Below are 115,343 nucleotides of genomic sequence, written 5' to 3'. Positions count from 1 at the left end.
CGCTAAGTATTGCATTTAAGGTAAATCCAGGGAAGAAAGGTCCTGAAGGTCTAATAACGTATTGAATAACGTCTGAGATACCGCCAACCATTCCACCGATAATAGGTCCGTAAAGTATACCTGCAACAGCATATGCTACAAATTCAAATGATATTTCTAAGAGATTGCTAATTACAAGTCTAAAAAAATCTATAATAACAGCCAGTGCTATTAAAAGAGCAGAACCTGTTAATGTACGGACATCACGAATATTTGCGCCTTTTAAACTGAATTTTTCTTTCATATTTTCACCTCCTCACGAATTATATGATAAGAGTACTCTAGAATGATAATATACTAAATGGACATAAAAATCAATAATATGAAAGAAATAAGTATAAAAAACAATAATATGAAAGAAATTTGATAAAAATTAAATTCAATAAGTTGTTTATTTTAAAAAACTATTTTATTTATTTTTAAAAAAGGTTGAAAAGCATAAATAGAAATTGATTTTAATCGTGGGAAGAGAAAAATTGTAATGAGATATAAATTTTTTTAATATAAAGATATTTTATAAAGAATTTTTAAAGGATAATATAGTATATTATATAAATATATAAAATAAAAAAATATAGAAAATTTGCTATACAAAAATTAGATAGAACCATGCTGTAACATAGAGATTTTGAATAGTCTTGTTTCTTTGCGACTATTCAAAGGGTAATATTTATGTTAAAATTAACTATGTGTACAAATTACGAAAATAAACTTAAGGAGATGTGTGAATGAGTTTTTTAGATAGCCTTTTTAATATGGCAGATAAAAAAGATTTAAAACGATTTAACAAAATTGTTGATGAAATAGATAAAGTCGGAGATAAATATAAAGCAATGAGCGATGAAGAATTGCAGGGGATGACTCCAGTCCTTAAAGAAAGATTAAAAAATGGCGAAACATTAGATGATATTTTAGTAGATGCTTTTGCTGTTGTAAGAGAAGCTTCATCAAGAATACTTGGAATGAGACACTTTAGGGTTCAGCTTATAGGTGGTATGGTTCTTCATCAGGGACGTATCGCAGAGATGAAAACTGGTGAAGGTAAGACACTTGTTGCAACATGTCCTGTTTATCTTAATGCACTTGAAGGTAAGGGAGTTCATGTTGTTACAGTAAATGATTATCTTGCAAAGCGTGACCGTGATCAAATGGCAAAGGTGTATGAATTTCTTGGACTTTCTGTAGGTGTTATTGTACACGGACAGAATCATAATGAAAGAAAAGAACAATATGCCTGTGATATTACATATGGTACAAATAATGAATATGGATTTGATTATCTAAAGGATAATATGGTAATACATGAAGAACAAATGGTTCAAAGAGGTCTTAATTTTGCAATTGTCGATGAGGTTGACTCAATCTTAATAGACGAAGCAAGAACTCCTCTTATTATATCTGGACCTGGGGACAAGTCTACTCATATGTATTCAGATGCAAATGTATTTATACTTACTTTAGATGAAGATGATTATGAAAAAGAAGAAAAGGATAAGGCTGTTTCGCTTACTGAATCTGGTATTAGAAAAGCGGAAATATATTTTAATGTAGAGAATATAACTACAATGGAACATACAGAGCTTTATCACCACATAAATCAGGCTCTTAGAGCTCATGTAATTATGAAGAAAGATGTAGACTATGTTGTTAAAGAAGGCGAAATAGTTATTGTCGATGAATTTACAGGAAGATTAATGTTTGGTAGAAGATACTCAGAAGGTCTACATCAGGCTATAGAAGCTAAAGAAGGACTTGAAGTTCAGAGAGAATCAAAGACACTTGCTACAGTTACATTCCAGAACTATTTCAGAATGTATAACAAGCTTTCTGGTATGACAGGTACTGCTAAAACAGAGGAAGAAGAATTTAAATCTATTTATAAGATGGATGTTTTCCAAGTTCCAACAAACAAGCCTATACTTAGAAAGGATCATCCTGATGTAGTATATGCAAATCAGCTTGCAAAATTCAATGCTGTTGCAATGGATATCAAGGAAAGACATGCTTGTAATCAGCCGGTGCTAGTAGGTACTGTATCAATAGAAAAATCAGAACTTCTATCAAGTATACTAGATAGATACGGAATAAAGCATAATGTACTTAATGCCAAGTTCCATGAAAAAGAAGCAGAAATAATTGCTCAGGCAGGTAGACTAGGTGCTGTTACAATAGCAACTAATATGGCAGGTAGAGGTACAGATATACTTCTAGGTGGTAACCCTTCATTTATGGCACTTAAAGAGATGAAGAGATTAAACTTTACCGATGAGATGATAAATAGAGTAAATTCAGCAAATGAAGTTGCTGGTGTTGAAGATAAAGAAGAATATGATGCAGCTAGAAAAACATATAAGAAGTTGTACAAGGAATTTAAGGAAGAAACAGATGCAGAGCAGAAGGCAGTTCTTGAAGCTGGAGGACTTTGCATATTAGGTACAGAAAGACATGAATCTCGTAGAATAGATAACCAGTTAAGAGGTCGTGCCGGTCGTCAAGGTGATCCAGGTGAATCAAGATTCTATATAGCTCTTGATGATGACCTTATGAGATTATTTGGTAGTGAAAAGGTTCAGAAACTTCTAGGAAGATTAGGTATGGACGATGATACTCCAATCGAACATAGAATGCTTACTAAATCTATTGAAAATGCACAGAAGAAGGTAGAAGGTAAGAACTTCAGTATAAGAAAGAATGTCCTTGAATATGATGATGTTATGAATAAGCAGAGAGAAATCATCTATCAAGAAAGAAGAAGAGTTTTATCAGGAGAAAATCTACAAGAACAGATTGAACTGATGATGAGAGATGTAATAACTGATGCTATAAATAAATATACAGATGATAAGGACGTATTAGACATTGAAGGATTTAAACATTATATCTATCAAATTATTCCTGCAGGCGAAATAGATGATATAGACTTAGCTTCTATATCTCCAGCAGATGCTCTAGAAGCAGTTTACAATAAGCTTTTAGGATTATATGCAGAAAAGGAGGAATTTATAGGTTCAGAAAGAATGAGAGAAGTAGAAAGAATTATACTTCTTCAGTCAGTTGATAACCACTGGATAGATCATATAGATGCTATGGATCAGTTACGTCAGGGTATTGGATTAAGAGCGATAGGTCAGATAGATCCAGTTATAGCATATAAGATGGAAGGCTTTGAAATGTTCGATGAGATGAACTCTCTAATAAGACAGGATACAGTAGCATACCTATTTAACATACAGGTAGAAATTCCTGTAGAAAGAAAGGCTGTAGTAGATGTAGATTCATTAGAATCTCCAGCAACAGAAGAAGATTTTGAAGAAAAAGCCAAGAAGGGTAAACAAGCAGTAGCGGAAACAAAGGTAGGAAGAAATGATCCTTGCCCATGTGGAAGTGGAAAGAAATATAAAAACTGCTGTGGTAGATAATAAGTAAATTATTAGGCAGTATGTCCTTGCATACTGCCTTTTTTCATTAAAGAATTGCTATTGCCTAGTTTTAGCTATTAAAAAACAAATATATAGATTTATACAGTTTATAAAAGTGTATAAAATAATATATAGATTATATATTAAAAGTATATAAGAAATTTATTAAAAGAATTGGAAGTGAAGAGATTAATGATTAATATTCAAGATTATAAGTCGGAGTGTGAAGAACTATCTTCTAAGGTGAGAGAGCTGGGTGTTTCACTTTGACTTGGATAGTCTAAAAGCAAGACAAGCAGATATAAACACTATGATGGAGGAACAAAGTTTCTGGGAAAATAGTGAAAATGCAAATAAGATATTGCAAGAAAATAAGCATCTTACAGCTATTATAGAGGAATATGGAGAACTGAATAGTGAATTGGAAGACATTGAAACTCTTATAGAGCTTGGTCAGGGAGAGTTAAGTCATGAAGAGGATGAAGAGGTAGAATCTTCTATAAAAGAAAGTATTTCCAAACTTTCATCTAAAATTGAAAGTATGACATTAGAGATGCTATTTTCTGGAGAGTATGATTCTAATAATGCCATAGTATCTATAAATTCAGGAACAGGTGGTTTAGATGCACAAGACTGGTCACAGATGCTTTTGAGAATGTATATAAGATGGGCTGAAGACAGAGGGATGAAAGTTAGGCTTTTAGACTTAATTTCAGATCCGGCTGCAGGAATAAAAACAGCCACTATATTGGTTCAAGGTAGAAATGCCTATGGCTATTTAAAGAGTGAAAAAGGTGTTCATAGGTTAGTTAGAATATCTCCATTTGATTCATCTGGCAAGAGACATACTTCATTTGCTTCAGTAGATGTAACTCCTGAATTAGATGATGATATAGATATTGAACTTAATCCAAATGATTTAAAGATAGATACATACAGAGCTTCTGGAGCTGGTGGACAACATGTAAATACAACTGATTCTGCTGTGAGAATTACACATCTTCCAACAGGAATAGTAGTTTCTTGTCAAAACGAGAGAAGTCAACACACCAATAAAGATGTAGCTATGAAGCTTTTGATTGCCAAGTTAATTCAGATTAAAGAAGAAGAAAAAAAGGAAAAGATAGAGGATATACACGGGCAGTATAATCAGATTACCTGGGGTAGTCAGATTAGATCATATGTATTCCAACCCTACAAATTGGTAAAGGATCATAGAACTAATATAGAAAATGCAAATGTAGATGCCGTAATGGATGGGGAATTGGATTCCTTTATGTATGGCTATTTGAGGGCGTTTGTAAAAAAAGAGAAATAAAAGGGGATAATAATGGATATAGAAAAAATTTTATGCAAGGAATTAAATCTTAAAAAATTTCAAGTAGAAAATACAATAAAACTAATAGATGAGGGCAATACTATACCTTTTATAGCAAGATATAGAAAAGAAATGACAGGAGAAATGAGTGATGTACAGCTAAGAGAATTTGGTGAAAAGCTTACTTACTTAAGAAATCTTGCAGATAGAAAAGAAGATATAAAAAGATTAATAGATGAACAAGAAAAGCTTACTGATGAAATAGTGAAAGCTTTAGATAAGGCTAAAACACTTCAGGAAGCGGAAGATATATATGCTCCTTATAAAAAGAAGAAGAGAACAAGAGCTACTATTGCAAAAGAAAAAGGTCTTGAAAATTTGGCGATGATGATACTTCTATCTAAAAATGCAGACATAAGAAAAGAAGCAGCCAAGTTTGTAAATCCCCAAAAAGATGTTGAAGATGTAGAGTCTGCAATAGCAGGGGCTAAAGATATAGTTGCAGAGCAAATGAGTGAAGATGCAGAAATAAGAAAATTTATAAGAGAAGATGCTCTAAAAAGATCTGTTCTTCTTTCAAAGGCAAAAGATGACAAGGAAGATTCAGTGTATAGGATGTACTATGAGTTTTCAGAAAAGGTAAAGGAAATACTTCCACATAGAGTTTTGGCAATAAACAGAGGTGAAAAAGAAGGATTCTTAACAGTTAAGCTAGAAATGGATGATCAGAAATTCATAGATGAAATAGTAAGCAAGTATACTAGTGAAGATAATACAGGAAATATTGATATAATTAGAGAAATAGCCGAAGATTCTTATAAAAGACTAATCTTCCCTTCAATAGAAAGAGAAATTAGAAATCACCTTACAGAAATTGCACAGGAAAGAGCCATAGAAGTTTTTGCTAAAAATTTAAATGGATTACTTTTACAACCTCCAGTAAGAAATGTAGTAGTAATGGGATTTGACCCAGCATTTAGAACAGGGTGCAAAATAGCTATAGTAGATAAAAATGGAAAGCTTTTAGACTATACAACTGTATTTCCTACTGAGCCACAAAATGATGTAGAAAAGGCTAAAAAGACTCTAAAGAATATGATAAAGAAGTATGGTGTGGATATTATCTCAATAGGTAATGGTACTGCATCTAGAGAATCAGAAAAGTTTGTTGCAGAGATGATTTCTGAAATGGAAGAGAATGTAAGCTACTGTATAGTTAATGAGGCTGGTGCATCAGTTTACTCAGCATCAAAACTTGCTAATGAAGAACATCCAGATATTAATGTATCTATTAGGGGTGCAATTTCAATAGCCAGAAGACTTCAAGATCCAATGGCAGAACTTGTAAAGATAGAACCTAGAAGTATAGGTGTTGGACAATATCAGCATGATCTTAATGCCAAAAGACTTTCAGAGGTACTAGACGGTGTAGTAGAAGACTCTGTAAATAAAATAGGTGTAGATATCAATACAGCATCATATTCTCTATTAGAGCATATAGCTGGAATATCTTCATCAGTTGCAAAAAATATAGTAGCCTATAGAGATGAAAATGGAGAGTTTGAAAATATAAATCAAATTAAAAAGGTAAAAAGACTTGGGCCTGCTGCATTTGAACAGTCGGCAGGTTTTATAAGAATAGCAAAAGCCAAAAATCCATTGGATAATACAGGTGTGCATCCAGAAAGTTATAAGGCTTGTGAAAAGTTATTAGAGTTGCTTGTCTATACTATGGATGACGTATCTTCAGGGAATTTACAGGACATAGATACGAGAGTAAAAAACTATGGTTTGGACAAGTTGGCAGAAGATGCTGGTGTAGGTAAGGTTACATTGAAAGATATAATAGAAGAGATTAAAAAGCCAGGAAGAGATATAAGAGAAACAGGAGTTAAACCTGTTCTTAGAACTGATGTAATGAAGCTTGAAGATTTAGAAGAAGGAATGGAACTTACAGGAACAGTAAGGAATGTAGTAGATTTTGGTGCTTTTGTTGATATAGGTATAAAAAATGATGGTTTAGTTCATATATCTCAAATTTCTAAGAAAAGAATCAAAACTCCTTCAGATGTATTGACCGTAGGGGATATTGTAAAAGTTAAAGTAATAGCTATAGATACTCAAAGAGCTAAGGTATCTCTATCTATGAAAGATGTAAAACAAGTATAAATTAAATAACGTTTTCATATTGACAAGTTATTTGTAATAGGTATATAATGAAGTTACAGATTAATATAAAATAGGTCTTCGGGGGTGGGTGAGATTCCCTACCGGCGGTATAGCCCGCGAGTTACGTCAAGTAGCATGATTTGGTGAGATTCCAAAGCCGACAGTAAAGTCTGGATGAGAGAAGAATATTACAATGAATGATTATTATATTGTAAATGCATCCCGGAGTTTAATACTTCGGGATTTCTTATTTTCCCCTCGAAAATAGGAGGTAAAAATGGAAAAAGTAAATGTTGTGGGCGTCAAAAAAAGAAAACTTTCAACAAGAGTCTTAGTTAAAGTTGGATTGTTATCAGCGGTTGCATTTCTACTTATGTTTATAGAAATGCCAATACCTGGATTATTTCCAGATTTTTTAAAGATAGATATCTCTGATATGCCAGCATTAATAGCAGGTCTTGCAATGGGACCAGCAGCAGGAATATGTGTTGAAATAGTGAAGAATTTCCTTCATACTATTGTAGCTACAACTACAGGTGGCGTAGGGGAGATAGCAAATATAATAGTTGGAAGTGCTTTTGTAGTAGCAACTTCAGTAGTATATAGAAGGAAGAAAGATTTTAAGAGTCTTGTTATTGGATTTGTATGTGGTACATTGGCAATAATAGCAGTTGGCTCTATAGTTAATTACTTCTTTTTACTACCATTTTATGGACAGTTAATGGGAATGGATGCGATAATAAGTTTAGGTAAAGCTGTAAATCCAAATGTACATAATTTATTGACATTTGTAATTTGGTTTATTGCACCATTTAACTTAATAAAGGGAGTTATGATATCAATACTATCAATTCCTTTATACAAGAAATTAGAAAGATTAATAAAAGAAAATTAATAAGAGTAATTTAGAATACATATAAAAAGCGACATACAGTCTGTATGTCGCTTAAATTTATTAGTTAGAAAAACTAGATTAATTCATGTCTAAGAATTATATCTCCATCTAAAGTTTTTACAATAAACTCATTATTATCTAATATTGCATATGAGTGAGGATTATTGTTTTTAGGAATAGATATACTTCCTGGATTAAGGTAATGTATACCATCAATTTTTTCTGCCTTTAAAATATGTGTATGACCTGATAAAAAGCATGAGTTTTCAGGTAGTTTAACCTTATTTTTTTCATTATAAAGATGACCATGTGTAATAAAAAGTCTTTTTCCTTCAAAAATCATATTAGAGTAACTGGCCTGTATAGGAAAATCAAGAACCATTTGATCTACTTCGCTTTCACAATTTCCTCTTACAGCCATAATAATCTCAGCATTTTTGTTAAGGATTTCTATTATTTCCTTTGGATTATATCCTTTTGGAAGGTCATTTCTAGCACCGTGATAAAGTATATCACCTAGTATTAAAATAAAATCTGCATTTTCTTCTTCGAATATTTCCATAGCTTTTTTTAGATAAAAGCTTGAACCGTGTATGTCTGACATTACAAAATATTTCATAATGAATCCTCCTTTGCAAGTATATTATAACAAGTTGAAAAATCAAGTCAATAGAATAATTAGAAGATTATAATATTATTTTCTTTATTATCTAATATAATAAAAAAATTATAGGTACTTTGTTAATCTTTTTTTCTTAAAAAACTATAATTTTTATAGATATTTATAGTTGTGTAAATACGATTTTTCTATTTAGAATATTAAGATTAGGCTTAAACATTGTGAATACTAGAATAGCTATTGAAAAAACTTGAGAGTAGATGATATAATAAAAGGTGGTAATTTTTTATAGATTAATTAAAAGCGTTAATATATATAATTTAATAAATATATTTCCGACAAAGATATTAAAAATATATTTATTAAAATGTAAGTTTGTTAATAGGAGGGACTATGAAGGAATTTTTTCTTGAAAATGAAAAATTCACTGAAGATATAGGTCGAAAGCTAGGTAAAAGATTATTTCCAGGGGCTATAATATGCCTAAATGGAGATCTTGGTGCAGGGAAAACGACTATTACGAAGAGTATAGCCAAGGCTATGGGAATAGAGGATGACATAACAAGTCCAACTTTTAATATAGTAAATGAATATACAGAAGGTAATATAACATTGTATCATTTCGATGTTTACAGAATAGCTTGCAGTGAAGAAATGTATGACATAGGTTTTGAAGAATATATTAATTCAGATGGAGTATGTATAATAGAGTGGTCAAATCTTATTGAGGATATATTACCTGAAGAAAGATTGGAAATACTTCTTACATATCAAGATGAGGGAAGAAAAATAGCTCTTAATCCTGTGGGAAGTAAGTATAAGAAAATAGTCGAGGAGGTGACTGTATAATGAATATATTGAGCTTTGATACTTCGACTAAGGCTGCAAGTATAGCCCTTTTGAAGGGAGATGTACTTGTAGGTGAAATATTTATAAATGATAAAAGAACTCATTCACAAAAACTTATGCCTATGGTTGAAAGTCTTTTTAAACTTGCTGATATTACAGCAGATGACATAGATCTTTTGGCAGTATGCATAGGGCCAGGATCATTTACTGGATTGAGAATAGCTATGGCAACAGTGAAGGCTATGGCACACGCTAAGGATTTGAAAATTGTAGCTGTGGACTCATTAGAAAGCCTAGCTTTTAATGTTTCGGATTCTTCAAAGAAGATAATACCGATACTTGATGCACAGGGAAAGCAGTTATATACAGCTTCTTATAAGATGATAGAAGGGGAGCTTAAAAGATTAAATGAGATAGAAGTTGTCGACATAGATGAACTTCTTAAAGATATAGAAGAATCTGGAGAGAAAGTAGTAGTACTTGGAGAAGGGCTAGATAAGTGTAGAGAGAAGTTTACTATGGATTCAATTGAAATAGCATCTCCAGATAAAAATATTTCAAAAGCTTCGAGTGTTGCTTGTATTGCTAGAGAAAAGTTTGAAAAGAATATTGATATACATAGTTGTTATGATATAGTTCCAATGTATATTAGAAAATCTCAAGCAGAGATACAATATGAAGAAAAGCAAAAGAAACTTAAAGAATCTAAAGAGAGTAAGTAAGAGGAAGTACTATGAAATGTAGAAGTATGAAGATGGAAGATGTAGAGGCTGTCCATGAAGTAGAAGTATCTGCTTTTCCAGGCCCTTGGTCTCTTTCCTCATTTAAAAGTGAGATGAAAAATAAATTGGCAAAATATATAGTTGCAGAAGACGAAGATGGAAAAATAGTCGGCTATATAGGGGTTTGGTATATAATAGATGAGGCTCATATAAATAATGTAGCAGTTCATAAAGATTATAGGGGTAGACAGATAGGAAGTATACTGATGGAGCATCTTATAGAGAGTTGTTTAGAAAACTCTATTAACTCAATTACTTTAGAAGTGAGAAAGAGCAATGAAGTTGCCCAAAATCTTTATAGAAAATATGGTTTTAAGCCGAGTGGAATAAGAAAAGAATATTATAGTGATAATAGAGAAGATGCAATAATAATGTGGAAACAGATAGAGGAGGTGAAATAGATTATGAGTAAAAATGAAGATTTAAAAATGAATTTAAAAAAATCTGATTGCGAGTTTTTAGAAATTAAGGATACGAAAAAATCAGAAGACGATAAGGAAAATTCTAAGGAAGATATAATAACTCTTGCAATAGAAAGTAGTTGCGATGAAACAGCATGTGCTATTTTGAAAAATGGAAGAGAAGTTTTGACAAATATAATTTCAACTCAAATAGAAACCCATAAAAAATTTGGTGGAGTAGTGCCTGAAGTAGCCTCAAGAAAGCATATAGAGAATATAGACATAGTAGTACAAGAAGCTTTAGATGAAAGCGGATTGGGATTTGACGATATTACACATATTGCTGTAACATATGGTCCAGGATTAGTAGGGGCTTTACTTGTAGGTCTATCCTATGCGAAGTCACTTGCATTTACATTAAATAAAGATTTAGTGGGAGTCAATCATATAGAAGGACATTTAAGTGCAAATTACATAGAACATAAGGATTTAAAGCCACCATTTATAACTTTAATAGTGTCAGGTGGACATACTCATCTTGTAGAAGTTAAAGACTATGGTGTTTATGAAATTCTTGGAAAGACCAAAGATGATGCTTCAGGAGAGGCTTTTGATAAAGTTGCAAGAGCATTAGGTTTAGGATATCCAGGTGGACCTATTGTAGATCAAATGGCTAAAAAAGGAAATCCAGAAGCAATAGATTTTCCGAGAGCATGTCTCCATGAAAATGACTATGATTTTAGCTTTAGTGGAATCAAGTCTTCAGTTTTAAATTATTTAAATTCTATGAAGATGAAAAAGAAAGAAGTTGTAGTGGAAGATGTATGTGCTTCATTTCAGGCAGCAGTTGTAGATGTTCTTACTCAAAAAGCTATAAAAGCGTGTAAAGACAAAGGTTATAAGACAATTACACTGTCAGGTGGAGTTGCTGCAAACTCAGCTTTGAGAGAGAAGATGAGTGAGCTTTGTAAAAAAGAAGGACTTGATTTGAAGTATCCTCCTATGATTTTGTGTACAGATAATGCAGCTATGATAGGTGCTGCTGGATATTATAGATATATAAATGGAAGGAGAGATGGAATGGATCTAAATGCCGTTCCAAATCTAAAAATAAATCAAGGATAGCGGAGGTAAGAGGATATGATAATGTTATCGTGTAATAAGGTGACGAAAAGCTTCGGTGTAGAAACTATTCTTGAGGACATTTCATTTTCTATAAATGAAGGTGATAAAGTAGGTATAGTAGGCGTTAATGGTACGGGAAAGACTACTTTATTTAAGATAATAACGGGAATTTATGGATATGATAGCGGGGAGATATATAGCTCAAAAGAATGTAGAATTGGGTATTTGGAACAGAATACGAATTTTCATTCAGATAAAACAATTTATGAAGAAATGATAAGTGTTTTTGATGATTTAAGAGAGGCTGAAGTAGAGCTTAGAGAAATGGAAAAAGAAATAGCAAAACTTTCAAAAGATGGAGTAGCCCCGACTGAAGAATTAAAGAAATTGATGGATTCGTATGGCAAAAAGTATGAAGCATTTGAGGCAAATCATGGATATAGCTATAAGAGCGAAGTAACAGGAACTCTTAGAGGACTTGGATTTGTAGATGAAGATATGGATAAAGAGATAAATGTTTTATCTGGTGGAGAAAAAACGAGAGTTCTTCTAGGTAAATTGCTTTTAAGCAAACCATCTTTGTTATTATTAGACGAGCCTACAAATCACCTTGATTCTGAAGCTGTAGAGTGGTTAGAAGGATTTTTGAGGTCATATGAAGGGACTGTAATGATTATATCTCATGATAGATATTTTCTAGATCAATCGGTCAATAGAATCTTTGAGATGGCAAATAAAAAGTTAACTGCCTATAATGGAAACTACACTGAATACATAAAACAAGCTAGAATACAAAAAGAAATAGATATAAAAAGATATGAAAATCAACAAAGAGAAATAAAGAAACAAGAAGAGTCCATAGAAAGATTAAAATCTTATGGAAGAGAAAAACATATAAAAAGAGCTAGAAGCAAAGAAAAGATGTTGAGTAAAGTTGAAAAACTTGAAAAACCACAGGAATTTAGAAAAAAAGCCAAGTTTAGATTTCAAAGTACTGCTCAAAGTGGAAATGATGTTTTGAGAGTTGAGGACTTGGAAAAAAGATTTGATGACAGAGTTTTATTCAGTGGGGTAAACTTTGACATATATAGAGGGGAAAAGGTAGCGCTAATTGGTCCAAATGGTGTAGGAAAGTCTACTCTTTTCAAAATTCTGATGGGTGAGGAAACTCAGAATGGCGGAGATTTCAAAATCGGTCAAAATGTATATCCTGCGTACTTCCATCAGGAACAAAAAACTTTGAATTTAAAGAATACAATAATAGATGAGATATGGGATGCAAATCCTCATCTTACACAAACAGAGGTAAGAAGTCTATTAGGGGCATTTTTATTTTCAGATGAAGATGTATTTAAGGAAATTAGTCTTTTAAGTGGTGGAGAAAGGGCTAGAATAGCAATATTAAAACTTATCCTTTCAGAATCCAACCTACTTCTTTTAGATGAGCCTACAAACCATTTAGATATAGACTCAAAAGAAGTGTTAGAAGAAGCGCTATTAGAGTATGATGGTACTATTTTTACCATATCACATGATAGATATTTTCTTAACACAGTAATTGACAAAATTCTGCTACTGTCCGAATATGGAGTAACCGAATACTTGGGAAATTACGATTACTACATGGAGAAAAAGAATCAGCAAAAGGACATTGAAAAGCTTGTTAATGAGTCTAATATTGAAGAAAAAACCAAGACACAAATTAAAGAAGAAAAAAGACGAGAAAAAGAACAAAAACAAAGGGAAAACAAGGCAAAAAGCGAAGTTAAGAAGATTGAACAAGAAATCGAACTTCTTGAAAAACAAATACAAGGTTTGGAGTTTATGCTCTGCCAAGAAGAAATATATTCTTCCCCTGAAAAATCAAAAGAGGTTAATCAGGAAAAAGCTGAGCATGAGAAAAAATTGGAACATTTATACCAAAAATGGGAAGAAAAAATGGTATAATCTGTTTTAAATTTATCGAAAATAATGTATAATTGATTGTGTAGTAGTTTTTTGTCGGAAAATGGCAAATAATAGTTTATTCGAAATAATGAAATAAAAAAGATTGATAGAGCAAAAGAAAGATTAGGAGGAAAATTATGGCAAATAAGAATATTTCTATGGCTGTAATCAGAAGACTGCCGAAATACTATAGATATTTAGCAGATCTATTAGCTAGAGATATAAACAGAATATCTTCAAAAGAGCTAAGTGAGATAATAGGATTTACAGCTTCACAGATAAGACAGGATTTAAATAACTTTGGAGGCTTTGGTCAGCAAGGATATGGATACAATGTGGAAGCTCTTCATAAGGAAATTGGAAAGATATTAGGTTTAGATAAAAAATATAAGACAGTATTAATAGGAGCAGGTAATCTTGGACAGGCGCTTCTTAACTATGCAGGTTTTAGAAATGCAGGTTTTGATATAGGAGCAGTATTTGATGCAAATCCTAAGATGATAGGTCTTAAAATAAGAGATTATGAAATACTTGATTCAGATGATATAGAAAAATATGTACTTGAAAATAATGTGGATATAGCTATTTTATGTATACCAAAGAACGGTGCACAGGAAGTAGCTGATAAGTTAGTCGGTGTAGGTGTAAAGGGAATATGGAACTTTGCTCCGATAGACCTTGAGGTACCATCTGATGTAATAGTAGAGAGTGTAAATCTTACAGAAAGTTTATTTACACTATCTTATTTAATGAAGGAAAGAGACGACGAAGAATAAACTATTATTAAATGGAGAGTTATGCAGGATAGTGCATAGTTTACGGTATACTTTAGAGTGAAAAGTGTGTTTTATTTGTTTTTTAATATATTAATATGTATGATGGATTGTGAAAAGGGTTATATTGCTTGAAATGGAAGTTGAGCAATGTAATCCTTTTTTATTAATAACAATTCTCAATTAATAGAAAGAAGGTTAAGGAAAATATTTTAAATAAAAACAAAATATATTGATTAAATAATGCTTTTATAGTATTTACAAAAAAAATATAAAAAAAGTATAAAAATCAATTGCAAATATTATTCCACTCTGTTATAATAAATTTATCGATAAAATATATGTTTATAGGAGGTACAAAATGGCTTACGTAATTACAGACGCTTGTATTAGTTGTGGAGCATGTGCTGGTGAATGTCCAGTATCATGTATATCTGAAGGAGATGGAATCTATGTAGTAGATGCATCTGCTTGTATAGACTGTGGAACTTGTGCTGGAACTTGTCCAGTTGACGCTCCAAAGCCAGAATAATCGGCGTAAAATAATTTAGCAGAATATCCCAATGCTTTGCATTGGGTTTTCTTTTGCTAAAATTTATAAAACTACTATAATTATATAGAGTTAAATTGTCCTAATAATTAAAATCAAAAATACTCAAAAAAATCTTATATTCATCAGTCAGTAGTTTAAAATATGAAATTTCATGTAAAATAGAAAGTAATATAAATGTAAAAACAAAGACAAATAAATAGAAAATAAATAGGATGACTTTAAATATATGCTAAAGGAAGAAGATGTTACTTTAAGAATCAGTATTAGGGAATATATTTGAATAAATGAATGTTATGCACTAGCAATAAATAATAAATAATTATAAAACGAAATTTAAATATCTAGTTGAAATTAGATAAAAATACATGTAAAATGCAGAGATAGTAAAATGTGTCAAATAAATAGTCATTATTTATTTATCTAATGTATAACGAAATTATACTTAATAAACTAAATCAAAAAAAAGAAGAATAAAGCCATTTAAATATGCCTAAAAGGAATTAGATAAGAAGTATTGACTCCCTTTTCAGAAAATAAAAAACTTTTTTTTAGTAAGCTAAAAATATAAAATAAAAATCAAACTTAATAAAATAATGGGAATTAAAGTAATTACTAAAAAAATATACTGTCAAAATTAAATAAATTATAAGAAAATTACAAGAAAAATATTGTTAAATCATAAACTATTATACACTAAATTATCTATGTGTGTTATAATTTGATTGTAGTTAGGAAAATGTTTCGATAAACCGTATTTAGTTTGTTGATTACAATATTTCCGGCAAATATCAAAGAGTATCTTAATTTTAAGGAGGCTTACAAATGGCAAATGTATTTGAAATGGCACAGGCACAGGTAAAGAGAGCATGTGATAAATTAGGAATGGAACCTGCAGTTTATGAACTATTAAAGGAACCAAGAAGAGTTATAGAAGTTAATATCCCAGTTAAAATGGATGATGGTTCTATAAAGATATTCCAGGGATGGAGATCTCAGCATAATGATGCAGTTGGTCCAACAAAGGGCGGAGTTAGATTCCATCAGAACGTTTCACTAGAAGAAGTAAAGGCACTATCTATATGGATGACATTCAAGTGCTCAACTACAGGTATACCTTACGGTGGTGGTAAGGGTGGTATCATAGTTGACCCATCTGAATTATCTGAAGGTGAATTAGAAAGATTATCTAGAGGATACATCGACGGAATATACAAGTTAATAGGAGAAAAGGTTGACGTTCCAGCTCCAGACGTAGGAACTAACGGTAAAGTTATGTCTTGGATGGTTGACGAATACAACAAGCTAGTAGGAACATCTGCTATAGGTGTTATAACTGGTAAGCCAGTTGAATTTGGTGGATCATTAGGTAGAAATGAAGCTACTGGATTCGGTGTTGCAGTTACTGCAAGAGAAGCTGCTAAGAAGCTTGGTATAGATATGAAGCACGCTAAGGTTGCTGTACAGGGATTCGGTAATGTTGGTGCGTTCACAGTTAAGAACGTTCAGAAACTTGGCGGAACTGTTGTTGCAATGGCAGAATGGTGCAAGGAAGCTGGACCATACGCTATATACAATGAAGAAGGTCTTGATTTCCAGGCTATGTGGGATTACAGAGCTAAGAATGGTAACTTATTAGATTTCCCTGGTTCAAAGAGAATATCTATGGACGAATTCTGGGGAAGTGATGTTGATATAGTAATACCAGCTGCTCTAGAAAATGCAATAGATGCAGATGTTGCTGGAAAGATAAAGGCAGGTCTAGTTTGTGAAGCTGCTAATGGACCTACTACTCCAGAAGGTGATGCTGTTCTAAATGAAAGAGGAATAGTTCTTACTCCAGATATATTAACAAATGCTGGTGGTGTTACAGTTTCTTACTTCGAATGGGTACAGAACCTATACGGATACTACTGGACTGAAAAGGAAGTTGAAGAAAAAGAAGAAATAGCTATGGTACAGGCATTCGAAAACCTATGGGCTATAAAGGAAGAATTCAACGTAACAATGAGAGAATCAGCTTATATGCATTCAGTTAAGAGAGTAGCTGAAGCTATGAAGCTTAGAGGATGGTACTAAAATATAAATAGTTGTACTATTTCAAAATACAAAATAGAGGGCGTTTTTAATAAAGCCATTAAGCAACATATAAATATAATACAACTTAATAGAGAAGGACCGCAATTTGCGGTCCTTTTTGTTTTATTCATTTTATTAAAGATAAACTGCTGTAATATACAAATTAGATATATATGCTATATTAAATATTAATGATTTTTTAAGAAAAAAATGATAAAATAAAGTATATAATACGATTGAAAACTAAAAAAAATGCTTATAATTCAATACTATCTAGTCAAAATATAAGTGATACTATTTATGATGATGAATATATTTAAAAGAGACGGACGATGTAAAAAACTAATATATTTTAAAGTGCCTAAGTTAAATTAAGTAGTAAAAGGTTTGGTAAAATATATGAATTTGCAAATAAACAATTATTGGCAGATAAATTAACGGAGGATTATTATGAAGGGAATACTAAAGAAAATAATAACTCTACTTGTACTTGTATTTGTTTTAATCGCAGCAGCAGGATATAGCTTGAAAGCTACAGATCCTATTGATGACAAAGACAGATTGTGTAATGTAGATGAAAGAATGGATGTAGCTCAGATAAACAAAAGAGTTATAAAGTCTGTAGGGCTTCAAGGTGATGGAGCTGTTGTAGATATGGAACTAAACAATTATACTTTTAGAAAGCTCTTAAAGTATAATTTAGTGAAATATGGAAAACAAGATTTTGAAGCATACTCATTTAATCTAAGGGGAGATAAGTTACTAGTTCAGGTTCCTAAAAAAATAGGACCATTCGACTCTCAAATAGATGTTTTGATGAGTCTAGGTAATGATAAAGACAATATGATATTGTCTGTAGATAAAGTTAAGGTGGGGAAAATACCGCTTCCCAAAAGTCTTGTAGATAATAAAATTGATGATATGGTATCTTTGGGCGTAGATAGAATATCTACTGAAAAGGGCAAAATATATATAAATCTTAATAATGTTGATTTAGGAATTGAAAAGATTTATATAAAGGATAGCAATCTTGAAATAAAACTAAAGGTTACAAAAGAAGATATAAAAAAGATAGGAGTAGAAATAATAGATAGTTTATTCGATTTTTAAGGTGAAATGGGCGCGTATAGTTAATACCGTCCTTTTTTATTTTTGAATATAAAAAGGAGTAAATTTAAAAAATATGATGAAAATAAAGATAAACGTTTTTTTAATGGAGATAAAAAAAGAAGAAATTATATATTGAGAAAAAACAACTAAATAATAATACATATCAAAAGAAAAAGAGTATTATAGTATATTGACAATTTTTATAAATTAACATATAATATTAAATATATTAGGTTAATTATTATTAAAATTTAAATACTTATTAAATTTCAGAAAAGGAGGAGCTTTTATGAACCTTTCAATTGCACCAGTAGGTGTTCCTATGAAAATAGTGAAAATAAGAATCAAGGGAGAACAGAAAAAATTACTTGCCAACATGGGTTTTGTTGAAGAAGCTATGGTAACAGTAGTATCCTCTGCTACAGGTAATATAATAGTTAATGTTAAAGACAGTAGAGTTGGTGTTGGTCTTGACCTATCATCAAAAATAATGGTTTCACCACAATAAGAACTTTTTAAATATATTATTTAGAAATTAAGTGACAAGGAATATATTTATCTTTTGATATATTGTGGTATTTTAGAATGATAAATAGTTTATAGAAAATAAGTGGACTGGGGGAGATTTAGTGATAACATTAAAAGATTCGGAAGTTGGAAAAAATTATATGGTAAAAAAAATAAAGGGTGAAGGTGCTCTTAAAAGAAGGATTATGGATATGGGTATTACAAAAAATACTCAGCTTTATGTACAGAAGGTTGCACCCTTAGGAGATCCAGTACAGATTACAGTGAGAGGGTATCAACTTAGTTTGAGAAAAGATGATTCTTCATGTATTGAAATTGAAGAAATATAATTAAATAATACTATTCAATAATATTGATTTGAAATCTTATCTCTTGAATCTTGCTATTTTATATAAAATACAGAGGAGAGGTAGGTTTAATTTTATGCTTTACAAGTGAGAATGATTTACAATATTATTGACAAATTTAAAAATAAGGAAAGGGGAACAAAATGAGTATTACAATTGCGTTAGCTGGTAACCCGAATTCTGGGAAATCCACATTGTTTAATGCTTTGACTGGTTCGAATCAATATGTTGGTAACTGGCCAGGTGTTACAGTTGAAAAAAAAGGGGGCGTTTACAAAAAGGATAAGGAAGTAAATATTACGGACCTTCCTGGAATATATTCTTTATCGCCCTATACATTAGAAGAAGTAGTAAGTAGGGAATATCTTATAAATGAAGATCCTGATGTTATAGTAAATGTTGTAGATGCTTCAAATATAGAGAGAAACCTATATCTTACTACTCAACTATCAGAGTTAGGAATACCTATGGTTATCGCCTTAAATATGATGGATATAGTAGAAAAAAATGGAGACAAGATAAATGTTGAATATCTAAGTGAAAAATTAGGTTATCCAGTAATTGAAATTTCTGCTCTTAGAAATAGAAATATAGATAAGGTGATAGAAGTATCAAAGAAAGTAGCTCATGGTAATCATGTTCATATAAGCTCTTTTGATGGAAATGTAGAAAAGTTAGTTTCAGATGTAGAAAAGAGTATTGAAAATATAGTAGAGGAGAAGCATAAGAGATGGTATGCAATTAAGCTTATAGAAAATGATGAAAAAGCTATAAAGGGTTTAGATTTGCTACCGTCTAATAAAGAAGAAATCAACAAAATTATAGAAAAGGCTGAGGAAGAACACGATGATGACGGAGAGGGAATTATTACAGATGCTAGATATACTTACATATCTAATATAATTTCTCAAACTGTCAAGAAAGGAAGAAGCGGTCTTACAAGAAGTGATAAAATAGATAGAATAGTTACAAATAGAATACTTGCTATACCTATATTTGCTGCAATTATATATTTAGTTTATTTCATCTCTGTCGGTGTAGTCGGCGGTGGTGTAACAGATTGGGTAAATGATGTATTCTTTGGTGAAATAATCGGTGGTAATGTAGAGAGTTTTCTTGAAGCTGCAAAAGTAGCTCCATGGTTAACAAGTTTGGTAGTTGATGGTATAATAGGTGGTGTAGGAGCAGTTCTTGGATTCACTCCTATAATAGCTACACTTTATTTTTTCCTTGCAGTTTTGGAGGATGTTGGCTATATGTCGAGAATAGCTTTCATTCTTGATAGACTTTTCCGTAAGTTTGGGCTTTCAGGAAAGTCATTTATACCGATTCTTATAGGTACAGGTTGTTCAGTACCAGGAATAATGGCAACTAGAACAATTGAAAATGAAAACGACAGAAGAATGACTATGATGGTTGCTTCATTTATGCCTTGTGGTGCTAAAACAGAGATTATAGCCTTGTTCTCAGCTTCAGTATTTGCTGGGGCAAAGGGATGGTGGTTTGCTCCTCTATGCTACTTTGTTGGTATATTGGCTGTAATTATATCAGGAACAATGCTGAAAAAGACATCGATGTTTGCAGGAGACCCAGCACCATTTGTAATGGAACTTCCTGAATATCATATGCCCACAATTGCAAATGTACTTAGAACTACTTGGGATAGATTAAAGGCATTTATTATAAAAGCAGGTACAGTAATATTACTTGCTACAATAGTAATATGGTTACTTCAGAACGTGTCTACTAGCTTTGAGTTTGTAGAATTTTCAGGAGAGAGCCATTCTATATTAGAAGCTATAGGAAGAACTATTGCACCTGTATTCTCACCATTAGGATTTGGACAATGGGCAGCAACAGTTGCAACAATATGTGGACTAGTAGCCAAAGAAGTAGTAGTTTCAACATTTGGTGTTGTTGCAGGTATAGGAGAAGTAGCAGGTGATGATCCATCTATGCTTCAGTATGCATCAACAGTATTTACTACAGTTTCAGCATTAAGCTTTATGCTTTTCAATCAGCTTTGTGTGCCTTGCTTTGCGGCTGTAGGAGCCTTGAGAGAAGAGATGAGAAGTGCAAAGTGGACATGGTTTGCAATTATTTACCAGCTATCATTTGCTTATGCAATATCTCTTATGGTGTACCAATTTGGAAAGGTTTTAGTTTTAAAGCAGAGTCCAACTGTTTGGACAGCAATAGCAGTAGCAGTACTTGTATTTATGCTTTATATGTTATTTAGAAAGCCAAGAAAGAGTAAAAACATAGAAGTAAAAAGAGCAGTATCAGAAAATTAATATAAATTTAAATTAATCCGACTTGAAAGGGGATGTTAGTATGAACGGACCTACAATTGCAGTGCTTTCAGTAGTAGTAATAGCAGCAGTATTAGCAACTATTAGAGTTAGAAAAAAAGGTGGATGCAGTGGTTGTTCAAAGGGCTGTGGATCTTCTTGTGGATCTTGCAGTGTAAATTCAAAAGAGTAGTTAGAAATTGTCCGATGTATTGAAAAATACATCGGATTTTTTGCTATAAATAAAAAAGAAGAAAGAATAAGATAAGATGAGTAAAACAATTAAGATAAGACTTTAAAAAATCAATATTTTTCTTATATTTAAAGAACTTAGCAAAAATTGTAATTTCAAAAGATGCTGTGAAAACTTTATATTTTCTATTGACATTAACTCTTAAAGGTGATAATCTCATTAAGAAAGACAATATAAAATTTAGATTTTTTATACTTTAATTGGGTCCTGTGAGGCCAAAAAGGAGGAAAACATGTTAAAAGGAAGACATCTAGTAAAACCAGATGATTTTACTGTAGAAGAAATAGATTCCGTATTGGAATTAGGAATGCAAATCAAATCAAATCCAGAAAAATATATCAATGTATGCGAAGGCAAATTGCTTGCTACTTTATTTTATGAACCATCTACAAGAACTAGACTAAGTTTTGAGTCAGCAATGAATAGACTAGGTGGTAGAGTAGTAGGTTTCTCAGACCCTTCAGCATCGTCAACATCAAAAGGAGAATCTTTGGAGGATACTATTACCATAGTATCTCAGTATGTAGACATAATCGCAATGAGACACCCTATATCAGGTGCAGCAAACCATGCAGCAGCTGTAAGTTTAAGACCATTTATAAATGCAGGAGACGGCAAAAACCAACATCCTACACAAACTTTAACAGATTTATTAACTATAAAGGCTAATAGAGGCTCTTTAGATAATCTGAAAATAGGTATGTGTGGGGATTTGAAGTACGGAAGAACTGTACATTCATTGGCAAAAGCCATGTCAAGATACAAAAATATTGAATTTGTTTTTATATCACCAGATGAGTTAAAAATGCCTGATAATGTAAAGATGGAAATAGAAGGTACAAAATATTCAGAAATAAATAATTTGGAAGATGCAATTGGAGATTTAGATGTTTTGTATATGACAAGGATTCAGAGAGAAAGATTTGAAGACCCAGAAGAATATGAGAGATTAAAAGATAGTTATATACTAGATACAGAAAAAATGAAAATAGCAAAAGAAGATATGATGGTCCTTCATCCGTTACCAAGAGTAAATGAAATATCTGTGGAAGTGGATAAGGATCCAAGAGCTAAATATTTTGAACAGGCACAGTACGGAATGTATGTTAGAATGGCTCTGATAATGAAATTACTAGGATTATAAGGCGGGTGTGAAATGGAATATACAATAGTAGAAAATAGATATGTAGGCGAAGATATGTATTATATGAAGATTGCTGGGAAATTTGAGGCAAAGATGGGACAGTTTTTTATGTTAAGAGCATGGGATAAGTATCCACTTTTATCAAGACCTATAAGCATTTATAATATAGATGAGGAAGGCATAAGCTTTTTATACAAAGTAGTAGGTGAAGGAACAAGAATACTTTCCAATCTAGAAGAAGGAGAGGGGATTACTCTTCAAGGACCTTATGGAAATGGATTTGAGAAGGTAGAAGGTAAGGTTGCTTTAGTAGGAGGTGGAGTAGGAATAGCTCCATTGTACATGGTGGCTCAAAATATAGAACACTGTGATTGTTATCTGGGATTCAACAAAGAGTCAATAATGACAGAGGATTTTGAAGAAGTATGTGATAATGTATTTACAACTGTTGGAGATACATTTATTACAGACATTATAAATGCAGAAAAATATGATTATATACTTGCTTGTGGACCAACACCTATGATGAAAAAACTTATCTCTATGACAGAAAATACAGATACAAGAATACAGGTATCTCTTGAAAATAGAATGGCATGTGGAGTCGGAGCTTGTCTAGTTTGTACATGTAAAACGAACTCAGGTAATAAAAAGACTTGTAAAGATGGTCCAGTATTTTGGGGAGAGGATGTGATTTTATAATGGTAGATTTAAGAGTCAATTTGTGTGGAAAAGAGCTTAAAAATCCTATTATAATGGCATCTGGGACATTTGGATTTGGTAAAGAATATAAAGAAATATATGACATAAATATACTGGGAGGAGTAAGTTCGAAAGGTCTTACATTAAATAAGAAACAAGGAAATGAAGGATTGAGAGTTTATGAAACAGCAGCAGGTATGATGAACAGCGTAGGACTTGAAAATCCAGGGCTTGAAGGTTTCCTAAAAAAGGAACTTCCGGAGTTTTCTAAGCTTGATTTATGTAGAATAGTTAATTTAGGTGGAAGTTGTGAAGAAGATTATCTAGAAGGTGCAAGAATGCTAGAAGATAAAGACTTCGACATGATAGAACTAAATATATCTTGTCCAAATGTAAAGTCAGGTGGAATGGCATTTGGTATAAAGTCTGATGTTGCAAGAGAAGTAGTAAGAGAAGTTAGAAAGGTAACAAAAAAAACCTTAATAGTAAAACTTTCACCAAACGCAGAAGATATTGTAGAGATGGCCAAGGTATGTGAAGAAGAAGGGGCGGATGCAGTTTCTTTGGTAAATACTTTCAAAGCTATGGCAATAGATATTAAAAAAAGAAAGCCAGTATTTAACAATGTTACAGCAGGTCTTTCAGGACCAGCAATAAAGCCGATAGCTCTTAGAATGGTATATGAAGTAGCCAAGGCAGTAAAGATACCAGTTATTGGTATAGGCGGAATAATGAGTGCAGAAGACGTTATTGAATTTATAATGGCTGGTGCAACTTGTGTTCAAATTGGGACAGCAAACTTTGTAGAGCCTAAAATAGGTGAAAAGATTATAAAAGACTTGGAAAAGTATATGGAAGATAATAATATAAAAAGTTTTGATGAGATTAGAGGGATAATATAGGGTTATTCTTTAAAATATAGAATTTAGAAAATATATTGGAGGATTAGATATGAGCGAAGTTAATGTAATAGAAATATTAAAGGATTGTGACGCATTATTAGAAGGACATTTTTTACTTTCTTCAGGAAAGCATTCAAATAGATATGTACAGTGTGCAAAGATACTTAGATTTCCAGATCAGGCAGAGAAGGTACTCGGTGTAGTAGTAGATAAAATAAAAGACCTAGATATAGACCTAGTAGTAGGACCTGCTATGGGTGGAGTAGTAGTTTCATATGAACTAGGAAGACAGCTAAGAAAAGAAGCTATATTTACAGAAAGAAAAGATAATGTAATGCAGCTTAGAAGAGGTTTTGAGATTAAGCCAGGAGCAAAGATAATAATATCAGAAGACGTAGTAACAACTGGAAAATCAACAAAGGAAACAAAGAAAATATTAGAAGATTTAGGTGGAGAAGTAATAGGTGTAGCTTGTATAGTTAATAGAACCAAGGAAGATATAGGTATGCCAATATATAGTGCAATAGATCTTGATATACAGGTTTATGATAAAGAAGATTGTCCTTTATGTAAGGAAGGAAAGCTAGACCTTGTAAAACCTGGTAGTAGAGAATTTAAATAAGAGAGAGTAAGATTTTAAAGTAATAAAAGTAACCCGAATACATTTGTATTCGGGTTATTTTTATATAAAAATATTATAAAAAATAGTTTATAAAATAAGCTAGAGGGGGACAAAAGTCATAATAATAATTAGCTAAGCAAAATATTGTTTTAATAATGAGAAATAAAATAAAAAAATATAAAGCTTAAGATAAAAATATAAATATAAAATAAGAGGTAATAAGAAAATAGCAATATAAAACAAAAAAGTTCAGATAAAATATTTACATTGACGATGAAATTTGATAAAATTTGCATATGTTTAATTATAATTAAATAATAAGGCAATCAAAATGAATTGAAAAATATTTAGAAAAATGTGCTTTAAATAATGTTAACAGTAATTAAAGTTAATTTAAGGGAAACAACTTGAAAAGTATTTAGAATCGGGAGAAATGATGAGTAGAAAAATAAAAAATATAATAATAGAAAAAAGAAAGAATACAAATAAAGAGTGTAAAAGAAGTAAGGTTAAAAAAATTGGGAAAAGAGTAGTGTTTTCTACTTTGACAGCAACTATGCTAGTAAATGCATTGCCATTTCATCAAAGCAGTACTACTGTAGGAGCAGCTTTTGCAGCAGAGGGTAGAACTGCTGAAAATTTTGGAAGAGAAGAAGATGATATAGATCTAGCAAGATTTAATTTAAATATGGAAATAGATTATTCAGTTAAATCCTTAGAAGACAAGTTAGACAAAATATTTTCTAGTAAAAATAATCCAGAAATTGAAGAAGATATAATATATAGAGAGATAGCGAAAATATCAGATGAAATAAAAGGAAAACTTTTAAAGAGCGATAGCTTAGAAGAAATAAAAATCGAATTGAAAGAAGAGTATGAAAAAAAAATAAATGATTTGTTAGAGGATCTGATATATACATATAATTTTGATTCTAATTTATATATTATAGAAAATCCAGAAAAAGAACAATTTGAAATTATAGAGGAAAAATTACCTTTTGCTTATAATTCATTTGCTCATCCAATGGATAGTCAAGAAACTAGTCATATGGATACTACTACTTTGATGGAATCTAATGAAACTGCTCAGGATACAAACAATGTTAGGGACAATGAACACAAAGAAGGCAATGTTTCAAATAAAGTAGAAAAAATTAATATTGAAAAATTAAAAGAACAAAAAGCAATAATGGAAAAAATGAAGGCTAAGGAAATTGAAAAGGCACTTTCTAACAAACAGAGAATTAGGATAGCTGGAAGAAATAGAAGAGAAACTGCATTAGGAATATCTAGGATAAAATTTAACTCATCAAGCAAAATAATTCTAGTTAATCAAGATTCATTTGCAGATTCATTAACAGCATCTGTACTTGCCGAAAGAATGAATGTACCTATACTGCTTACAGATAGCAAAAATTTATCTCCAGAAGTTTTACTTGAAATGCAGAGATTAAAAACAAGTGAAGTGTTAATTTTAGGTGGTAAATCAGCTGTGTCTAATAATGTAGAAGAAAAGCTGAAGTCTATGAAAGTAAAGGTAGAAAGATTAGCAGGGGAAGATAGATATGAAACGTCAGCTTTAGTTGCAGAAAAGGTATATAAAATGTCAGGGCATAACAAAGGTGCTATAATTGCATCTGGTGAAGATTATCCAGATGCACTTGCAATTGCTCCAGTAGCAGCTAGAGATTCTCAGCCTATACTATTAGTTAAAAATAATGAAATGCCTGAGAAAATAGAAGATATTTTAGTATATAATAGTGTAAAAGATGTAACAATAGTAGGTGGAGAAAAGTCTGTTTCAACCGATATAGAAAATAAATTAAAAACTAGAAATCTTACAAGAATTTCTGGAAAAGACAGATATGATACAGCAACAAAGATAGCAAGTGAGAAATTTAGAGATCCACATACTATATATATTGCAACTGGGGAGAACTTTGCTGATGCACTAACAGCAGGACCAGTAGCGGCAACTACAAATGCACCTATCTTGCTTGTTAGCAAAAAGAGTTTCTCAAGTGGCTTAAAAAATTATATAGATAAGAGTAAAGCTTTTGCATTAATATTCTTAGGCGGAGAAGATGGCATACCAAAATCTTTTGAAGATCAGCTAGCTATGATAGGTAATGAAAAAACTAGAGCCATAGCAGAGATGAAGCTTGAAAAGGCTAGAAGAAATTTGCTTAATCAATTAGAGAAAATAACAATATTAAAGCCAGAAGAAAAAAAATTGATATTAAAAGAAATTTCTGAAGCAACAAATGAAAATGATATAAATGACATTGTATCAAAATTTAAGAAGTTTGAGATAGAAATAAAAAAAATGCAAGAAGAAGCAAAAAAAGAGCAAGAAAGAAGCAAGCCACAAATAGAAAATGATGTTAGCAGACAGGAAGATTTAACGAGAATAGCTCAAAATCATGATGAGAATAGTGTTCAAAGTCATGAATTAAGTGAAAGAACAGAGATGACTACAGAAATGACTACACATGAATAGAAGTAGTTATAGAAAAAATAAAAAACAAACATAAATTAGCATAAAAATCCATAGATAAAACTATCTATGGATTTTTACAGTTTAGCTAAAATTAATTTGAAAATATTGATATTATTTTAGAATACAATTTATAGAATTAATTTCTCTAGTATGTTAAAATATAAGTATTATATTGTTTTTTGATGGGGGGATACAAATGTCTCGATTTAAGAAACTGATTAATATTATATATTACTTAGTATCTATAATTCTATTGTTAGCATTACTTTTAATGCTAAACAGTAAAAATTATCTTGCACATAGGATTTTAGATGTAATAGCTTCAAATGAAATTTTTATAATGGCATTAGGTGTATTGGGAGCAATTGTGCTTTTAGTATTATTACTTAAGCTTATAGGAAGCATTTTGCAGAAAACAGATGAAAAATATTTGTATCTTTTTGAGGATGATGGGGATGTTTGTATTTCCGATACAGCTATTGAAAAGACGGTAAAAAATGCTTTGAGGGAGTTCGAAGAAGTAATAGAATATACAGTTAAAATTAAGATAAAAAATAAGGAAGAAGATTCAAAAGTAAGAGTAAAAATAAAGTGTGGATTAGATGAGAACATTTGCAAGGCAAAAGGTTATTATAACTACATAATGGATAATGAAAAGTTAAAAAATTCTACAGAGACAGAAAAAGTTGTAAATTTAGTAGAAAATCCTGTAGATAAAAAGACAGAAGTCGAAATAAGTAATTCTAACAAGCCTGTAGAAAATATAGATTCTAATCAGACCTTTAAAAAAGATATGGATCTTCCTAAGAAGGAAGAAAATCTTGCACCTGAAATAATAGATGCAATGAATGTAATATCAGGTGAAGGTGTAGAGAATAAAAATCAACTAGAAAATAATTCTGATAAGAAGGTTATTTTATCAAATAATATTGAAGTTGAAGAGAAGAACAAAGAAAAAGTTCAGCTAGTAAGCAGTGAAGAAAAATCAAATGTCATAAAAGAAAATACAGAAGTTTATGAAGCTAATAAGTTGAAAGAAATTTCTAAAATGAGTATAGATGATTTGTGTAGTACAATACAATTGTACATACATGATACTATGCAAGAATTCCTTTCTCAAAGAGTGGATAAGGTAGATATAAAATTTTATGATGTGAAGGTTAAAGAAAAGATTCATAATAAAAAAAGCGAAAAAAATGAATCAAAAAACAAACAAAAGAAGATGAATAAAAAGAAGAAAAGAGTGAATTAGGAGGTGAAGTGAAATGATAGATGGAAATTACCATATTGAGGATGTCGATGAGTTAGGAAGTTCATCATCAATAGGTAATATAACTAAAGACGATAAAACTGTTGTGAAAACAAAGGTCATCTATGAAAATAGCAACACCTCAAAGGATAATGATTCAGAGAAAGAATCTGAGTACCAAAGTTTTTTTTATGATGAAGGTGGAAATCAAGAAGATAGAGAAAACAAAAGGGAAAATAGATATTCTAATGAATTTCATGAAAAGTATAATAAAGATAAGAGAAACTTTGTAGAGGAATGGATTATCGACCTATATGAAAGAAGACCGAATACCTTAAAAGCCACTTTAGTAGGTATAGTTCTTGCACTTTTAATATTATTTATAGGTTTTTCAAAAACACTTCTTATATTTGTGGTGGTATTAATAGCAAATTTAATAGGACAATTACTGGACAGCAATCCAAGATTACTTTATCTAATAAATTTGATAAGGCAGAGATTTAGATAAGTTGGCAGTTATAAAAGTATAGAAGGAGGAGTATCATGGTATTCGATGAAAAAAATGAAGTTGTAGAATCAAACAGTGAAGTACAGCATCAAAGCAAATTAACCTTTGACGAACAGGTAATATCTAAAATAGTAATGATGTCTTTGAAGGAAATCGATGGCGTAGCAGCAGTAAAGAGCGGTGCTGGTTCATTGTTTGGAAGAGGCGGAAATGTAGGTATAAATGTGGAAGTCGGCGAAACAGAAGTAGCGGTTGATTTAAGATTGATACTTCAATTTGGAAAAAATGCAAAAGAGATATATGAAAAACTAAAATCTTCAATAGAAGAACAAGTTTATAATATGACAGGTCTTAAAGTTGTAGAAGTAAATGTGAAAATAGAAGATGTTTTAACAGAAGAAGAGTTTAAGGCTAAAACTGAGGCTTAATTTTGAATAAAAGCAGCTATACAGAGTATAGCTGCTTTTATACTAGATGGGTAAAATTGCGTTTTGATATTAAGATAATAACATATAAATATAAAGAATACAAAAAGACAATAAGGGGTATAATTTAAAATATAAGGTAAATTAAAAATAAAAACAGAAGTTTACTATTTAAATATAATTTGGCTGTATTTAAATAGTAAATAAAATTTCTGTTTCATTATTGTATTTTGAGGAGGATTTATGAAATTAGAAGAGATAAAAAACGGAATTATACTTAAAGAAACAAAGGATTTTGACCCAGTGCATATATTTGAGTGTGGACAATGTTTTAGATGGATAAAAGAAGATGATGGATCTTATACTGGTGTAGCAAAAGGAAAAGTAATAAACGTGAAAAAAGATGGGGAAAATATAGTTATTGACAATACCAATAAGGAAGAGTTTGAAAATATATGGTATGATTACTTTGACTTGGGAAGAGATTACACATCTTTAAAAAAAGAACTAGCCCAACACGATGAGAATTTAAAAAAGGCAGTAGATTTTGGTTGGGGTATTAGAATATTACAACAGGATAGTTGGGAGATGCTAATTTCATTTATAATTTCCTCTAATAATAGAATACCAATGATTCAAAGAGCTATAAATAATATTTCGGAAAAATATGGGAAAGAAATCGGTGAATATAGAGGTAGAAAATATTTTGCATTTCCTAGTCCAGAGGAGCTTTCAAAAGCATCAATAGAGGAATTGAGAGAGTGTAAAACAGGTTTCAGAGACAAGTACATATATCATACAAATAAAATGGTTATAGAAGAAAATCTAAATATGGAAGATTTTATAGAGATGGATTCAGAAGTATGCCACAAAGAGCTAATGAAGTTCAAAGGTGTAGGAGCAAAGGTTGCAGATTGTATAGCTCTATTTGGGATGAGAAAGTATGACTCTTTTCCAGTAGATGTATGGGTAAAAAGAGTAATGCAAGAATTCTATGGGGCAGAAGATATGTCGCTTCCTAAGATGAGAAAATATGGAATGGAGTTGTTTGGAGAAAAGGCAGGGTTTGCACAACAATATTTATTTTATTATGTAAGGGAATTGGAAATAGGTAAGTAGAAAAGAGGTAGTAGATGTCTCAGAATCTTATATTTTGGATGATAGCAATAATAACGCTGCTGTCTTACCTGATAGGAATAATTATAACAATGAACATACTTCTGGAGAATAGAGACCCAGCAAAGACTCTATCCTGGATGATGATGTTTCTTCTTTTCCCTGGAGTAGGTATTATAATTTATATATTTTCAGGGAGAAATATAAGAAAACACAAGCTTTTTAAAGCAAAAAAGAAAACCAAAAACCTAAGCGAAAAGAAATTATCAAAACATCTAGAGTATCTTAAAAACATAGTAAAGACACAACAGATGCTTTTGGAAAGAAAAGAACTTCTAGGCGAAGATGAAGGTGCGATAGAGGAAAGAGTAATAAATTTACTATTGAGAATAGGAAGCTTTCCATATACAACTAACAATGATGTTGAAATATATAAAAACGGACCTGAAAAATTTTCAAGATTGATTGAAGATATGGAAAATGCAAAAGATCATATACATCTGGAATACTTTATAATAAAAGATAGTTGTATAGCGAGAGAAATTCAAGAACTTCTTATAAGAAAGGCAAAAGAAGGAGTAGATGTAAAAATTCTATACGATGATGTTGCTTGTTGGAGATTTAAAATACACAGAGATTTTTTAAATGAATTAAAAGCAGCTGGTGTAAAGTGTGCCGCCTTTCTACCAACAAAACTTCCACTTTTGGGAGGACAGTTAAATTATAGAAATCATAGAAAAATAGCTGTAATAGACGGTAAAATAGGATATACAGGTGGTCTAAATATAGGTGATGAGTATATGGGGCTAAACAAAAAATTTGGTTACTGGAGGGACTCTCATATAAGAATATATGGAGCTGGTGTTCATATGTTACAGATGATATTTCTTATTGACTGGTATCTTACAACGAATGAAATTATTTCAGATAAAGAATACATGCCAGATTTACCACATTGTGGAGAAGTAGCTCTTCAAGTTGTGGGAACTGGTCCAGATAGTCAATGGGAGGATATACATTACGCTTTTTTCTCGGCTATTAGTCAGGCTAAAAAAAGAGTTTATATAGAAACACCGTATTTTATACCAGATGAAAGTATATTAAAAGCTATAAAAACAGCTGCTTTAAGTGGTGTAGATGTTAGAATTGTATTTCCACAAAAAATAGACCACTTTATAGTAAATATAGCGTCTTATTCATATTTTGATGAAGTATTAGATGCCGGAGCTAGGGTATTTTTATATCAAAAAGGATTTATTCATTCAAAAGTAGTAATTGTAGATGATGAAATGGCGTCAATAGGTTCTTCAAATATGGATTTAAGGAGTTTTATGTTGAATTTTGAAGTTAATACTTTTATATATGAGAAAAAAACAATAGAAATAATAGCAGATCAATTTTATAAAGATCAAGAAGATTCAAAGGAGCTTTTAAGAGAAAATTTCAGAACTAGAAATGTAGTTGTAAGGCTTGCAGAATCAATATCTAGATTATTTTCTCCACTATTATAAAAGAAAAGATAAAAAATTCTAAAATTAAGCTTTAGTTAAGGTTATAGAATTATACTGTTAGCAGTTGGATGAATAGAGTGCTAATAAAAATATAAAAAATAAATTAAAATATAAATTTTGGAGGGATGAATATGAAAATAAAACCTTTAGGAGACAGAGTTGTTTTAAAGGCTGCAGAAGCAGAAGAAAAGACAGCAAGTGGAATAATACTTACAGGAGCAGCTAAGGAAAAGCCACAATTTGCAGAAGTTGTAGCAGTTGGTTCTGGAGTAGTAGATGGAAAAGAAATAAAGATGGAAGTATCAGTTGGAGATAAGGTAATTTATAGCAAATACGCTGGCACAGAAGTTAAACTTGGAGATGAAGAATATATAGTAATCAAACAAGAAGATGTAGTAGGAGTTTTAGTAGATTAACATATTCCTGTAAATTATAGAGAAGATAATTTCAAAATTTATATCTTTAAAGTATAAGAACAAGATATGTAGAAGATTCGATTTCAAGAGATATTATATATATAGCTGAATACTACATATTAAATATATCAAGAAATTACTATTTAAAAAACGAAGGAGTGGTAATTAATGGCAAAGGATTTAAAATTTTCAAAGGACGCAAGATCTTCATTAGAAGCAGGCGTAAATAAATTAGCAGACACAGTAAAGGTAACACTTGGACCAAAGGGAAGAAATGTTATATTAGATAGAAAATTTGGAGCACCTTTAATAACTAATGATGGTGTAACAATAGCAAAGGAAATAGAATTAGAAGATAAGTTTGAAAATATGGGAGCACAGCTTGTAAGAGAAGTTGCTACAAACACAAACGATGTAGCAGGAGATGGTACAACAACAGCAACAGTTCTTGCACAGGCGATTATAAGAGAAGGTCTTAAAAATGTTACAGCAGGTTCAAACCCAATACCTCTTAGAAAGGGTATAAATAAGGCAGTAGATCTTGCAGTAGAAGAGCTTCAGAAAATATCAAAGAAAATAAGTACAAAAGAAGAAATAGCACAGGTAGGTGCAATTTCAGCAGGTGATGAAGAAGTTGGAAAATTAATAGCAGAAGCTATGGAAATAGTTGGTAAAGATGGTGTAATAACTATAGAAGAATCAAAGTCTATGGTAACAGAGTTAGAAGCTGTAGAAGGTATGCAGTTTGATAGAGGATTTTTATCAGCTTATATGGTAACTGATGTAGAAAAGATGGAATCAGTGCTTGAAAACCCATATATTTTAATAACAGACAAGAAGATTTCAAACATACAAGAACTTCTTCCAATATTGGAACAGTTGGTACAAAGTGGAGAAAAGTTATTAATAATAGCTGATGATCTAGAAGGAGAAGCTTTATCAACATTAGTAGTAAACAAGTTGAGAGGTACTTTTGATGTAGTAGCAGTAAAAGCCCCTGGATTTGGTGATAGAAGAAAAGAAATGTTAGAAGATATAGCAGTTCTTACAGGTGGTAGATTTATATCAAGTGAACTTGGATTTGATTTGAAGGAAGTGGAACTTCCAATGTTAGGTAGAGCTCAGACTGTAAAGGTAAATAAGGAAACTACAACTATAGTAGGCGGAGCAGGAGAAAAGTCTGAGATAGAAAATAGAGTAGCTCAGATTAAGCGCCAAATAGAAGAAACTACATCAGATTTTGATAGAGAAAAGTTATCAGAAAGATTGGCTAAGTTGTCTGGTGGAGTGGCAGTAGTAAAGGTAGGAGCTGCTACAGAAGTTGAAATGAAGGAAAGAAAATTAAGAATAGAAGATGCTTTAAATGCAACAAAGGCAGCAGTACAAGAGGGTATTGTAGCAGGTGGTGGAACAGCATTTGTAAACATTATTCCAGCACTAGATAAGTTGATAGAAGGTCTTGATGGAGAAGAAAGATTGGGAGCTAATATAATTAGAAGAGCCTTAGAAGAACCATTAAGACAGATAGCGCACAATGCAGGATTAGAAGGATCTGTAATTATACAAAATGTAATAAATTCTGATTCAGAAATGGGATTTGATGCAGCTAATGAAAAATATGTAAATATGATTCAAAGTGGTATAGTAGATCCTACGAAGGTAAGTAGAAGTGCACTTCAGAATGCAGCATCAATTGCAAGTGTATTCCTTACAACAGAAGCAGCAGTAGCAGACTTGCCATCAGAAGATGAAGGAATGCCAATGCCAGGTGGAATGCCGGGAATGATGTAATAAAAAACTAGATATTTAAAAAAGAATTGAATTATACCGACCCTAATCGTTAGACCTAAAAAATCTAAAGATTAGGGTCGGTATTTTTATGGCAAAATATATTAAAATTTGTGCGTATCATATAATAGATAATATTTTAATTTAATTTTTAGAGCAAATCCAAAAAGGCTTTTGCTGCTGGGATTGGTATTTGAAAAGTTAAAGGATATAGATGAAGAAGTAATAGTTGCACTTGCAGCTGATCACTCCACACCTTGTGAAAGAAGAGAACATAGTGGAGAGCCTGTTCCTGTAGCAATATGGGGAGAGAGTATAATAAGAGATAAAATAGAACTATACGACGAAATAGAGTGTAGTGCCGGGGGGTTAGGAAGAATCAAAGAAAATGATTTTAATAGAATACTTTTAGATTACCTTGAACTAACGAAAAAAGAAGGTAATTAAGATAAAAAAATTATTTATAAAAAGAAGAAATTCAAAACATAGTAAAACTTTAAATTAATTATACTGTAATAAAATTACACTAAAAATAAACTAACAAACATTCCAAAATAACACATAATACTAAGGGTGCCGAGACAAAATTGTTTCGGCACTTTATATATAAAGAAATCTTATTAAGATAAACTATGAATGAAATATATAAATAATAATCGTAATAGTACGAACAATACGAACTATAGTATATATAAAAACTCTTAAAATTCAATTTGAATGAAAAAAGCCAATCACTTTATAAAAAAGGAAAGTAAAGGTAAAAAGAAGGAAATAATACAAGGAAAAAATTTAAAAAAATTGCCAACATTTATTGAAAATATGATATAATAGTTGGTATGTAAAATGGGAACATTAAATTTAAAATTGAAAGGAGTAAATTATGAAACATGAAATAGTTCTAGTCATCGACTTCGGTGGACAGTACAATCAGCTAATAGCTAGAAGAATAAGAGAAAACAACGTATATTGTGAAATACTTCCATATACTGCGGATATTGAAAGAATAAAAGCAAAGAATCCTAAGGGGATAATCTTCACAGGAGGTCCAAACAGTGCTTATCTGGAAGAATCTCCAAAGATTTCAAAGGAAATATTTGAAATAGGTGTGCCTATACTTGGAATATGCTACGGTGATCAGTTAATGGCTCACCTTTTAGGCGGAAAAGTAGCAAAGGGAGATAATCAGACAAGAGAGTATGGTAAAACTGCAATAGAATACAAGGAATCACCAATATTCAATGGAATAAATACAAATCAAGTTTGGATGAGTCACACAGACTATATAGCAGAAGCTCCTGAAGGATTTGAAGTAATAGCAACTACTGGAAACTGTCCAATTGCTGCAATGCAGAATGTTGAAAAGAAGCTTTACGGAGTTCAGTTCCATCCAGAAGTTGAACATAGTTTAGATGGGGATAAGATACTTAGAAACTTCCTATATGAAGTTTGTGGAGTAAGTGGAGACTGGACAACTAGCTCATTTATAGATGATAAGATAGCAGAAATAAAGGCAAAAGTAGGAGACAAGAAGGCTTTATGTGCTCTTAGTGGTGGAGTAGATTCCTCAGTAGCAGCAGTATTAATGCATAGAGCAATAGGAGATAACCTTACTTGTATATTTGTCGATCACGGTCTTTTAAGAAAGAACGAAGGAAGAGATGTAGAAAAAATATTTAGAGAAAAATTCAGCATGAACCTTATAAAGGTAGATGCAGAAGATAGATTCCTAGGAAAGCTAAAGGGAGTAACAGAACCAGAAGCTAAGAGAAAGATAATCGGTGAAGAATTTATAAGAGTATTTGAAGAAGAATCTCAAAAGCTAGGAAAGATGGATTTCTTAGTTCAGGGAACAATATATCCAGACGTAGTAGAAAGTGGACTTGGAGATTCAGCAACAATTAAGTCTCATCACAATGTTGGTGGATTACCAGAAGATGTTGACTTCCAGGAAATAATAGAACCATTAAGAGAATTATTCAAGGATGAAGTAAGAAAGATAGGTTTAGAACTTGGAATAGATGAACAGTTGATCTTTAGACATCCATTCCCAGGCCCAGGTCTTGGAATAAGAGTAATCGGTGAAGTAACTAAGGAAAAATGCGACATCTTAAGAGAAGCTGATGCAGTTTACATGGACGAACTTAGAAAAGCTGGTCTATACACAGAAATATGGCAGGCATTTGCAACACTTCCAGATGTAAAGACTGTAGGTGTAATGGGGGATGAAAGAACTTATGCCTACTTAGTTGGACTAAGAGCTGTTGCTTCAAGCGATGGTATGACTTCTGACTGGTATAAGATTCCTTATGAAGTTCTAGAAAGAATTTCTAATAGAATAATCAATGAATGTGAAGGGGTTAATAGAGTTGTGTATGACATAACTTCTAAGCCTCCAGGAACAATTGAGTGGGAGTAGATCGAAACATCATAGAAATGGTTTGAAGTAGGGATTTTGAGCCTGTTAAAATGAGCAACTGGTACAAAATTGAGTAAAGATTTCAAAAAGAATAATCGCAGTAATTGTTCAAAGTAGCTTGCAATAAAATACAAAAAATTAGACCGTAGCTTAATTGTTACGGTCTTTTTAAGAGGTGGTGATGAAGGTGACATTACTTTCTACTGATGATTTAATACCAATTATAGTTTCTAGTATTTTATTTATATTTTTATCTACAATTCATAAAACTCTAATATCAGAGAAATATAGCTCAATTTTACAGTTTAGGGCAGAAGAAGACATAAAAAGAACAGTTAGTAGTACAGTAATAAGAATAATATATATAATATTAGGAACATATTTTCTTTATTCAATATGCAACTACTCTGAAAAACAGATAGTTTTAGGAATATTTATTGTTACTTTTTTAAATATATGGCCAGCAATAATTCAGAATCATTTATTAAAATTCAGAAATAATACTACAGAATGGTCATTATTGTTACATTATATAATTTTTGTAATAGTATCAATAACAATTTGTAAATTAACGATTACAATATTTATACCAGTTTTAAAAGGAGCTAAGTTATTTGTTTTTTTAGATAATAAGGCAATGACATTTATTATATCCCTATTTTTAATAGCATTTCCTATTGAATTAGAAAAAATTATAGATAAGCTTTTTAGAGTTGTGATTATTGAAAACGCAGATAGTTACAGAGAAGAACTATATATTTTAGAGAATCAATTAAATATGAAAAATTACTATATTGAAAAAAATAAAATTATTATTGATTCGGTTGCTAGAAAGTATGACATAAATATAGATATATTAGAAGCAATTTTAAAGTTAGAGATTTTTTATAGAAGAAGACTTTTTTATCCTATTTTTGAAAAGATATTGTGTAAATATTTTAGTAATTATGCAATAAAAAAGGATATTTCAGTTGGAATAGCACAGATAAAAATCTCTACTGCGGAAAAAATTTTGAATAAAGATTCTAGAGAGTTTATTAAAAAGATTTGCTATGATGATATGAATATAGATGTATGTGCTAGATTGATTAAATTATTAATAGATAATTATGAAAATAAAAACAGTGATTTTTATATTTATGAATTTGATATTTATCAGTATATTTCATTAGAATATCTTGGAGGATGCTTCATGAATAAAACGATGATGCTATATAGTTCTATATTAAGAGGAGTTATGAAAAATAAAGAGTTATATTATTGTGGAATGGGAGATAATAGATATTCAGTAATTATAACTAAAGAAAATATTATAAGAGAGGAATATAATAAACTAAAAAATTTTATTGACAAATTGGAAAATTCTAGGAAAATAGAAATGAAAAAAATGATATTTATAGAAAATGAGAGAATAGATATAGAAATTATATGTTATAGTAGTGAAACAATCAAAGAAATCAAAAAAAATTTAGAGAAAAAATATATCTGCAAAGTAAATATTATTTAGTAATAAGGAGTGTATAGAATTTTTTCTGTAAATTAGCCTTCTATGGCTAATTTGCCAATTAGGCAGTTAAAAAATAAATATTTGATTATTGGGAAGGCTGGCGAAAATCCAACCTTCCTTTAATTTTATAATATTACTTAATTTTTGCATGTAAATAAAAACTGCTATAAAGTCAGTTTTAAATCTAGTAACTTATGCGTTCTTCGAACATGATTGATAGCTTTCCGAATATAAAACCCAAATTTCGAATAGGGTGAGTCCATTTTTTGCTTATTTTTTCTACTGATAAAAATAAAGCTTTTTCTAGAGAAGATTTAGTCGGGAACACACTTCTATTCCTGTTTAGTCTCTTAAACTGAGCATTGAGGCTCTCTATAGCGTTTGTAGTGTATATAACCCTTCTAGTTTCTGGAGAAAATTTAAAAATAGGAATTATACAGTCCCAGTTTGTATACCATGATTTAAGGGAATTCGGGTATTTTTCAGACCATTTTTCACTAACAGAATCTAAATTTTGCCTAGCCTGTTCTTCGGATCCTTACAAGTAAATTAATTTTAGATCCGCAGCAAACTATTTCTTGTCTTTGTAACTAACGTATTTCAATGTGTTTCTGACTTGATGTACTATACAGCGTTGGTATTCAGTATTTGGAAATGCCACATTTAAGTACTCTTTAATACCTGTTAATTCGTCTGCACAAAGTATCATAATATCCTTTAGATCTCTGTTTTTAAGCTCGTTAAATACTGATAACCAGTATTTTGAAGATTCGGAATCGCCAACATAAAGCCCTAGAACTTCTTTCATACCTTCGGTCGTAACGCCTAAGATTACATAGGCAGCTCTCTTTTTTACTATTCCAGCATCTTTTACTGAAAAATGAACTGCATCAATGTAAATAACGGGATAAACCGAATCAAGAAGTCGAGATTTCCATTCTTCAATTCTTGGTATTACTTTATCAGTTATATCACTTATCATGGATTCTGATACTTCAAATCCATATATATCTTCGATTTCTTCGACTATTGTTTTAGTAGTTAAGCCAGATGCGTACATATTTATTATTTTTTGTTCAATTTCCGATATATCCCTTTGTCTTTTTTTAATAATCTTCGGTTCAAATTGAGATTCTCTATCCTGTGGAACATCTATCTCAAATTCCTCAATTGAGCTTCTAACTTTTTTACTCTTATAACCGTTTCTGCTGTTTTCAACGTCTTCATCCCTAGAATATTTCTCATATCCTAAATGCTCATTCATTTCCGCTTCTAACATATCTTGTAGTGTTTCACCCAGCAAGTCTTTTAATGCTTCTTGAATGTCCTTGGCTGTTTTTATATCATAAGTTTTTATTAATTCATTTACAATATTTTTCTTAGCTGGATTCATTGGCTCTCTTTTTCTTCTTCCCATAACAAAAGTCCTCCTATGATAATAGTTTTACCATAGAAGGACTTACAATTTTACATACTTTTTTACATAGATTCGAAAATTATTGTTTAGATAAACTGCGATTTGTTTAAATACTATCAAAATATTTCTTAGCTTCTTTTAAATCTAAATCAGTTAGATCTCTAATTTTCTTTATTGCTTCAATTTCCTTTCCAGTGTTTTTTAGATGCATAAGTAGTTCTTTATCTTTATCAGAAATATAAGTTGACACTAATTCATCATGCCCCATTACTCTACATAGCTCATTTATCTGAGCTTGCATCCTCTTTATTTGTTCTTTGTCCTTTGAATAATTTAGTGCTCCTATTACAAAAATTAAAAATAATGCACCGATCAGTATATAAGTTGTATCCATTTATTACCTCCACAAATTCTAATTTTACGAGTAATTACCCTATACTTATTTTCTACTATTTGTATTACTCTTTTTACTTATATTTCTTTAAAATCTTGACCTTTTAGGAAAAGACAGTTTCCAATCCTCTAATTCTTCATCAGAAAATTCTTAGTTATAATGCTTCTTTCTCATTCCATTTTATTAAAGAGTCATCAAAGTGAGGATTGTGAGATAAAAGGTCAGTTGATTCATCTTGACTTGCAAGTAATCTAAATTTCATTTCCTTTTTATACTCAAAAATAATATGTATTATCTCAAAAATATAATTAGGTTAATTGTCAATTAAAGCAGATATATTACATTCAAGAACATTTGCAATCTTTCTTAATTGTTTTATATTTGGGGATCCTCTTATCTTTATAATTATTCTATACCATTATAAGTTTTATTCATATAAGCATTGTACTCTTCTTGTTGCTCTGTAGTTAAATTATCATAATTATTACCATAGTCATTCATTTTTTCTTCTTGAGCAATTTTATCATAACGATCTTCGACTACTTTCATATTATAGTCTTTTTGTTCTTTACTTATTCTATTGTTGTTATGTTGTCCTTCATTAGCATTATAAGTGTTACCAAAGTTATTTTTTCGCATTTCTTCTTGCTCACATCTTAGTACATATTGGTCATATCTTTTTTGAACTTTATTATAATCGAATGCTTGCAATTCTTCAATTATATTTTTAACCTCTGTATTGTTATAACCATATTTATTACATAACTGTTCTAGTCCTTGCAAATCATCACTTTCTGTGTATTCAATTCTAACGTCACCACAGTCCATAAAGTTTTTCATAATATTATCTCTATTTTCCCATTCTTGAAAAGTCTTTCCAATTGTGTTTGCTTGTTGTTGTAATATATAAGCTTTGTCTATAAGTTTTAAACTTTCTAGTTTATTATCTTTTAAGAATTTATATAAACGTCCACTTTCTAGACTGTATGCACTTGTGTTTAATTTTCTTTTTTCGGATTTATTATCTGCTTCATTATCTGTTTCATAAGATTTTATATCACTTTCTTCATCAGATGTTTTTAAACTTGATTTTGCTACTTTTTTAGTGTATCGTTATTATCTAATACTTTTAAAGCTCCGACAGTTGTAATACTTGTTAGTGTTACTATTCCTACTACTGCTACAACCTTTTTTATAATCGCATTTTTTAACATTTTAACCACCGTTTAAACCTTTCGCATTGATAATATATTTATTAATTATTTTTATATCTCTATTATATCATGTGTTATTGATAAAAGAAGAAAAAGTAGAGGTTAGTGAAGAAGTATATAAACTTTTAATATTAGTATATATTATATTTATAGCAAGTTTGTATAAAATAGTTAGAATAGGTTGTATTAATCTATTCTAAAACTTGAGGAGAAAATTTAATATATTGGCGTAAAATTGGCGTAATTTTGCATTGAATACGCAATTTCAAGACAAAAGTTAGTTAAATATTTAAAATAAAAGCTAGTATTTGCAATTCCGTAGAATATTTCATTCTGATCAGGGACGGGTTTATCAAATGAAGTCTTATTCACATCACCTAAAAAAGAACGAATATTTCAAAGTATGTCTCGAAAAGGTAATTGTTATGATAACTCTATTATGGAAAATTTTTTTGGATTACTAAAACAAGAAGTTTATTATGGGATTGTATATAATAGTTTTGAAGAATTAAAGATAGAAATAGAACGTTTTATTAAGTATTATAATGAGGAAAGGATTAAAGAAAAGCTAGGTTGGTTGAGTCATATTCAATACAGGACAAAACTCCTATCTGCATAAATAAAAAATGCGTAACAGCTATTAAATCTGTTACGCAATAAAAGTCTAACTTTTTGGGGGCACCTCATTTTGTCGAGGCTTTTTATTATGATTACTTATATACAATGTTAATTCAATTTAATTTTAATTTCACCTGTGTCAGAGAAGATATTATCGCCAGCTTCTAAAGTTGCATTTGATAAATCAGCATCTTCAGGTATGTCAAAATATAGATTTCTTTCGATTTCTGTACCTGGATTTATACCATCAAAATTCATTGCGCTATCTGTAAATAACATAGAAGGTGTGTATGAAATATCATTATTTAGAAGTTTAAATCCAGATGTATCTAGATCAATACTTTCTTTTGAAATATTTTTAATCTTTACTTTTATAATGTAATAAATATTGTTTCCTTCTGCAGTGTATTGAAAATATCCACTATCATCTATAGATACAGATTTTTGTTTGTCCGTAGATAAAACAGTAAACTCTATTTTTTCTGTTTTTACTGTTTGACCGATTGAATACTCTATTTTTTCTTCTTTTTGGCCGGAATTAGAATTATCATCGCTCCCGAAGAAAGAGCCTATAATACTTAAAATAATGAAAATTATGACTATTGTAAAACAACCAATTCCACAACCTTTTTTACTACTTGCCATAGTAGACCTCCTTATAAATTTAATTTAATTAAAGTATAACAGAAATGTGCTTCAAGTTCCATATAAATAGACATTTTTACTTTTTGAATAAAATCAACTAAAATAAACATGAAAAGTATTTTGAATAAAAACACGAAAAAACCAAAAAAGTATAGTTTTATAAAAATTCTGAAGTGTTAGAAAAAAAAATTGCGTTTATATTTATCAGAATACTATCAATAGAAAGGATTTTGCCAATAGAAATTTTTAAAATATCTATGACTAAAGAAACTCTGTAAATGCATTTTTAAAACTTTTAGAAAAATTTTAGATATTTAATAATTAAAATCGTTGTTTATTTTTTGAATTAATAATATAATTGTATTCAGAAATTGACAATCGGAATTTATTCAAGTTCTTATAAATAAAATTAAAAGAAAACAATATTTAAGTTTTAAAGCTACAATATTTTTAATGGTAGTTTTAATAAAAATAATTAAATATTTTAATTTATAATCATTTAGTTAATTTCAAACACTATTTTTTAAAAGTTTAATTAGAAAAAATATAGTATTTGAATAATAAAATTTTTGCAGTAATTCATTTTTTAGAAAATATTTAAAAAAAAGTTAATTAGAAAAAATTGAAAAATTCATTTAAATTAATAGAATTTAATTTATCAAATCATTTATTTATGAAATTAATAAATTGCATTTTAATTATAGATTTTTTGTATAATAAAATTTCAAAAAAAAAGAACATATTTTAATAAAAGTAGTATAATTAATGTAATCTTCTAGAAAGATATTTCAATATATAACGATATAATTATCAAATGCATTTGTAATAAAACCTTATTTTTAGGCTAGCACATATTTTCCAATATTAAATCTAGATATTAAATTTAGATTTTTATAATAGATTATAGAAATAATAAAATTATTTTATTTGGAAGGAGTGTTTAATATGAAAAAGGGTGAAGGTAATCAAAGTTCATCTAAAAACTTGTCTTTGATGAGTTTGGTTATGATGAATATTGTGGCTGTTGTTAGTTTGAGAGGACTACCAGCAGAGGCCGAATATGGTTTAAGTTCGATCTTTTACTATATATTTGCAGCTATAATGTTCTTAATACCAGTATCTCTAGTAGCAGCTGAGTTGGCTTCTACATATCCTCAAAAGGGTGGAGTTTTTAGATGGGTTGGTGAAGCTTTTGGACCAAGGCTAGCATTTTTAGCAATGTTTTTATTATGGTCTGAGGTAACTATTTGGTTTCCAACTGCACTTACATTTGGAGCAGTTTCTTTAGCATTTATGAATCCGAATACAGCTCAAGCTACAGCTTTGTCATCCAATAAGCTCTTTGTATTAGCAATAGTTTTAATTATTTATTGGGGGGCAACCTTTATAGCTACGAAGGGTACTCAAGCTTTTGCAAAAGTATCTAAGTGGGGTGGAATTATAGGTACAATAATTCCAGCAATTATTTTGATTGTATTGGGATTTGCATTTGTATTTTCAGGCCAAACTCCTCAGATAGAGATCGCATGGAAGGATGTGCTTCCAGACTTTACTAAGTTTGACAATATAGTTTTGGCAGCGAGTATATTCCTTTTCTATGCAGGTATGGAAATGAATGCGATACATGTTACAGAAGTTGATAATCCAAAGAAAACTTATCCATTGGCAATATTTATTGCAGCAATAGGTACTGTAACAATATTCGTACTAGGAACATTGGCAATAGCGTTTGTAATTCCACAAAAAGATATAAGTTTGACTCAGAGTTTGCTTATAACTTATTATAAGATGTTTGAATGGGCTGGTGTACCTTTCTTGGCTCCAGTGATAGCATGTGCATTGGCAATAGGCGTTTTGGCTGGTATAGTAACTTGGGTTTCTGGTCCATCAGCTGGTATGCTTACAATAGGTAAAGCAGGTTATCTACCAAGATGGTGGCATCATACTAATGAACATGGTGTAGCGACACATCTTTTATTATTCCAAGGTATGTTAGTAACATTGTTATCAATATTATTTGTAGTTTTACCATCTGTTCAAGCTGCTTATCAGATTATGAGTCAGCTGACTACAATATTGTACCTAATAATGTATCTACTTATGTTTGCATCAGCAATTCATTTAAGATATAGTCAGCCAAATAGACCAAGACCATATACCATTCCAGGTGGAAATGTTGGTATGTGGATATTTGCCGGTTTAGGTTTTATAGGTTCCGCAACAGCTTTAATCTTTAGTTTTATACCACCAGGACAAATTAAGGTAGGAAGTCCAGTAACTTATGTAACAATATTAATAGTTTTAATGATTGTATTCTGTGCGATACCATTTATAATATTTGCATGTAGAAAGGATCATTGGAAAGATGAAAATTCAGATTTTGCTCCATTTACATGGCAGATAGAAAATGTTCATCCAGGTGTACCAAATAGCTCAGAATCTGATACAGAAGAATTAGTTCATAGACATAGAGAAGCTAAAAAACAGAAAATGCTTAAAAAATAAATGAGAGAGGCGATATTATGGATAGCAATATTATGCAGGCTATACTTAATTCTGTTGAAAAATATAAGGGTATCAAGGAAGGCAAGAATGCTTCTTATATACCATACTTAGCAGAAGTTGATCCTAATTTATGTGCACTTACTGTTGTAACTAAAGAAGGAGAAGTTTTTTCAGCAGGTGATGATGAGTATAGATTTGCAATTGAGTCTATTTCAAAAGTTTGCACATTAGCTCTTGCAATGGAGGATTTAGGTCCTGAAAAAGTTAGACAGAAGATTGGAGATAGTCCAACTGGATTACCATTTAATTCTGTTATAGCTTTAGAGCTACACAAAGATAAGCCACTAACACCACTTGTAAATGCAGGTGCTATGGCTACTACTAGTATAATAAAAGCTAACAGTAAGGAAGAAAGATGGAAAAGAATTTTAGATTTCCAAAAGAAAATGATGAGTGATAAAGTTGAGTTATCAGATGAAGTTAATAAATCTGAGCAAACAACGAATTTCCATAATAGAGGAATCGCATGGTTGTTATATTCAGCTCAACAGATGTTTTCTGATCCAATGGAAGCTTGTGAGGTTTATACAAGACAGTGCTCTACTTTAGTTTCATCAAAAGATTTAGCTACTTTAGCAGCTACTTTAGCCAATAAGGGCAAAAATCCAATTACGAAAGAACAGGTAATAAAAGAAAGTCATATTTCTCATATTTTAGCTGAAATGACAATGGAAGGTTTATATGAAGAATCAGGAGACTTTGCATATACTGTAGGATTACCTGCCAAAAGTGGCGTAGGTGGAGGTTTATTAGCTGTAGTACCAGGAGTATTGGGAATAGCTGCTTTCTCACCACCTTTAAACAAGTATGGAAATAGTGTTAAGGGAATCAAGATGATTAAGCATTTAGCAAAAGAATTAAATTATAATATATATAATAAGTAGAAGGGATGGATAAAAATGGCTTTACATGTAAAAGATAATAACGAAACTTTTGATAGTATATATGGTAGTAGAATGGGAGACTTAGAACTTCCAAAAAACAAAATGCCGGAGAAAGAAAATAACCCAGATGCAATATTAGAAGTTGTAAAAGATGAATTATTTTTAGATGGCAATGCTAGACAGAACTTAGCAACTTTTTGCCAGACATGGGAAGAAAAACAAGTTCACGAACTTATGGATATATCAATAAATAAAAACCTTATAGACAAAGATGAATACCCACAGACTGCTGAGATTGAAAGAAGATGTGTAAATATATTAGCTGATTTATGGAATCCATCAGAAGATGAAGAACCAATAGGAACTTCAGGAATAGGATCATCAGAAGCTTGTATGCTTGGTGGTATGGCTATGTTATGGAGATGGAGAGAAAAGAGAAAGAAGGAAGGTAAGCCATTTGATAAGCCAAACCTAGTTTGTGGTCCAGTACAAGTTGTATGGGAAAAATTCTGTAGATATTGGAATATAGAAATACGTCAGATACCTATGGAAAAAGATAGATTCTATATGGATCCAAAGTCTATGCTAGAATACTTAGATGAAAATACTATAGGTGTTGTATCTACTTTTGGACTAACTTTTACAGGAAAATATGAACCGATAGAAGATCTTTGCAAGGCTCTAGATGAATACGAAGAAAAAACTGGTCTTGATATAGATCTTCATGTAGATGCTGCAAGTGGTGGATTCTTAGCTCCGTTCTGTGCACCAGACATCAAGTGGGACTTTAGATTAAAGAGAGTTAAATCTATCAGTGCTTCAGGACATAAATTTGGATTAGCACCATTAGGTGTGGGCTGGGTAGTATGGAGAGATAAGAAGTACTTACCAGAAGATTTAGTTTTCCATGTAAATTACTTAGGTGGAGATATGCCAGTATTCCAGATTAACTTCTCAAGACCAGCAGGACAGATTATATCTCAGTACTATCTATTCTTAAGATTAGGTAAAGAAGGATATAGAAAGATTCATTCTAATTGCTATGATACAGCTCAGTATATTGCAAAAGAAATGGAAAGCCTAGGAATATTTGATATAATTAACTACGGAAGACCAGAAGAAGGTATACCAGCAACAGCTTGGAAGTTTAAAGAAGGAGTAGATCTTGGATTTAACCTTTATGACTTAGCGGACAAATTAAGAGTAAGAGGATGGCAGGTTCCAGCATATTCATTACCAGCTAATGCTCAGGAAGTAGTAGTTCAGAGAGTATTAGTAAGACAGGGATTCGGATACGACATGGCTTGCATCTTGGTAAGAGACATAAAGAAATCAATAGAAGAATTAAAGACTCACAAGCCTACAAAATCTTTAGATGAAAAGAATCACGGCGGATTTAAGCACTAGATTAAAATTTAAATAGATATAAAATGCTGATAGCATAAATGCTATCAGCATTTTTTTATGTAAGTATTTCTATTAAAGTTATGTAATTATTTATATTAGTATGTGTAGATATTTTGTCTTGGAAAATATATAACTATTTAGAAATTTTTCTAAATAGTTATTGTTTATTTGTTATTTTGGTGTTACAATCTATTTAGATATATTTCTAAATAGATTTGTGGAGGTGAGGTATTTTGGGATTTGCTGAAACGTTTAAAGCTTTTTCTGATCCTATAAGAAGGGAAATTCTAAATATGCTTAAGGACGGTAAGATGTCTGCAGGGGATATTGCAAAACATTTTGATATGACTGCTGCTACAATATCATATCATCTGAAAATATTGAAAAAAGCGGACCTTATTGTAGAATACAAGGTAAAAAACTATATATTTTATGAACTAAATACATCAGTAATTGAAGAAATTATGTGCTGGTTATCAGATCTGAAAGGAGATAAGAAAAATGAAAAAAAATAAAGTTTTTTTGATAACATCGATTATTACAATTCTTCCAACTATAGCAGGTTTATTAATTTGGAATAAACTTCCAAATTCAATAGCAACTCACTTTGCGATGAATGGAGTGGCAAATCAGTTTAATAGTAAAAGTTTTACAGTTTTTTTTATACCACTGATTCTTTTGGCTGCCCATACCATATCTTATTTTGCAACATCTATGGATAAAAGAGAGGACAAAGTAAGCAAAAAGATGAAAAATATATTATTCTGGATAATACCTGTTATTTCATGTATTGTTATGGGAAGTATATATATGAAAGCATTAGGATATAATATCAATATACCGATGATTGCTATTTTGTTGGTATCAATTATTCAGGTGTTAATAGGAAATTATTTACCAAAGTGTAAACAAAATGGAACTGTAGGAATTAGAGTAGCTTGGACCATGAAAAGTGAAAAAAATTGGAATAAAACACACAGATTTGCAGGCAAGCTATATGTGCTTTCTGGTTTCTTATCAATAGTATTATCTTTGTGTGGATTTAACCATATGTATATATTTTTTATTGTAATGATTTCAATGTTTTTACCGATAGCATATTCATTTGCTATTAGAAAAAATATATAAAGTTATTGACAATTCATTTGAATACATATATAATTGATTATAAATTAATAATAACCGGTGATGAAGAAAGTAGCGCAGATGGATTTTCAGCGAGCTAGGAGTTGGTGTGAGCCTAGTATTGAAGTTTGAAGTGAAGAGAGCTTCGGAGGTTGCTAGATGAAACTAAAGTACTTTAGCAGGTTTCCCGCCTTAAGGGTTTGAGTGGATAGACTATCTATCAAAAAGAGTGGTAACGCGGATTATTCGTCTCTTGGGCATATGCCCAAGAGACTTTTTTTATACACACAATCCGGATATGTGTATAATGGTGAATAATTTTGTTTTTATCTATAATGATAGTTTATCAATAAGAGTGGTAACGCGATAATTCGTCTCTTGGGCATATGCTCAAGAGACTTTTTTTATAGGCCTTTATATAATTATAGTAATTTTAATTTGCAAATAAGTTAGTCCTAGGACATATAAAAATATATGTATGAAAAGAGGAAAAACAATGGAAAAAATAGTTTTAGCATATTCAGGTGGATTAGATACATCAGTAATAATACCTTGGTTGAAGGAAAATTATAAAAATGCAGAAGTAATAGCTGTTTGTGGAGATGTTGGTCAAGGTGACGAAACAAGTGAAGTATATGAAAAAGCTCTAAAAAGTGGAGCATCAAAATGTTATATAGTGGATTTGAAGGAAGAGTTTGTAGAAAATTACGTTTGGAAGTTAATAAAATCTTCTGCAAAGTACGAAGGAAAGTATCTTTTGGGAACTTCTGTTGCTAGACCTTTGATATCTAAGGCTTTAGTAGAAGTTGCTGAAAAAGAAGGTGCAAAATACATTTGTCATGGTGCAACAGGAAAAGGAAATGATCAAGTTAGATTTGAATTAGCTATAAAAGCCTTGAATCCAGATATAAAAATAATTGCTCCATGGAGAGTATGGGATATAAAATCTCGTGAAGATGCAATTGATTATGCTAAAAAGCATAATATTGAAATTGGTGTTACAAAAAAACGTCCGTATAGTATGGATAGAAATGTTTTACATCTTAGCCATGAAGGTGGAGATCTTGAAAATCCGGCAAATGAACCAATAAAAGATTTGTGCTTAATATCTCAAACACCAGAAAATGCAGCAGAGACTCCGGAATATGTAGAGATAGAGTTTGAAAAGGGTGTAGCAGTTGCTATAAATGGAAAAAAGATGAAGGCATTGGAATTGTTGGAGTATGCTAATAATATAGCGGCAAAGCATGGTATAGGAATATTAGATATGGTAGAGAATAGATTAGTAGGAATGAAATCCAGAGGAGTATATGAAACTCCAGGAGGAACTTTGCTTATGGAAGCACATACTTGTCTAGAATCTCTTACTTTAGATAGAGATACACTATCATTTAAATCTCATGTAGCGATTAAGTATTCAGAATTGTTGTATGATGGTCTTTGGTTTACACCGCTTAAAGAAGCGCTTGATGAATTTATAGACAGTACACAGAAAACTTGTACAGGTATTGTAAAAATGAAATTATATAAAGGAAATTGTATATCAGTTGGAATGACTTCACCATACTCTTTATATAGCGAAGATTTGGCTACTTTTGGAGAAGATGACATATATAATCAGGCTGATGCAGAAGGCTTTATTAATCTATTTGGTTTACCTTTGAAGGTTAATTCAATGATGAAGAAAAAGAATGGAATTAAATAAATGATGAGGAAAAAACAAAATCAAAAAAGGAGTAGTTTTATGGAAAAACTTTGGGGAGGAAGATTTCAAAAAAATACAAGTAGCTTGATGGAGGACTTTAATTCATCTATAGAATTCGATTCGAAACTATATGAATATGATATTTTGGGAAGTATTGCTCATGCAAGTATGTTGGGAAAAGTAGGAATTATATCTAAAGACGAGGCAAAAGAGATAGTAAAGGCATTGAAAGAAATTAAGCTAGATATAGAATCAGGAAATGTAGAGTTTAAAACAGAGCATGAAGATATACATATGAATATAGAAGTATTATTGACAGAAAAAATAGGTGATACGGGAAAGAAACTTCATACAGCAAGAAGTAGAAATGACCAAGTAGCATTGGATGTAAGGATGTATGCCAGAGATCAAGTTGAGGAAATAATAGGACTTTTAAAAGAATGGTTAGAAACACTAATAGAGATTTCAGAAAAAAATATAGACGTGATAATGCCAGGCTATACTCACTTACAAAGAGCACAGGCTATACTATTTTCTCATAATATAATGGCATATGCACAAATGGCGAAAAGAGACATAGAAAGATTAAAATCTTGGTTATCTATACATAATGTACTGCCTTTAGGTAGTGGAGCTCTTTCAGGAACTACATTTCCCATAGATAGACAGATGATTGCAAATATGTTGGGATTTGACCAAATTTGTATGAATTCTATTGATGGTGTAAGTGATAGAGATTTTATTATAGATTTTTTAGGCAATGCAAGTGTTGGAATGATGCATTTAAGCAGAATGTGTGAAGAGTTAATTATATGGTCAAGTCAGGAATTTCATTTTGTAGAGATGGATGATCAATATAGCACAGGAAGCTCTATGATGCCACAGAAAAAGAATCCAGATGCAGCAGAGTTGGTAAGGGGGAAGACGGCTAGGGTATATGGAGATTTGATCAATATATTGACTTTGATGAAAGGACTCCCACTAGCCTATAATAAAGATATGCAGGAAGATAAAGAATGTTTATTTGATGGAGCTGAAACTTGGATAAAATGTATTAAAATTATGATTCCAATGGTTAAGACTATGAAAATATGTGACAAAAATATGGAAAATGCTGCAAAAGGTGGATTTACTAATGCGACTGACTTTGCTGACTATCTAGTGAAAAAAGGAATGGCATTTAGAGATGCCCATAAAGTTACTGGAGAAATAGTACATTATTGCATTGAAAAAAACATCAATATAGAGGATGTAGATATCGATAAATTTAAAGAATTTAATTCTATAATAGAAGAAGATCTTTATGATTTTATAGATATAAAAAATTGCTGTGAACTCAGAAACTCTATTGGAGGAACAAGCTCTAATCAAGTTTTGAAATCTATAGAAGAAATGAAAAAATATATAGAGAAAATATAAGAAAAAGAGGCTTATTATAAGCCTCTTTTTAAGAGTTGAATTTTATAGAAAATATATGAAAATTTCAGTTGATTATTTAAATAGTTACTGAATTATTTAGTTAAGGATATGTAAAAGCTTATAGTGTAGTATGATATGAAAAGAGAATATAATAATTATAAATTGGAGGTAAATATGCAGAACTTTAATTATCATACACATACATATAGGTGTAAACATGCAGTTGGAGATGAAATAGACTATATAGAAACTGCTTTGAAAAATGGATTTAAGCATTTAGGATTTTCAGAACATTGTGCTTATGAAGATTGGGAATGTTCTCCAGGTAGAATACAAGTTGGTGAAATGGATGAATACTTTGATAGCATTAATAGGGCAAAAGAAATGTATAAAGACAAGATTGAAATATACAGAGGTCTTGAGATAGAATATTTCCCGGATTTGAAAAATTATTTCTTAGAGCTAAAAGAAAAGTATGATTATTTGATAGTTGGAGAACATAGCCTAGATAAAAATGGAAGAGATGTAGATATTGTATGTAGTGATGAAGATGCAAAACTATATTGTAAGTATATTTGTGAATCTATAGAAAACAAAGTTGCAGATTATGTTGCTCATATAGATTATTTTATGTTGGGAAGATATGACTTTAATGATACTTGTAAATCTGTTGTAAAAGAAATTGCATCATGCGCAAAAGTATACGATTTGCCGGTAGAATTGAATCTTAAGGGAGCTGCCTATGGAATAAAAGAATATGATGGATATAAGTCATATATTTATCCACACAGTAAGACAATAGAGATCTTGGCAGAAGTAAATCCAACAATAGTAATCGGTTATGATGCTCACAATCCCAAAGTTCTTGAAAAAAGAGAATTGGAAAATGATATAAGAAAATGGGCAAAAAGCTATGGCTTAAGAGAGCCTTTAGAAGAATACATAATTAAAAAAAGAAAGTAAAATAAAAGAACATAATAGAGAACAGTTATTAAGACCTTATTGATATATTAAGAAAGTGAATCGATACAATTTTGAAAAAACGCTTGAAAGAGTCTTTTTTAGCGATTACTTCTTGAAGTTTCTTCTATTGAAAAGTATGATTTAAGATAGAGGGTATTTTTAAATATTTATAAAAATATATAATAAGGAGAGTTTATATGGAGTTTAATAATTTAAAAAGACAGTATAAGATTTTAAAAAAAGAAATAGATGAGCATATTGCAGAAATTATGGCAGATGCTAGATTTTTAAATGGAGAAGAAATAAAAGAATTAGAAAAAAAATTAGCTGATTATGTGGGAACTAAATATTGTGTTTCTTGTGGAAGTGGTACTGATGCTCTTATGCTCTCATTTCTTGTATATGGAGTAGGAAAGGGAGATGCAATATTCTGTCCTGATATGACTTATATTGCTTCAGTTGATCCTGGTTGTATAATAGGAGCAAGTCCAGTTTTTGTAGATATAGATTCAAAGACATACAACATGGATCCTCGAAAATTGGAAGAAGCGATATTAAAAGTAAAAAAAGAAGGAAAATTGAAGGCGAAGGCAGTAGTAGCAGTAGACTTTTTGGGAAATCCCGCAGCCCTAGATGAGATATCTGAAATATGTAAAAAACATGATGTTATACTTATTGAAGACGCTGCTCAAAGCTTTGGTTCAACATACAAAGGAAAAAAATGTGGAGCTTTTGGTGATATAGCATGTACAAGCTTTTTCCCAACAAAGCCTTTAGGATGTTATGGTGATGGTGGAGCTATATTTACCAATGACGAAGAAATGGTAAAACTTCTTGAATCTTATAAAGCTCATGGAAAGGGCAAGGAAAAATATGATAATATAAGAATAGGAATTGGATCAAGAATAAATACAATTCAAGCAGCAGTTCTTCTTCATAAATTTGATTTATTTGACAAAGAATTAGAGACAAGACAAAATATAGCCAAGAAGTATGATGATTCTTTAAAGGATATACTCGAAATACAAGAATTAGAAGAGGGTGCAAAAAGTGCATATGCTCAATATGCAGTTCTTGCAAGAAACAATGAAGAAAGAAATTATATAATAGAGAAATTGAAAGAGAATGAAATTCCTGCGATGATATATTATCCTAAGGGAATGCACAAAATGAAAGTATTTGAAGAATTTTCGGAAGGGGATTTTACAAATTCAGACAGATATGCCGATTGTAATATTTGTATACCATTTTCTCCGTATTTGAGAGAAGATGAACAGGAATTAGTAATTGAAACTATAAGAAAAGCTGTATTAGAAAAAAGAAAATAAATAAGTGTTTATAAAAAAGAGGCTTTTTAAACTAGCCTCTTTTTATATTAAAAAAATACTGCATAAATAACTATTTAAAAAAACTATTTGATAATAAAAACTAATAGATATTTTATATTTGTTTTAAATTTAAAAGCTTGGTAAAATTAAATCAAATATAAAATATGGGGGGAAAAAATGAATAAAAAATTTATTGTAAGTGCTATTGTTGTTTCAGTAATGTTATGTTTGAATTTGAATGTTTATGCAGATAAAAGTGACAATATTGAAAGAATCGGTGGTGTGGATCGCTATAACACAGGGGTAGAATTGAGTAAAAAGATTTATTCGAAGTCAAAAAAGGCGATTATTGTAAGTGGAGAAGATTATCCAGATGCATTATCTGGAGGAAATATTTCTATGACTGAAAATATTCCTTTGTTTATGACTCAAAAAGACAAATTAAATAAGGAAGTTTTTAATGAGTTAAAGCGTCTAAATGTTAATGAGGTCGTTATTGTAGGTGGTAAAAATTCTGTATCAGATTCTGTTGAAGATAACTTAAACAAAAATTTTTCAGTATCGAGAATATATGGGAAGGATAGAGAAGAAACATCCTTAGAAGTTTACAGAAGGATTAGTAGAAATAGAAATATAGAGACTGTAGGTGTATCAAATGGGCATAAATTTTCTGACTCTTTAGCAGCAATACCTTATTTAAATCAAGAAAATGGAATTCTAATATTATCAAATGGTGAAAATATAAGTAATAAATTAGAATTTGTATTGGATAATAAAAAGGTGATATTATTTGGTGGAGAAAATTCTATATCTAATAAGTTTAAAAGAAAGATAAAAAGTACAAGAATATCGGGAAATGATAGGTATGAAACTGCTGAGAAAATAGGAGAAGAATTTTGTAAAAACAATGGAAAAACTCTTGAAAATATGAGATATTTAATAATAACAAGTGGTATAAATTATCCAGATGCGTTATCATCAATACCATTGTCATTAAATAAAAGCTGTCCAATTATATTTTCAAGTCCAGATTCAATAAAGAAGATAGGATTTACTAAGTATGGAAGAAAAATATTTATTGTTGGTGGAGAAAACAGTGTAAATAAAAGTATTGAAAATAAATTAAAAATAAATGAAATTTCTGATGAAAATAAAAATACTTCATCTAAGTCTAATTCTAAAGAAGAGTATATAGATATTCCAGACAAATTATTTTTAAAAGTTTTAAATAAAAATATAGATCCTAAAAGAAGTGATAATCAGAAAATAAGTAAAAATGATATGTTAAAACTTAAACAATTAAGTGTATATGGACCTAATACAGTTGACATAACAAATATTAAGCCAAATCAAAAAAGAGAAGAAATTATACCAATGAAAAAAATTGATAGTAAATGGATGGTTTCAAGAGGAATGAAGAGCATAGAAGGAATACAATATGCTAAAAATTTAGAAGCAATAGAGATTTCTGAGTGTGAAATAGAGAATATAAAACCTCTTAAAAATTTAAAAAAACTTAGATATATAGAAATTGACAGAAATAGAATTAAAGATATAAATGCTCTTTCTGGGTTAACAGAATTGAATCATTTAAAATTGTATAATAATCTGATAACGGATATAACTCCTTTAAGTAAGTTAAAAAAACTTAAATATTTAGACATACATTACAATGTAGATAATAATGGTAAAAATGGTATTTCAGATATATCTTCTTTAAAAAATTTAAAATCACTAGAGTTTTTAGATGTTTCAGCAAATCATTTGAAAAATATAGATGTTCTTAATGAAATGCCTAATCTTAAGATGGTGGATTTTAGTAATAATAATATAGATGATTATACAAAAATTCAAAATAAAATAATTGAAATTTCTCAAATAGGATATGGGAACTGTGGATTTTTTGGACAAAATTATGATATAAATAAGAAGTATGAGATTCCTCCAGAAGGAGGAGAAATTGTTATCAAAAACCCAAGTAAGGGATTAAAGAAAATAGCAATGGAAATGTATGAAATTCCGACTTTCTTTACAGAGTTTGATGCAAAAATAAAAAATAGTCTTAATTCCGGAAATACAGATGTATTTGAGAATGAAAGAATAATAAAATCCATTATAAAAAGTATATCCTATGATGAATATAAAGATCAATTTATAATAAATATACTTCCAAATAACACAGATGAAGATAGAAATCAAGAATTAGGATTTACTGGAAAAACAGAAGAATATGCATGGAATTTTTTAGGTATAAAAATTAATCAAAAACACATAAGTGACAAAACTGAAATAAAAATGGATATGGAAACGAAAAAATTCTATGTGGATCTTTTAAATAAATATAATAAAACTGAAAAAAAATATGTAAATTTAACTGATGAAGCATCTATAGATTATAAAAAGATTGATTATAACACTAAAATAACAAAAGGAGACATGAAAAAACTTAGAGTATTTACTGTAGTCGACAGGGATGTTAATGATAAACTTGTAGATCCTCTTAAGTATGCAACTAATCTTGAAGAATTTCAATGTATGCTAAACAATAAGGAGTTAAAAAGAGAGTTAAAAAATTTTGATTTTTTAAGTTCTTGTAAAAAATTAAAAAAATTATATTATATTAATCAAGATTATAAAGAGTTAAACAAATCAGGGGCTGTAGATTTAAGCTCTTTAGGAAATAATAAAGATCTTGAGGATTTTAGGATGAATGCAACAAATACTAGCGATATATCTGGTATTAAAGATCTTAAGCTGAAAAATTTATCATTAGAGGAAAATAATATATACAGTGTATTTAATATTATAGGTATTGATACATTAGAGAGATTGGATTTAGAAAATAATAAAATATCAAACTTAAATGGATTTGAGAATCTTAAAAATTTAAGAACATTGTATGTGTATGGAAACAATATAACAACTTTGAAACCACTTTATAATCTTAATGAATTGGAAGCTTTGCTAGCAGAAGATAACAAAATTAAAAATATAGATGGAATAGAAAATCTTAATCTATATAGATTAAGATTACAGGGAAATCCTTTAGAAAATAATTATATGGATTCTATAAAGAAAATGAAAAATATTAATCATCTGTGTGTTGGAAAAATAAACACTGAGGATTTTAATTGGTTACAGTATAATTTGATAAGACCAGAGAACAAAATAGTAAGTGATTTAGAAGAGAATAATCCTAGAGAAGAATTTTTCGAGAATTTAGATTTAGAGTATGAGGTAACAAAAGATGAAATAAAAGAAAATAAAATAATAATAGTAGATAATAAACTTAAATATGCTGATGGAAAGTATATATCCATAGGCAAAAATAAAAATGTGAATTTCAAAAATGACAAGATAGAAATTGATATAAGTAACATTACAATAAGTGAAAATAATAATATAGTTAAATTTGCTTTAAATTACGATGAAGAAAATAATGAATATCAATATAATAATGGATATTATGGACAACCTTCACATATAGAAGGGAAAATAAACTTAATTATAAAATTAAAATAGAAAAATTTATATGTTAGTATAAGGTGGTAGTATTTTTAATTTACTTTATTTATAATTTATTAAAAATGAAAACCGGATTTTTTATTGAAAAAAGGGGTATCTCTAAAGGAAAGAGTAGTTTATAGAAGTTATAATTTGAAAAGAGGAATACTATGAAAAAAATATTGAACTTTATACTAAAGATTTTTGAAAAATCAGGTGGATGTTGAAGAGGCAAAAAGTTATAAATATGCGGTGCATTTTAACAAAGAAGCAGCAAATTTGCTGCTTCTTTGTTAAAATAGAATATATAATTTATTAATTTGCTGTTTTTTTAAATTTAGCTATAATGAGCTTTTCTAGAAGGTATAGTAGACAAACTATAAGTATACCAATTAAAAGCCCCGTAAATCGTCCTACAATAGCTCTATCTGTGTTAAAAATAATCAAAGAGGCATTGATAGCCGACACTGTATTTATAAATTGTTTATACTTGTATTCATCAAGGAAAGATCCTATAAAGTTAAATAAAAATACTACAACTATACCAGATTCAATAGGAAGTATATATCTAAACGCTATAACAAAAAATATAGAACCTAATATTGTTCCCATTACTCTGTATTTAATTCTAGAAATCATCTCTTGTGAAGTAAATTGTGTAAGAGAGACTACTACAATTGTAATCCAAAGTGGTTTTTGGCTTTTTAGTATAGTAGAAAGTATCAATGCAAATGAAACCCCAAGGGTCATTCTAAGTGCAGTATTAACGTGTTTAAGACCTTTGCGAAGTTGCTCTACAAGTGTCCTTGAACCATCTGCTCCATATCCCTTTTTAGTCCATTGTATATAAGTACATACCATAATAATAAATGTACCTATTAATGTAGCTGCCATTCTTATTTTAAACCCGTCAAAATCAACTGGGACTGATTCATTAAATATGAATGGAAGAAGCATTATAACATTCATCTTTAAGTAAGTAGGTTCGCTAGTAGCTGCCATAACTAAAAATACAAACACCAAATTAAAAGGTAGTGCAATCCAAGGTGAAATAGTATTTAGTTGAGCCATTATTGTAGAACCTATATAGCAAAAGGCAATGACTGCCATCATAGCTTTCTTTGTCATTCCAGTATCACAAGCAGGAAACATAACTAAACCCACATAAATTGATACAATTATTAGGGTATTCTCCTGACCAAAAATCTTTATAAAAGTTAATATGAAAATCATCATAAAAACAAACATTTTAACATTGTTTAAAAAAGTAATTAAAAAAGATTTTCTATTAGTATTTTCTTTCATATATTACCAACTCCTTTTTTACTAGCAAATACTATACCATTTTTTTATTTTTTTTTCAATAGCTTATTTTTAAAATATTTCAATTTTTTTATTGTAAACATTTTTATAAGCAAATAAAAAGCGAAAAACCATATAGCGATAACACAAATCAATCTAGTAATAAAAAATACATGCTCAAGACTAAAGTTCCCAGAAGAGAATATGTAGCTTGAAATTAGAAATCTAGAATCACTATAAAAATCTTTTGAAAGTATGACAAGAATAATCATTAAAAAAAATTGTTGCAATACTGCTCCAAGGCTATAAAACCTGGATTTGACAAGTCTTCTTTCATAAATATTAAAGTCGTCATCATTCAAGTAAGAATCAAGTGCCAAATTGTTACCAATAGATATGAATGTGCAAGAAAATAAAACACCAAGTAGGTAGCAATTTGGAATTAAAACTATAGTTAAGCTTAACATTGTAGCTATGATACATAGTATTTCTATATTTCTGTTAGGAAGTTTTTTTATTAAAAAAGTTTTTAATAAATTTGAAATAATAAGAGATAAAGCTATCATAAAATATGATAAGCTTACATATTTATACTTTCCAATTGCAGAAAAATAAATTAAGCTATAAATTGTAAAAAAATTTCTACTAGCGCCATACCAAATTGATTGTATGGATTGTATCTTATATTTTTTCTTTTTATAAAAAAGATCTGTTAGTATAAGAAGGCAAAAGGCAATAAGCATATAAGCAATATATGATAGATTAGAAGTTTGCTTTAAGGCAACAGTAAAAAATGTCAGTATAAATATAAAAATACTAGGTAAAAAATATCTAAAAGCAAGTCCGTGAGGAATAAACATTTTATTACTTTTAAAACTATTAGAGATGTCCAAGTTAAAGATGAAACATGCACTAAAGGATATTGAAATAGCAAAAATAAGAAAAACGAAATTGATATTTATTTTTTTAAATATTATAGAAAATATCATAAATAAAGCTAAAAAAATATATCCTTTTAGTGATGATTTTTTATATTTCCATTTATTCTCTCTTTTTAAAGAATCTTTTACCGTTTTATAAAAAGGAATATATACAGAGAGCCCAACCCCAATTAAAGAAGCAGAAATACTATAAAAAATAGGGTCTATAGAGCTAAAGAAACTCAAAAAAGAACCTAAAACAGCAATAGAGATGGCTATTTTAAGAATTTTATAGGGGTTGCAGATTTTACCAAATCCCTGTATAGCAAAAGTACCAGCTTTTTCAAAAGCATAAAGTAAAACAAAAGGTAAAATATACTCATACTCTCCAAAGTGATTAAAAAAAAGACTTGCAAAAACAATATTGGGCATAATAACAGCACCTTCTGAAAAGGCCTCAGCCATAAAAATAAAAAAGTTCATAGAAATCTCCTCTATAAGAAATTTTAGTTATACATATATTATAGAACATATTTAGATAAAAAACACTTAATTAACAATCATATTATAAAAAGTTTATAAATATATATAAGCATAAATATTTTATATTATATATAAATACGAATGAAGTTTTTAAAAACAATTAAAATCTTTGATATAATATATAAAGTATAGAAGTTTTAATTTTAAATTTAAAATTCGGTATTAAATACTATGAAAAATAGGAGTGATAATTTGAAAAAAATAGAAGTAGTGGCGGCAGTCATTGAAAAAGATGGTTTAATACTTGCAACTCAAAGGGGATATGGAGAGTTTAAAGGGAAGTGGGAATTTCCAGGTGGAAAAATAAAAAATGGGGAAACTCATGAGGAAGCATTAAAAAGAGAAATTAAAGAAGAACTAGACATAGAAGTTAAAGTAAAGGACTTTATATTAACTGTAGATTACGACTATCTAGATTTTCATCTAACAATGAGTACATATTATGCAAATATAGTAGAAGGAGAAATCTCTCTTTTGGAACATATGGATATGAAATGGTTAAAAAAAGAAGAGCTAGAAAAAGTAGACTGGATAGACGCAGATATAGAAATAATAAAGAGTATCAATACACTGAATAATAAAGAAAAGTTAAATAGTATGTTTAATGAAGAAGTGAACTTTTATTATGAAACAAAAAATGAGAAATTAATTTTAGGAGATTGTTTTGAGATTTTAGAAAATATAAAAAAAGAAAGCATAGATATGATATTTGTAGATCCACCATATTTTTTAAGTAATGGAGGTATATCATGTAGTTCGGGAAAAATGGTTTCAGTAAACAAAGGTAAATGGGATAAATATATAGATATAAATAAAAAACACGAATTTAATAAAAAATGGATAAAATTATGTAAAAAATGTTTAAAAGATAATGGAACAATTTGGGTAAGTGGTACATTTCACAATATATATTCTGTAGGTATGGCATTAGAAGAAGAAGGTTTTAAAATAATAAATAACATAACTTGGCAAAAAACTAATCCACCACCTAATTTATCTTGTAAGTGTTTTACACATTCAACGGAAACTATTTTATGGGCAAAAAAAGATAATTCTTCCAAATATACATTCAATTATAAGTTAATGAAGGAAAAAAATGGAGGAAAGCAAATGAAAGATGTGTGGTCAGGTAGTCTTACGAAACCAACAGAAAAAAAAGAGGGAAAACATCCAACTCAAAAACCAGAGTATTTGCTAGAAAAAATAATTTTAGCTTCTACAAATGAAAATGATATTATTTTAGATCCATTTTCTGGTTCAGGTACGGCAGGTGTTGTATCTAAAAAATATAACAGAAAGTATATTGGGATAGAAGTAGACAAAACATATATTCAAATAGCGAAAACAAGGATAAAAAATCAAAATAAAGATATAACAAAAAAGTAAAATGACTATATAGTAATAGAGTTGAAAAATTGATATTCTTTATTAAATAGAATATAATCTATAAAGAGGTATGAAAGTAAATTTAAATAATATTATAGGAGTATATATGAAAAAAAATGATATAAAGCCATTTATAAAGTGGGCTGGTGGAAAAGGACAACTTGTAGAAACGATTAAACAAAGATATCCAATGAAAAAATATAAAATAGATAAATATATTGAACCTTTTATAGGAGGAGGGGCAGTTTTATTTGATTTATTGGGTGAGTATAGTTTTAAAAAAATATATATTAGTGATATAAATGAAGAATTAATTAATACGTATGTAATAATAAGAGATGATGTTGAAAATTTAATACTTATTCTCGAAAAAATGCAAGCAGAATATATTTCTCTTGATGAAATAGGGAGAAAAGAATATTTTTATAAAATAAGAGAACAGTATAATGATGAAATTTTAAGTGAAAAAAATAAAGTAAAAAAAGCTGCGTTATTTTTATTTTTAAATAAAACATGTTTTAATGGTCTATATAGAGTAAATAAGAAGGGAAAGTTTAATGTTCCAATAGGATCATATAAAAATCCTAAAATATGTGATAGTATGAATTTAAGAAATGTATCTAAAAGTTTAAGTAATATTGAAATAAAAAATTCTGACTATAGAGAATGCATTGATTTGGTAGATGAAAAAACATTTGTTTATATTGATCCACCATATAGACCGCTAAATAATACATCCAGTTTTAAATCATATTCTAAAAATGATTTTAATGATAATGAACAGATTGAATTGGCAAAGTTTTATAGAGAGTTAGATAAAAAGGGAGCTTTTGTAATTTTAAGTAATTCAGATCCTAAAAATATAGATGAAAATGATGAATTTTTTGACGATTTATACAGTGATTATAATATAGAAAGAATAGAAGCAAAGAGGGTTATTAACTCTAAATCATCTAATAGAGGAGCAATTAAAGAAATATTAGTGTCTAATTTTAAAGTAGATAGATAGGGGGAAATAGTGAGAAATTTTGATGATTGGCTAAATAATTTTAGAGAAAGTATATCAGGATATGATTATTATATAGATTTTAAAAAAGTGTATGAAAATGTTGAGGAGATAAAAATTGAATTGAATATATTGAATTCATTAGTTGGTTCAAAGGATATAGAAAATGATTTTGAACGTATTATTTTACATTATCCAGAAACCTTGAAATGCATACCTATTTTGCTTGCGGTGAGAAATACGGAAATATATGCTCAGGATGATTTAGGTGCATATATTTATAACTTTAATAAAAAAAATCAAACTTTAGAACAATATAAAATTTTTATGAAAAAAACAGGTTTATTTGATTTAATTTCCCGAAAAATAGTTAATAATTTAGTAGACTATGTTTTAGGAGTTGAAACTGGATTAAATTCAAATGGCAGAAAAAATAGAGGCGGTCATCAAATGGAAAATCTTGTAGAACGATACATAGAAAAAGCTGGATTTATAAAGAATAAAACATATTTTAAAGAAATGAGTATTAAGGAAATAGAAGAAAAATTCAAAATAAATTTATCCACAATTTCAAATAATGGTAAAACAGTTAAAAGATTTGATTTTGTAATTAAAAGAAATAACACGGTATATGGTATAGAAACAAATTTTTATGCAAGCGGTGGTTCTAAATTAAATGAAACAGCTAGGAGCTACAAACAGATAACTCAAGAAGCTAAAAATATAGATGGATTTAAATTTATGTGGATAACAGATGGAAAAGGTTGGAAGTCAGCAAGAAATAATTTGAGAGAAACATTTGAAGAACTAGAATTACTATTCAACATAAATGATTTACAGGAAGGTGTGTTAAATAAGTTATAAATTTAATTGAGGTGGACTGTATTGAAAGAAAAAAAAATAAAATGGGAGCCAGAAAACTTTAATTTGGAATTAAAAAGTGTATGGAATTTTCCAGAAAGAGGAAATTGGGCAACACATGACAATAGCTGGAGAGGGAATTGGTCTCCATATATTCCTAGAAATATAATTTTACGATATTCAAAACAGCATGATGTTGTGCTTGATCAATTTGCTGGTGGAGGAACAACATTAATCGAAGCGAAATTGTTAAATAGAAGTATTATTGGTGTTGATATAAATGATATAGCTTTAAGAACGTGCAAAGAAAAAACGGCATTTTATAGTAGAGGTTTATCATTTGTTGAAATATTAAAAGGAGATGCCAGAAATTTATACTTTATAAAGGATAGAAGTGTTGATTTAATATGTACTCATCCACCTTATGCGAATATAATACAGTATAGCAGAGATACTAAACATGATCTTTCTACTATGACAGTAGAAGTATTTTTAGACCAAATGGATTATGTGGCAAAAGAATCGTATAGAGTTCTAAAAGAAAATAAGTATTGTGCGATATTAATGGGAGACATAAGAAAAAATGGATTTGTACAGCCATTGGGCTATTCTGTGATGAATATTTTTATAAAAAATGGATTTACTTTAAAGGAAATTATAGTAAAAGAACAACACAATTGTAGAAAAACAGAAATGTGGGTAGAAAAAAGCTTAAAATATAATTTTTTATTATTATCTCATGAGTATTTATTTATTTTTAAAAAAGTACATTGATATAATAAATAATTTTTTATAAATAAAGATAAAAAGGCTATGATAAAGTAAAGATTAGATTACTTTATCATAGCCTTTTTGAATTTAAATTTAAATTATGGGTATAAAAGGAAATAAATATTAATAATATTTTAATAGAGCTTATATTTATAAAGTAGTGAAATATTTCTAGATATATTATATACTTATAATAAGTAAAAACTTTAAGATATATAATAAAAAATACAGGAGGTCGTTATGAACACATTGTTAAAACAATACAGAGCTTTAATAGAAAATGAAAGTGATATTATAGCAATTATGTCGAATACATCGGCATTTATTTATGAAAATATGAAAAATCTAAACTGGGCAGGATTTTATATTATGAAAGATGGGGAACTGATATTAGGTCCTTTTCAAGGAAAAGTTGCATGTTATAGAATAAATCTTGATAGAGGTGTATGTGGATATTGCGCTAGAAATAAGGAGAGTATAATTGTTGATGATGTTCATAAATTTCAAGATCATATAGCTTGTGATAGTGCTTCAAATAGCGAGCTTGTAGTTCCTGTAATAAAAAATGAAAAGCTCTTTGCTGTAATAGATATTGATTCTTTTGAATTTGCTAATTTCAGTGAAGATGATAAAAAGTTTATAGAAAGAGTTGCAGAAAATTTTGCTGAGAAACTTTAAAATATAATTTAGTGTGGAGGGGAATTATGAAGGTTTTAAAAAAAGTGTTGGCAACTAGTATGATTATTACTTTAGGTTTAGGTCTTGTTGCCTGTAATAAGGATGATAAGAAGGCTACAGATTCTTCAAGTGAGTATAAAATAGGGGTTTTGTCAATAGATGATAGCTTTCCTATTTATGTAGCAAAAGAAGAGGGCTTATTTGAAAAAGAAGGCGTAAATGTTAAGGTAGTTCCATTTAAATCCAGTTCAGAAGAGAGTCAGGCACTTGAGTCTAAAAGTATAGATATGATGATGAATGATATGGTTGTTCAAAGTCTTTTAAAGAAGTCTAACACAGATACGAAAATACTTGCTACTGCATATGGTGCAAAGCCCGAGGAAGGCAGATTTGTGGTTTTAGTAGCTCCAAATAGCAATATAAAAACTGCAGAAGAATTCTATGGTAAAAAAGTTGGAATATCTAAAAATACAATGATGCAATATCTTATGGATTCATATTATGATTATTTAAAATTGGATATAAACAAAGTTGATCTTGTAAACATACCTAATTTGCAGACTAGAATGGAATCTTTGCTTTCTGGTAAAATAGATGGAGCAATACTTCCAGATCCACTTGCAAGTCTTGCAATTAAAAAGGGAGCAATTCCAGTAATAGATGATACAAAGTTAGAAGAAAACTTTTCTCAGTCGGTTATAGTTGTAAGAGATGATGTATTAAAATCTAGAAAAGAAGATACAGGTAAGGTTATGAAATGTATATATACAGCAATGGAAGAGATAAATAAAGACCCGAATAAATATATGGAAGAAGAAAGAAAATTCTCTAGAGTACCAGAGCCACTAAAAGAAAATTATCCAATGCCTCATTATAGCCCTAATAAAGTTCCTACAAAAGATGAGGTCAAGAGAGTACAAGATTGGCTTGTAAAAAATAAATTAATAGACAAGCAGTTTGATTATGATGCTCTTGTTGGGAATTTAAATTAAAATGAAAATATTAGAGCTTAATATAGAATATTTTGCATATGATAAGGACCGCTTTGAGATTAAATCTTTGAGCGGTCAATCAATTTCAGTAAATAAAGGTGAAAGAATAGCTGTAATAGGGGCAAGTGGATGTGGGAAAAGTAGTTTATTAAAGATTATTTCAGGTTTAGAGAAAAATTTTTCAGGATTTATTAAAAAAGATGCAAAGACAAGTTTTGTTTTGCAAGAATATGGTCTATTTCCATGGAAAAAATTAGGACAAAATATTGCTCTTCCTCTTAAATTAGAAAAAAAAGACAAAAAATACATAGATAAAAAGGTCTCTTTCATATCTAAAACTTTAGGTATAGAAGAAATTTTAGATAAATTCCCTGACAATGTCAGTGGTGGTCAAAAGCAGAGAGTAGCAATAGCTAGAGCCTTGATTACAGATCCGGATTTGTTGCTTTTAGATGAACCTTTTAATTCTTTAGATTCTCTTACAAGGGAAGATATTCAAGATATGGTACTTAATATAGCGTCAAAAAGAAAGATGGCTTTTATTATTGTTACTCATAATATTGAAGAATGTGTTTATATGGCGGATAGGGTTTTAATTATGGATGCAGATGGAGATAATGAATTTATGGATATAGAAAGGGATGGTATTTCAAATAAAGATTTTAGAAATACTGCCCTATATTATGAACAAGTAAATATTTTGAGAAATAAGTTAAGAAGTAAGATGGGAGGGAATAATAGTGAAAAATAAAAAAGTATATTCGCTAATCTCTTTTATTTTACTAATAATGCTATGGTGGTTTATAAGTGCAATAGTAAAAAAAGACTTTATACCTAATCCATACGAATCTTTAATAGGATTTTTTGAAATTTTTGAAACAGAAAACTTAGTTCAAAATTTTTTAATATCTTTGTATAGAATTTTTGTGAGTTTTTTAATATCACTCTTAATAGCACTTCCTCTTGGAGTTGCTATGGGAAGGATCAGATGGATGGACAGCTTCTTTTCACCTATAGTTAATATGCTTTATCCGATACCCAAAATTGTATTTTTACCTATATTCGTTGTGTTTTTAGGTCTTGGAAATGCACCAAAGATATTAATTATTTCTCTAATAGTATTTTTCCAAATACTTGTAATTATAAGGGATGGAGTAAAGAAGATACCAGAAAGTTATTTCCTATCATTTAGAACTATGTCTCAAAGTAATGTTGGATTAATATTTCATGTTATACTTCCTGCAATAGTTCCAGATATAATTACTTCTTTGAGAGTAAGTGTAGGATCGGCTATAGCAGTACTATTTTTTGCAGAAACATTTGCCGCACAAGATGGTTTGGGATATGTTATTTTGGATACTATGGAAGCTAGAAATTATAATCAAATGTACGGAGGAATAATAGCTATGAGTATACTAGGAATATCTATATATGAATTGCTATCTATGGTAGAGAGAAAAATAACAGGAAAAAATAAATCTAGTTAATAAAAAAAGAGATAAAAAAAGAAAATTAAAAACTTAATTAATTAAATACTTCAAAATAAAAATGAAGTTAAAAAAGCTTTTATTGAATTAAAGAAAACTAACTGTATTAAAAAACTGAAAACAGTTAGTTTTTTTATTTAATATAAAATATTTTATATATAAAAATACATTGCTATTACTTTCTTATTATGTTATGGTAGAAGGGATATAATTCAGGAGATAAGGTGTGTTTATCTGCAAATAAATAATAAAATTGAATAAAAAAGATCATTCTACAGAGTACCTTAGCAAAGGCATGATGTGGAATTTATTTTTATACTTAAATATATTTTGAATTAAAAGTATTGATGAGAAGAATATATAAGAAGTAATTGAAAAGTAAATTAGTTTATATGTAGATAATCGAGGTTATCGATTGAAAATAAAAAGTAATTTATAAGGAAGGCGAAGGAAAATGGCTAAAAAGGAAACATCAAAGGTATATATGAATACACACTATGGTTCAGATAGTGAGGAAGAAATGATAGAATCTTTTTCAAAAAAAGAGGTCGAAGTAGACGAAGGAGAAACTATAAAAAACGGAGATAAGGTTAAAATTGAGGCTTTAGATAGTGGAAATGTAAAAATGTTCAAGATATGTATGAGCAAAGGAGAAAATTCTCCCGAAATATCAAAGATATGTATAGATAAAAAAGTTGGAGATGAAATAGAGTTTAAAAATAAGAAGTGTAGAATTTTAGAAGCTTTGAGATAGAAAGCTCATTTTTATTTTTGAAAATATTAAAATTTACAAGTTTAGGGAAAAAATAAGTGATAAATAAAAAATCGAATACTATAAAATGACAAAAACCGCTGTATGAAAATATAGCGGTATAATTTTATTTAAATAATAAAACTCTTGAATGCTTTAAAAAAGTTTTTATTAATGTTAGAATATTATGTATAGAATAATAAAAATAGCATAAAAAAGATCAGCAATTTATTTGTGATTTTTTGAGCATTGGAATAATATTTTAAAGCAGACACACAATATTAGGTGTTTTTATAAAAAGTGTGTATATGTTAATTAAAGGGGCAATTATTGGATATTTAAAGTTGTAATTTAGTAAGGAGAATATATATGAGGCAATATATAGTTAATACCTTTACAGAAGAAGTATTTGGCGGTAGTCCTGTTGCTGTTTGTATAGTAGAGTCATGGATTCCATCAAGTGATATGATGAAAATAGCAATCCAAAATAATCTTCCAGAAACAGCTTTTATAATAAATCGAGGAATATATTATGAATTAAGGTGTTTTAGTCCATATGGGGAGTTATATAAATTTGTAAATTCATCTCAAGCGGCTGCTTATGTATTATTTAGATTTTTAAGACCAGAGCTTAGAGAGATAAGTTTTAAAACAGCTAAAGTAGATATAAAAGTAAAGAGAAAATATGATAAAATATCAGTAAGTATACCTCAATTAAAGTTATTAGAACTAGAAACTTCATATGAGGTTGAAGAGGCTTTAGGCATTATGCCAAAGAGGATTTTTGCAGGTGCAGGTGGTTTTTTTGTATTTGAAAATGAGGAAGACGTAATAAACTTTAATCCAGACATAGATAAAATAGTGGAGTTATTTAATAGAGCTTATAGCTTACCAGAGAGAAAGAGCTGGACAAGGCATATTGACGATCTTCTTTCGGATAATGTGGATATGAGAATGGATTTAGAAGAAAAGTGTGTTTTATTTAGTGAACTATCATTTTGTATTACATCAATAAGTGAAGAAGCAGATTGTATTTCGAGGTACTTTTCTTTGGGAGACTATGTAACTCATGGATATGAATATCCCATTAAGTATGAAACTATGGTACCGTATTGGTTTGGAGAACTTAAAAAGGATAAAATTCTTATTAAACAAATTGATGCAAGAGACGCCTTACTTGAATGTAAAAATGTGTTTGATACAAAAATAGAAATAAGTGGTAAGGCTAGATTATATGCAATATCGGATATATATGTAGAATAAAAAAGATGGTTAACCATCTTTTTTGTTTTTTATAAATTATAATTTATTATTATAAAATAAGTTAGAATAGTAAATGAAAATAAGGTATAGAACTGAAAGGGAAATATGCTCAGTATAAATTTGTATATAAAAGTATAAGATAATAATACAATGAAAAGAGTTTCTCTATATGAATTAAATTAAGTATACTAAATAGCTATAACAATTATTTAAAGGCTTATATATGTTAGAAATATTTATGATGATTTAGTTATGAATTACGCAAAGAGAGTGATAAAAATAGACAATCCTAGCAAAAGTGATCTATCAATAATTACAGAAAAAGATTTTATTTAAATTTTTAATAAAACTATTGAATTTTAAATAAAACGTTGTTATTATTCAATTATGGAAAGTAAATTATCTTTTAAAAGTCAGGGGGAATAAATATGAAGATATTAAGAGAGCTTGAAAATAAAATAAGTGAATTTATAGATTCTGAAAGTAAAGAACTTGTCCTTAACTCTGACGAATCTATGCTTATATTTAGTTTTTCAGAAGAATATGAGAAGTTGATAAATGAAGCTCCCAAACATGGTATTGGAAATATTATAGCAAATTCATTTGGAATAAAGGATGTTTATTTAGGAGGAGCTTTAGACAGTAAAAAGGGAAAGCATTTTATGAAAATATACAAAATGCTTCCAGATAAAACTTCAATATACTTATCTATGTCAAGGATTTCTGATGTTAAATTTGATGAAAATGAAATACTAAATAGAATTTTTGTTGATGTAAAAAATATTGATATATGTAAGCTGGGAAATGATCAGATGATTCTTAAGAAAGAAGAATTATAAATTTCTAAAGCTGTATTTATAATTGAAAAGATAATATTGAGAATATCATTAGTAGATTAAAGAGGGAAATATAGGCATATTGCAGATATTTTCCTCTTTTGCATAAAAAATTATTGTAATTTAAAGAGTGCCTATTTTAATAGTTAGGAGGAAATATGAATGCTAAAGTAGATGTAAATAATATTTTTATAGAAAGTAGTAGGTTAATATTAAGAGCATATGGTGAGGAAGATTTAAATGATTTTTTTGAATATGCCTCTGAAAAAGGAGTCGGAGAAATGGCAGGTTGGAATCATCATAAAAATATAGAGGAAACAAAATCTGTTCTAAAAATGTTTTTAAATGAAAGAAAAACTTTGGCTATTGTGTATAAAGAAAATAAAAAAGTAATAGGTTCAATAGGGATAGAATATATTAGAGAAGAAATGCTAGATGAAGAATATGAAAAGCTTCTTGGAAGAGAAATTGGTTATGTACTTGCTAAGAAATATTGGGGTCAGGGTATTATGACAGAAGCGCTAAACGAGTTAATAAGATATTTATTTTTAAATGAAAAATATGACTTTCTAACTCTTTGCCATTCAAGAAATAATTATAGATCTCAAAGAGTGGCAGAAAAATGTAAATTTACTTTTATAAAAGAAGAAAAGATAAAAAATTCTAGTGGGAAAAATGAAATTATGAAAGTTTATTTATTAGAAAATATAGATAAAAACAAATTTTAGGCAGTAAATTTATTGACACTATAAGCTATTTATAAATATATAAAGGTACGAAAAAATTGTAAAAATTATAGAAAAAATGGTTTAATTAAGGTATAGGTGGTAAAATTATTTAAATATGTAAAATTGTACTTATTTTTTCAAGAGATCTTTCTACTTGGTAAATAAGCACTAAGATGAAAATTACAAAATTTATTATAAAGGAGGTGAGATAATGTCAATTGGTTTGATAATTACTATAGTGATTTTAGCGATAATAGTGATTTGGTTTATTAGTTCTTATAATAAACTTGTAGGTTTGAGAAATGATGCAAGAGAAGGATTTTCAACTATGGATGTTTATCTTAAAAAGAGATTCGACTTGATTCCCAATTTAGTGGAAACAGTAAAGGGATATGCTTCTCATGAGTCTAATACTCTTGAAAAGGTTATACAGGCAAGAAATAGTATAGCTAGTTCAACAACAATAGATGAAAAGCTTCAAAATGAAAATATGCTTACTGATACACTTCGCTCATTATTTGCTCTATCTGAATCTTATCCAGATTTAAAGGCAAATCAAAACTTTATAGATTTGCAAGAAAAAATTGATGGTGTTGAACAGGATATAGCAAACTCAAGAAAATATTATAATGGGACAGTAAAGGCTTTAAATAATGCCATAGAAATGTTTCCAAGTAATATAATTGCAAAGATATTTAAGTTTGAGGAAATGACAATGTTTGAAGTTTCTAATGAGGGGGAAAGAGAAAATGTTAAAGTTCAGTTCTAGTAAGTTTTTTAATGGACTGCAGAAAAAGAAGATTATACGAAACTGTATAAGTGTTATTTCTCTTTTTTCATTAGTATTGACATTATTGTCAGCTTCTTTAATAGCTGTTCATGCAAAAGATAAAGACGATGAAGATAAATATTCTTATAAGACAGATAGCTTTATTACAGAGATAAAAGCAAATAAAAATGATACTTTTGATGTTAAGGAGACTATAAATGTTGATTTTACGTCTCCTAAACATGGTATTTTCAGATATATACCAGTTTCTCTAGGTGAATACGATATAAAAGATATTGTCGTTCTAGGAGATACTTCAGATAAAAATACAGATTATAATTTGAAAAATAAAGTAATAAAAATTAGAGTTGGTAATGAAGATACTTTGCTAAAAGGGAAAAAGCAGTATATTATACAATACAAAATAGTAGGTATAAAGGCTAAAAAAGATGCTCCAGATTTTTTAAAGCTAGATCTATTACCGACTAGTTGGAATACTCCGATATCCTATGCAAAAACTTCTATTACAATGCCAAAGGATGTAGACTGGGCAGATGCAGATATTTACTATGGTGGGTATGGCTCTAAGCATAAACTAACTGATAACAAAGCATTTAATGTTAAATCAGATTATAGAACCTTAACTATAGAAACTAAAAATTTACCTGCCAATGAAGGTATAACAATTAGAAAGCAACTTGGGAATGGATATTGGTCAGGAGCACAAAATTACGATAATAAAAAGCTTTTTATGGCGATGATATTTGTGTTACTTGCCTTGCTTTCATTTATTCTTTGGTTATTATTTGGAAGAGAGCCAAGATATACTACTACAGTAGAATTTTATCCTCCTGAAGGAATGACTCCAGCAGAAATGGGATATTTGATAGATGGTAGTATAGATGATAAAGATATAATGTCAATGATAGTATACTATGCCAATAAGGGTTATATGACTATTGAAGACAATGGACCAAAAGGCTTTAAGTTTAAGAAAATCAAGGATATGGATATGGATGAAAAAAGATTCTCAAGGATATTTTTTGAATCTATTTTTAGTGAAAGTGACGAAGTTACAGAAAAAACAATGCCTAAAAATTTATCTGATAAATATTTTGTAGTAAAAGATATGTTGGAAGGCAGATTTATAGGAGAGAAAAGAATTTTTTCTAAAAAGTCAACAATGTCCAAATGGATTTGTATGATATTGATGACTCCGATGCCGTTTTTACTATCTTTTCTTATAGCTAAAATTGCAAATAATAGTACATTGATATTTTTTGGTGCTCTAGCTTCAATAATAATGATAATATGGCTTTTCTTTGCATCTAAGTTGTCCAATGGAAAAAATTCATTAACAAAAACAGAAAAAAGAGTTTATTCTTTTGTAAGTGTGATTTTACTATTAATTTCAACGGCAATAATTTTTGGAATGACATTTTTATTTGCAGAAGGAAAGTTTTTTTCAATAGTAGTAACGGTTTCGTATTTATTAACTTCATTCTTTGCAGTTAATATGAATGCGAGAACAAAAGAAAGTGCCAAAAGGCTTGGTAAGATTCTAGGATTCAAACAGTTTATTGAGACAGCAGAGCTTGCTAGATTAAAGGCTCTAGTTGGGGATAATCCTTCATATTTTTATAACATATTGCCATATGCATATGTTTTAGGATTGTCAGATGACTGGATTAAAAAGTTTGAACATATAAATATAGAACCAGCAGATTGGTATATATCTCCATACGGTGATATGTTTAATATGATGATATATATGAACATTATGGATAGCATAGATCATTCTATTGGAGATATAATTGATGATCAGATTTCAGAATCAAGTTCTGATTATGGAAGCTCTGGCGGTTTCGGTGGAGGCGGCTTTTCAGGAGGTGGCTTTGGCGGAGGCGGCGGAGGTGCCTGGTAGAATGATATAAAATAAAAAGAAACTGTGAAAAGAGAATTAATACTTAATATGGATAGCATATTAAAATATTATTCAAAATCACAGTTTCTTTTTTATAATCTAAGTAGATAATTCTTTTATTAAAAAATCTCTCTGATAAAATTTTATACTATAGAGTATATGTCTATGCTAGACCTAAAAGTTTTGTTGCTAAACTAAAATATACAAGTATAGAACCAGCGTCAACAATCGTTGTTATTAATGGAGCTGCCATTATAGCTGGGTCAAAATGAAGCTTCTTTGCAATTAGTGGTAGAATAGAACCTATTATCTTAGCCATCAAAATAGTAGCTATTAAAGACAAGCCCACAAGAAAGGCTATTGTAGGATTTTTATATCTAATCATAATATAGATTCCATTGGTAATAGATAGTACAAAACCTACGATTAAGGCTATTCTAAATTCCTTAAACATAACTTTGAAAAGATCTTCAAATTTAATTTCATCAAGTGCAAGACCTCTTATTATAAGAGTTGAACTCTGTGAACCACAGTTACCACCTGTATCAGTAAGCATTGGTATAAATGATACTAATAAAGGCAGAGCAGCAAATGCACTTTCATATTTTGCAATAATAGTTTGTGTAATTGTTGCTGAAAGCATCAAAAACATCAACCAACCAATACGATTTTTTGCATGAGTAAGAATTGAAGTTTCAAAGTATGAAGTTTCACTTGGACTTAAAGCACTCATTAATTCCATATCTTCTGTTGTTTCATCAAGCATTACATCCATAGCATCATCGACTGTAACAATACCAACCATAAAGCCTTGTTTATCGACTACAGGTATTGCAAGTAAGCCATACTTAGAGAATAGCTTGGCTGTTTCTTCCTGATCGGTATGAGTTGTAACATAGATAAATTCTGTTTTCATAAGTTCTTCCATAGTTACATCGTCATCTCTTGTAAGTAATTCTTTAGCAGTTACTATACCTCTTAGTTTTCTGTTTTCAAGAATATAGCAAGTATAAATAGTTTCCTTATGTATACCAGTTTCTTTTATATGTGCAAGAGCACCAGCTACTGTTGTATCTTTTTTTAGAGTTACATATTCAGTAGTCATAATACTACCTGTACTATCTTCAGGATAGTTCAAAAGAGTATTTATTTGAGCTCTTTTTTCAGGATCTACATAGTCTAGAATTCTTGTTACTAGATTAGCAGGAAGCTCCTCTAGTAAATCGACAGTATCGTCCATATAAAGATCATCTAAGATATCCATAAGTTCTTTTTCGCTGAACTTTTCAACTAAGTAAGCCTGCATAGAATTGCTCATCTCAGTAAAAACTTCTGCAGCCTTTGATTTTTGGATTAATCTGAATGCTTGAATAAGTTCCTTATCGTCTAAATCAGAGAGGAGCTCGGCTATATCCACTGCATTCATAATATCTAGAATGCTCTTAACCGCTTTAAATTCTTTGTTTTTAAGAAGTTCTAAAAAAATATCTTTGTTCATAAAATCGCTCCTTTCGTTATTAGATATTAATTAACTTAAATCTGATTAAAAATAAGAAAAATTATATGAAATGTAAAATTATTTTTAAAAATGTTTTTAAAAATTATTACTTCATATAATTCAATAATAAAAAATAATAAGATTTATATAAAAAAAGTATCTAAACAGTTTATTGCAATCGAAATAATGTTCAAGATACCCATAATTATTATCATTATAACGTGTATAAAAGTATATGTCAAGGTTAAAACCTTGACACTTATTTATCTAAAAAAATTTATAATCGAAATAATTATGATGGACATAAGATATATGAAATATATAATGACAGAAAATTGTGGTGATTTTATTGTGTATAATGATATAATACAGTTATTAAATAAAATACCGAGTGGAGGAAAATATGAGAAAATTATTATCATATCTAATGTGTTCAGCAATTGTAATGATGTCTATTAATGTTGCGAATGCAGAAAATAATGAGATTAAAGTAGAAAGAATAGCAGGTAATAGTAGATACGAAACAGCAGTTGAAATTAGTAAAAAGTATTTTGAAACAGCTCCTAATGTTGTTCTTGCAAGTGGTGAGGGATATGCAGATGCTTTAGTTGGTGGTTCTCTTGTTTCTCAGGAAAAAATACCGATGTTTCTTACAAAAAAAACATCACTTCCTTTAGAGACAAAAGAAGAATTAATAAGATTAAAGACAAAGAATGTATATATACTAGGTGGTAATAATACAATTTCACAGTCTGTGGAAAATCAAATAAAAAATATGGGTATAAATGTAAAACGATTATCTGGAGAAGATAGATTAGCTACAGCAGGTATGATTGCATCGGAAAGATTTTATCTAGCCCAAAAAGATAATCCTAATGTTGCAATGGGAGATAGATATGCAGGTATAGATGGATATAATTATGCAGACGCTTTAGTTGCAGGTTCTATAATAGGGCAAATAGAAAATCAGGTTTATGTATTTCCCTATTTAAAAAATAATGAAATATCTCAAGGATTTGCTTATGAGTTTGCCTTTGGTGGATATAATTCCATTCCGAAAAATGTCGAAGTAACAACAAGAATTGCTGGCGAAAATAGATATGAGACATCTGTAGAAGCAGCTGAAAAATTTGAAATGCTTACAGGCAAAAAATTAAAAACTGTTATTTTAGTGGATGGCATGAATTATCCAGATGCACTTGCGGCATCTACTGTTGCAGGAAAAGAAGAGGCTACTGTAATTACAACGCCAAAAGATAAACTAAACAAAGAAGCAAAGAAGTTTATCAAAAATAATGCAATTGATAAGGTAATAGTTATAGGAGGAGAGAACTCAGTTGGAAATTCAGTAGTAGCAGAAATAAATGATGAAGAAGATCTTTCTGCAAATTTATTGGGTGGATGGAAAATAGTAGGGAACAAAAAATATTACTATGAATCAGGAAAGATGGTTACAGGTTGGAAAAACGTTGATGGCTATAAATATTATTTCAATGACGATGGGACAATGCATACTGGTTGGTATTATGGAAAGTATAAGGATTCTTCAGGAATTTCTCATGATGCAAGATACTACTTTAGTATAGATGGTAGTCTTGCAAAAGAGGGCACTATAATAGATGGTTGGATTACACAAGCAAGTGGTGTTTCAAATCTTCAAGAGGATAGCGAGTTGAAGATTATAAAAGAGTACCTTTCAAAAAATATGCCAGATGTATTTAAAAAAATAGAATCTAATGAATATAGGATCTACAAGGAATCAGAGACAGTAAATGGAAAAGATCAATTTAATATTACTGCATTAAGTGATTATTGGCAGACAGTTGTTCAAGGTGTAATAAAAGAAGGATCTAATAAAATTCTCTACAAAATACAAATAGATCCGTATTCAGGAAATATTAGTTTAGTAAATTAAAAGGCATAGAAATAAAGAGATATATTCTTAGATAAATTTATAATACAGTAAGAAAAATATTATTATAAATATAAATACAGGTTATAGGGGGGGGATTTACTTATAGCCTGTATTTTTTAGTGGAATAGAGCATAGCTAAAAAAGTTTTTTAGCATAAAGTTAAGTTTTGAAAAATAAAAAGGAATATAGTTTATTTATTTTAGATAAAAAACAAAGTTGTGATTATAAAAATAGTTGACAAGTCAAGGATTAAATGTTATTATAAGATACAAGATACTTGACTAGTCAATAGTTGATGTCTCAAATAAACAATTTGGTGAGTGTGTACATCAAATAGTGATTTTGTGGGGGAGAAATGGAATTACAAGAATACAGTAATTTATTGCATAGGGTTAAGAATTTGGAACATAGATTGTGTAAGAACTTCGAAGTTGCTACCGGCTTCAGTTTGACAAGATATGAGATGATGATGTTTTTAAAGGAACATAATTCCTGTTTACAGGTCGATATACAAAATTATTTACAAATAAATCAAGCTGCGATTACAAGACATTTGAAGCTTCTTGAAAAAGAAGGTCTAGTTAATAGAGTTAGAAATTCAGAAAACAATAGAGAGATTTTTGTTTCACTGACAGATTTTGCTAAGGAGAAACTGGCGAAATGTCAGTTGAGTAGCAAAGAGCATGGTAGATGCGTTAATCTTTCATTAAATAAAGAAGATTTACTTGAACTTGAAGAGGCGCTTGAAAAAATAGAAAAAGAGCTATAATACAGATAAATTAAAGCTTGAGCAGGCAGGAAATATTTGTGTAATATTCCTACCCGTATAAAGGTATTTGATTATATGGAGGAAAATTGATGTTGAAAAACAATGACTTTTCAGATATTGTATTTGGAAGAAGAGCAGTTAAGGTTTTTGATGAAAACTTTAAAATTGACAGAAAAGAAATGCTTGAGATGATAGGTGAAGCTACAAAAGCACCTTCTTCAGTAAATATGCAGCCATGGAGATTTTTGGTTGTAGAATCAGAAGAAGGCAAAGATAAATTGCGCCCTTTGATTAGGTTTAACGTTAGGCAAAATGATACTTCATCGGCAATGATAGTAGTATTTGGAGATATGAAGTGCTACCAAAAGGCTGAAGATATATATTCAAGAGCTGTTGATGAAGGTAAAATGCCTAAAGAGGTAAAGGAAGAATTAATGGGACTTTTCATGCCAGAGTATAAAAACTTTTCTAAAGAAAAAATGAATGATGTAGTAAAAATAGATGGAAGTCTTGCAGCAATGCAGTTTATGTTAGTTGCAAGAGCACATGGTTATGAAACAAATCCCATTGGAGGATTTGAGGAAGAGCAAATTGCAGAGGTATTCGGTCTAGACAGTGAGCAATATGTTCCTATAATAATAATTGCTATTGGTAAAGGAAACTATGAAACACATGAATCGACAAGGTTAAACCCAGAAGAAATCACAAAATTTAAATAGAAATATCTGCCCCGGTTAGCCGGGTTTTTTATTGTCTAAATTTAGAGTAAAAAATAAATACTTGATTTTATCTTTATAAGGGTATAAAATAGTGAAGGTCAACACTATATTGGTGTGGATTAAAATATACTTTTTTAGAAAGATATTAAGAAAAAGAATATCCACAATATGTGAAGAAATAGATGAAATTGTGGATAAAAATTTTTTTTAAGAAAAAGAATATCCATAAATATGTATATAAAAATATATAATGTGGATAAAAAAGAAGTTTTTGCATTTGAATATGTGCAAATTGATTATAAATTTTTATAATTGTGGATTAAAGGTTAAGAATATATCCACAAGTGTGTGTAAAGTATTAAGATAATGTGGATTGTTGTAAGTGTTGAAAATTAATATCGTAGATTTTAAAAGCTATTTTACAAGTACATTGTGGATAGCTTTTTATTTTACAAAAAATAAAAATGTATACAATGACAAAATGTCCATATCAATGTGGACATAGATTTGGACTTTCGGGCAAATGTTTACTGCTTTATAATTTATATATGTAAGAGGGAGGTGAAAGATATAACTGAATTAACTAATAGACAGAGAAAACTTGTTGAAATACTTATTGATGAAGATGATTATATGGCAGTTAGATTTTTGTCTGACAAACTGAATATTTCGAGAAAAACAGTTTATAGGGACATAGAAAAAATAGAAAGCATCATGCCTAGTATCTCTTTCGATAAAAAGCAGGGAAGTGGAATAAAGATAATAGTAAATTCTGATAGCCTTGTAAGAAAACCTTTAAAAAATATTGAAAAATATTCTGTAGAAGAAAGAAGAATAAAAATATTTTTGTGGCTTTTACAACATTCAAAGGAGTATACGAGTATATGTTATTTGTCAGATAGATTTTATGTTGGAAGAACAAGTATTATTAGTGATTTAAATTATATTAACACAAACCTTTTGGGAGATAAGCTAACCATAGAAAAAAGTAAAAATGGAACTAGGATTTTAGGTAAAGAGGAAGATGTAAGATCAAAGCTAAGATATGTACTTGAAAATTATTCTTTCGTAAATACAGAGGATGTAAAGCCATATAAGTCAGATAGAATGGATGAGAATACGATCAAGGCTATTCAGTCTAAGTATCCATTGGAAGATATTATAACTATAGAAAGTATAATTAAAAAATATGAGAAAAATCTTCCTTATACTATAGGTGATTTGTACTACACAAACATGATAGTACACATACTAATTGCAATAGACCGCGTCAGATTAGAAAAGTATGTAGAGCCATCTAATAGTATAAAAAAATTGGATGTTTTGTTTTATAAACAGGCAAAGAATATAGCAGAAGATGTAGAGCAGTCTTTTAACGTAAAATTTCCTGAAAGTGAAGTGACGTATATTTATAAATATCTCACAAGTATGGGCGTTGGAAAATTAAATACAGTTGACTCAGAAAGATGGATTGATAATAGCATAGATGACATATCTACAGAATTTTTAAGATATTTATTAGAAGATCATGTCGTTGATTTTAATAAAAATCAACATGTTTTTTATGCATTTCAGCTTCATATTAGAGCTTTGATTCAAAGATTAAAATACAGGATAGAAATTAAAAATCCGCTTACTAAAACTATAAAAAGCAACTATCCAGAAGTATTTAGTTATATGAAAAGTGTGTCAGCAAAAGTATTGGAAAATGAAATTTCGGAAGATGAAATAGCCTATTTGACAGTATATATTCAATCGCTTTTAGAAAATCAGATTTCTATGAAAAAGATCGTAATAGTATGTCATAGTGGATTTGGAACATCTCTTTTACTTAAAAAAAGAATTTTGGCAAATTTTGACAAGATTGAGGTAGTAGATATTCTTTCATCAGATGATTTAGCGGACTATGATTTAGATGCTATAGACTATGTAGTTTCCACAGTAAAACTTTTAGATGTGGATTTTGAAAACATACTTTATGTATCGACATTACTTTTGAAAGATGATATTGAAAAAATCAACAGAATTATTATGGGGGCGAAGTAGTGATAGTATTGAAGAAAGAATTAGAAGGACAGTACGATAGCATTAAAGAAGTATATGAAATCTTAAGTTGTATTTTGCAAGAAGAAGGAATTATAAAAAATAAGCAGAATTTGATAAGTAGTTTGATACAACGAGAAGAACTTGGACCGGTAGAAATTATGCCTAATTTTTACCTTCCCCATATAAAAACTGATGAGATAGAGGATCTTTTAATTGTAAATGTTGAGGGTTTTAAAAATAATAAAATTTTATTTATTTTAGTTCCAGAAGAAAATTTTCTTAGCTATCGGGAATGCGTTATCAAAATAATTATGAAGCTTGACGAAAAAGACTTTATAAAAAAAATGGAAAGTAGTGAAAAAATTTTAAAAGAGTATTTAGAAAGTATTCAAAAATAGTCTAAGATCTTAAAAGAATATGTAATTCGGGGGACTTTTAAGAATTATATCTTGACTAAAATTTAAAGAGCATATTTAGATATAATATGCAAAAATATTACTAAAAATATAAAAGCAAAAGAGGTAAAGAGTATGAAAAAAATAGTAGTAGCATGTGGAGCAGGGATAGCAACTTCAACAGTTGCAATACAAAAGTTAAAGGCTGGTTTTGAAAAAAGAGGTTTATTATCACAGATACAGTTTACACAGTGTACAGTAGCAGAACTTCCAACAAAGTCAAAGGGACATGACTTAATAGTTACAACTGCACAATTTAGTCAGGATGTAGAGATTCCAGTAGTATCAGGACTTCCTTTTATTACAGGTATTGGTGCAGATAAGCTTGTAGACGATATAGTTGCGAAACTTGGAATATAGGGAGATAGACCTATGATAAATAAAGATATAGTATTTTTGAATCGTGATTTCAAGGATAGTAGAGAGCTTTTGAGTTCAATATCAGAGGAATTGCTTTCAAAAGGATATGTAAAAGATTCTTTTAGAGAAGGTATTATGAAAAGAGAAGAAGAATATCCAACTGCAATTCAAGCTGAAAACTTCAGTCTAGCGATACCACACACTGATTCTGAGCACATATTAAAGCCTGGAATTGCTTTTGTGAGGTTAAATAATGGATGCGATTTCAAAGAAATGTGTACAAATGAAGATATAAAGGTCAATATGGCTTTTGTGTTATTAGTTAAAGAAAAAGAAAAGCAAGTATCTCTTTTAACAAAACTTATGGGATTATTTTCAAATAATGATATATTAGAAAAGCTTTATAAAGAAAATGATCCATCTGTAATAGAAGCGATGCTAAATAGAGAGATACAATAAATTAGGGGGATAAAAGGATGGGCGTTTTACAATATTTAGTAGATTTAGGTGCACCAGTTATGATGCCGATAATCTTTACAGTGTTTGCACTGTGTTTAAGAGTAAAGTTTGGTAATGCAATAAGAGCAGGTTTGTTGGTCGGGATAGGATTTATAGGTCTTAACACAATAATTACTTTACTTACAGATAATTTGGGTCCTGCTGCACAGGCTATGGTTCAAAACTTTGGACTTAATCTTAATGTTTTAGATGTAGGTTGGCCGGCAGCATCAGCAATAGCATTTGGTTCAGCAGTAGGTGTTCTAATAATACCTTTATGTATTCTTGTAAACATAATAATGTTGCTTACAAGAACTACTAGAACAGTAAATATAGATATATGGAACTTCTGGCATTTTGCATTTACAGGTTCTTTAGTGTATATGCTTACAAAGAGTCTTCCAATAGCTCTTTTAATGGCAGCAGTAAATATGATAATTACAATGGTTATAGCAGATAGAACTGCACCTCTTGTAGAAAAAGAACTAGGTCTTCCAGGAATATCAATCCCTCATGGATTTTCAGCGTCTTATGTTCCAGTTGCTTGGATAGTTAATAAGATTCTAGATTTTATACCTGGAATAAATAAAATAAAGCTTGACGCAAATGATATACAGAAAAAATTCGGTGTGTTTGGAGATCCAGCAGTGCTAGGTGTTTCAATAGGTGTAATATTAGGATTATTGGCTAAGTACGATATCAATAAAACTTTAAATCTTGCAATGGTAATGGGGGCAGTACTTGTTCTTACTCCAAAGATGGCAGCAATACTAATGGAAGGTCTTATGCCAGTATCAGAGGCTGTTCAGGAACTTATTCAGCGTAAGTTTGAAGGTAAGGCTAGACTTTATATTGGACTTGATTCTGCAGTAAGTGTGGGTCACCCTGTAACTTTGGCAGTTTCTCTTGTATTAGTTCCAATAACACTTGTACTTGCACTTGTAATACCTGGAAATCAGTTCCTACCATTTGCATCACTTGCAGGTTTACCATTTATGTTTGTTCTTATTACTCCTATAGTAAAGGGAGATTTCTTTAGAACTTTCTTAGTAGGTATAATTGTAATAGGAGTAGGTCTTTTAATAGGTACAAACCTAGCTCCTTTATTTACAGAAGCAGCTATGTCAGCAAAGTTTGCAATTCCTACAGGTGCTGCAACAATATCAAGTATAGATTACGGTTCAAGTCCATTCCCATGGATAATAATTAAACTTACAGAGCTTAAGACTTTGGGAATAGGTGCATTGGTAATTCTTACAGGTATAATAATGGCTTGGAATAGAAAGATAATAGTAAGTGAAGATAAGAAGGTTGAAGAAGCAGAAAGAAACTCAAGAGTTGAGGGAGCTGCTGAATTCTAAAATATAATTATATAAAAATCTTAAACAGAAATAATTATATAAAAAATATAGATATTTTTATAATAAATATCTAACTATATAAAATATAGTTGCTAAACTAAACAAAGACTAAATATAATATAAAATGAAAAAATAAAAAATTTGTTACAAATAATAACTTAAATTTAAAAACTAACACGAATTAAAAAGTCTGCTACATTTTTGTAGCAGACTTTTTTATAAGTTTTATTTAAGATATGTATCAAGATATTGCTTTCTTATATCTTCAGGGAGAATTTTCCTGTAATATTATTTTTGCAAAAATAAAAAATCGAGGAAAAATTCCTCGATTCTTTAAAATAATTTTTATAATAGCTTATTATAATATATTTAAAGGGTTGCCTCCTAAAAATAATATTAAACAAAGTTATTAACAAACAGCTTATTTTTTTATTACAGCCACAACTGAAGAAACTATAATTCCAGCTAGTAAAGCTTCTGGCAATCCATTCGTAAAAGCAATAGCAGCAATTATTTTGCCAGGAGATCCTACTTTACCTATTGCCTGAATATATCTTTCTCCGTAAATTAGATAAATAGAACCTAAAACACCGACTGTGTTGATTAAAGAGCCTGCCATTCCTGTAATAAGGGCAGAAAACTTCTTTTTGTTTGTAACTTTATAAATACTTGTGAAAATATAGAATGAAGCAACTCCCATAATTACTCTAGGTAAAATTGAAATGATTGGGTTCATCATCAAAAATGATGTTACCGTAGGCATGGTAAATGCTCTAATAAGACTTGTAAGTCCAAAAATTAGTCCTATAGCAAAACCTACAATTGGACCTTCAATTACAGCACCAATGATTACAGGTATATGCATAATAGTTGCATTTATAGGACCAATTGGTATGAAACCTAATGGTGTCATAGATAACATCATAGATATACCGGAAAGAACTCCGATAATGACTAGTCGCCTTACATCGACTCTTTTTTTAGTATAAATATTACTACTCATAAAAACCTCCGTTCCAGCTCATATAAGATGCCGGACTTCCCATATTAAATATTTTTATTTGTTTTTAGGTCATACTCCAAAGATGTATGCCTCAAACATTAATAATTTTACAAAATTTAAGAGGAAATGTCAATTATTTTATTTATTTGAAAACGTTGGAATATAGCGAAAAAAAGATGGAAAACAAATAAAAAGAAAGTGATTGTATACAAAATTTTGTTTTTTAGAATTTTTTAATTAAAATTTAAGTATTATAAAAAAATACAAAGAAAGTTCAAAAGAAAAAATAAAGAGCAATTTTTTTTATAAAAATTATGATAAACTTGTTCTATAAAAATAAAGGCGGTGATGGTTATTAGAAGGGAATACTTATTACATGAAAAGGAAAATATAGCTAAAATGGGATGGGCTTTAATACTACATAGCATTATTTTCAATTTATTATCTGTTTTTCTGATAAAAATTATTGGAAATGAAGGTGTAGTTTTGATAATTTCGTCTATAGTGGCTATGATACCTGTATTTTTATATATTGGTAAGAATAGTTTTATAAAAAATTTTAAAAAGGAAGATAAAGATTTCGGAATAGTAGATATTTTATTTTTTATAAGTATAATTTTATTTTTCAGTGCTATTTCTTCTCCGATATTTGATAAGATTGAAAAAGTACTTAATTTATACGGCTTTACATCGATATCTTCTACAGAAGCAGTATATTCTTTGAATAGTGCGTCTATGATTGTTTATATAGTATTAATTGCTCCAATAGTTGAAGAATTAATTTATAGAGCTGTAGTAATGAGAAATATAGAAGAATACAGTCCAACAGCAGCCATTATATCTTCTGCTATAATTTTTGGAATGATGCATCAAAATATTACTCAATCCCCAACAGCTATAATAGCGGGTTTGATATTAGGGTATGCGGCATATAGATATTCTATAAAGTTTTCTATTATAATACATATATCAAATAATCTAATAGGACAGTTAAGTAGAATAATTTCAAAGATTGATATAGAGATATTTTCTTTATACACTATAGCATTGTATATATTTATACTAATTACAATACTTTCTTTTATTATACTGAAAAGAAGGGGAATAAAAAATTATATTAAAAACAACTCTTTTTATAAAAATAGGGAGTATAAGCATAAAAAAGCTAAAGAGATAAATAAAGTAATAAAAGTATTTTTTACAAGCAAGACTATAGTAATTCTAATAATTATTGATTTATTATTTACTATATATCAAATAAAGACAATTAGCTAGAAATAATTATTGAGATTTATAAATTAAAAAAAATTTAAGTATATAATATATCTTTTGAGATAAAACTAGTTAGATTAATTATGCTAATAGAAATATGTTAAAATATTAATATGTGCATTAATAGTGAATACGTATTCACAAGGCTTGTCTTTTCTGTTAGAATAGATTTTGTAAACGTATCCACAGCGCCAAGTGGATATAAAAACTTAATAGTTTAGCGAGGTGAAAGTTTTGGACAGATTATTCTATAAAGAAGAATTCCTTGGGGAATTTATGGGAACATTCATCTTGGTACTTTTCGGTTTAGGAGCAATATGCGCATCGACAATTTTTGGTTCGCATAATAGTTTATTTCAGATAGCACTTTTATGGGGGGTAGCCACAATGCTTGCTATATTTATAGGAAGACATTTGTGTAATGCTCATTATAATCCAGCAGTTTCAGTAGCTATGGTAGTTAGTGGAAGAATGAGTGCAAAAAGATTACCAACATATCTTCTTGCACAATTTTTAGGTGGTTTTTTCGGTGCATTAACAGTATATTTGCTGTTTAGCCCATCTATTGCAGAATTTGAAAGTATAAATGGAATTGTAAGAGGTAGCTTTGAATCTGTTACTACAGCAAAAATGTTTGGTGAGTTTTATATACAGCCAGGCTCAACTGCAAAAGTAACATTTGCTCTTGCAATGGCAGCAGAAATTTTTGGTACATTTATACTTATAACTACAATATTCATGCTGACAGATAGCTGTAATGTAGGTAGACCAAACGATCAATTAGGTCCTCTTTTCGTAGGTCTTACAGTTACATCTGTAATATGTTTAATAGCACCATTAACACAAGCTTGTTTAAATCCAGCTAGAGACTTAGGTCCTAGAATAGTAACTATGATATTTGGATGGGGTAAGAATGCCTTTCCAGATAATCAAGGTGGTTTTTTCTGGATATATGTATTAGCTCCTATAATTGGAAGTATCCTATCTGCAGTATTCTTTACAAAAATAATAGAACCAGCTCTTAAAAAAAGAAGTTATGGGGATTGTGAATGTTTAAATAAGAATTCAGAAGTAGAAACAGTCTAGTCAAGATTTTCATGGAACTTTTAAAATTTGTTGATTGTTAAAGCCCTCTAAATATTTTAGAGGGCTTTAATTTCAAAAAATATAGAGAATATTATCATTACTTTAAATTTAATACGTATTTTTATAAAAACTGTTTATAATAAGCATATAAATAGGACAAAAATCAAAATTTACACAATCTTTGTCTACTATTGCCTATAAAAACATGTTATAATGTAATAAGATATATTTATTAAGATGATAAAGATGTTTAATTATTTACAAATATAGTTATAGTAAGTGGGGAAAATGATATGGGTGAAAAAAATATAAACGAAATTCATATTGATGGAATTAAATACGATAATAGCAGTACATCAAATGTGTTGGATGACAATGGTACAGTTGATATCACTGTGTCTCCTCTTGAATATTTGCAAAAAAACTATCCTGAAAAATTAGATAGGATATTAGTGAATGATATTTTTTACAGTAAAACATTTGGGAGTTTTAATGAATTCTGCAAAGGCAAAGGAATAGAGAAAATAAAGCATTTAGATTGTGATGTAATTGAAGAATTTCTCGATAATGTTGAGGGAGAATCATATAAAAGAAAACTTGAATTTAAGATAGAAAATACCTTCGAAGAAATTAGAGAGTGTTTTATGAATAATTTTTTTGAATTGGAATATTTAAAAAGATATCATAAAGAAATTTGTGAGGAAACTAAGATAAAGGATATTTTTTCTGAGAGAAAATACCTTTTATTTAACGAGTTTTGTGAAGAGAATAGTATAGATTCAGTTTATAAGCTTGATTGCGTTGACTTGATAAGATTTGGCTTTTGCAAAAGTGTAGGGAAGAAGAAAAAATTAGAAATAGTATCTAAAATAGAGCAGTTCTTGCTTGAAATACTGGGCGAAAACGAAGAAGGATGTATATATAAATACATTAAGAATACATACCCAAATGATCTTAAAGAAAGAAAAATATCAGAAGTTTTTAAAGAATATAAATACATAATGTTTAGAATATATTGTTCAGAAAATGATATAGAAAGTCTATACGAGCTAGATATAGATGTTCAAAATAGCTTTTTTACTAAGTATGAACCAAAAGAAAATAAGAAAAAAATGATTCTAGATACGCTTAAAAAAGAGTACCTTGAGATAATAAAAAGAAATGCGATATTATCTAAAGTTATTCCAGAGAAAGATTTTATAGAAGATGATTTTGAACAAAAGAATATAGAAAAAAGTTACTTTAAACTTGAATCAATAGAAGATATTTTACCAGATAAGTATGCTGCATATGAATACATCAAAGAGCAACTTAGAGATGATGGAGTAGAAAATCTTTTGGATTTAGTAGGGTATGATGTCTCTAAGTTGAAACGCGTTACAGGTGTTGGAGAAAAAAGATATGCTGAGTTTAGAGAATATCTTGAAAAAAAGGTTAGAGAATGTAGGGAAATAGTAAATATAATAAAAAATGATTCATTTCAATTAAGTGATAAAATATACAATGTAGTTGCAGAAAAAACACTTAGAGAAGTTATAGTAGCTCTGGATTTAAATGAAGAAAGAAAAGCATATAATTTAGATGAGATATCACAGTATCAAGGTGTTAAGTATATGGATTTAGATGACTATGGATTGATAAAGAATTTAATAGCCATCAAACAAAATCTTGAGGATATAATAAATGTTAAAAAGACAATTAAAGAATTAGATTTTAAAAATTATTCTGAAATAGATAGATTGATTTTAGAAGAAGTTGTAATAAAAAAAGAAGATGTAGATATTGTAGGGGAAAAATTAGGTATTAGTGGAAGTGAAGTAGAAGAAATAAAGAAAAAAATAGTGAATAATATTAATACAGCCCTTGAAAAAAGAAAGTTCTCAGTTGCTCTTAAGATTATATATGAAGATTATAGAAATATGGAGATGAAGAAATTATATGACTATGTAGACAAAGAGGATCAAATTATTATAGATATAATAAAAGCAAATGTAATTTCAGGTGTTTTTTATATATCAGAGACAGATACTATGAGTTATTTTCAAATATGTGCTATAATGAATAATCCTAAAAAAGAAATTGAAAAATCTCCTCCTTTTGGAACCATTGCATATATAAGAAATGTTCTTCAGAAATATAGAGAAATAAAAGTTGATGAGGAGACATTTGCTGAACTTTTAAGAGAAACAGAGTATTCAAAGATATTGGAAGAAAATGGAGTAAAATTAGTAGATGATTACTATTATAAGGAAAATATTAGTAAAATAAGTTTATTTGAATTTTATTTAAGATATTATCACCAAAAACCTTTTAGAGTAAGTTCAAAGTCAGCTGAGGAGTATAATAAATTTTTCATGAAAAAGTTTGCTATAGATGTGAGAATGAATAGCAGAAGCTTAGAAGGACTAGGCGCTAGATCTGAAAATATAATTCTTGTAAATCCTAGAACCTATTCTCATATAGATCTTGTTGGAATAGATGAGGTAACAGTTCTTCATATGAAGAAAATACTTGATTTAAGACTTTCTAAAAAGGATTGTGTAAATGCAAAGGAAATATATGAAGTAATGGATGAATTTTATCCAGGTGAATTCTATAGTAAACATCATGTATATTCTCTAATTAATCATTATTTCGATGAGTATACTACAAGTAAGGGTAATTCTCTTGATATTACAAAGAAGGGCAAGAAGATACACTCTAAGACAGATGTTGTATATGACCTTTGTAAAGAGAATAATTCAATAATAGGGATAAAAGATTTAAAAGAAAAAACAGATTGGTCTATGAATAGAATATATAATGCAATAGATAATTCAGAAGAAGTGATAAAGTTAGGACCAAATAGATGTGCAATAATTGAAGATATTTTAAATGAAAATATCAAAAGAAAAATTAGAGAGATATCTTATGAGGTCTTTGAGGATGGATATGCCTTCACAAAAAGCATATATAGTGAGCATATTTTAAAAGACAATGAACTTAATAGTTTTGTTAATAAGTACAATATAAAAGAAGCTAAGGAAATTGCGTCTTTAATTAAATATTTGAATGAAGAAATATCTGGAAACAATAACTTTCTTTATAGAAAAAATCAGCCTATAGATTGTTTAGAGGAAGCTATAAAGAAAAGATATTTCGGATATATGACAAAGGGTGAGCTTAAAAATTTTTTATTAAATAATGGCTATTCTCAAATATCTGTATATCAGACAATGGATAGAATAGTAAGTAAAGGTTTTTATGTTCAGATGGACAAAGAAAAATACTTGGTAAAAGAAGAATTTAATATAGAAAAAGATAATCTAAATAAAGTATTAGACTATGTTAAAAATAATATTGAAAAATATGGTCATTTTATACCAAATGTACATATAGAAAAAATGAAAGAGAGTATTGATTTTGGTGAGTATGATCTTAATCAGTATACAATTTCAAATATACTTGAAGAAAATGGATATAGAAAGCTTTTCAGGTATAAAATGAAAAATAATTTAGATGTAGTAGTTTTAGTAGAAGAAAAGTCTAAGTATAAAGATATAGATGTTTTGGCTCATGATATTATAGAAAATGAGTACAATGGGGCGATGGATGAAAAAGATGTATATGACTTTTTAGCTGAAAAAGGTATCTATGAAAAAATAGATGATATTTTGTTTAAGAAAATGTACAATGATATGAATATAAATGGTTGTATAAAGGTAGTGGATGGGCAAGTAATACTATCATAAAATAAAAACTCCACGACTATTGAGTTTAAAGCTCCATAGTTGTGGGGTTTTTATTTATATATAAAGGAAATATTTTTATACATATTTTATCAATCAAAATAATATACAAAAAAATACAGACTAATATAAAAAATATGATATAATAAGTTGAATTATAGGTATAAAAAATAATATATGAATAAAGTAAGAAAGTATTTTGAAAGACAAAATAATTAAAGCTAGATAAAAAATGTTAAAGAGGTAAAAAAATGGAAAAAAAGTATTTACATATTCTATCTTTTGATGGCTTGTCTAAGGTGGATATTAAGAAAATTGAAAAAATGACCAATTTTAGAGAATTCTTTAAGAATGCTTCAGGCTGCAAGAGTGTAAAAAGCGTATATCCAAGTATTACATATTGTGCTCATACTTCTATTACAACAGGAACATATCCTAGTAGACATGGCATAATTAATAATACAAAACTTCAAGCAGGAAGAAAAAGCCCTGATTGGTTTTGGTATGATCGAGATATTAAAGTTCCTACTTTTCAGAGTTTAGCAAAGAAAAAAGGTTATGACATACTGTCTATCTTTTGGCCTGTAAGTGCAGCCTCAAAAGACTTGAAGTATAATATGCCAGAGATATTTGCTAATAGGTGGTGGAAAACACAAATAGCTGTATCACTAGCAAATGGAAGTTTTGGATTTCAATATAAACTAAACTCTAAATTTGGTAAACTTAGAAATGGTGTAAAAGAACCAGAACTAGATAATTTTTCTCATGAATCATTTTTATATTCTTTAGAACACTATAAAGCGGATATAAATATGGTTCACTATATAGATCTAGATTCACAAAGACATGAGTTTGGTTTTGATTCAAAAGAAGCCAATGAAGCTCTTGAAAGATTAGATCAAAGACTTGGAGATTTGATTAAAAAACTAAAAGAATTGAATATATATAAAGATTCTGTAATAGTTGTATTGGGAGATCATAGTAGTAGAGATGGTCATAGTAATATATATATAAATACACTATTTGAAAAAGAGGGACTTCTTGAAAAAAATCAAGATGAAACAGTTAAAAAATATAGGGCTATATGTAAATCTTCAGATGGCTCAGCATATATTTATGCAAATGAAAATGTAAAAGATGAAGATATAATAAAAATACTGAAACCGCTAAAAGAAAAAGGGATTTTGGAGGAGATATATACTTCAGATGAAGTGAAAAAGCTCGGTGGAGATCCTAATTGTAGATTTATGCTTGAAGCTTCAGAAGGCTACTTTTTTATAGATGATGTAAAGGAAAAGGAAATAATAGGATTTGATGAATTGAAGAAAAAGGGAGAAAAACTTCATATCAACAATCATGGTTATAGTCCTTATACTAAAAAAGATTATGAAACTGTATTTTTTATATCAGGAAAAGGAATAAAAAAGAATGTTTTTATAGAAGAAATGTCTCTTGTAGATGAAGGACCTACATTTGCCCAAATAATGGGATTTGAAATGAAAAATACTGATGGAATTGCAAAAGTAGAGTTTTTGGAGGTATAGTGTGAAAAAATTTAATAAAAAAGAGATTAGTTGGATAATGTATGACTGGGCAAACTCTGCATTTGCTATGACAGTAATGTCTACTATATTGCCAATATATTTTACATCTATGGTAGGAGATTCAGGAATATCAAAAGATTTAGCAACTTCATACTGGGGCTATACAAATGCATTCGCTTCTACAATTATAGCAATACTTTCTCCAATAATGGGGGGAATGGCAGATTATAGAGGACTGAAAAAGAAGTTTTTCACTATATTTTCAATGATGGGAATTTTATTTACAGCCCTACTATCTTTTGTACCATATGGTAATTGGATGATGCTAATGTTTACATTTGTTATAAGCATGATAGGATTTTCTTTAGGAAATGTATTTTATGACTCATTTATAACAGATATTTGTGAAGAAGAAAAAATGGACAAGGTATCCTCTTGGGGATATGCACTTGGATATATAGGAAGTACAATACCATTTATATTGTGTATGTTACTGGTAATGCTTTCTCAAAAAAATATAATAGCGATAAGTTCTGTAACAGCAGCTAGAATATCATTTATAATAACAGCGGCTTGGTGGTTTATATTTACTTTGCCAATGTTGAGAAATGTAGAGCAGATACATGGTAAAAAATATGAAAAGATAGAAATAAAAAAAATATTTAAAAGAGTAATAAATAGCTTTAAAAAAGTTAAAAGTAATAAAAAGGCATTTTTGTTTCTATGTGCATACTTCTTCTATATTGATGGAGTAGATACAATTATAAGAATGGCTACAAGCTTTGGAACAGCACTTGGAATAGGTTCAACTAGTCTTTTAATAATACTTTTATTAACTCAGTTTATAGCATTTCCATTTGCAATAATATATGGAAAGTTAAGTGATAGGCTAGGTGCAAAAAAAATGATACTCTTTGGAATAGCTACATATATAGGAATATCAATATTTGCGTTTTTCTTAGAAAATGTTACTCAATTTTGGATATTAGCTATTTTAGTAGGTACAGCACAGGGAGGAATTCAAGCTCTTAGTAGATCATATTTTGCTAAAATAGTACCAAAAGAGAATTCAAATGAATTTTTTGGTTTCTATAATATATTTGGTAAATTTGCTGCAATAATGGGACCTTTTATGGTAGGAGTAATAACTCAAATAACAGGAGAAGTTAAAAATGGTGTTTTGAGTTTAGTAGTACTATTCCTAATAGGAGGCTACCTTATGATAAAAGCAGATAAAATAAAAAATTAGAAAGATAGATAAAAAAATATACTCATTTTAGAGTATATTTTTTTATGAAAAATTTTAAATATATAGCTAGTATATTTAAGCAAAGCTAAATAAGAATATTTATTATTTTTAATTTTGCAGAATTTACAATTAGATATTGCGATTAGAAGGAGAAAATAGAAAGGGAATACTATTAAAAATAGTTTTTATGATATGAAAAAAGAATTTGATTACAATATATAATTATAGAAAAAATATTTTCTTGTTTTTCTTTTATAAAAAGAGATTCTGTTTTTTATTTAGACTAAGTAAAGAATTTTCATATATAATGATTAATACAATATTAATATTTAATTAAATCATAAATATACGAAAGTAAAAAATCGAAAATAAGCATAAACACTATTTTATTGAAATAAAATAAAGTGGCATTGTATATTCGAAAAAACTAATAAAAAGAATTATTTTAGTATTGAAAATTTTAAATAGTAATTCAAAGTTTTAAAATATGGTTAAAGCAAACTTCATCTCGATTATTTATGATATAAAATTTAAGGATATGTAAGTAAAAAATAAAAAGTTTTATATAATCGAGTTGGAAAACATATTTTTTAAAAGACAATATGATATACTATAATATAGTATATTTATTACAAATTTGATTAAAGGAGATGTTATGAGACTAGATAAATATTTAAAAGTATCAAGGATTATAAAAAGGAGAACTGTAGCTAAGGAAGCCTGTGAAAAGGGGTTAGTACAGATAAATGATAAGGTTGCAAAATCTTCTTCTGAGGTTAAGGTAGGAGATATCTTAAGCTTAACTTTTGGAGAAAAAACAGTAAAATATAGAATAACAGATATAAAAGAGCATGTATTAAAGAATGAAGCAAAAGAGCTTTATGAAAGTGTTCAATAGGAGTAGTGCTTATGAAATACGGTGCTATAGATATAGGAACAAACTCTATGAGACTTTTATTAGCTGAAGAAGAAGGCGGTGTACTCTTAAATAGAGAGAAGTTTATAAATACAACTAGATTAGGGCATGGAATAGATGAAAATGGATTTATAAGCAGAGAGTATTTGGATTTAAATATAGAAGCTCTTAAACTATTTTCTCAAAAGTGCAAGGAGTTTGGATGTGAAAAGATATTTTGTATTGGAACCGCTGCTTTAAGAAATTCTAAAAATGGTGTAGAGTTTGTAAAAAGGGCGAAAGAAGAAATAGGAATAAAGGTAGAGATTATATCTGGAGAAAGAGAAGCTTATCTTGGATATAAGGGTGTAACTGGTGGTATAAGTATAGCCGATGACTATGTATTAATACTAGACATAGGAGGAGGTTCAACGGAGTTTGTATTTGGAAACTCAAAAGAAATATTATACCGAAGAAGCATCAATTTAGGAGCTTTGTCAACAACAGATAGATTTATTAGCTCAATGCCTGAGAGTAATGAAGAACTTGTAAAACTTAATAAATTTATAAATGGTGAAGTATCATCAGTAATAAAAGATTTAAAAGAAGTATGTGATTCATATAAAGTGAAAGATGGATTTAGATTTTTGGGTATAGGTGGAACAATAACATCGGTTTCTGCAATAAATCAGAAACTAGAGTCCTACTCAATGGAAAAGATTCATGCCAGCTTTGTTAGTTTTGATGAATTAAATACACAGATAGAAAAAATTTCTAGGATGAACCTTGATGAGAGAAGGCATATAAAAGGCCTACAAGCTAAGAGAGCAGAAATCATATTATCAGGTGAACTAATATTAAAATCAGTAATGGATAATCTGTCTTTGGATAGAATACAGATCAGCGAATTTGACAATCTTGAAGGCATAATTTTAGAAGATATGTCAAAATTAAATAAGTAAAAATAAGGATGATAAGTAATATATTAAGTAAAATAATAAGCATTATTTTCTTAGTATTATTTTTCTTTTTTAATAAATGGAAAAGCCGTGCGAAAAATAAGAGATGCCAAAATTCATATAATATAAAATAAAAATAAGAGGAGGTTGAGTTAATTGATGAAAACAGTTAAAAAAGCAGTTATACCAGCAGCTGGATTAGGAACAAGATTTTTACCAGCAACAAAGGCACAACCAAAGGAAATGTTACCTATAGTGGATAAGCCAACTTTACAATACATAATAGAAGAAGCAGTAGCTTCAGGTGTTGAAGAAATTCTAATTATAACAGGAAGAAATAAAAAGTCTATTGAAGACCATTTTGACAAGTCTGTGGAACTAGAACTTGAACTGGAAAACAAGGGTAAGACAGAACTACTTGAAATAGTAAGAAATATTTCAAATATGGTTAATATACACTATATTAGACAAAAAGAACCTAAGGGATTAGGAGATGCTATATATTGTGCAAGATACTTTATAGGTGACGAACCATTTGCTGTAATGCTAGGTGATGATATTGTAGATAATGAAGGTGGAAAACCATGTTTAAAGCAGCTTATAGATGCTTATGAAAAGTATGAAACTACAATATTGGGTGTTCAAGAAGTGGCAAAGGAAGATACCGATAAGTATGGTATAGTAAATGGAAGTAAGGTAGCAGATGATGTTTATAAGGTTAAAGATTTAGTTGAAAAGCCAGATCCAGAAAAGGCACCATCAAACGTTGCGATATTAGGAAGATATATTATAACTCCAGAGATATTTGATATTCTTAGTGAGCTTCCTCCAGGAAAAAATAGTGAAATTCAACTGACAGATGCTCTTGAAGAACTAAGTGAAAAAAGAGATATGTATGCTTATGTATTTGAAGGGAAAAGATACGACTTAGGAGATAAGCATGGATTTTTACAGGCTACAGTGGACTTTGCATTAAAGAGACCGGATTTAAGAGATGATTTTTTAGAATATATAACTAAAGTATCTAAAGAAAATGCAAAAAAGTAAAGTTTAAAATCTTTAAAAAGAATATACAGAACTAGTGGCGAAGTTTTGTTTTTAGATAGCTGTTTGGCTAGTTATAAAAATGAAAAAAAGATTTAAGAAAAAGTGAGAGGTAGTAACATGAAGGCAGAAAAAAAGAAATCAAAAATGTTGTATAAAGTGATTGCAGTAGGCTTTGCGTTAGTGTTTGCGATATCCAGTGTTGCGTTTGCGATAAGCGTGCTTTTAAGTATGAGATAATTTCACAGGAGGTGAAAAAATGAGTGTGATAGAAAAAATATATGACCTTCTTAAGAAGGAAAGTATAATAGAGTTAAGGGTCGTAGGAAAGGATCTTGGAGTAAAATCTGTGACGACCTATAAGAAGGCAGAGCTTTTAGATAAAATAATGGAAAAATTGGATAATGACAAACAAGGCTTAATGGAATTAAAAGAAAAATTAAATATTGATGATGATAATGATTGTAAAGAAAATGAATTAAAGGAAAAGAATATAGATTATAGAGAAGGAACAGAAGAAACAGAAGAAACAGAAGAAACAGAAGAAACAGAAGAAAACAGTAGAAAGTACGATTCTAATGAAAACAAGAACAACAGAAGAAATGACTTTAACAGTAATAATGTGTTTAAACAAGTGGAACAAAGAGTAAGTAGTTCAAATAGATATAAGTCTAATTCAGGTAATGAAAATAATCAAGGAGAGTATAAGGGTTTTAGTAGTAATAATATAGATAGAAAGATAACTGATGCTTTCTTTTCAACACCACCAGAAATGACAGAGGAAAATAAGGCTGAAGGTGTTCTTGAAATTCTTCCAGATGGATTTGGTTTTTTAAGAGGAACAAATTATCTTTCAACAGAAAATGACGTATATGTTTCACCAAACCAGATAAGAAAATTTGGTTTGAAGACAGGGGATTTTGTTACAGGTGTTACAAAGCCAGAGAATCCAAATGAAAAGTTCAAGGGCTTAATGTATATATACTACATAAATGGAGATCATCCTTCTACAGGTAGAAGCAGAAAACCATTTGAACATCTTGTACCTATATATCCAGATGAAAAACTTGTTTTGGAAACAGATGCAGAAACAATATCTACAAGAATAATAGATCTATTTTCTCCAATAGGAAAGGGTCAAAGAGGCTTGATAGTAGCTCCACCAAAGGTTGGTAAAACTGTATTATTAAAAAAAGTTGCAAATAGTATCTCAGTAAATCACCCTAATATAAAATTGATAGTTCTTCTTATTGACGAAAGACCGGAAGAAGTAACAGATATGAAGGAATCAATAGATGGTGAAGTTATATACTCAACATTTGATCAGGTTGCATCACACCATGTAAAAGTTGCGGAAATGGTTCTGAATAGAGCACAAAGACTTGTTGAACATGGACAGGATGTAGTGATATTACTAGACAGTATTACAAGATTAGCTAGAGCTTATAATCTAACAATTAGCCCTACAGGAAGAACTTTATCTGGTGGTATTGATCCAGGAGCTCTTCATGGTCCTAAAAAATTCTTTGGTGCTGCTAGAAATATAAGAAACGGTGGTTCGCTTACAATATTGGGAACAGCTTTAGTAGATACAGGATCAAGAATGGATGATGTAATATTTGAAGAGTTCAAGGGAACTGGTAATATGGAACTTCATCTTGATAAAAAGCTTGCAGAAAAGAGAATATTCCCTGCAATAGATGTATACAAATCTGGAACTAGAAGAGAAGATCTTTTATTAAGTGAATCTGAAATGGAAGTACTTTACAAACTTAGAAGAATGGTAAGTGATGATAGTACTCAGATTGCTGCGGATAAGGTAATAGAAGAGATGAAGAAGACAGATAGCAATAGAGACTTTATAGAGCTTATAAATAGTCTCGATTTCATATAAAAATCAAAATAAAGAATATCAAATTAAATATTCGAAAATAATAAAACAAAAAATACAGCTTCTTTTTTTAATAATATAATAAAAGAAGCTGTATAACTTTTTATTTAAATTAAAAAACATATATAGTAAAGAAAATAATTTATATAAAAACCATTTATATAAATGTCAATAAAAAAAGAAAAAAATTATAATACTATGGACAAAGATGTTGAATTCACTTTATTATTATGTTATAATAAGGGAGTTGAATTTAAGCGGTTTTCTTAGAAATCCGAAAAAGAAATATTTTAAAAGCGAGGTGAATCAATAATGCAGAAGGATATACAGCCAAACTACAAGGAAGTTGAAGTACGTTGCGCATGTGGAAACACATTTATGGCAGGTTCAACTAGTGATGAAATAAGAGTAGAAATATGTTCAGAATGTCACCCATTCTACACTGGTAAGCAGAAGAATATCGAAAAGGGTGGTAGAATCGATAAGTTTAAGAAGAGATTCAACATGGAATAATATTTCGTGTAAATTAATATTTGAATTCGAATTTACATATTACTTAAAGATAGCGTGCCAAAGTGTACGCTATTTTATATTATTTCACTTTCTAAAAAGTTAATAGAATAAAAATATAGCCGAGTAGATTATTTCTACTCGGCTTCTTACTTTTATATAAAATTTTTTTTATAGTTATTACATGGAAATTATTTCTTAAAACTAGCTGCAATCATTCTTTCAAAACCTTGAATATCTTTTTTTGTATAAATATTTTCAAATCCAGAAGAAATCATTTTATCTGCAATTTTATTTGCTTGATCATGACCAGATTCAAATATTAGCATTCCACCATCTTTAAGAAATTCTCTAGAATCCTCAATAATATTATTATAAAAATCCATGCCACTTTCACCGCCAGAAAGAGCAATAAAGGGTTCATAATCTTTTACATCAGAATTTAAACTAGCTATAATTTTTTCTTCAATATAAGGTGGGTTAGAAACAATAATATCAACCTGTCCTTTTAAAGTTTCTAGTTGAGTTGATTCAAAAAGATTGCTTTCTATAAGTTGTATATTTTTTACATTTAGATTTTCAGCATTTTTCTTGCATACTTTAAGAGCTCCTTTGGATATATCTACTCCAAAAAGTTGAAAGCTATCAGCATTTTCTGCAAGAAGAGCACTGCTTAAAATAATTGCACCTGAACCAACACACATATCTAATATTTTTATGTTTTTCTTATCTGACAAGGAATTCATTTTAGAAATTAATTCTTCGACTATTACTTCTGTATCAGGTCTAGGAATTAAAACATTTTCATCTACGTAAAATTCAATACCCATAAATTCTTTTTTATTTATAATATATGCAATAGGCATTTTATTTAATCTTTTGTTAAACAGTGATTCAAATTCCTTGAAGGATTTTTCGTCAACAGCTTTGTCATAATTTAGCATAAGTTTAATCTTATCTTCAATATTTAATACATAAGAAAGTAGTATCTCAACATCGAGTCTAGCAGATTGGCTGTAAGGCATTAATTTTTCAGTATATTCAGCGATTATTTCTCTTATTTTTTTCATTTTATTCTCCTTTATATATTTGCATATCTAATTTATTTTGAAATATAAGTAAACATACATTAGTTTTAAATATTAATTACTTAAAGAGTATAACATATCTAGGCTTCATTAGAACTACTATATCAAAAAATCACAATATATTTTTTGAAAGAAAAGACAAAACATATAAAAAGAGAGTATAATAGAATAGAGAATGATGAATAAAAAATTCATTTTCTTTATTAGAAGATGAGACAAGAAAAATCAAAAGTGTAAGAGATTTTAAAAAAGTCTATACAAAGAAAAAATAATAAACATAGCTTGCAGGAAATGCTAAATTTTAGTGTGCTAAAAGAGGGTTGTAGAGTTTAATTATTTGTATTATTGAGGAGAGTTATGGAGAAAAGAAAAAAGATTTTAAAGGCTTTTAAAACTTCTTTGCCGATTGCATTTGGTTACATATCTTTAGGTTTTATGGCTGGTGCTATGGTGCAGAAGGTAGGATTTAATGTTATTGAAATACTATTAATGTCTATACTTATTTTTTCTGGAAGTTCAGTTTTTATTACGGCTAATATGTTATCAGCAGGTATAAATCCTCAGATTTCAATATATCTTGTAGCCACAATACTGATTACTAATCTAAGAAATATTATGTATAGCTCATCACTATTGAGTGATACAAAGGATTTAGAGGGAAAGAAAAAAATGTTATTTGCTCAGTTTATTACAGATGAAACATTTGCAGTAAATAAGATAGCATTTAACAGTGATAAGGAATGGGATGGAGATACAGCCCTTTATCTAAGTTTATTTGCTTGTCTATACGGTGTAATAGGAAATGGTCTGGGAGCAATCTTTGGACAAATAATAGATATTCCACTAGATTTAGGCTTTTTTATGATGTCTAGTATGTTTATTGTTTTGACAGTTCTTCAAGTAAGTAGCAAAACCGACTTTTTTATGGTTATAGTATCGCTTATAGTGTCACTGATTGTTTTAAATATATATCAGGGCGGATTGGATCTTATAATAATTGCTCTTATTGTTGCAACTATAGGTTATTTTATTGACAAGAAAAGTGAAGGGAAAAGAGGTGAAGTAAATGAGTAGTACATTTCTTAAATTGGGGATAATATTTCTTTCTTTTATAGGAATGTACTTGATGAGATACATTCCCTTTGCATTGCTTGGAGAAAAAGGTACATCAAAGGAGTTTGAGAGATTTATAAAGTATATACCTATTGGTGTATTTGTAGCTCTTACAGTTAAAGATGTATTTTTTAAAGATGGAAGAATGTTTCTGTCTTTAGAAAATATAAGGCTATTGCCAGCTTTATTGATAATAGCTATTTCAGTTAAATTTAGAAATATAGGTGTTTCAGTTATTTCTGGAGGAATAATAATACTTATATCAATGTTTTTAACAGGTAAAATCTAGAAAACACAGAAAATAAATAACTTTATCTTATAATTTTTTAGTTTTGTTAACAATGCTTGTTGAAAAGGTGAATATATGTTATAATATAAAATTGATTATGTTTAAGAACGAATAGTAGTATTGCAGATGCAAATTGCAATTATCAGATATTTATAAATACAGGAAGGTGGAAATAAATGCTAAATAAGCTAAATGTTTTGGAAGATAAATACAAAGAGCTAAGTGAAAAAGTTGCAGATCCAGAAATAATAAGTGATCAGCCAACTTGGCAAAAACTTATGAAGGAAAACTCTGAACTTGAGCCAATTGTTATGAAATATAGAGAGTATAGAGATGTAAGTAATGTGATAAATGAATCAAAGGAAATTCTTGAAAATGAAAGTGATGAGGATTTAAGAGAATTAGCTAAGATGGAATTGTCTGAAGCTGAATCTCAGATATCTCAAATAGAAGAGGAATTAAAGATTCTTTTAGTTCCAAAGGACCCTAATGATGAAAAGAATGTTATAGTTGAAATTAGAGGTGGTGCAGGTGGTGATGAAGCTGCACTATTTGCAGGAGATCTATTGAGAATGTACAGTAGATATGCAGAAAGAAGAAACTGGAAGACTTCTATGATGAGTTCAAATGAAACAGGAGTCGGCGGATATAAGGAAGTTTCATTTATGATAAAGGGTAAGGGCGCTTATTCAAGATTGAAGTACGAATCAGGAGTACATAGAGTTCAGAGAATACCAACAACTGAATCAGGAGGTAGAATACATACATCAACAGCTACAGTAGCTGTTCTACCAGAAGTTGAAGACGTTGAAATTCAGGTAAATCCAGAAGATATAAGAGTTGATGTTTTTAGAGCCTCAGGCAATGGTGGTCAGTGTGTTAATACAACAGATTCAGCAGTAAGACTTACTCATATACCAACAGGAGAAGTGGTATCATGTCAGGATGAAAAGTCACAGCTTAAAAATAAGGAAAAAGCTATGAAGGTTCTAAAGGCGAGATTATATGATAAGGCAATGGCTGAACAGCAAAAGGGAATTGCGGCAGAAAGAAAGAGTCAGGTAGGTACAGGAGATAGGTCAGAAAGAATAAGAACTTATAATTTCCCACAGGGTAGAGTAAGTGATCATAGAATAAACTTAACATTATACAAGTTAGATTCATTCTTAGACGGTGATTTAGACGAGATGATAGATGCGTTGATTACAGTTGACCAGACAGAAAAGATGTCATCACTTTAATTTGTTGTTAAAGTAGTTTTCTAAGAGCTCTGGCCAATAAGCCAGAGTTCTTTTTGTAAAAACATATGGATTGGTGTTCATATATAACTGTTTATTCGAAAGGAGGTTGGCAGCCTATAAAAACTGCCACAGATATGGAGACAATAATAAAAACTATAGATCCTAAAAATATTGATATGGACATTATAGAAGAATTTGGAAAGATGTTGGCTGATGGAAAAACTGTTATTTTTCCAACTGAAACAGTGTACGGTCTAGGTGCTAATGCACTAGATGAAGATGCAGCGGCCAAAATATATGAAGCAAAAGGAAGACCAAGTGACAATCCACTATTGGTACATATATCTGATAAAGAAGACCTTGATGCTCTTGTAGAGGATGTTGATGAAAGGGCAAAAGTTCTTATAGACAAATTTTGGCCAGGTCCTTTAACGATAGTATTTAATAAAAAAGAGATTATACCTGATAGGACAAGTGGTGGTTTAAATACTGTTGCTATAAGAATGCCATCAGACGAGATTGCAAGAAAATTAATAAGAGCATCAAAAGTTCCTATTGCTGCACCATCTGCTAATATATCGGGTAAACCTTCGCCTACAAAGGCAGAACATATTATTAATGATATGGAAGGAAGAGTAGATGCTATACTGGTAGGTGAAGATTGCAATTATGGTGTCGAATCTACAATTATTGACTTGTCTGGAGAGTGTCCTTTGGTACTTAGACCAGGTTGTATTACATTGGAAATGCTAAGAGAAGTCTTAGGCAAAGTGGAAATAGACCCATCTATAATGAATAAAGATGATAATAGAAAGGCAAAGGCTCCTGGAATGAAGTATAAGCACTATTCGCCAAATGCGGAAGTTTATATAGTTGTAGGAGAAAATGAAAAAAGAATAAAGAAGATAAATGAATTAATAGAAGAAAATTCCCAAAAAGGACTTAAAACTGGAGTATTATGCATGAAACATAATTCCTCAAGATACAATGCCAAGACATTTGACTTGGGAGAAAGTTATGAGGAAGCTGCTCACAAACTTTTTGATGAGCTTATAAATTTAGATAATATGGGAATAGATATTGCATATGCAGAAAACTTTGAGGAAAAAGGAGTAGGTGTTGCCATTATGAATAGACTTAAAAAGTCCGCTGCCTACCGAATAATAGAAGCTTAGATTTATTTTATAAAACAATGATTTTTATTAGCTAAACATAAACAGAAGTAGATTTATTTTAATAATTATATCTTTTTATGTAAAATCTAAGATACAATCTGTACATTGTGGACAGAGTTTAATTTGTGAAAAACATAAGATAATAATCTTAAGTGTTTTCTTGCTGTACGCTTATAAAAAACAAGTGAAAGTATAAAAATAATTAAGGTTGAATTAATGTTTTAAAGATAATATATTATAATTGGAGGGACTATTGTATGAAAATTGCATTAGGATGTGACCATGGAGGTCTAAATTTAAAGAATGCTATTAAAAAGCATCTTGAAGAAAATAATTACGAAGTAGAAGACTTCGGAACATACTCTACAGATTCTGTAGATTATCCAGATTATGCTAAGAAGGCTGCTATGGCAGTTGCAAATGGAGAAGCCGATTGTGGAGTCCTTGTTTGTGGAACTGGAATTGGTATAGGAATATCTGCTAATAAGGTAAAGGGAATTAGATGTGCTACAGTTGGGGATACTTTCTCAGCAAGAATGACAAAGGCACACAATGATGCAAACATGATAGCATTAGGTGAAAGAGTTACAGGTATAGGACTTGGACTTGATATAGTAGATGCATATCTTAATTCAGAATTTGAAGGTGGAAGACACCAAAGAAGAATAGATAAGATGATGGAAATAGAATCAGAAAGTTTATAGTAGACTATAAATAGTAGGTATAGGTACTTCATTTAATAAAGTTAAAAGTGTAGAAATAATTTGAAATACTTAAAATAAAATTAATAAGAATTTTGATTACTTTAATAATAAATATTAAGAAAAGTAACAAATGCAAATGTTTGTCGAAAGTAAAATTAAAATATTGTAAATATCTACTAAAATATAAGATAAATATCTAAGAAAAAAATTAGAAAAAAATTAGAAAAAAATTAGGAAAATACTATTGAATAATATTACAAAAAGAATTATAATAACTGAGACATTTAAATGCAAGATATTATTCAATTAATCATTGAGAAATTATATTATAAAATAACGTGAACAAACTAGGAGGGCATTATGAAAAGAGTAATAGTTACAGAACATCCATTAATTCAGCATAAATTGACATTGATGAGAATGAAGGATACAGGGTCAAAGGATTTTAGAGAGTTATTAACAGAAATAACAATGTTAATGGGTTATGAAGTAACAAAGGACTTGCCTTTAAGTGAAATAGAAATTGAAACACCAGTTATGAAGACTAAGTCAAAGGTTCTATCAGGTAAAAAGTTAGCTATAGTTCCAATATTAAGAGCAGGTATAGGAATGGTTGATGGATTTATAAGTCTAATACCAGCAGCTAAGGTTGGACATATAGGACTTTATAGAGATCCTGAAACTTGTAAGCCAGTAGAATACTACTGTAAGTTACCTCAGGATATAGGTGAAAGAGAAGTTTTACTTGTTGACCCAATGTTAGCAACAGGTGGATCAGCAACAGCAGCAATAGAATTATTAAGAGAAAAGGGCGCTAAGAATATAAGAATGATAAATCTTGTAGCTGCCCCAGAAGGAATTGAAGAAGTACATAGTAAGTATCCAGATGTTGATATATACGTCGCTGCAGTTGACGAAAAATTAAATGACCATAAGTATATTATTCCAGGTTTAGGAGATGCTGGAGATAGACTTTTTGGTACTAAGTAGGTTAAATTGCAGAGGTTGTATGAATTATCATACAGCCTCTAAAATATTTTATTTACATTTTACAATTAATGTTTTTCATAAAAACTTTTAATTAAGATTTATGAAAGGTAAGGCTTAATATAAGTTGAGCAGCTAATTATTAATAAGACGATTCAAAATTTGAATTGCTTAAAAATTTTTACTAATCATTGAATATTGAATACAATGTTCGTTAAAAAATAAAGAAAGTATTTGCAAATTTAGAAAATTAATAGTAAAATGTGATTTATATAATGTAGTTTGAAAAAGTATATTTTTATTTTATAATGAAATTGGAGAGGTTCTTTTGAATAGAAAGCAATGGTTTGAAGTTGTTAAGACCATGTCCTTGCTAACTCAGTTAGGGTTAATGGTAATAATTTGCGTTTTTGGATGTCTATTTGTGGGTATATATCTTGACAGAAGGTTAAACACGTCGCCTATTTTTGCATTGATATTTATTGCAATTGGTATAGCGAGTGCTTTTACAAGTGTATATCGAACAGTAGGACCATATATTAAGAAAAGGAAGTGATGCCTTGGATATTACAGTTCTTAACAGTATCAAGAAGATACTCATAGGTATGGGTATATATGACATTGTAGTTTTGGTGATATTGTTTGTGATTAGAAAAGCATCTTTTTCCACGATCGGCGGTCTTTTAGCAGGGAGTATTATATCTGTTATAGCTCTTTTAATGCTTACTAAAAATGTAGTCGATCTGGTTGACAAAGATAAAGGAAAGGCTAGTGTTGGTGCAGTATTTGGATATCTTTTAAGACTTAGTTTATATGCGGCAATACTTATATTTGCGGCTGTAACAGAGTACATAAGTATATATACTGTAGCAGTGGGTCTTATAAGTACGAGTCTTGTAATCAAGGCTCAGAACTTAGTGTTAAAAAAAAATAGAAGAAAGGAGGAGTAAATTATGTATCAAGCCAAATATGTTCTTTACTTGGGAAAGTGGTCTTTAAGTGAGACTGTAATCGTACAATGGATAATAATGTTATTATTAATTGTTATAGCTCTCATAATGACACGAGGACTAAAGAAGTATCCTACAAGTAAGAGACAACATTTTTTGGAGTGGACTATAGGTTCACTTAGAAATTTGGTAAGAGAAACAATGGGAAATAAATTTGTAGACAGAGTACCATGGATTACTTCATATATAGGAACGTTGTTGCTCTTCTTTGTTTGTTCAGACTTAATTACACTATCATCACTTAAGTCGCCAACTACAGACTTGGACACAACAGTTGGATGGGCTATTATAACATTCTTCATGATTTATATTATGGGAGTTAAGTTTAAAGGTATTAGTTACTTTAAAGAGTTTATTGAACCTTCACCACTTATGCTTCCACTTAATATAATAGGGGAGTTATCAAGGCCAATTTCACTAAGTTTCCGTCCATTCGGTAATATACTTGGAGGAACCATAATTATGGGGTTGGTATATCAGCTTTTAGGATATATATCAACATTGATTCCACATATGAGTGTTCCGGTAGGTCAGTTCTTGATTCCGATACCGTTACACATGTATTTTGACTTATTTGCAGGTACATTGCAGGCATTTATATTCGTAATGTTAACAATGGTATTTGTCAGCAGCGCAGCCTCAGACGAATAAGGATAAATCTTTATTAGAGATTAGAAAAAATATTAAAAAATAAAATTTGAATGAAATCAGGAGGAAAATAATATGTTAGAAGGAATGAGTTTAGGAATAGCAATAGCAGGTTCAGCTATAGGTGCTGGTATAGCCGTAGCAACAGGTATAGGTGCTGGTATAGGACAGGGGTATGCAGCTGGTAAGGGTGCAGAAGCAGTAGGTAATCAGCCAGAAGCAAAGAGTGATATAGTATCTACTATGATATTAGGTCAGGCAGTTACAGAGTCTTCAGCAATATACGGTCTAGTTATAGCAATATTATTAATATTCGTAAACCCTTGGATAAAGTAATCAAATCGTTATTTGATTTGAAAATACTAGAAAGGGGGAAGGAATATGGAATTTAAGCCATTGGTAGGCTTGACACCTGAAGTATTCATAACTATTGCCAACACTTTAGTATTATTCTTAATATTAAAGAAGGTTCTTTTTAAGCCAGTAATGAAAATTATGGATGAAAGAGAAGCTGATATTAAAAGCGATATAGAGCAGGGCAAGAAAGCAAAAGAAGAAGGTTTGAAGTTCAAATCTGAATATGAAACAAAGGTTGGAGCAGCCAGAGATGAAGGTCAGCAGATTGTTGAGATGGCAAAGAGAAGAGCTGAAGAAAAATCTTCTGAAATCATTGCTAGTGCAAAACGAGAAGCTGAAAATATCAAAACTAAGGCTTCTGCTGACATAGAGAAAGAAAGACAGCAGGCATACAACGATGTTAAGGGAGAAATCTCTAGCATAGCATTGTTGGCAGCATCTAAGGTAATAGAGAAAGATATAGATAAGTCTAAACATGAAGAGCTTATTGATGAATTTATTAAAGAAGTAGGAGATGCTAAATAATGATTAGTCAGGTTGCAATTAGATATGCTCAGGCATTATTCGAATTAGCAGAAGAGGAAAATCAGACTTCTGAAATATATTCTGAAATAGTTGATTTAAATGAAGTAATAAGTTCAAATAAGAGTCTTTACGACGTACTTAGATCTCCTTTTATAGGAAGAGATGAAAAGAAAAAAGTTGTTTATGAGCTATTTGCAGATAAAGTTCAGAAAAACACTAAAAATTTCTTAATGGTACTAGTAGATAATGACAGAACTACTCAATTGTCATCTATCGTTCAGTCGTACAAACAATTTATGAACAATAAGTTTAATATCGCAGAAGGCAAGGTATACACAGCTATACCTCTAAGTCGAGAACAAATTTCAGAGTTGGAAAAGAAACTTTCTGCTAAGTACAATAAAAATGTACAACTTGTTAATGAAATAGACAAAGACATTCTTGGTGGTGTCCTTGTAAGAATAGGAAACGAAGAGATAGATGGAACTGTTAAATCAAGGTTAGATGATTTGAGTGAAAAACTATCTCAAGTAATATCATAGAAATGGTGGTGAACCCATGAATTTAAAACCAGAAGAGATAAGTTCCATAATCAAAACACAAATTAAAGATTATGAGAATAAGATAAAACTTACTGATACTGGTAGCGTATTGAGCGTAGGGGATGGTATTGCCAGCGTATATGGATTAGAAAATGTAATGTCTGGTGAATTACTTGAATTCCCTGGTAGCGTATACGGTATGGCGCTGAATCTTGAGGAAGAAGTAGTCGGTGTCGTAATACTAGGTGAAGATATAGGTATAAAGGAAGGCGACGTAGTTAAGAGAACTGGAAGAATAGTTGAGGTTCCAGTTGGTGAAGCTTTACTAGGTAGAGTTGTTAACGCACTAGGTCAGCCAATAGACGGAAAGGGCGAAATAAAAACTGATAAAACAAGACCGGTAGAAAGCCCAGCACCGGGAATAATGGATAGAAAGTCTGTATTTGAACCACTACAGACAGGTATAAAGTCAATTGACTCAATGATACCTATTGGTAGAGGTCAGAGAGAACTTGTAATAGGTGATAGACAGACTGGTAAGACATCTATTCTTATGGATACAATAATTAACCAAAAGGATAAAGATGTTTTATGTATATATGTAGCTATAGGGCAGAAGAGATCAACTGTTGCTCAGTTAGTATCTACATTAGAAAAATTTGGGGCTATGGACTATACAATAGTAGTATCAGCCACAGCATCTGAATCAGCTCCACTTCAGTATCTTGCTCCATATGCAGGTGCTGCAATGGGTGAAGAGTTTATGTATAATGGAAAGCATGTATTAATAGTATATGATGATTTAAGTAAGCAGGCAGTTGCATACAGAGAAATGTCATTGTTACTTAGAAGACCACCAGGTCGTGAAGCTTATCCAGGAGATGTATTCTATCTTCATTCAAGATTACTTGAAAGAGCGGCTAAGTTATCAGATGAATTAGGTGGAGGTTCTATGACTGCACTTCCTGTTATAGAAACACAGGCGGGAGACGTATCAGCATATATACCAACAAACGTTATATCAATCACAGATGGTCAGATTTACTTACAGCCTGAACTATTCTATTCAGGTATAAGACCAGCCGTTGACCCTGGTATATCAGTATCAAGAGTTGGTGGATCTGCACAGATTAAATCAATGAAGAAAATAGCAGGTACATTAAAGCTTGCTTATTCACAGTATAGAGAACTTGCAGCCTTTGCTCAGTTCGGTTCTGACCTAGATGAAGATACAAAGAGAAGATTGGCTCAGGGTCAGAGAATAGTTGAAGTATTAAAGCAGGGAGAACACTCTCCAGTTGCTGTTGAAAATCAGGTAGTTATAATATTTGCAGTAATACATGATTTATTGGCAGATATAGAAATAGATCAGATTAAGGACTTTGAAAAGGGTCTATATGACTATATAGATAGCGTACATCCTGAATTGCTTCAAAAAATACTTAAGGCTGAAGATTTTAACGAAGAGTTAACTAAGGCAATAGAAGAATTCAAAGTTAAGTTTAAGGCTGAAGCATAATCCAATCAGAGGAGGTATGTAAATGGCAGGAGCCGGTATGAAGGCAATAAAAACTCGTATCGCCAGTGTAAATAGCACAAAGCAGATTACAAATGCCATGCATCTGGTTGCGTCTTCAAAATTAAGACGTGCTAAGCAGGCAGCCGAAGAATCTAGTGCATATTTTAACACTTTATATGAAACAATCGTTGAGATATCAATGAATACAAAGGGCGTTAACAGCGAGTTTTTAAAGAGCAGAGAATTGAAAAGAAGATGCCACATAGTGGTTGCAGGTGACAGAGGTTTGGCAGGAGGATACAATGCTAATGCTTTTAAAGAAGCAGAGAAGTATATGGGCCTTGTAGAAGACTGTGTAATACCAATTGGAAAGAAAGCCTGTGATCATTTTTCAAAAATGGATGTGGAAATAATAGAAAAAATAGAATCAGTAGAAAAGTATGAGTTTGAAGATGTAAAAAAAATCACTAATAAACTTATGGATATGTTTATAAAAGGTGAAGTGGATGAGGTTCTGTTTACTTACACACAGTTTCATTCAGCACTTTCTCAAGAAGCAAAGATTGTAAAGGTATTGCCATTAGTATTTGATAAGCCGCTTGAGTACGGTGGGGAGTTGTATGATGAAGATTTAAAAGAAGATGACCCGGATGTATTTATTAGCGAGGAAATGCTACAAGCAAGAGAAGAAAGAAGACTAATAGAAGAGAAGGAAGCCGAAGAACTTGCCAAGAAAAGCCAAAAAGCTGGGATGGCAAAAGTTAAATATCTTCCATCTCCTCAAAGCGTTCTTGAATTTTTAATACCTACATATATATCAGGAACTATCAATGGTGGTATAGTTGAATCTTTTGCTTCAGAACAAGGGGCTAGAAGAACTGCTATGGAATCAGCTACTGATAATGCAAACGACATGATTCAAAGTTTAGAGCTTAGCTACAATAGAGCAAGACAAAGTGCAGTTACTCAGGAAATAACTGAGATAAGTGCCGGAGTCGAAGCCCTAAAGTAAGGAGGAAAAAATGGCAAATGTAGGAAAGATTGTACAGATCGTAGGAGCTGTACTTGACGTTAGGTTTGATAATGAAAAAGATCTTCCTAACTTATTAAATGCTTTAGAGATAAAGACAAAAGATGATAAGACTATAGTAGCCGAAGTTGCTCAGCATATAGGAAACGATACAGTAAGATGTATTGCAATGAGTGCAACTGATGGTTTAGTTAGAGGAATGGACGCAGTTGATACAGGTGCACCAATATCTGTACCAGTAGGAAATGAAACTTTGGGAAGAGTGTTTAATGTACTAGGTGAACCAATAGATTTAAAGCCTGTCCCAGAAGGTGTAGCTTATTCACCCATACACAAAGAAGCTCCAAAGTATGATGAATTAGAAACAACAGCTGAAATACTTGAAACTGGTATCAAGGTAGTCGATCTTCTTGCACCGTACTTAAAGGGTGGTAAGATAGGTCTATTCGGTGGTGCCGGTGTTGGTAAGACCGTACTTATACAGGAACTTATAAATAATATAGCAAAGCAGCATGGTGGTATATCAGTATTCTCAGGTGTTGGTGAAAGAACAAGAGAAGGTAATGACCTTTATAATGAAATGACAGAGTCAGGAGTTATAAAGAAGACTGCCATGGTATTTGGACAGATGAATGAGCCACCTGGTGCAAGAATGAGAGTTGCGCTTACAGGTCTTACAATGGCTGAACACTTTAGAGATCAAGAAGGACAGGACGTTCTATTATTCATAGATAATATATTTAGATTTACTCAGGCTGGTTCAGAAGTTTCAGCGCTTCTAGGGCGTATGCCATCAGCAGTTGGTTATCAGCCAACTCTAGCAACAGAAATGGGTGCTTTACAGGAAAGAATAACATCAACTAAGAAGGGATCAATCACATCAGTACAGGCTGTTTATGTACCGGCAGATGACTTAACTGACCCAGCTCCGGCTACAACATTCTCTCATCTTGATGCTAAGACAGTTCTTTCAAGACAGATATCATCACTTGGTATCTATCCTGCAGTTGACCCACTTGAATCTACTTCAAGAGTACTTGACCCAAATATAGTAGGTGAAGAACATTACGAAGTAGCAAGAGGGGTACAGTCAATACTTCAGAGATATAAAGAACTTCAGGATATTATAGCTATACTTGGTATGGATGAATTATCTGATGAAGATAAGGTAATAGTTGCTCGTGCAAGAAAAATACAGAGATTCTTGTCTCAGCCGTTTACAGTAGGTGAACAGTTTACAGGTATTCCTGGTGTATACGTTCCTGTAAAAGAATCTATAAGAGGATTCAAAGAAATTCTTGAAGGTAAGCATGACGATCTTCCAGAATCTGCGTTCTTATTTGTTGGTACTATAGATGACGCAGTTAGAAAGGCGAAAGGAAGTGCTAACTAATGTTTAAACTAAAGGTAATAACTCCTAATAAGATATTCTTTGAAGAAGAAGTAGAAATGGTAATATTTAAGACTACAGTTGGAGATAGAGCCATATTAAAGGGGCATGTACCTATAGTAGCAGGAATTAAAGAAGGAAAAATGAAAGTGAAGATTTCCGGTAAATTTAAAGACGCCGAAATAGGTAGTGGATTTGTAACAGTAGATAATAATACTGAAACAGTGTTATTAACAGAGAAGGCTCTTTGGAAAGACCTTTCTTCTGAAGAATAGAAGTAAATAATGTGATTTGCAAGAACAATAAATTTATAAAAAAGGGCAGAGGATTTTCTCTGCTCTTTTTTAGTTATACTGTAAAGTTATTTAATTATAAATCTTTAGTAATTGCAATTGCATTAGCTGTGGCATAATTTTTAGAATGAGAAATTGAAATCAGTATTTCAGCAATATTTTTTTCTTTGCAGAGTTCAAGAAACTTCCCTTGAGGCACTACAAAAGGCTTATTTAACTCATCTCTTAGTATTTGTACATCTTTTAGCTGAAAACCTCTCAAACCAGTGCCTAGAGCCTTCATAACAGCCTCCTTGGCACAGAAGTTACCAGCAATAGATTCAGGTTTATATTTTTTATTCTTTAATATTTCAAGTTCTTTATCTGAAAATAGCTTATCTAGAAGTTTTAAATTTCTATCTAAAGCTTTATGTATTCTATCTATTTCTATAATATCTGTACCTATTCCATAAATCATAGTAAACCTCCAGAATTTAATTATTATACTTAAATTATATCATAGCAACCTAATAAAGAAGTAGATAAAATATTTTATCTCTATAATAAAGCATATGTATAATAGTAAAAAATAAGTAAAAATTTATTTAGAATATAATACTATTGGGAATATTAATGAATATTCAGACTGTTCGAAAATAGACAGAGTTGTATATGATAAAAATGTATAGTATAATGATAGCAGAGTTTATATAAATATAAGGTATTTTATAATATGAATTGAGTATTATTTTGAATAATTACTATGAGTTTTAATATGCAAATTAACAAATAAGATTTGTAATTGCTTAATTGATTGTTCATCAAAGGAAAGGAAAACGTTAAAATGGTTGATTATAACAATCTGTCTGAAAGGGCAAAAAACATCAGGCGCAATGTGATAAAAATGATATATAGTGCCGGTTCGGGACATCCGGGCGGTTCATTATCATGTGTAGATATATTAGCGGCTTTATATTTTGGAAAAATGAATATAGATCCAGAGGTGCCAGATATGAAGGACAGGGACAGATTTGTAATGTCTAAAGGACATTCCTCCCCTGCAATATATGCAACCCTATGTGAAAGGGGATACTTAACAGAAGAGGATCTAAGTGGCTTTAGAATGATAAATCATCCACTTCAAGGGAGTCCAGATATGCTTAGGGTCAATGGGATAGATATGTCTACAGGTTCTTTGGGACAAGGCTTATCTGCAGCTTGTGGTATGGCTTTAGCTTCAAAAATGGACGACTTAAATTATAACGTATTTGCTCTTTTAGGAGATGGTGAGCTTCAAGAGGGAATGATTTGGGAAGCGGCTATGTTCGCATCTCAGTACAAACTGGACAACTTGATGGCTATAGTAGATATGAATGGTCTTCAAATAGATGGAAAAACTGATGAGGTAATGAGCTTAGGCTCAATAAGTAAGAAGTTTACAGCATTTGGATGGTATGTGGTAGAAATAGATGGTCATGATTTTGATCAGATATTTGGAGCATTTAATATATTTGAAAAAGTTACAACAAAGCCAATGCTAGTAATAGCAAATACAGTAAAAGGTAAAGGAGTTTCTTTCATGGAAGATGAGTGCAAGTGGCATAGCCAAGTAATTGCAGAAGAAGATTATCATAAAGCCATGGAAGAATTAAGATAGGTGATATTATGAGTAAAGGATCAATGAGAACAGCTTTTGGAAATACTTTAGTCGAAATAGAAAAGGAAAATCAAAATATAGCAGTTGTCGATGCTGATTTATCCTCCTCCACAAAGACAGATATTTTTAAAGCAGTATTCCCAGAAAATTTCGTAGACGTGGGAATTGCAGAACAGAATCTTTTAGGCGTTTCATCAGGTCTAGCTTCAACAGGTAAAAATGTATTTGCAAGTTCTTTTGCAGTTTTTGAAACTGGAAGAGCATATGAAATCATTAGAAACATGGTTTGTATTGCGAATTTAAATGTCAAACTGTGTGCTACGCATGCTGGTTTAATGACTGGACCAGATGGTGGTACTCACCAATCAATAGAGGATATAGCTATTATGAGGGTTCTTCCGAATATGAAAGTATTAGTTCCAGCAGATGCCAATGAAACCAGGGAAATGGTAAGGACAATGGCAAAGATAGAAGGACCAGTATACATGAGAATGGTAAGAGACGATGTGGAAGACATTTATTCAGAGGACTATAAGTTTGAATTGGGAAAATCAAGTGTACTAAAAGATGGAAGTGATATAAGTTTAATTGCATGTGGACCTATGGTAAAGTTAGCATTAGAAGCAGCAGAAGAACTTGAGAATGATGATATTAGTGTAAGAGTAATTAATATGTCTTCAATAAAGCCAATTGATGAAGAATGTATAATAGATTGTGCAAGGAATACCAAGGGTATCGTAACAATAGAAGATCATAGCGTTATTGGTGGTTTAGGTTCAGCTGTCTCTGAAATAGTAACAGAAACTTGTCCTAGTCTAGTATATAAAATTGGTGTAAATGATTTATTTGGAGTATCTGGAAAAGCAGAAGAACTTTATAATGAATACGGGCTTACTGTTGATAATATATGTTCAAAGGCATTAAAAATACTAGCTTTGAAAAACAAAGATAAAGATATAGATTAGTATTTATAAAAATATAATAGTATAAATAGATGAAAATACCGGCTTCAATAAATTAGATGGTTCTTTGTCAAATAGTGTTGATGAAAAAATATCATATAATTTAATCTAATTAATAGGTAGCATAGATAACTTTCTATGCTACCTATTTTATCTCAAATCGTTCTCTTAAAAGTATTCTGGCTCTCATATTTCTATAGCTTCTAAATCCGAAGGATACTCTTTTAAAAACCTTTATCATATTGTTTTTACCTTCTACTACTGCATTGGTATAGCTATATTTGATTGAGTTAATTACATAATGAATTCTCTTTTTTAGTGATTTTA

Annotated in this window: 106 protein-coding genes, 2 pseudogenes, 1 riboswitch and 1 other annotated feature (1 of these 110 running past the window's edge); of the genes and pseudogenes, 95 read left to right on the top strand and 13 right to left on the bottom strand. The window is 29.9% G+C overall.

The genetic code is table 11. The annotated features are described in order from the left end of the window. Positions 1-283: the 5' portion of a folate family ECF transporter S component gene (locus tag BMY82_RS04620; RefSeq protein WP_091975181.1), read on the bottom strand. 257 nt of this gene lie to the left of the window's left edge; the window shows 283 of its 540 coding nt (coding positions 1-283); it begins with the start codon at positions 281-283; its stop codon lies off the left edge, out of view. Positions 284-767: 484 nt separating this feature from the next. Between BMY82_RS04620 and secA the strand changes: the two genes are divergently transcribed. The 4 genes from secA (at position 768) to BMY82_RS04600 (ending at position 7,840) form a co-directional block, all read left to right on the top strand. Further along, positions 768-3,458, top strand: a complete 2,691-nt coding sequence (gene secA, locus BMY82_RS04615) for a preprotein translocase subunit SecA (protein ID WP_091975179.1) — start codon at positions 768-770, stop codon at positions 3,456-3,458. 192 nt (positions 3,459-3,650) lie between these two features. Beyond that, positions 3,651-4,776, top strand: a protein-coding gene (prfB, locus tag BMY82_RS04610) for a peptide chain release factor 2 (protein WP_144019719.1) whose coding sequence is annotated in 2 segments (ribosomal slippage) — positions 3,651-3,716 and positions 3,718-4,776 — 1,125 coding nt in all. Because the reading frame shifts where the segments join, the coding sequence is not laid out codon by codon here. Positions 4,777-4,788: 12 nt separating this feature from the next. After that, positions 4,789-6,945: a Tex family protein gene (locus BMY82_RS04605; protein WP_091975175.1), complete on the top strand. Its 2,157-nt coding sequence runs from the start codon at positions 4,789-4,791 to the stop codon at positions 6,943-6,945. Positions 6,946-7,015: 70 nt separating this feature from the next. Continuing rightward, positions 7,016-7,135, top strand: a riboswitch (FMN riboswitch). Between the two features lie 87 nt (positions 7,136-7,222). After that, positions 7,223-7,840 carry an ECF transporter S component gene (locus BMY82_RS04600; protein WP_091975173.1) on the top strand — a complete coding sequence of 206 codons (618 nt, stop codon included), beginning with the start codon at positions 7,223-7,225 and terminating at the stop codon, positions 7,838-7,840. 73 nt (positions 7,841-7,913) lie between these two features. On the opposite strand, the gene yfcE is transcribed toward BMY82_RS04600, so the two are convergent. Next, a complete protein-coding gene (gene yfcE / locus BMY82_RS04595; protein WP_091975171.1) occupies positions 7,914-8,459 on the bottom strand; it encodes a phosphodiesterase in 546 nt (181 codons plus the stop codon). 393 nt (positions 8,460-8,852) lie between these two features. Between yfcE and tsaE the strand changes: the two genes are divergently transcribed. From tsaE to BMY82_RS04460, 28 genes are all read left to right on the top strand, one after another. Continuing rightward, positions 8,853-9,308: a tRNA (adenosine(37)-N6)-threonylcarbamoyltransferase complex ATPase subunit type 1 TsaE gene (gene tsaE, locus BMY82_RS04590; RefSeq protein WP_091975169.1), complete on the top strand. Its 456-nt coding sequence runs from the start codon at positions 8,853-8,855 to the stop codon at positions 9,306-9,308. Beyond that, positions 9,308-10,030, top strand: coding sequence for a tRNA (adenosine(37)-N6)-threonylcarbamoyltransferase complex dimerization subunit type 1 TsaB (gene tsaB, locus BMY82_RS04585; RefSeq protein ID WP_091975167.1), 723 nt, complete (start codon positions 9,308-9,310; stop codon positions 10,028-10,030). Before tsaE ends, tsaB begins: the two co-directional genes overlap by 1 nt. 11 nt (positions 10,031-10,041) lie before the next feature. Next, the gene (gene rimI / locus BMY82_RS04580; protein ID WP_091975164.1) at positions 10,042-10,491 is read left to right on the top strand and encodes a ribosomal protein S18-alanine N-acetyltransferase; all 450 of its coding nucleotides are present in this window, start codon (positions 10,042-10,044) and stop codon (positions 10,489-10,491) included. Positions 10,492-10,494: 3 nt separating this feature from the next. Beyond that, on the top strand, positions 10,495-11,616 hold the full coding sequence (tsaD, locus tag BMY82_RS04575) for a tRNA (adenosine(37)-N6)-threonylcarbamoyltransferase complex transferase subunit TsaD (protein WP_242938912.1): 1,122 nt from the start codon (positions 10,495-10,497) through the stop codon (positions 11,614-11,616). A gap of 15 nt (positions 11,617-11,631) precedes the next feature. Next, positions 11,632-13,563, top strand: coding sequence for a ribosomal protection-like ABC-F family protein (abc-f, locus tag BMY82_RS04570; RefSeq protein WP_091975162.1), 1,932 nt, complete (start codon positions 11,632-11,634; stop codon positions 13,561-13,563). Positions 13,564-13,700: 137 nt separating this feature from the next. Beyond that, a complete protein-coding gene (locus BMY82_RS04565; RefSeq protein ID WP_180366732.1) occupies positions 13,701-14,339 on the top strand; it encodes a redox-sensing transcriptional repressor Rex in 639 nt (212 codons plus the stop codon). Positions 14,340-14,697: 358 nt separating this feature from the next. Next, positions 14,698-14,868 carry a DUF362 domain-containing protein gene (locus tag BMY82_RS04560; RefSeq protein WP_091975158.1) on the top strand — a complete coding sequence of 57 codons (171 nt, stop codon included), beginning with the start codon at positions 14,698-14,700 and terminating at the stop codon, positions 14,866-14,868. 843 nt (positions 14,869-15,711) lie between these two features. Next, on the top strand, positions 15,712-16,965 hold the full coding sequence (gene gluD, locus BMY82_RS04555; protein WP_091975155.1) for an NAD-specific glutamate dehydrogenase: 1,254 nt from the start codon (positions 15,712-15,714) through the stop codon (positions 16,963-16,965). 450 nt (positions 16,966-17,415) lie between these two features. Further along, complete coding sequence (locus tag BMY82_RS04550; RefSeq protein WP_091975153.1) at positions 17,416-18,075, top strand: hypothetical protein; 660 nt, start codon at positions 17,416-17,418, stop codon at positions 18,073-18,075. Positions 18,076-18,364: 289 nt separating this feature from the next. After that, positions 18,365-18,583 carry a FeoA family protein gene (locus BMY82_RS04545; RefSeq protein WP_091975151.1) on the top strand — a complete coding sequence of 73 codons (219 nt, stop codon included), beginning with the start codon at positions 18,365-18,367 and terminating at the stop codon, positions 18,581-18,583. A gap of 124 nt (positions 18,584-18,707) precedes the next feature. Then, positions 18,708-18,932 carry a FeoA family protein gene (locus BMY82_RS04540; RefSeq protein ID WP_207645482.1) on the top strand — a complete coding sequence of 75 codons (225 nt, stop codon included), beginning with the start codon at positions 18,708-18,710 and terminating at the stop codon, positions 18,930-18,932. A 161-nt stretch (positions 18,933-19,093) separates the two neighbouring features. Further along, positions 19,094-21,244, top strand: a complete 2,151-nt coding sequence (feoB, locus tag BMY82_RS04535) for a ferrous iron transport protein B (RefSeq protein WP_091975148.1) — start codon at positions 19,094-19,096, stop codon at positions 21,242-21,244. 40 nt (positions 21,245-21,284) lie between these two features. Then, positions 21,285-21,434, top strand: coding sequence for a FeoB-associated Cys-rich membrane protein (locus BMY82_RS09400; protein ID WP_144019718.1), 150 nt, complete (start codon positions 21,285-21,287; stop codon positions 21,432-21,434). A gap of 292 nt (positions 21,435-21,726) precedes the next feature. Continuing rightward, positions 21,727-22,638: an aspartate carbamoyltransferase gene (pyrB, locus tag BMY82_RS04530; protein WP_091975146.1), complete on the top strand. Its 912-nt coding sequence runs from the start codon at positions 21,727-21,729 to the stop codon at positions 22,636-22,638. Positions 22,639-22,650: 12 nt separating this feature from the next. Beyond that, entirely contained in the window at positions 22,651-23,340 is a 690-nt protein-coding gene (locus tag BMY82_RS04525; RefSeq protein ID WP_091975144.1) for a dihydroorotate dehydrogenase electron transfer subunit, read from the top strand. Beyond that, a complete protein-coding gene (locus tag BMY82_RS04520) occupies positions 23,340-24,242 on the top strand; it encodes a dihydroorotate dehydrogenase (RefSeq protein ID WP_091975142.1) in 903 nt (300 codons plus the stop codon). The genes BMY82_RS04525 and BMY82_RS04520 overlap by 1 nt, the downstream gene beginning before the upstream one ends. 49 nt (positions 24,243-24,291) lie before the next feature. Beyond that, positions 24,292-24,864 (top strand): orotate phosphoribosyltransferase, encoded by a 573-nt coding sequence (pyrE, locus tag BMY82_RS04515; protein WP_091975140.1) that lies wholly within the window; start codon positions 24,292-24,294, stop codon positions 24,862-24,864. A gap of 436 nt (positions 24,865-25,300) precedes the next feature. Further along, positions 25,301-27,364: a cell wall-binding repeat-containing protein gene (locus BMY82_RS04510; RefSeq protein ID WP_180366731.1), complete on the top strand. Its 2,064-nt coding sequence runs from the start codon at positions 25,301-25,303 to the stop codon at positions 27,362-27,364. A gap of 196 nt (positions 27,365-27,560) precedes the next feature. Beyond that, positions 27,561-28,616: an alkaline shock response membrane anchor protein AmaP gene (gene amaP / locus BMY82_RS04505; protein WP_091975136.1), complete on the top strand. Its 1,056-nt coding sequence runs from the start codon at positions 27,561-27,563 to the stop codon at positions 28,614-28,616. Positions 28,617-28,629: 13 nt separating this feature from the next. Then, a complete protein-coding gene (locus BMY82_RS04500) occupies positions 28,630-29,121 on the top strand; it encodes a DUF2273 domain-containing protein (protein ID WP_091975134.1) in 492 nt (163 codons plus the stop codon). Between the two features lie 35 nt (positions 29,122-29,156). Beyond that, positions 29,157-29,549: an Asp23/Gls24 family envelope stress response protein gene (locus BMY82_RS04495; RefSeq protein ID WP_091975132.1), complete on the top strand. Its 393-nt coding sequence runs from the start codon at positions 29,157-29,159 to the stop codon at positions 29,547-29,549. A 240-nt stretch (positions 29,550-29,789) separates the two neighbouring features. Next, entirely contained in the window at positions 29,790-30,665 is an 876-nt protein-coding gene (locus tag BMY82_RS04490; protein ID WP_091975130.1) for a DNA-3-methyladenine glycosylase family protein, read from the top strand. A 14-nt stretch (positions 30,666-30,679) separates the two neighbouring features. Further along, on the top strand, positions 30,680-32,173 hold the full coding sequence (gene cls / locus BMY82_RS04485; protein WP_091975128.1) for a cardiolipin synthase: 1,494 nt from the start codon (positions 30,680-30,682) through the stop codon (positions 32,171-32,173). A gap of 131 nt (positions 32,174-32,304) precedes the next feature. Further along, entirely contained in the window at positions 32,305-32,589 is a 285-nt protein-coding gene (locus BMY82_RS04480) for a co-chaperone GroES (RefSeq protein ID WP_091975126.1), read from the top strand. Positions 32,590-32,757: 168 nt separating this feature from the next. Next, positions 32,758-34,380 (top strand): chaperonin GroEL, encoded by a 1,623-nt coding sequence (gene groL, locus BMY82_RS04475; protein ID WP_091975124.1) that lies wholly within the window; start codon positions 32,758-32,760, stop codon positions 34,378-34,380. A 183-nt stretch (positions 34,381-34,563) separates the two neighbouring features. Continuing rightward, positions 34,564-34,824: a hypothetical protein gene (locus tag BMY82_RS04470; RefSeq protein ID WP_242938911.1), complete on the top strand. Its 261-nt coding sequence runs from the start codon at positions 34,564-34,566 to the stop codon at positions 34,822-34,824. A gap of 433 nt (positions 34,825-35,257) precedes the next feature. After that, the gene (guaA, locus tag BMY82_RS04465) at positions 35,258-36,793 is read left to right on the top strand and encodes a glutamine-hydrolyzing GMP synthase (protein ID WP_091975120.1); all 1,536 of its coding nucleotides are present in this window, start codon (positions 35,258-35,260) and stop codon (positions 36,791-36,793) included. 181 nt (positions 36,794-36,974) lie between these two features. Further along, a complete protein-coding gene (locus tag BMY82_RS04460; protein WP_091975118.1) occupies positions 36,975-38,300 on the top strand; it encodes a hypothetical protein in 1,326 nt (441 codons plus the stop codon). A 184-nt stretch (positions 38,301-38,484) separates the two neighbouring features. On the opposite strand, the pseudogene BMY82_RS04455 reads toward BMY82_RS04460, so the two are convergent. The 3 genes and pseudogenes from BMY82_RS04455 to BMY82_RS04440 form a co-directional block, all read right to left on the bottom strand. Then, a pseudogene (locus tag BMY82_RS04455) lies at positions 38,485-39,693 on the bottom strand (IS256 family transposase). A 130-nt stretch (positions 39,694-39,823) separates the two neighbouring features. After that, positions 39,824-40,111, bottom strand: a complete 288-nt coding sequence (locus BMY82_RS04450) for a hypothetical protein (protein ID WP_091975116.1) — start codon at positions 40,109-40,111, stop codon at positions 39,824-39,826. A 405-nt stretch (positions 40,112-40,516) separates the two neighbouring features. After that, the gene (locus BMY82_RS04440; RefSeq protein WP_091975114.1) at positions 40,517-40,951 is read right to left on the bottom strand and encodes a hypothetical protein; all 435 of its coding nucleotides are present in this window, start codon (positions 40,949-40,951) and stop codon (positions 40,517-40,519) included. Between the two features lie 688 nt (positions 40,952-41,639). Between BMY82_RS04440 and BMY82_RS04435 the strand changes: the two are divergent. Further along, positions 41,640-41,944, top strand: a pseudogene (locus BMY82_RS04435) (transposase); the annotation flags it as partial. A gap of 107 nt (positions 41,945-42,051) precedes the next feature. Here the strand turns inward: BMY82_RS04435 and BMY82_RS04430 are convergent. Continuing rightward, the gene (locus tag BMY82_RS04430; RefSeq protein WP_091975109.1) at positions 42,052-42,588 is read right to left on the bottom strand and encodes a DUF4352 domain-containing protein; all 537 of its coding nucleotides are present in this window, start codon (positions 42,586-42,588) and stop codon (positions 42,052-42,054) included. Between the two features lie 945 nt (positions 42,589-43,533). On the opposite strand from BMY82_RS04430, the gene gadC reads away from it, so the two are divergent. From gadC to BMY82_RS04380, 10 genes are all read left to right on the top strand, one after another. Next, positions 43,534-45,093: a glutamine/gamma-aminobutyrate antiporter GadC gene (gene gadC / locus BMY82_RS04425; RefSeq protein ID WP_091975107.1), complete on the top strand. Its 1,560-nt coding sequence runs from the start codon at positions 43,534-43,536 to the stop codon at positions 45,091-45,093. Positions 45,094-45,110: 17 nt separating this feature from the next. Continuing rightward, positions 45,111-46,037, top strand: coding sequence for a glutaminase A (gene glsA, locus BMY82_RS04420; protein WP_091975105.1), 927 nt, complete (start codon positions 45,111-45,113; stop codon positions 46,035-46,037). Positions 46,038-46,052: 15 nt separating this feature from the next. Further along, positions 46,053-47,444 (top strand): glutamate decarboxylase, encoded by a 1,392-nt coding sequence (locus BMY82_RS04415; RefSeq protein WP_091975102.1) that lies wholly within the window; start codon positions 46,053-46,055, stop codon positions 47,442-47,444. Positions 47,445-47,677: 233 nt separating this feature from the next. Further along, positions 47,678-47,959 carry an autorepressor SdpR family transcription factor gene (locus BMY82_RS04410; protein ID WP_091975100.1) on the top strand — a complete coding sequence of 94 codons (282 nt, stop codon included), beginning with the start codon at positions 47,678-47,680 and terminating at the stop codon, positions 47,957-47,959. Next, a complete protein-coding gene (locus BMY82_RS04405) occupies positions 47,946-48,572 on the top strand; it encodes an SdpI family protein (RefSeq protein WP_091975098.1) in 627 nt (208 codons plus the stop codon). The genes BMY82_RS04410 and BMY82_RS04405 overlap by 14 nt, the downstream gene beginning before the upstream one ends. A gap of 48 nt (positions 48,573-48,620) precedes the next feature. Next, positions 48,621-48,826: a binding site (T-box leader), on the top strand. 239 nt (positions 48,827-49,065) lie between these two features. Continuing rightward, a complete protein-coding gene (locus BMY82_RS04400) occupies positions 49,066-50,274 on the top strand; it encodes an argininosuccinate synthase (protein ID WP_091975096.1) in 1,209 nt (402 codons plus the stop codon). Positions 50,275-50,313: 39 nt separating this feature from the next. Continuing rightward, the gene (gene argH / locus BMY82_RS04395; RefSeq protein WP_091975094.1) at positions 50,314-51,693 is read left to right on the top strand and encodes an argininosuccinate lyase; all 1,380 of its coding nucleotides are present in this window, start codon (positions 50,314-50,316) and stop codon (positions 51,691-51,693) included. 174 nt (positions 51,694-51,867) lie between these two features. After that, positions 51,868-52,656 (top strand): histidinol-phosphatase, encoded by a 789-nt coding sequence (locus tag BMY82_RS04390; RefSeq protein ID WP_242938910.1) that lies wholly within the window; start codon positions 51,868-51,870, stop codon positions 52,654-52,656. A 197-nt stretch (positions 52,657-52,853) separates the two neighbouring features. Then, positions 52,854-53,984: a DegT/DnrJ/EryC1/StrS family aminotransferase gene (locus BMY82_RS04385; protein WP_091975090.1), complete on the top strand. Its 1,131-nt coding sequence runs from the start codon at positions 52,854-52,856 to the stop codon at positions 53,982-53,984. Positions 53,985-54,161: 177 nt separating this feature from the next. Further along, a complete protein-coding gene (locus tag BMY82_RS04380) occupies positions 54,162-57,506 on the top strand; it encodes a cell wall-binding repeat-containing protein (RefSeq protein ID WP_091975088.1) in 3,345 nt (1,114 codons plus the stop codon). Positions 57,507-57,803: 297 nt separating this feature from the next. Here the strand turns inward: BMY82_RS04380 and BMY82_RS04375 are convergent, their stop codons facing one another. Next, positions 57,804-58,652 carry an FUSC family protein gene (locus tag BMY82_RS04375; protein ID WP_180366730.1) on the bottom strand — a complete coding sequence of 283 codons (849 nt, stop codon included), beginning with the start codon at positions 58,650-58,652 and terminating at the stop codon, positions 57,804-57,806. Between the two features lie 185 nt (positions 58,653-58,837). Beyond that, a complete protein-coding gene (locus tag BMY82_RS04370; protein WP_091975084.1) occupies positions 58,838-60,193 on the bottom strand; it encodes a hypothetical protein in 1,356 nt (451 codons plus the stop codon). Positions 60,194-60,445: 252 nt separating this feature from the next. Between BMY82_RS04370 and BMY82_RS04365 the strand changes: the two genes are divergently transcribed. The 15 genes from BMY82_RS04365 to BMY82_RS04300 all read left to right on the top strand — a co-directional run bounded on the left by BMY82_RS04365 (position 60,446) and on the right by BMY82_RS04300 (position 73,705). Next, positions 60,446-61,639, top strand: coding sequence for a DNA methyltransferase (locus BMY82_RS04365; RefSeq protein WP_180366729.1), 1,194 nt, complete (start codon positions 60,446-60,448; stop codon positions 61,637-61,639). Positions 61,640-61,745: 106 nt separating this feature from the next. Beyond that, positions 61,746-62,648, top strand: a complete 903-nt coding sequence (locus tag BMY82_RS04360; RefSeq protein WP_207645477.1) for a DNA adenine methylase — start codon at positions 61,746-61,748, stop codon at positions 62,646-62,648. 9 nt (positions 62,649-62,657) lie between these two features. Beyond that, a complete protein-coding gene (locus BMY82_RS04355; protein WP_091975078.1) occupies positions 62,658-63,509 on the top strand; it encodes a type II restriction endonuclease in 852 nt (283 codons plus the stop codon). A 21-nt stretch (positions 63,510-63,530) separates the two neighbouring features. Next, on the top strand, positions 63,531-64,280 hold the full coding sequence (locus BMY82_RS04350; protein ID WP_091975076.1) for a TRM11 family SAM-dependent methyltransferase: 750 nt from the start codon (positions 63,531-63,533) through the stop codon (positions 64,278-64,280). Positions 64,281-64,517: 237 nt separating this feature from the next. Next, positions 64,518-64,955: a GAF domain-containing protein gene (locus BMY82_RS04345; RefSeq protein ID WP_091975074.1), complete on the top strand. Its 438-nt coding sequence runs from the start codon at positions 64,518-64,520 to the stop codon at positions 64,953-64,955. Between the two features lie 26 nt (positions 64,956-64,981). Further along, the gene (locus BMY82_RS04340) at positions 64,982-65,947 is read left to right on the top strand and encodes an ABC transporter substrate-binding protein (RefSeq protein WP_091975072.1); all 966 of its coding nucleotides are present in this window, start codon (positions 64,982-64,984) and stop codon (positions 65,945-65,947) included. A 1-nt stretch (position 65,948) separates the two neighbouring features. Further along, positions 65,949-66,698, top strand: coding sequence for an ABC transporter ATP-binding protein (locus tag BMY82_RS04335; RefSeq protein WP_091975070.1), 750 nt, complete (start codon positions 65,949-65,951; stop codon positions 66,696-66,698). Continuing rightward, positions 66,688-67,434, top strand: coding sequence for an ABC transporter permease (locus tag BMY82_RS04330; RefSeq protein WP_091975068.1), 747 nt, complete (start codon positions 66,688-66,690; stop codon positions 67,432-67,434). The genes BMY82_RS04335 and BMY82_RS04330 overlap by 11 nt, the downstream gene beginning before the upstream one ends. Positions 67,435-67,888: 454 nt before the next feature. Beyond that, positions 67,889-68,188, top strand: a complete 300-nt coding sequence (locus tag BMY82_RS04325; RefSeq protein WP_091975066.1) for a hypothetical protein — start codon at positions 67,889-67,891, stop codon at positions 68,186-68,188. Positions 68,189-68,554: 366 nt separating this feature from the next. Then, positions 68,555-69,448, top strand: a complete 894-nt coding sequence (locus tag BMY82_RS04320) for a PhzF family phenazine biosynthesis protein (RefSeq protein ID WP_091975064.1) — start codon at positions 68,555-68,557, stop codon at positions 69,446-69,448. A 219-nt stretch (positions 69,449-69,667) separates the two neighbouring features. Further along, positions 69,668-69,784 (top strand): hypothetical protein, encoded by a 117-nt coding sequence (locus BMY82_RS09725; RefSeq protein ID WP_180366733.1) that lies wholly within the window; start codon positions 69,668-69,670, stop codon positions 69,782-69,784. Positions 69,785-69,876: 92 nt separating this feature from the next. Continuing rightward, positions 69,877-70,287 (top strand): hypothetical protein, encoded by a 411-nt coding sequence (locus tag BMY82_RS04315; protein WP_091975062.1) that lies wholly within the window; start codon positions 69,877-69,879, stop codon positions 70,285-70,287. 155 nt (positions 70,288-70,442) lie between these two features. Further along, entirely contained in the window at positions 70,443-71,012 is a 570-nt protein-coding gene (locus BMY82_RS04310) for a GNAT family N-acetyltransferase (RefSeq protein WP_091975060.1), read from the top strand. A 211-nt stretch (positions 71,013-71,223) separates the two neighbouring features. Then, a complete protein-coding gene (locus BMY82_RS04305; RefSeq protein ID WP_091975058.1) occupies positions 71,224-71,781 on the top strand; it encodes a LemA family protein in 558 nt (185 codons plus the stop codon). Beyond that, positions 71,762-73,705 (top strand): DUF2207 domain-containing protein, encoded by a 1,944-nt coding sequence (locus BMY82_RS04300; protein ID WP_180366728.1) that lies wholly within the window; start codon positions 71,762-71,764, stop codon positions 73,703-73,705. The genes BMY82_RS04305 and BMY82_RS04300 overlap by 20 nt, the downstream gene beginning before the upstream one ends. Positions 73,706-73,868: 163 nt before the next feature. On the opposite strand, the gene mgtE is transcribed toward BMY82_RS04300, so the two are convergent. Continuing rightward, positions 73,869-75,203 (bottom strand): magnesium transporter, encoded by a 1,335-nt coding sequence (gene mgtE / locus BMY82_RS04295; protein WP_091975054.1) that lies wholly within the window; start codon positions 75,201-75,203, stop codon positions 73,869-73,871. Positions 75,204-75,606: 403 nt separating this feature from the next. On the opposite strand from mgtE, the gene BMY82_RS09630 reads away from it, so the two are divergent. From BMY82_RS09630 to BMY82_RS04250, 8 genes are all read left to right on the top strand, one after another. After that, a complete protein-coding gene (locus BMY82_RS09630) occupies positions 75,607-77,118 on the top strand; it encodes a cell wall-binding repeat-containing protein (protein ID WP_091975049.1) in 1,512 nt (503 codons plus the stop codon). 355 nt (positions 77,119-77,473) lie between these two features. Further along, entirely contained in the window at positions 77,474-77,887 is a 414-nt protein-coding gene (locus tag BMY82_RS04280) for a MarR family transcriptional regulator (RefSeq protein WP_091975047.1), read from the top strand. An 89-nt stretch (positions 77,888-77,976) separates the two neighbouring features. Further along, positions 77,977-78,606, top strand: coding sequence for a nitroreductase family protein (locus BMY82_RS04275; protein WP_091975045.1), 630 nt, complete (start codon positions 77,977-77,979; stop codon positions 78,604-78,606). 561 nt (positions 78,607-79,167) lie between these two features. Next, on the top strand, positions 79,168-80,652 hold the full coding sequence (locus tag BMY82_RS04270) for a BglG family transcription antiterminator (RefSeq protein ID WP_091975043.1): 1,485 nt from the start codon (positions 79,168-79,170) through the stop codon (positions 80,650-80,652). Beyond that, positions 80,652-81,050, top strand: coding sequence for a PTS sugar transporter subunit IIA (locus tag BMY82_RS04265; protein WP_091975041.1), 399 nt, complete (start codon positions 80,652-80,654; stop codon positions 81,048-81,050). The genes BMY82_RS04270 and BMY82_RS04265 overlap by 1 nt, the downstream gene beginning before the upstream one ends. A 132-nt stretch (positions 81,051-81,182) precedes the next feature. Then, the gene (locus BMY82_RS04260) at positions 81,183-81,467 is read left to right on the top strand and encodes a PTS sugar transporter subunit IIB (protein WP_091975039.1); all 285 of its coding nucleotides are present in this window, start codon (positions 81,183-81,185) and stop codon (positions 81,465-81,467) included. Between the two features lie 12 nt (positions 81,468-81,479). Then, positions 81,480-81,926 carry a PTS sugar transporter subunit IIA gene (locus BMY82_RS04255; RefSeq protein WP_091975038.1) on the top strand — a complete coding sequence of 149 codons (447 nt, stop codon included), beginning with the start codon at positions 81,480-81,482 and terminating at the stop codon, positions 81,924-81,926. 17 nt (positions 81,927-81,943) lie between these two features. After that, a complete protein-coding gene (locus tag BMY82_RS04250) occupies positions 81,944-83,326 on the top strand; it encodes a PTS galactitol transporter subunit IIC (protein ID WP_091975036.1) in 1,383 nt (460 codons plus the stop codon). A 421-nt stretch (positions 83,327-83,747) separates the two neighbouring features. Here BMY82_RS04250 and BMY82_RS04245 read toward each other — a convergent pair whose 3' ends face one another. Further along, positions 83,748-84,329 (bottom strand): ECF transporter S component, encoded by a 582-nt coding sequence (locus tag BMY82_RS04245; protein ID WP_091975034.1) that lies wholly within the window; start codon positions 84,327-84,329, stop codon positions 83,748-83,750. A gap of 348 nt (positions 84,330-84,677) precedes the next feature. Here BMY82_RS04245 and BMY82_RS04240 point away from each other — a divergent pair, with 348 nt between their 5' ends. From BMY82_RS04240 to rpmE, 11 genes are all read left to right on the top strand, one after another. Continuing rightward, positions 84,678-85,604 carry a CPBP family intramembrane glutamic endopeptidase gene (locus BMY82_RS04240; RefSeq protein WP_091975032.1) on the top strand — a complete coding sequence of 309 codons (927 nt, stop codon included), beginning with the start codon at positions 84,678-84,680 and terminating at the stop codon, positions 85,602-85,604. Positions 85,605-85,826: 222 nt separating this feature from the next. Next, on the top strand, positions 85,827-86,687 hold the full coding sequence (locus BMY82_RS04235) for an MIP/aquaporin family protein (RefSeq protein WP_242938909.1): 861 nt from the start codon (positions 85,827-85,829) through the stop codon (positions 86,685-86,687). 293 nt (positions 86,688-86,980) lie between these two features. Continuing rightward, the gene (locus tag BMY82_RS04230) at positions 86,981-90,418 is read left to right on the top strand and encodes a hypothetical protein (protein ID WP_091975028.1); all 3,438 of its coding nucleotides are present in this window, start codon (positions 86,981-86,983) and stop codon (positions 90,416-90,418) included. 248 nt (positions 90,419-90,666) lie between these two features. Further along, entirely contained in the window at positions 90,667-91,959 is a 1,293-nt protein-coding gene (locus tag BMY82_RS04225) for an alkaline phosphatase family protein (protein WP_091975026.1), read from the top strand. Position 91,960: 1 nt separating this feature from the next. After that, on the top strand, positions 91,961-93,208 hold the full coding sequence (locus BMY82_RS04220) for an MFS transporter (RefSeq protein WP_091975024.1): 1,248 nt from the start codon (positions 91,961-91,963) through the stop codon (positions 93,206-93,208). Positions 93,209-93,863: 655 nt separating this feature from the next. Then, on the top strand, positions 93,864-94,106 hold the full coding sequence (locus tag BMY82_RS04215; protein WP_091975022.1) for an RNA-binding S4 domain-containing protein: 243 nt from the start codon (positions 93,864-93,866) through the stop codon (positions 94,104-94,106). An 11-nt stretch (positions 94,107-94,117) separates the two neighbouring features. Beyond that, entirely contained in the window at positions 94,118-95,065 is a 948-nt protein-coding gene (locus BMY82_RS04210) for a Ppx/GppA phosphatase family protein (protein WP_091975020.1), read from the top strand. Between the two features lie 156 nt (positions 95,066-95,221). Further along, the gene (galU, locus tag BMY82_RS04205) at positions 95,222-96,109 is read left to right on the top strand and encodes a UTP--glucose-1-phosphate uridylyltransferase GalU (protein WP_180366727.1); all 888 of its coding nucleotides are present in this window, start codon (positions 95,222-95,224) and stop codon (positions 96,107-96,109) included. A gap of 102 nt (positions 96,110-96,211) precedes the next feature. Further along, the gene (locus BMY82_RS09625) at positions 96,212-96,346 is read left to right on the top strand and encodes a hypothetical protein (protein ID WP_278308733.1); all 135 of its coding nucleotides are present in this window, start codon (positions 96,212-96,214) and stop codon (positions 96,344-96,346) included. Positions 96,347-96,365: 19 nt separating this feature from the next. Then, positions 96,366-98,000, top strand: a complete 1,635-nt coding sequence (gene rho, locus BMY82_RS04200; RefSeq protein WP_091975017.1) for a transcription termination factor Rho — start codon at positions 96,366-96,368, stop codon at positions 97,998-98,000. Between the two features lie 309 nt (positions 98,001-98,309). After that, a complete protein-coding gene (gene rpmE / locus BMY82_RS04195; protein ID WP_091975015.1) occupies positions 98,310-98,510 on the top strand; it encodes a 50S ribosomal protein L31 in 201 nt (66 codons plus the stop codon). Between the two features lie 188 nt (positions 98,511-98,698). Here the strand turns inward: rpmE and prmC are convergent, their stop codons facing one another. Next, a complete protein-coding gene (prmC, locus tag BMY82_RS04190; RefSeq protein ID WP_091975013.1) occupies positions 98,699-99,577 on the bottom strand; it encodes a peptide chain release factor N(5)-glutamine methyltransferase in 879 nt (292 codons plus the stop codon). A 375-nt stretch (positions 99,578-99,952) separates the two neighbouring features. Between prmC and BMY82_RS04185 the strand changes: the two genes are divergently transcribed. The 16 genes from BMY82_RS04185 (at position 99,953) to BMY82_RS04110 (ending at position 112,400) form a co-directional block, all read left to right on the top strand. Then, positions 99,953-100,669 carry an AzlC family ABC transporter permease gene (locus tag BMY82_RS04185; RefSeq protein WP_091975011.1) on the top strand — a complete coding sequence of 239 codons (717 nt, stop codon included), beginning with the start codon at positions 99,953-99,955 and terminating at the stop codon, positions 100,667-100,669. Then, on the top strand, positions 100,662-100,997 hold the full coding sequence (locus BMY82_RS04180) for an AzlD domain-containing protein (RefSeq protein ID WP_091975009.1): 336 nt from the start codon (positions 100,662-100,664) through the stop codon (positions 100,995-100,997). The genes BMY82_RS04185 and BMY82_RS04180 overlap by 8 nt, the downstream gene beginning before the upstream one ends. Before the next feature lie 176 nt (positions 100,998-101,173). Further along, positions 101,174-102,238 (top strand): peptide chain release factor 1, encoded by a 1,065-nt coding sequence (prfA, locus tag BMY82_RS04175; protein ID WP_091975007.1) that lies wholly within the window; start codon positions 101,174-101,176, stop codon positions 102,236-102,238. 134 nt (positions 102,239-102,372) lie between these two features. Beyond that, positions 102,373-103,413, top strand: a complete 1,041-nt coding sequence (locus BMY82_RS04170) for an L-threonylcarbamoyladenylate synthase (protein WP_091975005.1) — start codon at positions 102,373-102,375, stop codon at positions 103,411-103,413. Between the two features lie 257 nt (positions 103,414-103,670). Next, positions 103,671-104,117 (top strand): ribose 5-phosphate isomerase B, encoded by a 447-nt coding sequence (gene rpiB / locus BMY82_RS04165; protein ID WP_091975004.1) that lies wholly within the window; start codon positions 103,671-103,673, stop codon positions 104,115-104,117. Between the two features lie 360 nt (positions 104,118-104,477). Continuing rightward, complete coding sequence (gene upp / locus BMY82_RS04160) at positions 104,478-105,107, top strand: uracil phosphoribosyltransferase (protein ID WP_091975002.1); 630 nt, start codon at positions 104,478-104,480, stop codon at positions 105,105-105,107. Positions 105,108-105,432: 325 nt separating this feature from the next. Beyond that, positions 105,433-105,660 carry an AtpZ/AtpI family protein gene (locus tag BMY82_RS04155; protein ID WP_242938908.1) on the top strand — a complete coding sequence of 76 codons (228 nt, stop codon included), beginning with the start codon at positions 105,433-105,435 and terminating at the stop codon, positions 105,658-105,660. 4 nt (positions 105,661-105,664) lie between these two features. After that, a complete protein-coding gene (locus BMY82_RS04150) occupies positions 105,665-106,054 on the top strand; it encodes an ATP synthase subunit I (RefSeq protein ID WP_091975000.1) in 390 nt (129 codons plus the stop codon). Positions 106,055-106,057: 3 nt separating this feature from the next. Next, positions 106,058-106,765, top strand: a complete 708-nt coding sequence (atpB, locus tag BMY82_RS04145; RefSeq protein ID WP_091974998.1) for a F0F1 ATP synthase subunit A — start codon at positions 106,058-106,060, stop codon at positions 106,763-106,765. Positions 106,766-106,837: 72 nt separating this feature from the next. Beyond that, positions 106,838-107,098, top strand: coding sequence for an ATP synthase F0 subunit C (gene atpE / locus BMY82_RS04140; RefSeq protein WP_091974996.1), 261 nt, complete (start codon positions 106,838-106,840; stop codon positions 107,096-107,098). A gap of 45 nt (positions 107,099-107,143) precedes the next feature. Further along, on the top strand, positions 107,144-107,644 hold the full coding sequence (gene atpF / locus BMY82_RS04135) for a F0F1 ATP synthase subunit B (RefSeq protein WP_091974994.1): 501 nt from the start codon (positions 107,144-107,146) through the stop codon (positions 107,642-107,644). Next, on the top strand, positions 107,644-108,186 hold the full coding sequence (locus BMY82_RS04130; protein WP_091974992.1) for a F0F1 ATP synthase subunit delta: 543 nt from the start codon (positions 107,644-107,646) through the stop codon (positions 108,184-108,186). The genes atpF and BMY82_RS04130 overlap by 1 nt, the downstream gene beginning before the upstream one ends. A 16-nt stretch (positions 108,187-108,202) precedes the next feature. Further along, a complete protein-coding gene (atpA, locus tag BMY82_RS04125) occupies positions 108,203-109,705 on the top strand; it encodes a F0F1 ATP synthase subunit alpha (protein ID WP_091974990.1) in 1,503 nt (500 codons plus the stop codon). A gap of 22 nt (positions 109,706-109,727) precedes the next feature. Then, the gene (atpG, locus tag BMY82_RS04120; RefSeq protein ID WP_091974988.1) at positions 109,728-110,717 is read left to right on the top strand and encodes an ATP synthase F1 subunit gamma; all 990 of its coding nucleotides are present in this window, start codon (positions 109,728-109,730) and stop codon (positions 110,715-110,717) included. Positions 110,718-110,727: 10 nt separating this feature from the next. Then, positions 110,728-112,128: a F0F1 ATP synthase subunit beta gene (atpD, locus tag BMY82_RS04115; protein WP_091974985.1), complete on the top strand. Its 1,401-nt coding sequence runs from the start codon at positions 110,728-110,730 to the stop codon at positions 112,126-112,128. Beyond that, positions 112,128-112,400 (top strand): FoF1 ATP synthase subunit delta/epsilon, encoded by a 273-nt coding sequence (locus BMY82_RS04110; protein WP_091974983.1) that lies wholly within the window; start codon positions 112,128-112,130, stop codon positions 112,398-112,400. The genes atpD and BMY82_RS04110 overlap by 1 nt, the downstream gene beginning before the upstream one ends. Before the next feature lie 94 nt (positions 112,401-112,494). Here the strand turns inward: BMY82_RS04110 and acpS are convergent, their stop codons facing one another. Next, positions 112,495-112,875: a holo-ACP synthase gene (gene acpS / locus BMY82_RS04105; RefSeq protein WP_091974981.1), complete on the bottom strand. Its 381-nt coding sequence runs from the start codon at positions 112,873-112,875 to the stop codon at positions 112,495-112,497. A gap of 342 nt (positions 112,876-113,217) precedes the next feature. Between acpS and BMY82_RS04100 the strand changes: the two genes are divergently transcribed. Then, positions 113,218-114,054: a transketolase gene (locus tag BMY82_RS04100; RefSeq protein ID WP_278308734.1), complete on the top strand. Its 837-nt coding sequence runs from the start codon at positions 113,218-113,220 to the stop codon at positions 114,052-114,054. Between the two features lie 8 nt (positions 114,055-114,062). Beyond that, entirely contained in the window at positions 114,063-115,019 is a 957-nt protein-coding gene (locus tag BMY82_RS04095) for a transketolase family protein (RefSeq protein WP_091974977.1), read from the top strand. 142 nt (positions 115,020-115,161) lie between these two features. Here BMY82_RS04095 and BMY82_RS04090 read toward each other — a convergent pair. Then, positions 115,162-115,343 (bottom strand): transposase (locus BMY82_RS04090; RefSeq protein WP_144019710.1); only part of this gene is annotated, 182 nt, incomplete at its 5' end.

The sequence above is a fragment of the Peptostreptococcus russellii genome (assembly GCF_900110295.1).
Lineage (GTDB): Bacteria > Bacillota > Clostridia > Peptostreptococcales > Peptostreptococcaceae > Peptostreptococcus > Peptostreptococcus russellii_A.
The sequence above is the reverse complement of the archived record's forward strand: the minus strand, read 5'-3'. Positions and strand labels throughout refer to the sequence as shown.

Coding starts and splice junctions, on each gene's coding strand:
- secA (WP_091975179.1), top strand. CDS start 768: ATGAGTTTTTTAGATAGCCTTTTTAATATGGCAGATAAAAAAGATTTA.
- BMY82_RS04605 (WP_091975175.1), top strand. CDS start 4,789: ATGGATATAGAAAAAATTTTATGCAAGGAATTAAATCTTAAAAAATTT.
- BMY82_RS04600 (WP_091975173.1), top strand. CDS start 7,223: ATGGAAAAAGTAAATGTTGTGGGCGTCAAAAAAAGAAAACTTTCAACA.
- yfcE (WP_091975171.1), bottom strand. CDS start 8,459: ATGAAATATTTTGTAATGTCAGACATACACGGTTCAAGCTTTTATCTA.
- tsaE (WP_091975169.1), top strand. CDS start 8,853: ATGAAGGAATTTTTTCTTGAAAATGAAAAATTCACTGAAGATATAGGT.
- tsaB (WP_091975167.1), top strand. CDS start 9,308: ATGAATATATTGAGCTTTGATACTTCGACTAAGGCTGCAAGTATAGCC.
- rimI (WP_091975164.1), top strand. CDS start 10,042: ATGAAATGTAGAAGTATGAAGATGGAAGATGTAGAGGCTGTCCATGAA.
- tsaD (WP_242938912.1), top strand. CDS start 10,495: ATGAGTAAAAATGAAGATTTAAAAATGAATTTAAAAAAATCTGATTGC.
- abc-f (WP_091975162.1), top strand. CDS start 11,632: ATGATAATGTTATCGTGTAATAAGGTGACGAAAAGCTTCGGTGTAGAA.
- BMY82_RS04565 (WP_180366732.1), top strand. CDS start 13,701: ATGGCAAATAAGAATATTTCTATGGCTGTAATCAGAAGACTGCCGAAA.
- BMY82_RS04560 (WP_091975158.1), top strand. CDS start 14,698: ATGGCTTACGTAATTACAGACGCTTGTATTAGTTGTGGAGCATGTGCT.
- gluD (WP_091975155.1), top strand. CDS start 15,712: ATGGCAAATGTATTTGAAATGGCACAGGCACAGGTAAAGAGAGCATGT.
- BMY82_RS04550 (WP_091975153.1), top strand. CDS start 17,416: ATGAAGGGAATACTAAAGAAAATAATAACTCTACTTGTACTTGTATTT.
- BMY82_RS04545 (WP_091975151.1), top strand. CDS start 18,365: ATGAACCTTTCAATTGCACCAGTAGGTGTTCCTATGAAAATAGTGAAA.
- feoB (WP_091975148.1), top strand. CDS start 19,094: ATGAGTATTACAATTGCGTTAGCTGGTAACCCGAATTCTGGGAAATCC.
- BMY82_RS09400 (WP_144019718.1), top strand. CDS start 21,285: ATGAACGGACCTACAATTGCAGTGCTTTCAGTAGTAGTAATAGCAGCA.
- pyrB (WP_091975146.1), top strand. CDS start 21,727: ATGTTAAAAGGAAGACATCTAGTAAAACCAGATGATTTTACTGTAGAA.
- BMY82_RS04525 (WP_091975144.1), top strand. CDS start 22,651: ATGGAATATACAATAGTAGAAAATAGATATGTAGGCGAAGATATGTAT.
- BMY82_RS04520 (WP_091975142.1), top strand. CDS start 23,340: ATGGTAGATTTAAGAGTCAATTTGTGTGGAAAAGAGCTTAAAAATCCT.
- pyrE (WP_091975140.1), top strand. CDS start 24,292: ATGAGCGAAGTTAATGTAATAGAAATATTAAAGGATTGTGACGCATTA.
- BMY82_RS04510 (WP_180366731.1), top strand. CDS start 25,301: ATGAGTAGAAAAATAAAAAATATAATAATAGAAAAAAGAAAGAATACA.
- amaP (WP_091975136.1), top strand. CDS start 27,561: ATGTCTCGATTTAAGAAACTGATTAATATTATATATTACTTAGTATCT.
- BMY82_RS04500 (WP_091975134.1), top strand. CDS start 28,630: ATGATAGATGGAAATTACCATATTGAGGATGTCGATGAGTTAGGAAGT.
- BMY82_RS04495 (WP_091975132.1), top strand. CDS start 29,157: ATGGTATTCGATGAAAAAAATGAAGTTGTAGAATCAAACAGTGAAGTA.
- BMY82_RS04490 (WP_091975130.1), top strand. CDS start 29,790: ATGAAATTAGAAGAGATAAAAAACGGAATTATACTTAAAGAAACAAAG.
- cls (WP_091975128.1), top strand. CDS start 30,680: ATGTCTCAGAATCTTATATTTTGGATGATAGCAATAATAACGCTGCTG.
- BMY82_RS04480 (WP_091975126.1), top strand. CDS start 32,305: ATGAAAATAAAACCTTTAGGAGACAGAGTTGTTTTAAAGGCTGCAGAA.
- groL (WP_091975124.1), top strand. CDS start 32,758: ATGGCAAAGGATTTAAAATTTTCAAAGGACGCAAGATCTTCATTAGAA.
- guaA (WP_091975120.1), top strand. CDS start 35,258: ATGAAACATGAAATAGTTCTAGTCATCGACTTCGGTGGACAGTACAAT.
- BMY82_RS04460 (WP_091975118.1), top strand. CDS start 36,975: ATGAAGGTGACATTACTTTCTACTGATGATTTAATACCAATTATAGTT.
- BMY82_RS04450 (WP_091975116.1), bottom strand. CDS start 40,111: ATGGATACAACTTATATACTGATCGGTGCATTATTTTTAATTTTTGTA.
- BMY82_RS04440 (WP_091975114.1), bottom strand. CDS start 40,951: ATGAAAAACTTTATGGACTGTGGTGACGTTAGAATTGAATACACAGAA.
- BMY82_RS04430 (WP_091975109.1), bottom strand. CDS start 42,588: ATGGCAAGTAGTAAAAAAGGTTGTGGAATTGGTTGTTTTACAATAGTC.
- gadC (WP_091975107.1), top strand. CDS start 43,534: ATGAAAAAGGGTGAAGGTAATCAAAGTTCATCTAAAAACTTGTCTTTG.
- glsA (WP_091975105.1), top strand. CDS start 45,111: ATGGATAGCAATATTATGCAGGCTATACTTAATTCTGTTGAAAAATAT.
- BMY82_RS04415 (WP_091975102.1), top strand. CDS start 46,053: ATGGCTTTACATGTAAAAGATAATAACGAAACTTTTGATAGTATATAT.
- BMY82_RS04405 (WP_091975098.1), top strand. CDS start 47,946: ATGAAAAAAAATAAAGTTTTTTTGATAACATCGATTATTACAATTCTT.
- BMY82_RS04400 (WP_091975096.1), top strand. CDS start 49,066: ATGGAAAAAATAGTTTTAGCATATTCAGGTGGATTAGATACATCAGTA.
- argH (WP_091975094.1), top strand. CDS start 50,314: ATGGAAAAACTTTGGGGAGGAAGATTTCAAAAAAATACAAGTAGCTTG.
- BMY82_RS04390 (WP_242938910.1), top strand. CDS start 51,868: ATGCAGAACTTTAATTATCATACACATACATATAGGTGTAAACATGCA.
- BMY82_RS04385 (WP_091975090.1), top strand. CDS start 52,854: ATGGAGTTTAATAATTTAAAAAGACAGTATAAGATTTTAAAAAAAGAA.
- BMY82_RS04380 (WP_091975088.1), top strand. CDS start 54,162: ATGAATAAAAAATTTATTGTAAGTGCTATTGTTGTTTCAGTAATGTTA.
- BMY82_RS04370 (WP_091975084.1), bottom strand. CDS start 60,193: ATGAACTTTTTTATTTTTATGGCTGAGGCCTTTTCAGAAGGTGCTGTT.
- BMY82_RS04360 (WP_207645477.1), top strand. CDS start 61,746: ATGAAAAAAAATGATATAAAGCCATTTATAAAGTGGGCTGGTGGAAAA.
- BMY82_RS04345 (WP_091975074.1), top strand. CDS start 64,518: ATGAACACATTGTTAAAACAATACAGAGCTTTAATAGAAAATGAAAGT.
- BMY82_RS04340 (WP_091975072.1), top strand. CDS start 64,982: ATGAAGGTTTTAAAAAAAGTGTTGGCAACTAGTATGATTATTACTTTA.
- BMY82_RS04335 (WP_091975070.1), top strand. CDS start 65,949: ATGAAAATATTAGAGCTTAATATAGAATATTTTGCATATGATAAGGAC.
- BMY82_RS04325 (WP_091975066.1), top strand. CDS start 67,889: ATGGCTAAAAAGGAAACATCAAAGGTATATATGAATACACACTATGGT.
- BMY82_RS04320 (WP_091975064.1), top strand. CDS start 68,555: ATGAGGCAATATATAGTTAATACCTTTACAGAAGAAGTATTTGGCGGT.
- BMY82_RS04315 (WP_091975062.1), top strand. CDS start 69,877: ATGAAGATATTAAGAGAGCTTGAAAATAAAATAAGTGAATTTATAGAT.
- BMY82_RS04310 (WP_091975060.1), top strand. CDS start 70,443: ATGAATGCTAAAGTAGATGTAAATAATATTTTTATAGAAAGTAGTAGG.
- BMY82_RS04305 (WP_091975058.1), top strand. CDS start 71,224: ATGTCAATTGGTTTGATAATTACTATAGTGATTTTAGCGATAATAGTG.
- BMY82_RS04300 (WP_180366728.1), top strand. CDS start 71,762: ATGTTAAAGTTCAGTTCTAGTAAGTTTTTTAATGGACTGCAGAAAAAG.
- mgtE (WP_091975054.1), bottom strand. CDS start 75,203: ATGAACAAAGATATTTTTTTAGAACTTCTTAAAAACAAAGAATTTAAA.
- BMY82_RS09630 (WP_091975049.1), top strand. CDS start 75,607: ATGAGAAAATTATTATCATATCTAATGTGTTCAGCAATTGTAATGATG.
- BMY82_RS04280 (WP_091975047.1), top strand. CDS start 77,474: ATGGAATTACAAGAATACAGTAATTTATTGCATAGGGTTAAGAATTTG.
- BMY82_RS04275 (WP_091975045.1), top strand. CDS start 77,977: ATGTTGAAAAACAATGACTTTTCAGATATTGTATTTGGAAGAAGAGCA.
- BMY82_RS04260 (WP_091975039.1), top strand. CDS start 81,183: ATGAAAAAAATAGTAGTAGCATGTGGAGCAGGGATAGCAACTTCAACA.
- BMY82_RS04255 (WP_091975038.1), top strand. CDS start 81,480: ATGATAAATAAAGATATAGTATTTTTGAATCGTGATTTCAAGGATAGT.
- BMY82_RS04250 (WP_091975036.1), top strand. CDS start 81,944: ATGGGCGTTTTACAATATTTAGTAGATTTAGGTGCACCAGTTATGATG.
- BMY82_RS04245 (WP_091975034.1), bottom strand. CDS start 84,329: ATGAGTAGTAATATTTATACTAAAAAAAGAGTCGATGTAAGGCGACTA.
- BMY82_RS04240 (WP_091975032.1), top strand. CDS start 84,678: ATGGTTATTAGAAGGGAATACTTATTACATGAAAAGGAAAATATAGCT.
- BMY82_RS04230 (WP_091975028.1), top strand. CDS start 86,981: ATGGGTGAAAAAAATATAAACGAAATTCATATTGATGGAATTAAATAC.
- BMY82_RS04225 (WP_091975026.1), top strand. CDS start 90,667: ATGGAAAAAAAGTATTTACATATTCTATCTTTTGATGGCTTGTCTAAG.
- BMY82_RS04215 (WP_091975022.1), top strand. CDS start 93,864: ATGAGACTAGATAAATATTTAAAAGTATCAAGGATTATAAAAAGGAGA.
- BMY82_RS04210 (WP_091975020.1), top strand. CDS start 94,118: ATGAAATACGGTGCTATAGATATAGGAACAAACTCTATGAGACTTTTA.
- galU (WP_180366727.1), top strand. CDS start 95,222: ATGAAAACAGTTAAAAAAGCAGTTATACCAGCAGCTGGATTAGGAACA.
- rho (WP_091975017.1), top strand. CDS start 96,366: ATGAGTGTGATAGAAAAAATATATGACCTTCTTAAGAAGGAAAGTATA.
- rpmE (WP_091975015.1), top strand. CDS start 98,310: ATGCAGAAGGATATACAGCCAAACTACAAGGAAGTTGAAGTACGTTGC.
- prmC (WP_091975013.1), bottom strand. CDS start 99,577: ATGAAAAAAATAAGAGAAATAATCGCTGAATATACTGAAAAATTAATG.
- BMY82_RS04185 (WP_091975011.1), top strand. CDS start 99,953: ATGGAGAAAAGAAAAAAGATTTTAAAGGCTTTTAAAACTTCTTTGCCG.
- BMY82_RS04180 (WP_091975009.1), top strand. CDS start 100,662: ATGAGTAGTACATTTCTTAAATTGGGGATAATATTTCTTTCTTTTATA.
- prfA (WP_091975007.1), top strand. CDS start 101,174: ATGCTAAATAAGCTAAATGTTTTGGAAGATAAATACAAAGAGCTAAGT.
- BMY82_RS04170 (WP_091975005.1), top strand. CDS start 102,373: ATGGAGACAATAATAAAAACTATAGATCCTAAAAATATTGATATGGAC.
- rpiB (WP_091975004.1), top strand. CDS start 103,671: ATGAAAATTGCATTAGGATGTGACCATGGAGGTCTAAATTTAAAGAAT.
- upp (WP_091975002.1), top strand. CDS start 104,478: ATGAAAAGAGTAATAGTTACAGAACATCCATTAATTCAGCATAAATTG.
- atpB (WP_091974998.1), top strand. CDS start 106,058: ATGTATCAAGCCAAATATGTTCTTTACTTGGGAAAGTGGTCTTTAAGT.
- atpE (WP_091974996.1), top strand. CDS start 106,838: ATGTTAGAAGGAATGAGTTTAGGAATAGCAATAGCAGGTTCAGCTATA.
- atpF (WP_091974994.1), top strand. CDS start 107,144: ATGGAATTTAAGCCATTGGTAGGCTTGACACCTGAAGTATTCATAACT.
- BMY82_RS04130 (WP_091974992.1), top strand. CDS start 107,644: ATGATTAGTCAGGTTGCAATTAGATATGCTCAGGCATTATTCGAATTA.
- atpA (WP_091974990.1), top strand. CDS start 108,203: ATGAATTTAAAACCAGAAGAGATAAGTTCCATAATCAAAACACAAATT.
- atpG (WP_091974988.1), top strand. CDS start 109,728: ATGGCAGGAGCCGGTATGAAGGCAATAAAAACTCGTATCGCCAGTGTA.
- atpD (WP_091974985.1), top strand. CDS start 110,728: ATGGCAAATGTAGGAAAGATTGTACAGATCGTAGGAGCTGTACTTGAC.
- BMY82_RS04110 (WP_091974983.1), top strand. CDS start 112,128: ATGTTTAAACTAAAGGTAATAACTCCTAATAAGATATTCTTTGAAGAA.
- acpS (WP_091974981.1), bottom strand. CDS start 112,875: ATGATTTATGGAATAGGTACAGATATTATAGAAATAGATAGAATACAT.
- BMY82_RS04095 (WP_091974977.1), top strand. CDS start 114,063: ATGAGTAAAGGATCAATGAGAACAGCTTTTGGAAATACTTTAGTCGAA.